This is a genomic window from Thalassotalea sp. ND16A, assembly GCF_000764205.1.
GTDB lineage: Bacteria > Pseudomonadota > Gammaproteobacteria > Enterobacterales > Alteromonadaceae > Thalassotalea_A.
This window is the reverse complement of record NZ_JQDZ01000068.1, coordinates 173,015-255,706: the sequence shown is the minus strand read 5'-3', so window position 1 is coordinate 255,706 and position 82,692 is coordinate 173,015. Positions and strand designations below refer to the sequence as shown.

The following is an 82,692-nucleotide window of genomic DNA, read 5'->3' as shown; positions in this document are numbered from 1 at the left end:
GCTATGCGTGAGAACGTCAAACAGTTTATACTGCCAGAAAAAAGAAAACGGCCCAAAGACAGGACCGTTAGAGTAAGTAAAACTCGCTACCCAATTAAAACACGATCCTCTTAACTGAATGGTGTTAGGCGCAGGCCGCAACCTCCTGACGCATGCTGTGGCTAGCAAAAATAAACTCAAATAATATCAAGGTATAAATCTCGCCAGTTTGGATTTACCCCTCCAATTAATCTATTTTTCCATCTTCGATGCCACTGCTTTAATCGCTTTTCTCTTACAATCGCGTTTTCCATGTCGTTGAATAATTCAAAATAAACAAGTTTTGTTAAGTTGTATTTAGCACTAAAACCACCAATAAGCTTTTCTTTATGTTGGTATATTCGTTGAACTAAATTGCTTGTTACGCCAATGTACAGAACTGTATTGTGAACATTTGAAATAATATAGATTGCGGGTTGTTTCATGATTGAATTCCTTTTCAATGAATGAAATTTAATTGTAGCTTAATTGAAATTAATTTGAGGAAGCAATTGTTTATAGGCACGCTATATCCGAAAGGGGGTTGCGGCCTGCGCCGCAATGACGTGGTTAATTGTTTCGGAGTATGCCCTGACACTTGAAGGTTAAACGTCTCTCAATGGCACTTAACGACCGGATCGAGCCTGACATATTGCCTTCCTTTTTAGAACCCAATCGAATAACTGAAAAGCCGGAATTTAAAAGTTTCAAACGTCTGCTTTCTGGGTTTACCTATAGTTTTCTTCAGAAATCAGTATTCAGATTTTTGCGGTGCTTGAATATTAATAGCCTAAACCAAACCTTCTGCTTTGCGAAGTTACCGGGCAACCCAAAACACAAAGATTCAAGCAATGTTTATTTCAGCTTTGTGGCAGAGATTGAATTATCCCGATATACATTAGATAGACAACACCTAGCCATTTCATCAAGTTGAATGCCAGAGCTGAACTGTAAAGTACCGCTCCTACGCCCAGCAATGACAAACCAAGTAAAGTACAATCGGCCAAAATGACTCCACTTACGGTAATTAGCGTTTTTTTGGAACCTGAAATCATTGCATGTGCCATGACCAATAGCATAGTAGGTCCCGGCAATAAGGTGACAATTGCTGTCGCAACAATAAACGCAATCCAAATATCAAAATTCATAAATAACTCTTTTTATAGGCTAGTTAAATGCCCCACCAAGGCTTAATCGCTAGTTAAAATCGCCGCAGTGGTGATTAGCTGACAAAATTCATCGTTAAGGCTGGCCAAATGAACGGTTTGTATCTGCGCTGCAGTGTATTCAATTCCGTCAAGCATACGGTCAAAAGTAGCGGTAGCGTCAGAGACTAAGCTGACTTGAAAGCCGAGGTTTGCTGCCATTCGCACTGAGGTGGAAACGCAATGATCCGTGGTTAAACCTACTACCAGCAGATTTTCAATTTGCTGGTCGCGCAGGTGTTGCTCCAATTGAGTGCCAATAAAGGCACTATTGACCAGCTTTTTAAATATCGGCTCACCGGCAAGTGGCTGTCCTTCTGCCTTCGCATCGTGCCCAACTCGACTAGGGTGAAACCTTGATGCTAATACCTCAGCGCTATGATGAACATGGATCACTGGGCGTTGTTTACTGCGCCAGTACTCTAGCAAGGACGCGATATTGGCTTCCGCATTAGGATTGTTTCTTGGTCCCCAGGCAGGATCGTCGAAAGCTTTTTGTACGTCAATGACCAAGAGTGCGGCATCTTGCATAATTTTCCTGTTGATTTTATTTGTCGGTAAGTGAGGTTAAGTCTATGATAATTTCATTTGGCATAAATGACATACAAGTGACCATTTATGCCATAATCACTTATTGAATTACCCTTACACAATTAATCATGGCTAAACGGTTCGGGCGAATAAGGAAAAATATGCAACAAATCAAGAAGGTGGCTTTTATTTGTTTTCCTGGGTTTCAGGCTCTGGATCTAGTCGGTCCAATGGAAGTTTTTTCTCTGGCTGTTTTTGCCGGAAAACCCGGCTATGAATGCCATTTATTATCCGAACAAGGTGGACTAGTCACCAGTATTTCGGGGATGACACTAACGACTAAGAAACTGATATCGCTGGAAGGTTTTGACAGCTTGATCCTGATTGGTGGTCAACAGGTCAAACAATTCGGCCAGCAGCAATATCTGATCCAATATATTCAAGAGCAACAATCGCGAGTAAAACGCATTGTGTCGATTTGTACCGGTGCCTTTTTATTGGCTCGAGCAGGATTATTGGCACACAAAAAAATTACTACGCATTGGAGCTGTATTGAAGAACTGCAAGCATTGATACCAAGTGCTGAGGTCATAGAAGATGCAATCTATATTAAAAGTGGTAATATTTATACCTCAGCAGGGATCAGTGCAGGAATGGATTTAGCCTTATCTCTGATCGAAGAAGATCACGGCAAAGTGCTAAGCCTTGCCGTTGCCCGAGAGTTGGTTATTTTTTATCATCGACCGGGTGGGCAAAAGCAGTTCTCTGAGCTGCTGCTTGCGCAGAGCCTGAGCAATGATAAGATCACCTTGGCCTGTTCGTATATTCATGAAAACTTATCAGCAGATTTAACCGTTGATTTGCTGGCCGAACGAGTCAATATGAGTCCCCGTAACTTTTCTCGTCAATTCACCGAGCAATTGCGCCTCTCCCCCGGAAAATATGTGCAAAAATCCCGGGTGGACCGAGCCAAACACTTGTTAGAGCAAGGGCAATTGTCCATTACCCAGGTGGCAGGTAAAGTTGGCATTAACAGTATTGCCGTGTTGAACCGTCTCTTTAAAAAACACCTGGGAATTAGGCCCAATGACTATAAACAACGCTTTTATAAGGCCCCTAATAACTAATCGAGCAGCTTTGGAGTTTCACCGGTAAAATCTATCCAAGAGTTGGTACCCAATAGCTCTGCCCCTGCTACACTTGGATCTTCATAACGCATTACGAAATTTTTCGGGCCATGAGCGTAAGCAACTACTAGTCCGTATTCGGCATCTAAATAACCACCATGTGGGACTAAACCTGGGTAACTTATACGCCATGCTTGGCCTCCGTTTGCAACATGGCTTAAGGTAAGTTTGCCAATAACGTTATCTGGTAGTAGGAAAAACCATGTCCAGGGGCCGCCAGAAACTATGGTCATTACCTCATCAATGCCGACACCGTTTTCGGCGCTATTGACGTGAAGCTTACCGAACTTTTCTTGTAGAAAAGCCATCACCTCTGGTGTCATTGCTTTCATATCATACACTTTTGGGTACGGGGCAACACCCACTTCAGACGTTGATAAAAATCCTCCACGATGCGCCTCTGGTTTACGACCTGCTTGATTAATTTGCTCCAGTAATTGGCCTCGATGCAGAGAAAAAAGTGAGATTAATTGTTCACCTTCTGCGGCAGTAATTGCCCTTGTTTTTGAGGCTTCAAGTATTGGCGTTGCTGCTTTAGGTAATGCCAGAGTGCTGACTCGTACCCCAACAGAACGCAATACTGCATTTACATTATCGACGCCAGTTGTAGCCTTACGTCCGTCACTATAAGCAAGCGTTAGTTTCCCTTCGGTGGTATCTTGACTAGCAAAACTATGACTTGCTGTTAGGGTTGAAAGCACGGTGATTAGTGCTAAATTTAATAATTTTTTCATGACTTGTGTCTCCTCATGTCGTTTCAAAAGATGAAATTGATTTACGAAGCCAAGTTTACGGTACAAAGGATAGTCGAAAAACACCATATCAGTGAACTTACTGTCTACCACCAGTAAACAAAAACCATATTCCAACCATTAATAACTTAATTCAGGAAACATTAAGCTCCCAACACAAAGTTTCCATTTGTTTATCAAACATATGTCATTCCGCCAGAAGATGTTGCTTATAGGGGCTAGCAACAACATTAACTGTTTACTGACAGTAAATTATGAAATTACTGAAGTGTTGTTTATCTACTCATTGGAAATAGATATCTTGCTCAGTAGCAAAGGTAGGTTGATGGCACCTCACCTACCCCGTTCAAGTATTAACGCGTAAGTTGCAATAAGGTTCATTATGAAAAATTTAAGATACCATTTTCTGGCATTGCTGGTGACACTGTTAGTCGCTGGTTCGTTTCTGTCATCGGCCAAGTTATCAGCAGTTATAAACCCATTTTCATTAACACTGTTAAGGTTTGTGATTGCCGCAGCTGTATTGTTGCCTTTGGTGTTATTAAAAAAACAATACAGAACGGGAATTCGTAAAGCACTGCCGAGAGGTCTTGTTATGAGCCTGTTCTTTTCGGTGTTTTTTATTTGTATGTTTGCAGCTTTAAAGGCCACAACAGCATTGAATACCGGCACTCTATATACCTTAGTACCGTTTATGACCGCGATATTGAGTTTAATTGCATTTAAAGAAAAAATTGCGAATAAAATGCTGTTTATTTATCTATTGGGCATAGCCGGTACAAGTTGGGTGATATTTGCTGGAGATATAAATGCCCTGCTGGCGTTCTCACTCAATCAAGGAGATGCAATCTTTATCGCTGGCTGTGTTTCGATGGTGTGTTTTTCTATCTCAATGAAATTGCTTTACCGTGGCGATGAAATGGTGGTCGTTGTGTTCTGCACCTTATTGGGTGGTGCGTTTTGGATGTTGTTGGCGCTAGTACTGTTTAAACAGCCAACCCAATGGCATCTGCTGAACACCAGCTTACAATTTCATATGGGATATTTAGCCTTGTTTGCAACCTTAGCTTCTACCTTCATCATTCAAAAAATCACCCTGGTCTTGGGGCCAAAAAAAGTCATGGCCTATATTTACTTAAGCCCGGTTTTTGTCGCGTTTCTGATGTGGATAATCGAAGGGCAAAGCATCCCGACAGTTGTCTATCCAGGCATGTTGTTATCAATCGCTGCGACGGTCATATTGCAACTGCAAAATACAACGGAGGAAAATTCGCAAACATTTATTTCAGCAAAATTTTTTAAAAAAGGTGAAGCATCATAATTGTAATTGTGCAGCTACAATTGAGTAATACCAATTTGTTAATTTTAATGCTGATGGAGCATGTCATGAAAATTATTGCTTTTGCCGCTACAAGTCACTCTAAATCCATTAATAAACGGTTAGTCGAATATGCAGCAAGTTTATTAACCAAGGTAAACGTCGAGATATTGGACTTAAATAACTACGAATTGCCGTTATATTCACAAGACAAAGAGGAAGAATTGGGCCACCCCAAATTGGCGAAAGCATTTTTAGCCAAAATCGCGGAAAGTGATGGCGTGATCATCTCTTTTGCCGAGCATAATGGCTCCTATACCGTCGCCTATAAGAACATTTTCGATTGGTGCTCTCGTATTGAGCCAAAGGTTTTCCAAAACAAGCCTATGGTATTATTAGCGACATCTCCTGGCTCTATGGGAGCATCAACTGTCTTGGCTGCTGCGATTCAATCAGCCCCATACTTTGATGGTATTGTTAAAGCCAGCCTTTCAATACCAAGTTTCTTCGACAATTTTGATAATGAAAAACAACAATTAACCCACCAAGAGCTTGATGAAAAACTAAGAGATGCGGTTAGTCACCTGAATCACTTAAAGTAAGCACCACTTGTTATAGACTCATAAGCAGAATTGATCCTGACTACGGTAGAAATGTACTCGAAACAACAGCCTTATTTGACAAAGTAGTCGATAAGAAAATCAATAAAGGTACGCACCTTTTGTGATTGTTCTTTATGATACGGATAAACCGCATAAAGAGCATGCTTATCGGCTTCCCAGTCAGGTAACAGTTTGGTCAACTTACCGGATTTTAATTCTTCATCGATAAAAATTTCGGGGGTGAGCACAATGCCAAGCCCGGCAAGTGCCGCTTGCTTTAACGCTAAGCCATTATTTACCACATAAGAACCTGGCGCTAAATCGACAGTTTGAATTTCGTCCTGCTTACGAAATAGCCACTGTCTCGGTGATGATGACAAGCTATAGATAAGACAATTATGAAAGCAAAGCTGATCGAGGGACTTTAGCTCTGCTGCATGTTCAATATAACTAGGCGCCGCACAGAGCACACGTTTAATGTCGAGAAGTTTGCGGGATTTCAGGCTTGAATTTTTTAAATCTCCACCGCCGCGAATGGCAACATCTAGGCCCTGTTCAACCAGATCAACATATTGATCGCTCAGGATCACTTCAACCGAAATCTCAGGGTGTAATTGCATAAACTCGCAGATTGCCGGGTTTAATTGCAACAGACCGACAGACATCGGAACACTGACTTTAATCAAGCCTCTAAGCTTATCAGACGATTCCATTATCGATAAGTCGGCGTTTGTCAGCTCATCTAAAATAGTACGCACATGGTCGTAATAGCGTTGGCCACTTTCGGTAATATGCATTCTTCTGGTAGTACGGTTGATTAATGGACTTTTAAGATAGTCTTCCAGTTCATTGATATTTTTGCTGATGGCGGCTTTCGACAAGCCCATATCTTCGGCTGCGGCTTTAAAGCTACCTAATTCAATCACCCGCCGAAAAACCGTAATCGCCCTTAATTTGTCCATTTGTATCTCACACCGCCAGATTGTTTACCTGTAGTTAATTATCATATCACTAAAGCAATGTTTATCCACTAATCGATGCCCTTTATATTTGTAATCAGTTAAAAGCACTTGGTAGTACATCAAGTTTACTCAACCAAATTAAAGGGGATAACCACAATGACTATTTATGTCGGCATAAATGAGCAAGACAGAATAAAAATAGGTAACGCATTAAAACGATTACTGGCTGACTCCTATACTCTTATTAAACGTATTTTTTAATTACTCGAGACAACAGGAGCATGGTATGGCTGTTTTAGAGAAAGGAATATGGTATCCAGATAAAGACGTTCATGAATTATTGCAAGAAGATGTCTTTCATCTACCCAAAAATCCAGAAGCAGGTCGTTATCACTTATATATGTCGCTTGCCTGCCCGTTCGCCCATCGCCCTTATTTGGTAATTAATTACCTTGGTTTAGAAGATGCCATATCCGTGTCTTCAGTGGCAGCAAAGCGCTATGCTGATGGCTGGTTATTTGATGATGAAAATCCAGATAGTGTGAACGGTACACAAAGTTTGGTCTCTTTGTATCAAAAAGCAAACCCTACCTATACAGGCAGAGTAACGGTGCCCGTTCTTTGGGATAAAAATGAAAACATCATCATGGGTGATGACTCTGCCTCTATGGCAATGGACTTAGCGACTGCATGGTTGCCTTTGGCGAAGAACCAAGTTGAGCTTGTACCTGACAACTTAAAAGCTGAAATTACATCACTAAATGATTGGTTGCATCAGCATGTTAACCGAAAGGTTTATCACCTTGGTTTTGCTACCGAGCAATCTGCATATGATGCTGCCAGTAAAGTGCTGTTTGACGCGCTTGAGAAGCTCAATATACGATTGGGCAAATCTCGTTATTTGCACGGCAGTGAAATTACCATATCCGATTTATTCTTAATGCCGACATTGGTACGGTTTGAAGCCGTTTATGAAGTACATTTTAAAGCGAATAAAAAATCGCTTAAATCGTTCGAACACCTTTATCAGTACATGCTGGATTTGGTCAGTATTGAGAGTATCAGAGAGACTATCGATTTAGATTATATGAAGCTTCATTATTATTTTTCACACAAACAAATTAATCCAACCGGTATTGTGCCCGCGGGACCGGAAATATCTTGGTAAATGCCAATGCTACTGGCTTAAAACGAACATTGAATTATTAAACAGGAAAGATACATGAGCAAGAAACTTAAAGTCGATTTTTTTCACGACGCTATTTGTGGGTGGTGTTACGTGTTGTCGCCGCGGTTACGACAACTTACCACGGAATTAAACCTAGATGTTCAGCACCATGCCTTTGCGCTATCGCCAAGTAAAGCTGAAGTGCAAAGTCAATTTGGCTCGATGAAGCAGGCAAAGCATATTATTTTGGGTCATTGGCAACAATGCGCAATGGCCGATGATAAAAACCGCATCAATGTTGAGGGCATGCGTAAACAAAACTTTGAATATCCAACCTCTATGCCTGGTTTATTGGCATGCAAAGCCGCGATGAAGCAAGGTGGACAACAAGAGTATTGGGATTATTTCGATGCGGTTACCCATGCGCACATGAGTGAGAACCGTAACATTGCTGATCTAAATGTTCTGGCAGATATTGCTGTTGAAGTGGGATTAAATAAACAACGCTTTCTGCAAGATTTTGCCTCGCAGGACCGGCTTCGGGAAGTAAAAAATGATAGGAAGTTAGCGCGGAAGTTCGACATACAGTCAACACCGTCATTGGTCATAAATGATCAATGGCTGCTATCCGGAGCACTTTCCTTAAAAGAGTTGCGTAAGCAATTAAAACAAATAAAACGAGAGCTGAGCAATGATTATGAAATATTATGTGCTCATTAATTGATTTGAGGGTACTGTGATCACAATCTTTCGACACGCCAGGTCAGCTGTTTATCATATAGCTGACAATCATAGTGCAGGATAAGTTTTTCAAGCCGCTACCAACAACACAATAAATACTAGCTACGGATGTAGATCTAAATAGCTTTGAGTCACTATTCGTAGTCGCTCTTTTTCACTTTTAGATATAAAGCTTGCCGCAATGGCATTAAAGGTAAATTGAGCAATTTCCATCTTACTCATCGGGTGAGCGTTCGCCACAGCAGAAAAGTTATCCACCATATAACCACCAAAGTAGGCGGGATCGTCAGAGTTAATCGTGACGCATAGCCCCTTGCGGAGCAACTCGACGATGTTGTGTTGCGCCATGGTGTCAAATACTTTGAGTTTGATATTGGACAGCGGGCAAACGGTTAGCGGGATGCGCTCACTAACCAATTGTTTGACTAGCGTTTCATCTTCTGAGCAGCGAACGCCATGATCGATGCGAGTGATTTGCAGCAAGTTCAAGGCCTCACTAATATTGCTTGCTGCTCCTTCTTCACCGGCATGGGCAACCGTTAAGAAGCCCAGAGTTATGGCGTTTTTAAAAACTCTCTCAAACTTGGCTGGCGGATGGCCAATTTCGCTTGAGTCCAGGCCAACAGCGACAATTTTATCTCGATGCGGTTGTGCTTGCTGCAAGGTTTTGAACGCTGATTCTTCATCCAGATGGCGTAAGAAACACATGATCAATTTACTACTGATGCCTAGCTCAGTGGCACCTTGCACCAGTGCCCGATGAATACCGTTAACCACGGTTTCAAAACTAATACCACGTGCAGTATGTGTTTGTGGGTCAAAAAACACTTCCGTATGCAGAACATTGTCACCTTGACAACGCCGTAAATAGGCCCAGGTCAAGTCAAAAAAATCTTGTTCATTGATCAGTACGTTTGCGCCCTGATAGTAAATGTCGAGAAATGACTGCAGATTGTGGAAACTGTATGCATCCCTGACTTGGTCAATTGAATTAAATGGGATATCAACATCGTTACGCTTTGCCAGCGCAAACATAAGTTCAGGCTCAAGCGTACCTTCAAGATGAAGATGCAGTTCGACTTTAGGTAAAGACTGGATAAATTCTTTCATCAATAAGCTCTTAATAAATTGAAATTTACCTAACCCTTTATGCTGGGAAAAAATGTTAGGCATATAAAGAGTTTAGCGCATATCCGCGAAACTCTTCAAAATCCGCTATTATTGTTTTAAAGCATCCATTGGTGGGATTGTACTGGCTCGCCATGCCGGCAATAAACACGCGAAAGTTGCGATAATCAACAAACTTGTCACCGCGGTCACATAGATAGCAAGATCAAAAGCGCTAATATCAAACAACTGGGTACTGAGCCAATTACCACTAAAGTAAGCACCGGCTATGCCAATAATTACACCAATAACGGTTAATTTTATGCCATAAGACAGGATCAAAGTAATTACCTTAATTTTATCGGCACCAATCGCCATTCGAATACCGATCTCCCGGGTACGTAGATTGACCATATAGCTCATCACCCCACCAACGCCGCTGATAGTGATAACCAACGCAATGGCAGAAAACAACGCTAACAATTGCGCTAAAAATCGTTGTAGGGCAACGGAATTGTCGGTTGCTTGTTGCAAAGTTTCGAATTTAGATATCGGCTGACGGTTATCTAAGCGAGCAATAATGTCTTTAAAATCTTCTGTAAAAGTAGCATTAGCATTGCCATCATGTTTGGCCAAGATAGCGATATGAGGGACCGGAGTTTGTGCCATTGCCAGGTAAATTTGAAAACTTGGTGCAATCGCGGCGCCAGCTTCATGGATATTTTCAACCACCCCGATAATGGTCAGCCAGGTTTCGCCTTGATCAAGTGATATGGTATGGTTTATGGCACTGTCATTCGGCCACCATTTTTTCGCTAATTTCTCGTTAATAATTGCGACGTTAGGCCCTTTATCGTCATCATCCGCACTGAAGGTTCTGCCTTGCAGCAAGTTACTGTCAATGGTGTCAAAATAACCGTCGGTTACCGGACGAACGAAGGTATCAGGCAACACGTCGTCAGGATTAAAGTCTCGGTCATCAAGTTGTATTGCCTGACGAATGCCATTAAAGTTGCCAGCAACGGTATCGTTAGGATAAGTCATGCCAAGGGCTGATGAACTGATATAAGGCAGCTTGCGAACTTCTTGCAGAATTTGCTGTGAAATCTGCCATCTTTGCTGGCCGTTGTTATATACCGTCCAGTTTAAATCAACCTGGGCAATATCAATATTTTTTGCGCTGAAACCGACATCAACATTTTGCAAATTATTCAGGCTTTTAATCGTTAAGCCGGCGGCGATCAATAAGGTTAACGACAGCGCAAATTGGCAGATTAACAAGGAATTTCTTAAAATTCCGTGATCGGTAGAATAAGACGATTTCCCCCCTTCTTTGAGCGAGCTGACCAAATTGATTTTGCTAAAACTTGGCACTATGCCGGCGATAGTGCCTGAAATGGTGGAAATCGCTAACGCAAATAACATGACCGTGCTGTCAATGCTGATCTCACTTGCCAGTGAGCTAAAATTGGCGGCGAAACCTTTGAGAAAATCTAGCCCCAAAAAGGCGAATATCAACCCTAAGCCACCGCCCAGCAAGGATAGTAATAAACTTTCCGTTAACAGTAATTGCGCTAATCTTGCCTTCGTCGCGCCTAAAGAGGAACGTACCGCAAACTCACGTTTGCGCTTGGAGTGTTGCGATAAGGTTAAGTTCGCGACATTGGCTGAGGCAATTAAAAACAGCAATAACGTTGTGGCCAATAACGTATATAAGTAAGGTCGGCTACCCTTTACCAATTCGTCATGTAAGGATAACGCGGTGGCACTTATATCGGCATTTTCCCCGTAAGCCTCTGGATATGTACCGCTTAAGCGTTTTGCTATGGTTGCCACTTCGCTGTTTACATCGTGCAAGCTAGAGTCTGGCTTGATTTTAGCAAAACCCGACATCATCCGCATGCCCCGGTTTGACAGTGCATGCTCTGAGCTGCGCCACGGGCATGAGGGGATCGCCATATACACATCATTGACGTCAGGAAATTGTGGAAAATGTGGCAATACACCGATGATTTTATGACTGCGATTATTAAACTCGACACTCTGCTCAATGATATCTTGTTGCCCGTCAAACTCACTTTGCCAAAATTCATAGGTCAATAACACTAACGGCTCGGCGCCAATATCATCTTCACTCTCGGTAAAAGTACGCCCTAACAGCGGACGAATATTTAACATATTAAAAAAGTTAGACGAAACCACCCCGGTTCTGACTCTTATCGGATCACCATGACCGTACATGGTAAAGGTCATGTTGTGATATTCAGCCATATTTTCAAAAGTTTGTGACTGCTGTTGATAGTCGAGCATTTCACTGGCGGAGAAACCGTAGGTTTGCTGCTTCGCTAAATCTTGTTGCTGTAAAATCACCAGCTTGTCGCTATCTTTAAAAGGGGTTGCCTGAAATAACAAGCCATTGACTACGGAAAATATCGCCGTTGTTGCACCAATACTCAAGGCCAGGGTGATGATAATGATCATGGTTGTCAGCGGTTGCGCGATGAAACGGGACATTGCATAACGAATATCGAGAACAACATTTTCAACGGCATTTCCAACAAGGTTATGTTGAATTTTCTCATCCGCAGGCCCAGGAAGTGCATCATAATTTGCCATACTCATGCTCATGCCCCTGCCTGAATTTTACTTGGCATAAGTTCCGCAATATTTTGCGGGTTCGGCTCTCTGCTTTGCTGTTCAGAGCTATGCGGTTCAATGTTAATACTATTGCTGATCACTTCACCATCAAACAAGTTAACGGTTCGCTTGGCAAAGTGGGCATAGCGACTATCATGAGTCACCATGCAAATGGTTACGCCCTGCTCGTTCAGTTCAGTTAACAACTGCATCACTGAATCACCATTGACTGAGTCTAAGTTACCGGTGGGTTCATCTGCCAACAGTAATGTTGGACTGCCCACTAACGCTCGCGCAACGGCAACACGTTGTTGCTGCCCGCCCGATAATTGATTCGGTAAATGTCGGGCTCGTTCGCTCATATTTACTCTTTTTAGAACTTGCGCAACTTTTTCTTTTCTTATCGCTTTACTGACACCCCGATAAATCAGCGGTAATTCGACATTTTGGCTAACCGTCATGTCACCAATCAAGTTGAAATCTTGAAAAATAAAGCCTATCTCTCTATTTCTGACTTTCGCCATTTGCGCTGCGGAGAGTTTTGCCACCGAGACGTCACTGATTTGATAATCACCGCTACTGGCTTTATCCAATAAACCAATGATCGATAACAAGGTTGATTTTCCTCCGCCAGATGGCCCTTGTATGGTGACATAATCGCCTTTAAATATGGTTAAGTCGATGTCTCTTAAGGCATGGGTTTGGCTGCCATCAGTGCGGTATACCTTGCTAAGGTTAGTAATATTGATCAGTGCTTTTGAATCAGTCATTAGTTGCTTACCTAAATTTGAGTTATCTTGTTGTCTGTTGTTTTAATTATTGTTTTCGTTATTGAATGTGTTAATTGAGTGTTAGCGATGGATATTGCTGAACTTGCGAGGTATCAGATAAAATCACCTGATCTCCTGCGCTTAAACCATTAAGTAACTGCAGTGCAGTGGTAGAGCTGGCGCCAATGTCTACCTTGGTTCTAATGGCGTGTGAGTCATTGCTGAGTTTGAATAAATAGGCGGTTTTGGCGTTTTGCCAATGGGCTGGTTTATCCAGCACTAACACGTTTTCCAGGCGTTTAATTTCGACAATTCCATTCACCCTTAAGTCTGGACGTGCTTCACTCGGTAACTGTTCTGGCAACTCCACATCAATGGTGACCGTACCGTTCACCACAGCAGGGTCTATGCGGGAAACTATGCCGCTTATTTTGCTGCGGCGGGTATCTATTTCTACCGTTTGACCTATTTGAACATCTTTTGCCTGGCTTTCCTGGATGCGCAACTCGGCTTTTAAGCTATTTTGATCTGCTACCCGCGCCAACGTCACTCCCTGAGCTACCTCTTGTCCTTCTTCAACAGCAATGCTCTGCAATACACCATGAATTTGCGCACGAACATTAAGTTTTTCTACTTGTTCGCTAAGCAGAGTGACTTGCAGTAATTGTTGCTCTACTTTGGCTTGCTCGACATTGAGTAAACTCGCCTGTAATCGGGGTAATTGTTGTAATTCAAAGCGAGCAATTTCAAGTTGCAGAGTTAATTTTTTTTCCCGTAATACCGCTTCACTGTATTGGTATAACGGGATTATTTTGTCGGCTCGCAGTTGTTTTTTTACTGCGGCATCTTCTACCGCTTGCAGGTTTTCAACTTCCAGTAACTTTACATCTGCTTGTTTTTGATGTCGTTGTGCTAATTGCGTCTCTTGCAATGCCTCAAGCTGGGCTTGCGCAACTTTATGGTCGATTTTCACGCGTTTGTATCGTTGCGTTAATTCTGGTGAGGATAATTGCAAAATTATACTGTCTGGAGTCACAATCGCACCCGGCTCAAGTAACCGTTTTGTGACTTTTGCACTGACCCGAGCCGATAACCACTGCCTATTTTTGGCAATAAGATTCCCGGGTGCCCTCACGTCTTGGATCAGGTTGCCAGATTTAACGGTAGCGATAAGTAAGCCATCGAGGATGAGTTCGGCACTGTTTTTATCCTTGCTTGACCAAGAATTAAATGCCAGTAAAGAAAACGCTATGACAATCGCGATAGCAATAATGAAGTAAGTTTTTTTTGACTTATTGTCATCGTGTTGTGATTCAAGAATAGTTTGCATTGGTCACCGTTATACCAGCACTTATCATGGCGGTAATTCCGTTACTTTAGAGATAACAGAACTTTAACGGTGTTTTATTTGTTTTTCAGGGCCAATCGGTGAACTTCAGTTTGATGTGGATGAGCAGCAACATTCGTCGATGAAAAACTTTCCTTGATAAAAGTAAGCAAGGCGCTCTTCAGCTTAGTGAGAGTAGATCAGAGCTGCTCGGTTGCCTTCTTCTATAAGTGCCCAACTTTGACCAAGATGATCGTTTCCTGCTCGACATAGGGGAAATGCTCACTGAAATGAGGACTACGGATCCAGGTTCCTTGCGGATAACGGCCATATTCATCAATAAACTCACCTTGTATAACAAATATTTCTTCACCGCCAAAATGACGGTGTGGTTGAAAACGCTCGCCTTTTGGCCATTTAACCAAAGCGGTAGATTCACCTTTATAGTTGTGCAGCGGCATAACAGATAACCCTCCCACTCCCGGTGACCAAGTTGTTTTTTGCGTATCAATAATCACATGTTCGTTATCACCGGCTTGAAACTGGTGCAATTTTACCAATAGAACACAGCCATCTTTACTAAAAGGCGCATGCCTGAACCCTTCAGGATTGCGAAAATAGCTGCCCGCATGATAATCACCCGTGTGATCAGAAAAGGTCCCCGACAAAACAAATATCTCTTCACCTAAAGGATGATCATGCTCGTTAAAGCTAGCACCGGGGTCAAACTTGACCAAGCTGGTTGCATGACCTCTTTCAGCGTCCTCTCTGGCTAAGGGTTTACGCCAGACACCGGAATGAGGACTGGCTATCCAGGGATGCTGGTGTGTTTCAATGATCACTTTTTCCGCAAAATTCATATTCAACATTTATTTCCCTTTATACGCTTGATATCTTAACAACAAGACTACATAACAATTGCTACTATTGGCGTAATAATACCGTTAAATGAATCCTTTACCAAGTACGCACAAAATGGTTTGGTAAGTACTTTGAGGTACATCTTTATGAATAATAAGACAATTAAATTTCCACGAAAGTCTGCACCAGAGAAATCAGCACGCATGGTGGAAACCATTGTTGGTTGCAAATGGTCACTGACCGTTTATAACTTACTTCATAATGATATTCGTCGGCCAGGAGAAATGGTGAGAAATGTGGAAGGGTTAACCACTAAAGTTTTAAATACTTGTTTAAAACGAAATATTGAGTTTGGTATTCTTGAGAGAAAAACCTACAATGAAATTCCGCCGAGAGTCGAATATCGAGTCACAAAATTTGGCCATAAATTTATTCAAATATTGGATGAGTTAGAAAAACTTCAAGCAGAGATCGACTGCGAAAAAGCATAATATCATCAACGCCTATTGTAATCCTCAAAATATACATATCGTTATTATTCAATAAATTAGACCTTGCTGTAGCTAGCTTACTGGATTGTACCTACTTTTATTCTCTGTGTTATCTCCTTATCATTCAGTGCTACCTACTGTACTTTTAAACGATAGAGAGGAGAGAAATGATGAAGGCAAACCAAACTACTCTATATATACCCATCGATAGCCCTTTTACGTATTTGTCTGTGCGGCCTTTGCTGTGAACCTGTTCTGCAACTTTTTCATAATTTTGCCCAGCAAAACAATGACCACAGCGCCTAATAAAACCGGCGTAATCAAAAAGATCCAACTTTGGCCTGTTAGCATGATTAAAATAGGGTTGGCTCCTGCTGGCGGATGCGTTGTTTTCGTTATCATCATGGCACTAACCGCTACGCCTGTCGCTAGCGCAAGAGTAACTGGCGTAACACCAAAGAATTCGACAAAGAAAATTCCGATAAATGCCGTGATCAGATGCCCTAATATCACATTTTTGGGCTGTGCCAAAGGACTATCCGGCAGACCAAAGACCAACACTGTTGTTGCACCAAACGGCGCCATTAATAACGAGATAGTGGAAAGTTCTGCATCAAAGTAAGACAACACACCAATGGCAAGCGATGCGCCAAAACCAGCGAAGAGTGCTAAATAAAATTTATTCATATATAACCTGCAACAAAGTAGACCGTTTTGTCTACCGATAAACAGTAGACAATACTGTCTACTGTTGTCAATATGTATTCGTGGATGGAGGAATAATAATTTGAGCAGAAAACGTCAGATATTGGTCGATACCGCATTACAGCTATTCTATGAAAAGGGAGTCAATTCAGTTGGCATTAATGAACTACTGAAAGTGTCCGGGATCGCGAAAAAAACACTATACAACCATTTTGATAGCAAGCAAGCGCTAGTTTTAGCCGCACTTAAACAACGCAATGACAAATTTATGACATGGCTAGAGATGAATCTAAATGAGGCCAGCACCGATAAAGAGGTCATTGCACGGCTATTTCATGGCTTATCTGCCTGGTTTACCGATTCTGCAGCTGAATTAGGTAACTTTCGCGGATGCTTCTTTATCAATACATCGTCGGAATTTAGCGACCCTTGCAGTGATGTTTCACAATACTGCCAATATCATAAACGGCAAGTACGAGCATTGATCAGTAAACACCTGTCTAATCCGAGCCCCGAGCTCCTCGACACTATCTGCGTGTTGAAAGAAGGTGCTATTACCATTGCTTATGTGAATAAGGATTTCTCTATGCCACAAAAGTGTATCTCAATATTAGATAAACTGTTGTGATCTAATACCAGCTTGATTAAATATTGGTTATTATTGACTTTGGTAGTGGTGCTCGATCATGTTGATGTAGTCCAGCCACACGCCCTCGGGTTGCCAGATAGAATTCATTTGTTGTTTCGCAGTGATTTCATCGACATTCAGTTGTGTTGTTTGATAAAGATAAGCAAACGCAGAGGCCCGGTAATTCAAACGGCAATGGACTAATACTTTATCGTTTTGGTAGCCATCCATTAATTGAACAAACTGTTTAAAGTCGGCCAGAGTTGGCTGATGCCAATCAACGGCGATTTGTGCAAACGACATACCCAGAGCGCTGATCTGTTGTTGCTCTTCACTAAAGTTGCCCGGGATAAGGCTGATAATGTGTTGATAGCCGCTTTCTTTGACCAATATCAGCTCGCTATTGGTTGGCATACCCGAGCTGGCCAGTGTTGTTGAAATCCTGCTGAAATTCTTAATGGTATTTAGTGACGTAGCGACTTTCGCTTGCGGGTTACTCTCAAGCGGGTGACTGTAGCTAGTGGCACAAAACAAAATGGTGAATATAAGAGCTACCTCTAAAAGCGTGATCATTTGAACCTCATCTGTTATTTAAGTTAAGTGCCAGTACTAATTAATACTATTTAGTACTGGTTAAGGAGTAGCATTGAGCCGTTGATATAAGATGTCACGGTAGTTTCGACTTAATTTCACACAAGTATTGTCCCGTAAAATGATTTGATAATCACCGCTATCCAAACTGATCAACTCTCTGACATAGGTTAAATTTACAATACAAGAGCGATGAACACGCTGGAACCCCTGATCATGTAAACGAGATTCCATGTTTTTCATCGTTTCCCGTACCAGGTGTGATTTTTGCGGCGTATGCACACTGACATAATCCCCTTCCGCTTCAATCCAATAAATATCATCCGATTCAAGTAAATATACGTGGCCATTGGAGCGAATGACTAAACGCTCATTCTGCTTACCTGCAGATATCGGTTGTGTGGCTGTACTTACCGTACTCAGTCGTTGGGTTTGTGATAATAGCTCGGTAAGTTGTTCACTGCGTTTTGAAATGGAGTTTTTCAAAATTTGCTCACGGGCGTGATTCAAACTCTCTTTAAAGCGCGCATTATCAATAGGTTTAAGCAAATAATCGATGGCATGAGTATTAAAAGCGTCAACCGCATATTCATCATAGGCGGTTAAAAATATCACCGGCGGCATATGTTCAACACCTACCGCGTTCACTACGTCAAAACCGTTCACTTTCGGCATTTTGATATCAAGAAACACTAAGTCTGGTTTTAATGACAGTATGGTCCGAATGGCATCACTACCATTGGCACATTCGCCAATAATGTCAATGTCATTTTCTTGCTCCAGTCTCAGCGCCACCCCTTCCCTGGCCAAGGGTTCATCATCAACAATCAATACCCTTATAGTCATTGCTTTTCCTCTTCAATGTTAATCGCCAGTTTTAACGACACGGTGATGCCGCCAAACTCGTTACTGTTTATTTTAAATTGATGTTGAGTACCGTATAACTGTTGCAGTCTGGATTTAACATTACTCAAACCTATGCCTTGTTTGAAGTTATTATCATTAAGATCACAGCCGGCACCATCGTCGCTTATGATAATAAATAAATATTCATTCTCAATAGCACAAGTAATGGAGAGTTGGCCTTTACCTTCTATCTGTTCGAGCCCATGCTGCATCGCATTTTCGATTAAAGGCTGTAACAACATAGACGGCACGGGAATCGACATGGCGGCATTATCATAATTTTTGACAATGCTGATTTTATCTCCGAACCGAACCTGCTCAATCGCCAGGTACTGTTCTACATGTTGCAGTTCTTTTTGTAACGGGATCCATTGTTGATCTTTTTCATCGAGAGAATTTCGAAAGAAACTACTTAGCAGGTTAATCATGTCGGTGGCTTTATCTTTTTCTGATTTCATCACTAACACGGATATCACGTTTAAGGTATTGAATAAAAAATGCGGGTTAATTTGCATCTTCAGCGTTTGTAATTGTGACTCGATCAGTTGATGGTTTAATTGGCTGGCGATTAGTGCTTTTTGCTGGGCAATTTGAGCAAAATGTTTAATATTCATATAGGTCACCAATATGGTGTAAATTATGGTGTTAAATAAAAACAAATTGTCGCCAAACAGAAAGTGACCTATATGTTGCCAAGGCTGATAGGTTTCCATACCCGGCGCCATATCTTCAAAAAAATGATAGTGAAAACTGATCAGTAGGCCAGCAATTATCGATAACGACAGTAAGAAAAATGCGTGTAACAGCAGTGCTTTCAACCAATTTTTAGGCATCACCGGAAACTGTGTTGCTAACTTTAATGCGACCGGGGTTAATACCACCCAGGGTAACCAGACTCTAATAGTGAAAAATTCCAAATGTGAGAAAAAACTCATTTCGAAATGATGACTGGTGAGCCAGTTTGAAATTTGGGATAACAAGGCATAAAAAGCCAACCCTAGCCAAATTGAGACTAGTAATAAGGCGATATTCTTCATGAAAATTGTTTTTTCTGTTGTTTCTGCCATTCTTTCCATACCAGGTGTTTTACCACTTTGAACTTGTCACAAAGTTAAATCAAAAATTATCGGTGCATAGCTTATCCAATTCTCTTATTGCTTGATAGCACTGAACGGAAAAAACTCAGAAAATAACTCGTTACCTTCATTTTTGGAGTAGTAGGAATTGCGACTTAGATAATTAAACTAAGGCTAAATTAAAGCAAGCAGAAGCAAAAGCGGTTATCGGTGAAAGTTATTAAAACAACGATGAAAGCGAACTAATCTGAGACGAGGGATCCAAATTTTAGCTCCTAAGTTCATTTAAAGTCAGTGTCAGTTTGCTGTCTTATTTGTTTGCCATATAGCGAACCTAAACTACCACTATGAAATTGGAGATAGAGCGTATTATCTCTATTATCCTCAATGTTCACATACCGGAAATAAAGCACTGATAAGTGAGAAACGCAAGGTAAATTGGCTACATTTGGGATTGCTGTTATCTATATAATAAGCGTTTTTTTGAAACGTCATGGTTCGATTAAACTGGATAAGGCGTTAATATTACTTATACTCTGAGCTATAAGTGCAAGAAAACCGTAGATGCCAGGCTTAAAATTCACCATTTAAAAGGTAATAATCAATGACATTATTTATAAAACATAATTTTTTTATATTGTTCATGGTTAGTTTTATTGTTGCTGGATGCTCTTCGGCGCCGCCGATGATTGATCTTAGTCCAGAGGCCGATATCACTTATGATGGCCTACATGAGGTAAAAAACACCTCAGTCAGTAAAGCCTGGGCTAAACCAGGTGCGAGCTTGGCCGGTTATAGTAAAATTCACCTGAAAGGCATTGGTGTTGCCTACCGAGAAGATGTTCAGGACAGGAACCGACGAGTCCATAATTCGGGCAAAGGATACAGTTTAACCGCGAAAAACAAAGCAGACTTTAAACGCGTTATTCGAGAAGCTTTTCTAGGTGAATTGGCCGAAAGTGAGCATTTTACCATAACCGAAGAATCGGGTTTTGATGTGCTACTGGTCAATGTTGGGTTATTGGATGTGGTTTCATATGTACCACCGGAACGGGCTGGCAGAAATTCTATTTACTTAAGAGAAATTGGTGCGGCAACCTTAGTATTAGAATTACGTGACTCTCTCACCGAATCGATTTTCTTACGTGTTGCCGATCGTCGAGCGGCAGAACAAAGTGGTATCATATTTGAGTCGAATAGGGTTACTAATGTTGCTGAAATTAGAAGATTAGGTAAAGCGTGGGGTCGTTTGGTTCGTATGCGACTTGAAGAACGGATGAATCAGACTGAATAATAATATTCAGATGCGTGAGTTCACGAGCCATTAAGTTTATATGAATATATGCCTTATTTATTCCGTCGGCAACTTCCTCATTCAGGAAGAACACATTCAAACTTGAAGCTACGATATGACCTGCTGCCTTGCTTATGCCCACTGAGCAAGTAAAAATCAAGTCTAAAAACATATTTATCCATTTTAGCTGGAAATCTCTTTGATAATCTCACTCGCTAAATTATCAAGGCACTTTCGAAATTCTGCAATGACGAAGTAATCCTTATCTTCTATCCATTTATCTACCGATTCCGTCGCACTTTCATAGTAAAAATACTGAGTGTAATGTTTTTTTTCCAGCTTAGGCTTGCTCCTATCTTTACGGGTTCTTACCCTCACCGTCATCGACAATTTTATTTTTTCCCTTTCCAGAATAATTAGAGAAAAATCCTGTATCTTAAATTCAATTCTTTTAGCCTGTTCATTGTAAGAAACGTTATATTTGCTGCCTGCATGTTTATTCAGCATGCCGACAACTTCAGTGTTCAATTCAATTTTCCGGCGATTTTTTTCAAGTTGCTCAATCAATTTTTTACGCTTGAATTCAGGTAAGCTCGCTAAGTCACCCGCAACATGTCCCCCCACTCCTCCTGCTAAGGATGCAACCGGAACAGTTGCCATAGAACAAATCAAATAAAAAGGACCGCAAGCGGTGGCCCACATCAAACCTGCTCCAGCACCGATGCCTGAGCCAGTCTCAGAGTATTTGTCGGCTATTTGACTGTCAATATCGGTCTTTTGTTGAGAAGAACTAGAGGGTACAAAGACAAAATTTACCTGCCGCCCATGTTCTATCCTCGGTAAGCCATTGGATGTGCAACCTAAAAGGAACAGCGATATAAGAAGTACTTTTCTCATTGGGATATAATTACGGTTCCATTGACACCGCCCCCCATACAAACACAAGGCCAACAACAAAATTCGATTGATGATTTTATTCTTTATAGAATCTCTTTCGCCAATTAACCATAGTTTGTTTGTGCGTTCTGTACTCATAGCCTTTCCTCTTTTGGAAGTGACTTTGCACTTAAGCATTAAAATCTATACTTGAGCGCATTCATTAATTTACTGATTGCGATCTAACGTCTAAAGAGCAACAAATAGGCCATGATTGTATTCTTCTAATGGCTTGATATTTCGCTAGATTTTTCATTCAGAATGAAAATAATAAAAAGCACTCGTAGTACAAAACTGGATGAACCTCATACAATTTTGTACTTTTTATGCAACCTATGGTCACTTCTTTAGAGTTGATTTTATTAGGAACCAATAAAGTTGAGCTATTTGCACCTGGTATTATTTAAATGTCCTCTTGCGTATCAAACTGAAAGTTAGCTTGGGTGATTTCGACTCGCCAATTACCACCACTTTGTGGCAAAAGTGAACACTAAGGTTTTCGTTTATGTATTTACTGATGCAAGATGAAAATTACTTAGCCGCTGTCTTTTAGTGCTATGCTTTCAATAACTGTAACCGGCAAGTGTGGAAACGGTGGCAAAGGACATCACTGATTGCGACCTTTTATGCTTCAATTACCCTAGTATGGATTTTATAATCAATGACGAAGTTTAAGGAATGGTTATTTGGGCCGACAAATATTGCGTCACTGGTGTTCTTCCGGGTGGCATTTGGCTTGATCATGGTAATCGAGGTTGGCCGTTACTTTAGTTTCGGTTGGATTGAAAGTTACTACATAGAGCCTCTATTTCACTTCAAGTATTATGGTTTTAGTTGGGTTCAAGCCTGGCCGGGCGATGGCATGTACTGGCACTTTGCCTTGCTTGGTATCGTCTCTTTGATGATCATGCTGGGGCTTTTCTACCGCTTTGCCACCATCGCATTTGTCGTTCTGTTCAGTTACGTGTTTTTCATCGACCAGACACAATACCTCAATCATTTTTATTTTGTCATCCTGTTAGGCGTATTACTATGTGTTGTGCCCGCCAACAAAGCTTATTCCCTCGATGTACTGCGCAAGCCTGAGATTAAGACTAACTGGATACCCGCCTGGACACTGCTTATTTTTGTCGTCCAGCTTGAAGTGATGTATTTGTTTGCCGGTATTGTTAAGATCAATCCCGATTGGCTCAACCTGCAACCGTTAACCCTTTGGCTTGGCAACCGGACCGACTTTCCACTGATAGGCTACCTGTTTACTGAAACCTGGGTGGTGGCGATTGCTTCCTATGGTGCCATCTTACTGCATATCGTCGGTGCGCCGCTGTTGTTATTCCGCCGGACCCGGCTTTGGGTCTTTCTGCTGTATGCGGTGTTTCATATCATGAACCATTTCCTGTTCAATATCGGGATATTTCCCTGGCTGACCTTGATTGCTACCACGTTGTTCTTCGATCCCAACTGGCCGGTAACCCTTTGGCAGAAGATACAGGCAAAACTGGGGTTGGATCCCGCTGCCGGGCGAGAGTATCAAGTTTCGGCAGCCAACGGCATGCCTTTGCCAACGGCGGCAATGCAAACCGTTATCATGGTCTTTTTCATTAGCTGGCTCACCATACAAATTATGTTTCCACTGCGCCATTTGCTTTATCCCGGCAATAGCAGTTGGACAGAGGAGGGCCACCGGTTTGCCTGGCAAATGAAGCTTCGCGGCAAAACAGGCCAAATCGGATTTGTTATGTTCGACCCGATGTCCCACAAGCGTTGGCAGGTAGTGCCAGAGCACATTCTCACCCGACGGCAAAAACGGAAAATGGCATGCCGGCCCGACATGATCTTGCAGTTTGCCCACCACCTTGCTCAAAACCACGCCGACGATAACGGCGGCAACCGGCCACAGGTGCTGAGCCGAGCCTGGTGTTCCCTCAATGGTCGAAAGTCTCAATTGCTGATCGATCCAAACACGAATTTAGCCGCGGTAGGCCGTGATCTGGCTCCGGCAGCGTGGATAATACCGCTTACAGAACCGTTGAGGTAAACAGCAATGACAAGGCAGTGCGATACTGAAACTAATCTCATTCTGTTTGACGGGGTATGCAAATTCTGCAACAGCTGGGTGCGCTTTATTTGCCGGCGCGATCCTAAAAAACTTTACCGCTTTGCCACCTTGCAATCAAAGACCGGCAAACGGCTTTTGGCTCAATATGCTTTGGCCGAGACACTGGAGTCGGTCATTCTCATTAGCGAAGGGAAGGCTTTTAACAAGTCTTCCGCGGCACTAAAGATCACCCAAAAATTATCCGGCTTATGGCCAGTGTTGTCGGTACTGCGGCTATGCCCGGCCCCGCTGCGCGATCTTGCCTATGACTTTGTTGGTACCAGGCGCTACCGTTGGTTTGGAAAAAATGCACAGTGCCCAGTGCCCGATGCCGATATCCGGGAGCGTTTTCTCGACTGATGCGTAGGTGGTTTAGGGTTCGAGCCATTTTGGTAACAGCAGTTCTATATTTATTTATCCGTGTTACTAAACATGTAACTAAAAAAGCTGAATTTTATAAAACCTTTATCGTTTTCTTTCGGACATAAAAAAACCAGAACACCTTGGTTTTAAAGGTTATTCTGGTCTTTATTGGTTCTTATCGAACCGGTATTTGGTGCGGATAGAGAGACTCGAACTCTCACGCTGTTAAGCACAGCCCCCTCAAGGCTGCGTGTCTACCAATTCCACCATATCCGCTAATTTTTTAGAAGAGCGATGGATTAGTTTGGTACGTCGCTTTCTTTTTTATCTTCGCTTTGTGGTACGTCGGTTGCTGGCGCTACACTTTGTGTTTGCTCTTCACCACCTAAGTTGCTCCACTCTTCAGTTTGCTTAGTGCGTTGCGCAGTAAGGTTACCTAAGAACAAGCTAAGGACGAAAAATAGCGTTGCTAAGATGCCAGTGGTTTTGGTCATGAAGTTACCTGAACCACTTGAACCAAAGATAGTTGCTGATGAACCTGCGCCAAATGAAGCACCCATGTCTGCGCCTTTACCTTGTTGGATTAGAATAAAACCAACTAAAACTAAAGCAACAATTAAAAAAGCAATGATTAAAACTTGATACAACATTCTCTATAGATCCTATACTGCTTGGCAGATTTTCTTAAATTCTTCAATTTTCAAACTCGCACCGCCGATTAAACCACCGTCAATATCAGCTTGAGCAAATAATTCTTCACAATTCTTGGCGTTAACACTACCGCCGTATAACAGCGGTACAGTTTGCGCTACATCAGCATCAAACGATGCCAAATAACCACGAATAAATTCATGGGTTTGCTGAGCAATTTCAGCAGAAGCAGTTTTGCCGGTACCAATAGCCCATACAGGCTCATACGCGACAACTACATCTTTAAATTTTTCGATACCAACTTTAGCAATAACCGGAGCAAGTTGGCTAGTCAGTCTTGACTCTGTCTCACCCGCTTCACGCTCTTCTTCGGTTTCACCGATACAAAGTATTGGCTTTAAACCACTTGCTAAAGCATAAGCAACTTTTTCGGCAACAAGTTCTGAGCTGTCATGAAACATTGCACGACGTTCAGAGTGCCCTAGAATCGCATATTGTACCTGTAAATCCTTCAGCATTAAAGCTGAAATTTCACCGGTATACGCACCTTTTTCATTTTCATTAATATTTTGGGCGCCAGTTGCAATTTTCGAGTTTGTTATCGCCGATTGTACTGCTGCAAGATAAGGTGCAGGAGGACAAATAACAACCTGATGATTATCACTAAAACGTTGCTCATTTAATCCAGATAATATCTCTGTAACTAAATCACTATTACCGTTCATTTTCCAATTGGCGGCAACTATTGTTTGTCTACTCATCTTTCAATACTTATGGTTATTATAACGGCGAGATATTATCGAACTCATAGCTAAGTTACAAGCGATTAAATAACTTAGCCGTTTATTTGATTATTTTACCGTCAATTTATCTATATTTGGGTATTAATGCTCGGCATCAACGGCTTTTACTTGCTCAGCAATGATGTTGGCCAAACGAGTAACCTCTGTTAAATCAGGACCTTCTACCATCACACGAATCAGTGGCTCGGTACCCGATTTACGCAATAACACTCGACCAGTACCGGCAAGCTCTTGTTCAACATCGATAACACTTTGTTTTACTGCATCGTCGTTTATCGGATCGGTTTTGCCACTAAAGCGCACATTCACCAATATTTGCGGTAACATCGTCATGCCCTGACGTAATTGCGTTAATGACTTTCCAGACTGACAAATGGCTTCTAACACATTCAATGCGGCAATGGTGCCATCACCGGTTGAAGTACAGTTTAAGTTAATCACATGCCCGGAATTTTCCGCGCCAAGTTTCCAGCCTTTTGCTTTTAATTGCTCCATGACATAACGATCGCCAACTTTGGCCCGGCTAAAATCAATGTCTAAATCTTTTAATGCCAGCTCAAGACCCATATTACTCATTAACGTGCCAACCACCCCGCCTTTAAGCTTATTGTGCTGCTGAGCATTTTTAGCAACGATGAAAATAATTTCATCACCATCAACCACATCGCCATTTTGGTCAACCATCATTAATCGGTCGCCATCACCGTCCAGGGCAATACCTAAATCGGCTTGCTGTTCTAATACCAGCTTGGCAATGTTGGTCATCGAGGTCGCGCCACAATCATCATTGATGTTGGTGCCATTAGGCGCACAGGCAAATTCAATGACTTCAGCGCCAAGCTCACGGAATACGCTTGGGGCAATGTGATAGGTTGCGCCATGAGCACAGTCGACCACAATTTTTAAGCCATTTAATGAATACTCTGAGGGGAAGTTGCTTTTACAAAATTCGATATAACGACCGGCGGCATCGTCGATGCGCACCGCTTTACCTAACTTGGCCGAATGCACACAGTCCATTTCTTCATCGAGCATTGCTTCAATCGCCTGCTCGACTTCATCGGGTAATTTTTCACCGGTCGTTGAAAAGAACTTGATGCCATTATCATAAAACGGATTGTGCGACGCACTGATCACTATGCCCGCCTCCGCTCGGAATGTTTTGGTTAAATATGCCACGGCAGGCGTTGGCATTGGCCCCATTAAACCGATATCGATACCGGCGGCAGAAAACCCGGCTTCAAGAGCCGATTCAAGCATATAACCGGAAATACGGGTATCTTTACCAATCAATACTTTTTTGGTGCCACGGGTAGCAAGCACCTTGCCTGCGGCCCAGCCTAGTTTCATCACAAACTCTGGTGAAATAGGCGCTTTACCAACCAAACCACGAATACCATCGGTACCAAAATATTTTCTCGTCGACACGTAACATTACTCCCTGCGTGTATATTTCTGTAAAGCCATTTTAATCAATTGTTTTTAAATAGCTGTTTTTATTTGATTCTTTATTCTAAATCGCTTGCTGCGCTAATGTCGCACTTAATACTTTAATGGCATCAACGGTTTCTTTAACATCATGCACTCGTATGATTTTAGCACCATTAATACAAGCAAGCACTGCGGCAGATAAACTGCCGGCTAAACGTTGCTCTACTGGTGCATCAAGCAGATTGCCAATCATCGATTTTCTAGAGATGCCGGCAAGTATTGGGGTGCCAAGCGCTAACAGTTGTTGCTGATTGGCCAACAACTGATAGTTTTGTTCTAACGTTTTACCAAAACCATAACCTGGGTCGATGATGATACGGTTTTTATCAATACCGGCCTGCTGACACACTTGAATGCGCTGTTTAAAGAAGGTTTCTACATCGTCAACAACATTGTTGTATTGTGGCTTTGTTTGCATCGTCCTTGGCATGCCCTGCATGTGCATTAAACACACCGGTAAATCTGAATTGGCGACTACCTCAACACAACCTTCATTTTGCAACGCTCTGACATCATTGATTAAGCCTGCGCCGCTATCGATTGCTGCCTGCATCACTTCGGCTTTGCTGGTATCAATAGAAATCACTACCTCAAAGCGTTGCTTGATCGCTTTAATCACCGGGATAACTCTGGCCAACTCTTCCTGTAACTCAACATCTTTAGCACCAGGGCGAGTGGATTCACCACCGACATCAATAATGCTGGCGCCTGCAGCTATCATCATTTCTACCTGATTTAAGGCATTATCAATTTGGTTAAAGTTGCCACCATCGGAAAAAGAATCAGGGGTAACGTTTAAAATCCCCATAATATTGGGAGTTGATAGGTCGAGTACTTTAGAGCCAAATTGCATGATATTTGAAGGTTTGTTCATTAAAACTGTTGATTTATTGCGGTATTATAAAGAAGCTTGTCACTAAAATATAGAAGAAGATACTTTCACCATAACAATTGTGATTAAGTTATCTAAAGTCTAGGTCATAATGAATAAGACTTTAGATAACTCAGCGGTTTACTCGCCATACCAAATTGGCGAAGTATAAGCTCGCTCTTGATGTTTCATCGGGATGCCATCTGGCATTTTCATACCATAGAATTTCTGATCATGAGCTTGCCATGTCGGGGTTGGTATTTCCAATACTCTCACGTAATAAACGGCAGATAGTGCGGAGTTAAAATCGGGGTCTGTCCATACCGCTCTTAATTCAGAGTCACCAATTGAATTTGAATATGTGGCTTCATCAATATTAACCGTGTCACCTACTGGTGTTTTACAACGGCCATCGGCGCCAATTTTACGACCGTCTGATACTGCAACATCATAAATTCGCTCTTGCCGTTCACCGTTACTATCCACCCAGCCTTTCACTATTTGTACTCTGTCTAAGTTAGCTGCATTTGGGTCTTTCATCGCGGCAACCATAAACACAGGCGCTTTGTTCGCAGCCGTTGGTTTCGCTAAATCCCCGCCCATAGGAACGCCCTTTTGATAACCAATGTCAGCCATTTGTGCTTGGTAAACATCATCAATTTGATAATCCCAACCGCCGAAGAAACGCACGGTGATGCGCGTACCTGTGGTTGCATACGTTTCTTTGTTTGCCATGGCATCATAAAGATCTGCGCGGGTATTTTCACGTGCCCACACCGCTGCTAAACCCGATGATATGGTATCCGATTCATAGGTTGATAACTCTTCCACTGTACCCAATATTTTATGTTTATAACGATCGGCGGCAGCTTCACCTCTGGGGGTTTTGCCCCAGTAATTATCTTCACGAGTTGATACCAATGAGGTATGTGCATCGGTACTGCCGATAAACCCTACTTTAAACGGGTTTACCCCTAGCTTATCTTCTTGTTGTAAACCTATTTGTAAGGCTGTACGAGCATACTCATAAGGCAGCATTTCCGGTTTCTTTGGATGAAGCCCGGCAATATCCGCCAGATCCCAGGTACCGTAATCGGCAAATTCATCGTTTGGCGAAATAAGCGGATGCGCTTCGCCATCGCCTTTAATTTGCGTTACCTCATAGATAGGCTCCCATTGCATACGACGCTCTGCATAGGCTTTATCAATGGGCTCACCATTTAAGCGTTCTGTGGCAAACATAATGCCATTGGACAAATTGCCATTATGTGCAATCGCTAACACATTTCCGCCGGTTTTCTTTTCATAGCCTTCCATATAGGTCCATAAATCTTCAGGATCGTAGGAATTAAAAGCAGAATAAGGCATTACTTGTTTGGTTTTATCGCCGTCATCTTTAAAAATAACAACGCGATGTAAATTACTGGGTACTTGCGCGGTGTTTATTGACGTCCATTCAAACCCAATAAAGGCGGTGAACCGACCTGGATCATTATATTTTTCGGCATAATCCACTGAACTTGCCCAGACACTCTTGCCCATAACCGGGTTATTGATCAGATCGATGTTTTTCGACATGCCTTCTTTGATCCAAAGTAAAAAGGCATCATGGCCTTTGCCTGCTTTCACCAGGTCATGCAATTTTTTGCCATATTTGGTTTTTAACAGTTCAGGGTCAGAATTGGCAATTAAAGGCGATAAGCCTAAATTTTCAGCATGATCAGAAATCACTAAAAAATCTAGTGGCCGAATTAAGCGAGCGCGTTGGCCACTACTGGTAGTTATTTCATGGCCTAAAGCAAACCGATAAGCGACTTCTGGACCTAAGGTATTGCCCACCATGCCAGCATCGGCCGAATACGACGTATGTAAATGGGTATCCCCCCAAAATACCTGGCTGGCATTGTCTCCAACCACAAACGGCGAATAAACCTTATCCTCTTCTGCGTGTGCAGTTTGGCCAAGTAAACCAGTGCTAACCGTAGCGACAAAAGCCAATATAGTACCGTGTTTATTCATCATCCAATCCCTGCCTTTTTTATAAAAACATTAACAATTTAATCAATAAATATAGTAAAGATATTCAATTTCATCCTTGGTATTAAAAAAAAAAGTCCCAAACCTTGCGGTCTGGGACTTTTTATCTAAATGGTTAATAACTAATTACTAACTATTAATTAAGAACTAACTTGTTGATTCATCAGCAGGCTTAGTAACATCAGGTTTAGGCGCTGAAGTGTTTGCTGGTGGTGTACCAGACGAGCCTTCATCACCGTAACCTTTTGGTGCACGTACCGTGGTACGGGCCATCAAGTCATCAATTTGCCATTGATCGATAGTCTCATAAGTCATTAGCGCATCTTTCATTGAATGCAAGATATCCATATTGGTTTTTAAGATATCTTCGGCACGCTTATAATTGCGTTCAATAAAGGTACGAACTTCATCATCAATTTCTTTGGCGGTGTCATCCGACATATGTTTATGCTGGGCGGCACTTCTACCTAAGAATACTTCGCCTTCTTCTTCGGCGTAAAGCATAGGGCCCATTTTTTCTGACAAGCCCCATTGGGTTACCATTTTACGGGCAATTTCAGTAGCACGTTCAATATCGTTTGACGCACCGGTAGACACTCGCTCACTGCCGTAGATGACTTCTTCCGCAATACGGCCTCCGTATAAAGATGAGATCATACTTTCAAGATGCAATTTAGAATGACTTACTCTGTCTTTTTCAGGCAAGTACATAGTAACACCCAGCGCACGACCACGAGGAATGATACTGACTTTATAAACCGGATCATGTTCTGGCACTAGTCGACCAACAATCGCATGGCCGGCTTCATGGTATGCCGTCATTTCTTTTTCTTCTTCGCTCATCACCATAGAGCGACGTTCGGCACCCATCATGATTTTATCTTTGGCTTTATCAAATTCCACCATAGAGACTACGCGACGAGAAGTACGGGCCGCAAATAATGCCGCTTCGTTAACTAAGTTAGCAAGATCAGCACCTGAGAAGCCTGGCGTACCGCGGGCAATTACTGCCGCATCTACATCATCCCCTAGAGGGACTTTGCGCATATGCACTTTTAAAATTTGTTCGCGACCACGAATATCTGGTAAACCAACGGTTACCTGACGGTCAAAACGACCAGGACGAAGTAACGCCGGATCTAATACGTCTGGACGGTTAGTGGCAGCAATAACAATTACGCCTTCATTACCTTCAAAACCATCCATTTCAACCAGCATTTGGTTCAATGTTTGTTCACGCTCATCATGACCACCACCTAAACCGGCACCACGTTGGCGACCTACGGCATCGATTTCATCAATAAAAATGATACATGGCGCTGATTTTTTCGCTTGTTCAAACATGTCACGGACCCGTGATGCACCAACACCGACGAACATTTCAACAAAATCGGAACCCGAAATGGCAAAAAATGGTACTTTGGCTTCGCCGGCAATGGCTTTTGCCAATAAGGTTTTACCAGTACCGGGTTGGCCAACCATTAAAATACCTGATGGGATACGACCACCCAATTTTTGGAATTTTGACGGGTCACGCAAATAATCAACCAATTCGGCCACTTCTTCTTTGGCTTCATCACAACCGGCAACATCGGCAAAGGTAGTTTTAATTTGGTCATCCGATAACAAACGCGCCTTGCTTTTACCAAAGCTCATTGCGCCCTTACCGCCACCGCCTTGCATTTGGCGCATGAAGAATATCCAAATACCAATAAGCAGTAACATCGGGAACCAGTTAACAAAGATGCTGGCTAACAGGCTCGGCTCTTCTGGTGGCACACCTTCAACTTTTACGTTGTTGGCAATTAAATCGCTTAGTAAATCTTTATCATAAGCAGTAGGTATTAACGTGGTAAATGTTTGACCATTGCTCTTGGTACCGTTAATGACACCATTGGATTCGATTCTGACTTCACTAATTTGCCCTTGATGGATTTCATTAATAAATTTGGTGTAATCGACTTTCGCATCCGCCGTATTACCTGGGGTAAAACTTTGGAATACCGACATTAAAACAATGGCTATCACTAACCATAAAATAAGATTTTTTACCATATCACTCAACTTGAGGACCTCTTGTTAAAATAATTCTGCGATGATTTATAATGCATGTTTTACAACATAATTATAATGACCGTTATTATAAAGATTTTATTACCTAACTCTACTACAGTTTGTAACCCGTCGCCACTATATACACCTCTCTAGATCGTGCTCGAGATGACTCTGGCTTGCGGGTTCTGACCACATTGAAACATGCTTTTACATCTTTCATGTATTGTTCAAACCCTGCGCCCTGAAAAACTTTGACGACAAAGCTACCATTTTTCTTCAACACTTGATGACACATGTCTAACGCGAGTTCGACTAAATACATGTTTTTTGCCTGATCGGTTGTTTCATTACCACTAAAATTTTGCGCCATATCCGACATTACTACATCGACGTTGCGACCATCAATTTTGCTTAACAAGGCATCTAGTACCGCATCTTCACGAAAATCCCCTTGTAAAAAGGCAACGCCGGGCAACGACTCCATCGGTAAAATGTCACAGGCAATAACCTGGCCACTATCCCCTAACACCTTTACGGCGTATTCAGACCAGCCACCAGGGGCGGCACCCAAATCGACAACATTCATGCCTTTTTTAATGAGCTTGTCTTTATTGTTAATTTCTTCAATTTTAAATACCGCACGCGAGCGTAAACCTAGCTTTTGCGCTTTTTTAACATATTCATCGTCGAAGTGCTCTTTCATCCAACGCTGTGAGCTAACGGTTCTGGATTTATTCGGTTTAGACATAAAATAACTGAGATAAATTAGTAATAATGACAAGATGGCGTTAAAATGTAGGTAATTCAAGTCACTTAACCGAAATTTTTTAAATGAATCTATCTAAAAAGCAAATACAGCACCTAAAAGGTGTCGCGCACTCGTTAAAACCAGTGGTAATGTTAGGTAATAATGGTCTTACCGAGGCCGTTGTTGCAGAAATTGATTATGCCCTTGGTCATCACGAATTAATTAAAGTAAAAATTCCTACCGACGACAAAGAAGTGAAACAGCTTATTGTTGATGCGATTGTTCGAGAAACTAACTCAATTAAAGTGCAAACCATAGGTAAAACGTTAGTTATTTTCCGTCAATCAGACGACAAGAAAATTACCATTCCAAAAATTTAACTACTGGCTACTGGCAAATAGCAACTAGCAACTAGCAGTCCGCGTGAACTAAAAGTCACTATTAATTTCACACCATTGTCGCTGAAGTCAAACATGCTGCCCGTAGCTCGTTGCTTTTTTTAGCCCGCAGCTAGATTATAAATACAAAAAAACCTGCAATTGCAGGTTTTTTTAGTTTTTAATCGTTTCGATTTATTTATGTTCAACCGAGATGATTTCGTATTCAACCACGCCACCAGGCGTTTTTACTTCCACTTCTGAGTCCACGGTTTTACCAATTAAGCCTCTGGCGATTGGTGAATTAACGCTGATGCGGTTATTTTTAATATCCGCTTCATCGTCACCAACAATTTGGTAAGTCACTTCCACGTCAGTATCAATGTTAAGCAGCGTTACCGTAACACCAAAAATCACTTTGTGAGTATTTGGAATCTTAGTGACATCAATAACCTGGGCGTTACCTAACTTGCCTTCGATATCTTGAATACGGCCTTCACAAAACCCTTGCTCTTCACGAGCGGCATGATATTCCGCGTTTTCTTTCAAATCGCCGTGCTCACGTGCTTCGGCAATGGATGCGACAATTTCTGGACGTTTGGTTTGCTTTAAATACACTAACTCTTCACGTAACGCATCGGCGCCTTGAACAGTCATCGGATACTGACTCATTATTGACACCTTTTATGTAATTCTTGGATAGACGTTACGGTTGTTCTGTCATCGGCAGAATGCGCCATACAAGCCGCAAATCCTGCATTTAGTGTCGTGGTGTAGTTCGCTTTGTAACGTAATGCCGCGCCACGAATTTGTTTAGAATCTTCAATCGCTTTGCGACCTTCGGTGGTGTTAATAATGTAACTGTACTCACCATTTTTAATTCTATCGACAATGTGTGGACGACCTTCGTGAACTTTGTTTACCAAACGTACTGGCAAGTCTGCTTCGCCTAAAATCACCGCAGTGCCGTGCGTGGCATCAACCTTAAAGCCTAAGTCAATTAATTGACGGGCTAATTCGACCACACGTTCTTTATCAGAGTTACGTACCGAGATTAACGCACGACCGGTTTTCGGCAATGACACGCCGGCACCTAAGTTCGCTTTAGCATAAGCTTCTTCAAAAGTGTCACCGGTACCCATCACTTCGCCGGTTGAGCGCATTTCAGGGCCAATTAATGGGTCAGAGCCGTGGAACTTGTTAAATGGAATTACCACTTCTTTCACTGAGAAATAATCAGGAATAACTTCTGTGGTGATGCCCTGCTCTTTCAATGACGTACCAGCCATTACACGTGCCGCAACTTTCGCTAGTGGCACACTGGTCGCTTTTGACACAAAGGGTACCGTACGAGCAGCACGCGGGTTCACTTCGATTAAGTAAACTTCACCACCTTTTACGGCCATTTGGGTATTCATTAAGCCAACAACACCTAATTCGAACGCAAGTTTGGTTACTTGGTCACGCATTACGTCTTGAACTTCCTGGCTTAAACTATAACAAGGTAGTGAACAGGCTGAATCACCAGAGTGAACACCAGCTTGCTCGATGTGCTGCATAATACCGCCAACAACTACGTCGGTGCCGTCACAAATCACATCAATGTCGACTTCGATGGCATCGTCCAGGAATAAATCGAGAAGTACCGGTGAATCGTTCGATACACTTACCGCTTCGGTCATGTAACGACGTAAATCGTCTAAGTCGTAAACAATTTCCATTGCTCGGCCACCGAGTACATACGATGGACGTACGACTAATGGGAAGCCAATGGCTTCTGCTTTCGCCATCGCTTCTTCTAATGACGTTACCGTTGCGTTTTCTGGCTGCAATAACCCTAAACGGTCAACCGCTTGTTGGAAACGCTCTCTGTCTTCGGCTCTGTCGATTGCATCTGGTGAGGTACCAATAATAGGTACGCCAGCGGCTTCTAACGCACGGGCTAATTTAAGTGGTGTTTGACCACCGTATTGGACGATAACGCCTTTAGGTTTTTCAACTCTTACAATTTCTAATACGTCTTCAAACGTTACTGGTTCAAAGTATAATCTATCAGACGTGTCGTAATCGGTAGAAACCGTTTCTGGGTTACAGTTAACCATGATGGTTTCATAACCGTCTTCGCGTAAAGCCAGGGCAGCGTGAACACAACAGTAATCAAATTCAATACCTTGACCGATACGGTTAGGTCCGCCACCAATGATCATGATCTTGTCATTATCCGTTGGGTTGGCTTCACACTCTTCGTCATACGTTGAGTACATGTAAGCGGTGTCAGAGCTAAACTCTGCCGCACAGGTATCCACACGTTTGTATACCGGGAAGATTTCAGCGTTGTGGCGTTTCTTACGAATTTCAGACTCGCTCACCCCAATCACATCGGCAAGACGTTGATCAGAGAAACCTTTACGTTTCAACTGGCGCAGGTACTCTGGCGTTAAACATGATAAACCACCGGCAGAGACGTTTTGTTCTTGCTTGATGATGTCTTCAATTTGTATCAGGAACCAGCGGTCAATTTTGGTTAAGCGGAAGATATCATCAACCGTTAAGCCTAAACGGAAACCGTCGGCTACGTACCAGATACGGTCGCAGCCAGCTTCTTGCAACTCGTGCATGATTTTGGTTTTTGCGCCCGGCTTAGTAACATCAACAATAGAGTCGAAGCCGTTCATGCCAACTTCCAGGCCACGTAATGCTTTTTGTAATGATTCTTGTTGGTTACGGCCAATCGCCATTACTTCACCAACCGACTTCATTTGCGTGGTTAAACGGTCTTCGGCGCCGGCAAATTTCTCGAAGTTAAAACGAGGAATTTTTGTCACAACGTAATCGATAGTCGGTTCGAACGAAGCTGGCGTTGCGCCACCAGTGATATCGTTTGATAATTCATCAAGGGTATAACCAACCGCTAACTTGGCGGCGATTTTTGCAATCGGGAAACCGGTTGCTTTTGACGCCAATGCTGATGAGCGTGAAACACGCGGGTTCATCTCAATGATCACCATACGGCCAGTATCTGGACAAATACCAAACTGTACGTTTGAGCCACCCGTTTCTACGCCAATTTCACGCAATACCGCAACTGAGGCGTTACGCATGATTTGGTATTCTTTATCGGTTAATGTTTGCGCCGGAGCAACGGTGATTGAATCACCGGTGTGAATGCCCATCGGGTCAAAGTTTTCAATCGAACAGATGATGATACAGTTGTCGTTTTTGTCACGAACCACTTCCATCTCGTATTCTTTCCAACCGATTAATGATTCATCGATCAATAATTCGCTGGTTGGTGATAAATCTAAACCACGAGTACAGATGGTTTCAAATTCTTCACGGTTATAAGCGATACCGCCACCGGTGCCACCCATGGTAAAAGATGGGCGAATGATACATGGGAAACCTAAGAATTCAGAAGCGGCAATTGCTTCATCCATGCTGTGTACAATTTTGGCACGTGGCGTGTCTAAACCAATGCTCTTCATTGCCACATCGAAACGGCTACGGTCTTCGGCTTTATCGATAGCGTCGGCGGTTGCGCCAATCATTTCTACGTTAAATTCGGCCAGTACACCTTTGGCTTCAAGCTCAAGTGCACAGTTTAGTGCCGTTTGGCCACCCATGGTGGGTAATACCGCATCCGGGCGTTCTTTTTCAATGATGTTGCGCACCACTTCCCAGTGGATTGGCTCGATGTAAGTGGCATCGGCCATTTCCGGATCGGTCATGATGGTCGCAGGGTTAGAGTTCACTAAGATTACTCGGTAACCTTCTTCGCGCAGCGCTTTACACGCTTGTGCACCTGAATAGTCAAACTCACAGGCCTGGCCAATCACAATTGGTCCGGCACCTAATATAAGAATACTTTTTATGTCAGTACGTTTTGGCATTATTTCTACTCTATCTATTCAGTTATTGGGCTTTGCGGGCGTTAATTAAATCAATAAAATGATTAAACAACGGTGCGGCATCGTGTGGACCTGGGCTTGCTTCAGGGTGACCCTGGAAGCTAAACGCTGGCTTATCTGTACGATGAATACCTTGTAATGAACCATCAAACAATGATTTATGCGTTGCCGTTAAGTTTGCCGGCAAGTTGCTTTCATCAACCGCAAAACCGTGGTTTTGCGAGGTGATCATCACAACATCACGTTCAATATCTTTCACCGGATGGTTCGCCCCATGATGGCCGAATTTCATCTTAATGGTTTGTGCGCCACTGGCCAAACCAAGTAACTGGTGACCTAAACAGATACCAAATACTGGAATATCTGTTGCTAAAAATTCTTTAATTGCGGCAATGGCATAATCACATGGCTCTGGATCGCCCGGGCCATTTGATAAGAAAATACCGTCTGGATTTAACGCTAACACTTCGCTTGCTGGCGTTTGTGCTGGCACAACCGTTAATTTACAGCCACGGTCTGCTAACATGCGTAAGATGTTGCGTTTGGCACCAAAATCATAAGCCACTACGTGGTGTGGGAATTGATCCGGGGTTACATGGCCTTTACCTAGCTGCCAGCTGCCTTCCGTCCAAGTGTATACTTCTTTAGTAGAAACCACTTTCGCTAAATCCATGCCTTTTAAGCCTGGGAAGTTTTTTGCTTGTGCTAATGCATCTTCTTCGCTTAGGTTTTCGCCGGCAATGATACAACCGTTTTGCGCACCTTTTTCGCGTAGAATACGAGTGAGCTTACGGGTATCAATGTCGCTAATGCCTAAAATGTTATTGGCAACTAAGTATTCGCTTAAGCTTTGTTCGTTACGGAAATTACTGGCAAGTAAGGGTAAATCGCGAATGATCAGGCCTTTCGCCCAAACGTTAGCAGATTCAGCATCTTCCGTATTAGTACCGGTGTTACCGATATGTGGGTAAGTCAAAGTGACTATTTGTTCCGCATAAGATGGGTCTGTTAATATTTCCTGGTAGCCAGTCATTGCGGTATTAAATACCACCTCACCAACAGATACACCTTCTGCGCCAATTGCAGTGCCTTTAAAAATAGTACCGTCTTCCAGTACCAAGATGGCAGATTTAGTCAATTTAACCTCCATAATCTATAAAAGTATCAATAAGTACTAAGAGTTAATGCGAAAGCAACGAACCATTAGCCATTATTATGTGATTTAAGTGCCAAAACTGTATTTTTGGCAAATTCCGCGTATTTTACGTGTTACAGAGCATTTCGTCCATAACAATTTAAAAGATTTTTATAACTTAACTGCAATTAATGGTAAAAATAGGATTAAGCAGTTAAAACCAACACTTATCTATTTCAATCCAAGCACATCTTGCATGTCATAAAATCCTTTTGGTGCTTTTTTAAGCCAGCTTGCGGCGCGCATTGCGCCCAAAGCAAAAGTCATTCTCGAGGTGGCTTTATGGGTAATTTCTAAACGTTCACCAAGATCGGCAAAAAACGCGGTATGCTCACCAATAATATCGCCGGCGCGTACGGTGGCAAACCCTATGGTGTCTTTACTGCGTTCTTCGGTTATCCCTTCACGACCATATACCGCCACTTTGTTTAAGTCGCGATTTAACGTATCGGCAATCACCTGGCCCATTTTCATTGCCGTGCCCGATGGCGCATCTTTCTTGAAGCGATGGTGCGCTTCAAAAATTTCTATGTCGGTGTCATTGCCAATGGCCTTTGCGGTGATTTCCAACAGTTTAAATAATAAATTCACCCCGACGCTGGTATTTGGTGCTAAGACCACCGGGATAGCGGCACCAAGTTGCTGCAGTTCAGCGACTTCATCATCGTTAAACCCGGTGGTACCAATGACGATGGCTTTATTATTGCGGTTACACCAGGCAACGTGCGCTTTGGTTGACTCAATGGAAGTAAAATCAATAAACACATCGGCGCTAAGCAAATCATCTAAATTCGCGGTAACGAGACAACCTTTTTGCCCAAGGCCACAAAGTTCACCGGCGTCGACGCCGTTTAAACTGGAAGATTCGCGGACAAAACCACCCACAAGTTCAATACTGTCGTGCTCTAATGCCGCTTGTAATAAGTTACGGCCCATACGACCACCACAGCCTAATATGGCAACTTTTGTCATTGTTTTTGTTCTCTGTAATTAGTTAAACATTTTTGCAATACCGACTTAACAGTCGTCATTTCAAAAGTGTTTAAAGGTACGAGGTACAAGGTACGAGTTGCATATTTTATGTTATCAGATATTTTTACAACTCTGACGACGAAAAATTAAACCATCTATTCGTTAATAGACAATCTGCTTGTACCTTGTACCTTGTACCTTGTACCCTGTACCTTATTTACAAAAAAGCCGGGAATACCCGGCTTTTCAAAAATACTAGATGATAGCTAATAGCTCTACATCAAATACTAATGTTGCATACGGAGGGATTGCACCCTGTGAGCCACGCTCACCGTACGCTAAGTTGTATGGTACGTGTAAACGCCACTTTGAACCAACAGCCATCATTTGTAATGCTTCAGTCCAACCTGCGATAACGCCACCAACTGGGAATTCAGCAGGTTGACCACGATCATAAGAACTGTCAAACACTTTGCCGTCAGTAAAAGTACCGTGGTAATGAGTACGTACTGTACTTTCTGCCGTTGGTTTCTCGCCGTCGCCTTCAACAAGTACTTCAAATTGAAGACCTGATTCAGTCACAGTGATCTCTTCACGTTTAGCATTTTCAGCTAAATATGCTTCACCAGCTGCTGAAGCTTCTTTCGCATGTTCAGCTTCTTGTGCTTGTAATTTTTGTGAAACTACAGAGAAAGCTTCTTGTAAGTCTTCCTGGCTAACCTGGCTAGCTGCGTCTGCTAAAGCATCGGCTAAACCGGCTTGTACTGCAGTAACTTCAAAATCTTTAAATGGGTTGTTACGTAATTGCTCACCTAATTGGCGGCCTACGCCGTAACTAACGCGTTGTTCAATACTAGTAAATTCAGACATCTTCATTTCTTATTCGGAAAAAATTCGGCAGCAAGTTTAGCATACTCGCCCCGAATACAGTAGCGCTTTAAGGCAAAAAGTAACGACTATTTACTATTTTTTCAATGGCCGGGATTGCACGGTTTACTATTTACTCAGTTATTGTTTCTTAGCGCCTGCATCCTTAGCTTTTGGCTTGGGAATTTTCGGTTTAATACAATTCGGGGTAACTCGCCTTTGTGCGTATAACGGCTCTGTGGTTGCCAAGTTTTTACTCAGGCCATTAATCCGTGTCTGGTTTGACGGGTGAGTGGAGAAAAACTCAGGTGGTGCATCCTTGCCTTGTTTGGCCATATTCTGCCAAAGTGCCACACTCTCTCGAGGGTCAAAGCCAGACACCGCCATCAATTTTTGACCAATGATATCGGCTTCGGTTTCATGGGCACGACCATAAGGCATTAATATCCCGTATTGCACGCCCACACCTAACCCGGCCAAGATCAACGCTTTATTATCAACGTCAGATGCTGCCATTGTGGCTCCTGCTACCACTAAGCCCACTTGCGATAATTGCGTTGATGATAATCTTTCATTGGAATGCTGGGCAATAACATGGCCGACTTCATGACCAATTATCGCCGCAAGTTGGCCGGCATTTTCAGTCACATTTAAAATACCGGTATACACGCCTATTTTGCCCCCTGGCAGCGCAAAAGCATTGATTTGTTCTGAGTCAAATACGACGACTTCCCAACTGCCTTTATGAACTTTCGGGTCGACATTGGGGGTGATCGCATTGGCGACACATTGCACAAAGGCATTCACGCTTTTATCGTGACTAATGGTTTGTTGCTCTTTCATTTGTTCAAACGATTGGGCGCCCATGGTATTTAACTGACCCGGAGAGTGCAGCAACACTTGATTTCGTCCGGTAGGAGATTTAGCACAAGCGGCAAGAAGGGCGACAGACAGGCCCAGTAAAACAGTTTTTTTCATATTAGTGTTCTCAATGGTTTCTCAAATATCTGATCTTTATACAGTATAATTAAAAGCAAAATAAAATCTTAGTGTTAAAGTATAATTTAAAACCGTACCTAAGGGCAAAACAATGAAGTTAAAAACATGGTTATTCTTACCATCATTGGCACTATCGATAAGTTGTTCAGACAAGGAACAAATCGTCACTGTAGTAAAAACCAAACCACAGCCACAACTGGAAGTGATCGGGGCAACTGACGAGCCAATACATGCGTCGCTTTATCAAACGATTGATAGCGCCAGCAAAAGTTATTTCAAAATGAAGCCACAATTTGCGTCTCTGGTGGGGATCAATCAGCAAGACGCTGGCTATTATTATCATGACAAGCTCGACAATTATGAGTTAACTGCCGAGGTTGAATTTCGCAAATTCTTAAGAGCAAAAGCCAGACTGCTTAACCAAATTGAGAGTAATCACCAACAGCTTGATGAAGATAACCGAAAAGTAATGGCGAACCTGTTTCGTTTCTTTGCCGGTTCCGCCGAGCACCCTATCGGCTTTATTGATGCTTATTTTGGCCATCAGCCGTATATTATCAATCAAATTAATGGACCAATGATTGATACCCTGTATACCTTTACTGACGGACAAAAAATTATATCCCTGACGGACGCCCAAAATTATTTGCAGCGGGTAATCATGTTCGCCGAGCAAATCAAGCAAGTCGAGAAAAAATTCGTTGTTGATGCCGAGCAAGGCTGGATCCCGCCAGTTGCTATTATTCACTCTGCGCTAACTTATTTAGATGGTTACAATAAAGTCGCGGTCAAAGACAATCGAATATACACTCATTTTATTGAATCGCTAACTCCGTTAACGCAAATTAACGAAACCGATAAAAACACGCTAATAGCAAAATTACAGCAGGTGATTGCGCAAAACATCTACCCAGCTTTTCGACAGGTGAGCAAGACAGTCGCCAGTTATCAAGATAAAGCGCCAACAGGTGATGGTATTTGGGCGCAACCTGGTGGTGATCGTTTTTATCAATATTCGATTAAGTCGCAGGGCGATTCCAATTTATCGGCGGCGGAAATACATAATATTGGTTTACAAGAGGTTGTCCGTATAAGCGCCGATATGGATTCCATTTTAAACCAGCTTAATTATCAGCAAGGCAGTGTTTCTCAGCGTATTAATGCATTGGCCAAAGAATCAAGGTTTTCCTACCCGGCAACCGATGCCGGCAGACAACAAGTTATTGATGATTTAAATACTGAAATTAATCGCATCAATGAAATTATGCCGAGCCAGTTTAAAACCCCAATAAAATATCAAGTAGAGGTAAAAGCGTTTCCTAAAGAAATTGAGGAGGGTAACTCCGGCGGCCAATATAATCCACCAACGCTAGATGGGTCAAAGCCCGGAGTATTTTGGATAAACCTGAGGGATATTGAAAATTTACCCAAGTTTGATCTGCCCACCCTAACCTTCCATGAAACCAACCCGGGTCATCATTGGCAAATATCTTTGAATATGGCACAGGCACAACTGCCTGTTTTACGTAAGTTTGCCGCTTATAACGCTTACGTTGAAGGTTGGGCTTTATATGCTGAGCAAGTCGCTTATGAAATGGGCATATATCAACATGATCCGTATGCCAATTTAGGCCGGTTAAAAGCCGAAATTTTTCGGGCTGTACGTTTAGTGGTCGATACCGGTATTCACTATAAGAAGTGGACCAGAGAACAAGCCATTGATTATATGATGGAAAATACCGGCGCGCCGTTGAGTGAAGCGAAAGCCGAAATCGAGCGTTATATGGCCTGGCCTGGCCAAGCATTAGGTTATAAATTAGGCATGCTTAAAATACTGAATCTGCGCAAGCAAGCAAAAGAACTGCTCGGCGATCAATTTGATATCGCTGAATTTCATGATGTGGTGCTATTAAATGGTGCATTGCCGATGGCCATACTTGAGCAAAAAGTTAATGACTGGATAGCGAGTAAGTAAACTAGGTGCGAGGTACAAGGTACAAGGTACAAGCAGATTGAGTATGGTTCCGGGTTGGGGTAGTGTTTATTGGAGGGCTACGGGCAGGACATTTTATGTTATGATAATGCCTATCTTTCAAACTTAGTGATGTTAAAGACAATCTCTATGTTGATAGCTAATGGGATCTGCCAGCGGCTCGTAGCCCGTAGCTAAAAGCTGGGTACAAGGTGCAAGCAGTGTGGCGTTTTTATCTATTAAAGTAAACTTTTTCACTTATCTTTGAAAAATAACTTACTGAGTTAGTTGAGTAAACGCAGCTAAAACTTACATTTATATTATAAATAACATAATAATATAATGGGCGGTAAAGCCACCACTATTTACAGTGAAGATGATGAATTTCCACCTGCAAACCAGTAACAAGTCTGTATCTCGCATTACGATAGGGGAAAAACTGCTCTTGTTATTGGCACCATTTGGTCGAATGGGGCTTGGCTTATATCAATATTGTGGTTCCACTCTCACCTTAGTTATTGCTTTAATCAGTTTGGCTATGCAGATAAAACTGTCCTCCTTGTGGCTGCAAAAACATTCACAAGGACCATTGAACATTTATGGCGAAAACTGACTTGGATTAACAGTGCAGCTAAGCCAAAATCAAATCAACCAAATCAACAAGTATCGTGATAACAATGGCTGATTATTGAATATAGATAAGTATTGGAAACTACCAAATACACCAATGGCCGATGTCTTGATCTTGTAAAAACTGCTCGGCTTGTGCGCCTTGCAATAAGGCTAAGGTGGCAATGAATCCTGCCTGAATACAGTTTGGCGCAGTAACCGTGATTGATTTTGGCGCGCCAACAATCGAGTAGCCGGTTTTCGGATTTAGCACGTGTGAATAGCGTTCACCATCTTTTAGCAAAAACCGTCTCGCATCACCACTGGTTGCCAACGCGCCGCTACTGATGCTGACAACTAATGGTGGTGATTTTTCAGTGTTTGAATTGGCAAAGCCTGGGTGTTCAATACCCACTTGCCAAGGCTTGCCGTCTCGTGGCGGCGCTGATGCCGCAATATCGCCACCAAAATTAATGAGCACCGGTATTGAGGTTAGTTTTTTTGCGATTTGCAAGCTGAGATCTACCGCATATTCTTTACCAATACCACCAAAGTCAATTTCCATACCTTGGCCAAGGGCGACAGAGTTTTCCGTTAAGGATACTCGATCAAAACCAATGTATTTAAGGAGCGGCTGTATTTTATCTTGTTCAGGAATATTGTCACTACCATCAAACTTCCACGCTTTCGCAAGAACCCCGGAAGTAATGTCAAACGCGCCATCACTCATCAGGAAACATTGCCTGGCAAAGTCTAATAATTTATAGGTTTCTTCATCAATGCTAACCGGTTTGCCATTACTGGCATTTATTTTAGCGCAGGTGCTGGTGTTCAGATACCTCGAGTACTTATCTTCAATGCGCCAGGCTTCCTTAGCGACTGCCTGACCCACGTTCTTGGCAATTAGCTTATCTGTTGAGTTGATAAGCACCTCACAAGGACTTGCCATCGCGTGAAAGCGCGTAAGAAAACCAAAGTTTGTGGGTTGTATTTCAACGGTACGAGCTGGCTTGAGGGTCATCACTAAAAAGAATAATTTATCTGGACGATCAAGGCTTCAACCGATTCAAACAACTCCACATCTTGGAGAACGCCGGGTAAATCATAACCCGGATTTTCAGGGTCTTGTTGATAATATTCGATTCTAAAAGACAGCTCCTGACCATTTTTTAATGGCAAACCGTATTTAAAACCTAGGGTATAGGCATTCATCTCACCAACGCGGTAATCGGCACTTACATAACTTGGATAAGCGTCGCCTTGCTCAATAAACGGTCGATAAAATTCAGCGGCTTCTTGCATGTAATGCCTAAGGTGCGGCTCTATATAACCAGTACCAAACGGAATACGATAACGAAGCTCAAAAGTGTGCGAGCTAATTTCCCAGTCATCCCATAGATAGCGATATGAAAAATCGACAACCGTTGAGGTAAAGTGATATTTAGTTTGCCAAAATATACTGTGCTTTTGCCTGTTGTCTGGGCGTTTTTCATAGATTTGGTTTTGTACCAACCCTAAATCGTCAACCACAGATACAATTTTAAACGGGTCTGTTAAATACCCATCTACCTTAGAGAATGAATAATTAAATTGCATGATCGCCCGGCGGTTGATCACTTGCGTAAGCCCAAGCAGCACATCGATAGTGGTCTTATTATCGCTAGAGCCAATGCGTGGACGGTCATCAATCGCCGTTGTTTTTGGCTCTGGTAATATCGCTAAAGGATTTGGAATTCCCCCTTCGGGTTCAATTTCATCATAAAATGCTGCGAAACCAACCGCGACGGTGGTATTTTTTTTATTAAAATCTCGTGTCAGGCTGGCATTGAGGCCAAGCGATACATAATCATACTCTTTCGATGCATGCAGCCCGGTGCTTATGGTGTAGTCAGTAGTTAAAGGTTGCGCCCAGGATGCATTAACCTGTACCCGGGTATCTTTAAACGTATCATCGAGTGGCGTTTCTCCAGCGGGTACATCAAAAGTACCTTTTCCTGAAGGTCGGGCAAAGGTTTGAACATACGGCTGGGCCACGGCACCATTAGCGGAAGCTCCGGTTAACGAGTCTATGGTTAGCTTTAGGCTGAGAAATTCCTCATCATCAAATTCTTTGGTCGCGGCAATGATGCCTTCCACGGCAGTCACTCTATCGGTTTCACCGTAATACATTAGCGCAGTGTCAAATTGCCATTGGTTTTCTTCGGTCTGGCTTTGGGCTTTGGCATTGACTTGCCCGGTTGTGCCAAGTAAAGAGCATGTGGCCGCGGTTAACAGCGATTTTAAATTTTTTGATTTGTTTCTCGCTAATGTTTGCTGGTTTGTTTTCTGCAGTTTATTGGTTAATTGCACCCACAACCTCCACCAGCAAAACTGCGGCCGCCGCTGGAAGCTTCTTTTGAAAAGTAAATATGATCATCGAGTGCGGCATCTATCGGGGAAGCATTTAATGCCATTTCTTTGCGAGCGAGTAGATCCCTTTCCCAAGGCTCAACGCCTAAAGACGAACAACCGCTGCTCATTAACAGTACAATTAGAAGAATATTGCTTTGGAAAATTTTTTTCATAATATCGCGGACCATTTCACCTAAGATAACCATTAAAAAACAGCTAAAAGAATTTACTATTAAAATTAATATAGGCTTTTCCCATGACAATAACTAGCGAAAAAAATAATCTAAAGTAGATGACGGTTTCAAAAAACATAAAGCTGAGATGTTTACCTACAACAAATTCAAGCTATGAACCATCAGATTTCTGTCAGGTTAATTTACAGTTAAATGACCAAGAACTTTCAAAATAATAATTTTTTCCAATAAAAACAAAGTATTGAGGCTACGGCACAGTCCTTGCTGATAACCCTAGCATAAATGCGTTTAAATAAGATAAAATAAGTGAAACGGCTGATTTATCGTCAAATTTTCTAACCTTTGAAAAAGGATACAAGGTGAATTCAAAATTGGTAAGGTTATTAACAATATTGTTAGCAATATCTATTGCCAGCAACCTGTTTTTGTTAAGCCAATTAACCAAGCAAACACTGGCAACACCTGAGGGTATTAGCCGCATTGCTGCAAAGAACCGCCTTAACCAAGACAACAAAGTGCATGGTAACAACTCCAGTAAACTGACTGTTGCTAACGATGATTCGATAAATAACCGCCAAAACAGTCATCCGCAAAATGAATCTTCGCCACGGGAAAATGATGAAGCAAATATGTTGGCCGCAAAAGCCGAACAACTGTTTTTAGTGCACCAGTTTATCAGCGCCATAGAGCTTTTAGAACAATTACATGAGCTCGATGAGCACAACAGTCGATTGCTGAACGAGCGATGGCAAGCAGCAGCAAAGCAATGGTTAAACCAAGGCAAGTACAGTGTATTCAGTAATTTTATCACCGCCTACCAGAACAGATTTCCGCACCAGCAAGCTTGGCAATTACTCAAAATAGAATGGCTAAATGCAATAAATAAACCCGCGCGGGCGCTGCAAACTTACTATCTATTGATCAGTAATGCTTTTGATCGGCAAAAAGAAGATTTATGGCGATATCAGGCACATCAACTTTTTGCTCGACATAGTAGCGTCTTAAAAAATCAAAAAGCATGGCAACACTTAATTAACTTCACTACACCATTACTGGCGCATGAATTTTCTTATCCGCCTTATCAACTGGCTCTTGCTCAGGCGTACATTTATTTAGATGAGATCCCTACTGCCATTAATTACCTGGACAATGTCAAAGATACAAGCGGATACGCCACACAAATTAATGATTTAAATCGCTTAATTAACTCCTTCAGCAACGCAGAGCAAGGCATTGAATTAACCGCTGTCGATGAGCATTTTGTCGTCGATGTGATGCTAAATCAGCGGCACCAGACATCATTGCTAATTGATACCGGGGCATCAATAACGGTCATTTCAACCGAGCTATATCAGCGGCTGATAAGGTCAGATCAAATATCAGTGAAACGAGAATTAAGTATTAATACCGCCGGCGGCAATCAACAGGCCTTCTCAATTATTATCGAGCAGTTTGGGCTAGGTGATAAGGTGCTTTATGATTTTGAAGTGGTGGTCATGGACTTGACCAGTTTAGACAGTGCGGATGGCTTACTCGGTATGAATTTCTTAAAACATTTTCAATTTGAAATTGATCAACAACATGCCTTGTTATTCCTTTCGCCCCGTTAAGAAATAACATCGGTCTACATTAATATTTAGTCAACTCATCCTGTTGCAAATTGGCATGGTATTAAGCGGCTTGCTGCTGCCCTTTCTCTGTAGGTTTAACCACCGCTGATTGAAAGTTATTGTCGGTCGGCAGTTGCGGAATATTTGCCACTAGTGCTTGTGATTCTTGCAACAGCACGCTTTTCATTAGTTGCGAGTCAATATATTTCGCAATTGCTGCTAACAATAAACTGAACAATGGTACATATAGCAAGCTGGTAAAGATTGACCATGGCAATGTCTGCATGGCGACAATTGGTAAAATCACGATTGCGCTAGTAATAACTCGGTATAAGGTAATATTGTTGCGGTTGATCATCTTTATCTCCTAACAACTGTTTAACGTGTGTCGATAAGATAAAGATTAGTGAAATTTGTTCATTCTGACAAAAGTATAATATTCACCACATAGGTGAATATCATTCACCTATTTGCAAATCATTAATTCAATTACCCTAAGACCAACCGGGTATAAATATGTTTAAGTTAATAGCGCCGGCGATTTTTCTAGCCAGTCTAAAAAGCAATGAATTTCATGACGCTGTTTATCCTCTTTGCGGTATACCGCATACAAGGACTGCGGGAATGGTAACGTACGGTCAAACGGATTTACCACAAGTTTACGCTCTAGTAATGTATTCTCAATGGGCAACATAGCCAACGCTAAGCCCAAGCCCTGCTCTGCGGCTTGCAATGAGGTGTCGTAGTTACTGAACGTGAGTTTATGCTCTGATGAGAAATTTTTAATGCCAAAACCAAACGCCCAGGTTTTCCATATATTATCCATATTTGACAAATCAATTAGCGGCACATCATTGAGTTGCGATATATTATTAAGCTGGTATTTTTCGGCAAAGTCTGCAGAGCAAATTGCCACAATTTGGATATCGGCCAATCTTCTCACTTCTACCCCTTCCCATTTGCCGTCGCCTATGCGTATTGCCAGGTCAAAATCTTCATAGCGCAAATCGGCTACCTTCATCCCCGTTTCGATACGAATGTCTATATCTGCATGGGCTTGCTGAAAAAGGCCTAATTGCGGGATAATGACATTGGATGCCATGGTTGGAAAAGTAGATATTTTTAGGGTCGGTGATGAAAATTGGTTGCTGATCTTTTTCGTCCCTTGCTCAAGTAAAGCCAAAGATTGTTGCACGTATTGCAGATACACTTTTCCGGCAGGATTTACTTGCACCCCACGGGTTTTCCGAATGAACAACTCAAAACCAATAAACTCTTCCAAGGCTTTTATTTGATGACTTACCGCTGACGGGGTAATAAACAGTTCCGCACTGGCAAGCTTGAAGCTTTCAAGCCGAGCCGCGGCCTCAAAAATACTGAATAAATGTAATGCTGGTAGTTTTCTCGACATAGTTTAAGATAGTCTTAACAATTCTAATTCACCCTTAGTATAAGTGAATTAAATTAATTCAACAGTAAAAATTACAACATACTCTAAAGGTGTTTTATGACCGAATTTACTCCTTACTCTGCCTTAATAGGCGGAATATTGATTGGCCTGGCGGCATTATCATTAATGCTGTTAACCGGTAAAATTGCCGGTATTTCGGGTATATTCTCCCAACTAATTAGTCAATTGCCAATAAAGTTAAGCTGGCATGTGTATTTTATCCTGGGGCTAATTATTGGACCGGTATTCGCCTCGCCACTGGGTTTTACTCTTCCGCAAACCATCGATTTAAGTTGGACCGCTATTATCATTGGCGGATTTTTAGTGGGTTTTGGTTCTCGATATGGTTCAGGTTGTACCAGTGGCCATGGAATTTGCGGCATTGGTCGCTTTTCGAAACGCTCAATTGCTGCCACGGTTACCTTTATGACGAGCGCAATCGTCACTGTATTCATTATTCGTCATGTTATTGGAGCTTAACCATGAATAATTTAATTGCGCTGATATGTGGCTTAGTCTTTGGTTTTGGGTTAACCATTGCGCAAATGGTTAACCCCAATAAAGTTCTCAACTTTTTAGATCTTTTTGGCTACTGGGATGCCAGTTTGGCTGTTGTTATGGGTGGCGGCGTTATTACTTACATCATCGGTTATCAACTGTTCATTACAAAGATGAAAAAACCATTATTGGCCGAAATATTTAACCTCCCAACCAATGCGGTTATCGATAAAAAATTAATTATTGGCTCAACAATTTTTGGTATTGGCTGGGGAATTGCTGGCATTTGTCCGGGCCCTGCAATTGCCAACATAACGGCAGCAAATGAAAAAATATTGGTGTTTATTTTACTCATGGTGGTTGGTATGTTGCTGGCACAGAAAATAAAAAAGCGATAATTTGCTATTTTATTTATCGTAAATGAGTGCTGTTGATAAGTTGATCAAAGTAGTTATTTAACAACCCCGCTTTAAATACGGACTTAGGGCTTTCACTTTGACTTTCATGTATTAATCTAGCACTAAGTCAATATAATTTAACAAGCCCTTACGTTCTTTGCCTTTCCCGTTAACTCAGCATTAATTATGACGAATAATTAAGTTCTTGGTTATTTTTAATTGTACAACTTTGCTGCAGAGCCTAGCACTAAAGACCTGTAGTGCCATACAACATATTGACGGATAATGCACCTAAATAAAAATCTATGCCAATTTTTTATCGTTACTTTTGTTGTCGGCGATAAAATCGCAACAAATTAAAAACCATTGACAGCACTTTTTTAGTATAACAGCCATTCATATTTTGTATTTTCATGCTGTTATAACTGCTCAACCAGTCTGTGGATAAGTCTGTTAGCAACATTGTAACCCCATATGTATTAAGCATTGTAGAGAAAGTGATGGTTTACAATTACAGAATTCTGCAAGATTACACGGCGGTTACAGTTTTATTACAGTCAACATAATTGCAAATTTAAAAGTTTTGCACAGAATCAGTGGATAACTTTTGGCACCCCTTATTCTTATTGCCCTGATTTTTTGCAAGCACTTTTTTTAATATTTTCGATATTTTTTTAAGAACATTTTCCTTATATTTTTTTGCATGAAAATGTTAATCTTTACTACTTATTGGTATAAAAACATTTCAAAAGAATAGATTTAGATGAAGACAGCGTTAATATTTGGTGCTAACGGTTTAACCGGCAAGGCTTGTTTAATGCAACTGTTAAATAACCACAATTACCATAGTGTGCTTATTGCCGTTAGAGCACCTATTGCCTTACAACACCCAAAATTTAAGCAGCAGGTAATCAATTTCAACAATATTGAACAATATGCGCAGCTATTTAACGTAGATGAAATATTTTGCTGTTTAGGCACAACCATCAAAAAAGCCAAAAGCAAAGGAAACTTCGCCCGTATTGACTATCAATTAGTGAAAGATATCGCTCAACTGGCTTGCGCAGCAAAGGTTAAACGTTTTCTGGTGATTAGCAGCCTTGGCGCCAATGCGAACTCGAAATCGTTTTATAGCGCGACCAAAGGGAAAATGGAAATGGCGGTGAAAACTTTCAATATTGCTCAATGTTATGTGTTTAGACCGAGTTTGTTATTAGGCGAGCGAGAAGAGTTTCGTCTGGCTGAACGAATGAGTGCGCTGTTATTCAAGTTGATTGGTTTTATCTTTATCGGCCCATTGGCAGCGTTTAAACCAATTAAGGCCGCCGATGTGGCAAAAGCAATGATAACAGTTGCTAATCAACCTAACGATGGTGCGGCTTTTACCGTAATAGAGAACCAGAAAATTCAGGCAATTGCGAATTCATCGTAACTTTACGGCTGAATTCGGATTACGAATTATATTCTAATAATACCGGAACAATCGATAAGACTAGCAGTAATGCCATAGTCACATTAAACCTGCGCTGATATTTCTCTTGCTGTAATACCTGCTTCATCCCTGCACCAAAATAAAGCCAAGTACCAACGCATGGAAATGCAACCGCTAGAAAGGCAAAACTGATCAAACTCACCTCAAATAAAATACTGCCCGACACACTGGTAAATGCCGCAATGGCACCTGTCGCCATTACCCAGGCTTTAGGGTTTACCCATTGAAATAAAAATGCTTGGATAAAGGTAAAAGGTTTAGAGTTTTTTCCTTCCAGTGTGTTTGGGTTGGCATTAGCAATTAACCATGAAAGATACAACAGATAAGCGATGCCCAACACTTTTATGATTTGGTGAATAAACGGATATTGCTCAAACAGCACACCAAAGCCTAAGCCGACGATTATCACCATAGTTGGGAAACCAAGGCAGATTCCAAACAAATGTGGCAAACTATTTTTCACACCATAATTTAACCCTGAGGTCATGATCATAACGTTATTTGGCCCGGGGGTAATGGTGCTGGAAAAGGCGAAAAGCAGTATTGTTAGAAATAATTCCATAAATTAGGCGCCATGGCGTTGAAGTAAATCTAGCATATTTTGTTCGGTCAGCACTTTTACCCCTAAAGCATTTGCTTTCGTTAATTTTGAACCCGTTTTTTCGCCAGCAACCAAATAATGGGTTTCGCTGTAAAACTCAAAAAACAAAGATATTTGCCTAAGCCTAAGGTATTTCTCCAGTTTCAATTAAACAAAGAAACTGCTTTTCATTAAGAAACTGAACACCCTGAGCTTCTGCCTTTTCAATTTTTTTAGGGCCTGCATTTTCACCTCCACAAAGAAAATCAAGTCTTTTAGTCACTGATGAAACAACTTTAAAACTCCTTTGGTCCGCAATTTCAACTAACTCTTGTTTCTTACTTATTCCGAAGCCAGTAAAGCAAACTTGTAATCTTGTATCTTGAGCTTTTTTACTTCTAAAAGAATAAATTAATTTCCACGCTTCTGAATCAGATAATTCAGAGATGGCATCTCTATTTAAATCTGTTTTCGATAATAAAATCATTGTTGGTTTTTCACTTGCCATAATTTTCCTTTTTACACTATTTAAAAACCATTTTGTTCCAATAGGTTTAAAGCTTTTGTATCATCAATTATATTAATTCCAAGAGCTTCAGCTTTAGCTAATTTACTACCGGCTTTTTCTCCGGCAATTAAGTAATCTGTTTTAATAGAAACACTTGAGGTAACTTTAGCTCCGTGAGCTTCAAGTAGTTTACCTAATTCACTACGTTTAATACTTTTCATTGTTCCAGTAAGTACAAAAACAAGCCCTTCTAGCCCACCAACATCACTTGTATCTTCTTCAGATACATTTACTAAATCTAATTTATCAATACTACTCTGTATATCGTTAACCATTACTCTAAAATCAGACTCTTTAATTTTATCTAAAACTGAATTTCTGATTGATAAAGATAGTAATTTGTTATTTTCATTTGTAATAGATAAGAATCTTTCATAATTCAACTCTAATAAATCATTCAAATCTAATAAGCGGCTAACTAGTGCTTTAGATGCTATTTCACCAACCTTTAAGATTCCTAATTTGTGTATAATTCGCCATTTTTCATTCAAAACTTTACTAGCAAAATTATAAGATACTTGATGTTCATCACTTATAGTTATAATTTCATCAAATTTAAACTTATCTAAGACAATGATGTTATGTTTATCATTGAAAAATTCAAAAACCTCTTTTGCTGTTTCATTTCCAACATCTGAAATGAAAGACAACAATATAGGGTGACATTTTCTTATTGAATTTAAGGAACCCAATTCTTTAGCTAAAGATTTAGATGTTGAATCACCAACATCAGGGATTCCAAGTGAATAGATAAAGCGATCTAAAGTAATATTTCTTCTATTTTGAATGGATTCAAATAAATTCTTTGCGGACAATTCTGCAAAACCATCTAAAGATAAAAAGTCTTCTATTGATAATTGATATAAATCAGCTGGCGATGTAACCAATTTACTTTCAACTAACTGTTCTACGATTTTATCGCCCAAACCTTCTATATCAATGCCTTTACGAGATACAAAATGAATAATTGATTGAACTAGTTGTGCTTTACATGACAATCGACCGACACATCGAAAAGTTGCCTGAGAAGACGATTCAGATTCTTTTGTTTTAAAATGATGTACTTTTTCTACACGTTCAACTTTTGAATTACATTCAGGGCAATTTGTTGGAAAAATAATATCTTTCGAATCTACAGGTCTTTCGTTCAAAACAACCCCTGTAATTTGCGGGATCACATCCCCTGCTCTGCGGATGATCACCGTATCTTTAATTTTTAAACCGAGGCGGTTTATCTCATCCTGATTATGCAAAGTGGCATTACTCACCGTAACACCACCCACAAATATCGGTTTTAATCGAGCAACGGGTGTAATAGCGCCAGTACGGCCTACCTGAAATTCAACATCTAAAAGCTCGGTTAATTCTTCCTGTGCGGGGAATTTATAGGCGGTCGCCCAGCGCGGCGCTCTGGCGACAAAACCCAAGATTTGCTGGGCGCCAATATCGTCAACTTTTAATACGGTACCATCAATTTCATAACTTAACGCATCACGACGGTTAAGTATGTCCTGATAGAACTCGGCACAGCCGCTTTGATCGGCGAGCAACTTGATTTCTGGGCAAACGGGTAAGCCTAGCTGTTTAACCTGCATTAACCGTTGGTAATGACTATTGGCCAGCCAGTTTTCATCGTTAACAAAACCTAAACCATAGGCATAAAATGCCAAATTACGTTTCGCCGTTATCTTTGAATCGAGTTGACGCAATGAACCGGCCGCAGCATTGCGCGGGTTAGCAAAGGTTTTTTCATCATTGTTAATGGCTTTTTCATTTAACGCATCAAAACTGGCTTTCGGCATAAACACTTCGCCGCGAACTTCGAGAATTTCTGGATAGTTTTCACCACGCAGCTTTAAGGGTATACAGCCGATGGTTCTAACGTTTTCGGTAATGTTTTCACCGGTTTTACCATCACCACGAGTTGCCGCTTGCACTAAGATGCCTTGTTCATATCTCAGACTAACAGCCAAACCATCAAGTTTTGGCTCTGCACAAAATTGAATGTGTTGCCGATCAGCAAGCTTGTCGGTAATACGCTTAACAAACGCTTGCCATTCTTCTTCACTAAACACATTATCCAGCGACAACATCGGCATTTGATGTTCCACCTGGCTAAATGATTTTAATGCTTCACCACCAACTTTCTGGCTCGGAGAGTCTAATGGCATTAAATCAGGATGCGCTTGTTCGAGTTCTTTTAATTGACGCATTAATCGGTCGTAATGAGCATCAGGTACGGTTGGGTTATCTAACACATAATACTGATGATTGTATTCGTTAAGTTGTTGACAAAGTTCACTGATTTGTTGTTTTGCTTGCATTGCATCTGCCATTTAAATTTTGCTATTTAAGATAATGAATTGGGAAGAAAAAGCCCCCAAAAGGAGGCTTAAACGGTTTACAAAGGTCGAGGTTAATAACCGGCTAGCCGTGCCTTGCGATCAAACTCTCTAATTTTACTCAAATAATGTTGCTCGGTTTGCTTGGTCATTACGCTACGCTGGCCATCGAGCACTTGCCCGCCAAATTCATTCGATACTTGTTTTGCTGCAGACAGCATTTGTTTGAATACTTTTGCCGGATCTCCGGCATTTGGCAAAGTCATAAATAAGGTTATCCCTTTGCTGGCAAATCTTTCCATATTGTCCACATCAAACGTACCTGGATTCATCATATTGGCAACCGAGAACGTAATGTCACCATTACCAGCATTATCCTGATGGCGATGAAAAATGTTCATCTCGCCAAACTTTAACCCTAGAGTTAAAAAGCAAGGTAATAACTCCGCACCAGATATCTGTTGATTTTCGCTTACTACCACAGAAAGTGCTAATACTTCTTGCTCTAATTCGACTTTTCTCGCGCTGTTGGCCCGATCAAAATCCATTTCTAATTGATCACGTTTTAATTCTGCACGAGTCTTTCTTGTAACCGCCGGTTTGTTCTTTGCCGCCTTGTTCTTTACCACATTAATTTTTGGCTTTTCAGCAGAGGCATCAACGCTTTTGCTCTCTCTGGGCTCAGCGCCAACGGCAGTTGCAAGCTCGGGCTCAACATTGGCATCGTATTGGGCGTCGTCTATTGCTGAAATTGACGGTAAATCATCAACGACATTACCAGACTTCGCATCAACGTTAGCCTGGCGAGTCGCTTCTTTATTGGCCAATGGTTTCGAATGTGTTGTATCTTGTTTGGCTACTGACTTTGGCTGGCTCACTACCGACTCATAAACAACCTCTTCTTGCTGAACTTCGGCAAATACAGTATCGACATCATCATGTTCAGCAATGAAGGGGGCCTGCTCAGCCATTTGCTCTTCGGCTATTGGCGGCGGCGTATTGGCAATAATATCGGCAGTTTGTTCGGCGGTAGGCTCAGCAATATCGGCAGACTCTAAATTCACCGATTTCGGACGGCCAACACCGTCTTGATCAAAGCCATGACTATCAAAATTACGATTTTGTACATTCTCTTCGTCTTCAAGCGGCTGTTCCGTGACCTTTGCCGTTTTTAACTTATAAGGGTTTTTTCCGCCCTTATGAATTTTCTTGCGCCCATGAAAATAGATACCAACGATAACGATGGCACTTATGATGATTAAAATGAGTCTAAAATTAACTTCCATTACCAAGCCTGCTTTTTTGCTTTTTTTCAGGTTATACCAATTTGGTATCAAACTGCTTCTGCCATGGCAACCGCCTCATCAATATCAACAGCAACCATACGTGAAACTCCAGGTTCATGCATGGTAACTCCGGTCAAATGTGAGGCCATTTCCATCGCGATTTTATTATGACTTATATAGATAAACTGCACTGTTTTTGACATTTCTGCAACTAAATTACAGAAACGGCCAACATTGGCATCATCTAAAGGAGCATCCACTTCATCTAGCATACAAAACGGTGCCGGATTGAGTCTAAAGATTGCGAACACTAATGATAATGCGGTTAGCGCTTTTTCACCACCAGAAAGTAAGTGAATTGTGCTATTTTTTTTGCCCGGTGGTCTCGCCATGATGGTTACACCGGTATCGAGTAAATCTTCACCAGTTAAATCAAGGTAAGCACTGCCGCCGCCAAACACTTTCGGGAATAATACTTTTAAATCATTGTTCACCTGATCAAACGTGTTTTTAAACTTTACCCGGGTTTCTTTATCTATTTTATTTATTGCCGATGCTAAAGTCGTTAATGCCGACTCCAGATCGCTATTTTGTTGATCTAAAAACTCTTTGCGCTCAGATTGCACGGTAAATTCATCAATCGCGGCCAGGTTTATTGCCCCTAATTGGGAAATACTTTTATTCACTCGTGCTAGTTGAACCTGCCATTGTGACTCTTTCGCGTCAACAGGTAGAAAGGCTAATACCTGCTCGAGTTGTTGCTGCATTTCTGCAAGTTGCTCTAACGCGGTTTTAGCGCGTACATGATAACTTTCGGCGTCAACGTGTAATTGCGATAACTTATCTCGTTGCGCGGTTATGGCAGCCATTAATCGTTGCTGGCCGGCATTAAATTCATCAATGCAGGCATTCGATTTGGCTAAATCGCCATTGATCTGCTGTTGCTGTTGATTGAGTAACGAATTTTTTTGCAATAATTGCTGTAATTGCTGCTCATCATTTCGAATCGGCAATTCATTGTCTTGCTCACAGACAAGCAGTTCTTGTAACTGTACATCGAGTAAGTTTTGTTGTTCTTTATCACGGCGGATCACCATGTCTATCGACGCCTGTTCAGTTTTTGCTTTTTCAAGTTGTAATTGCAACTGATGATTATCATGCGTTAACTGTTTGTGTTTGGCCTGGAGAGCAATTAATAACGCATTTAATGTTTCACGCTCTTGTTGTAACATCTCACCAGTATTAGTTTCACTACGCTGTGTAGTCGCAAAGCCGCATTGTTCCGCTAATAATTGTTCATAACGCACCAGTTCATCTGCAAGCGCTTGCTGCTGCATTGCCAACTCATCATTAACACCAAGCACCTGGTGTTGTTTTAATGAATATTCTTGTTCACTGAGCTTGCTTTGCTGCTTAAGTTGCTCAAATTTTCGTTGCTGTTCGCTTAGTTGCTGCTTGCCGTCATTTACTTGCTGCTGTAATTGTTGGTATTGGCTTTCATATTGCAGATAACAGTGCTGCTGATCATTCACTTGTTGTTGTTTGCTGACAATATCCCGGCTTAAATTTTTAATTTGATGATTGCGTTTTAATGCACCGCTTTGTTCTGCAACGATGCCTTTTTTCAACCAATTGTGGCCACGCCAAACACCTTGCGGGCATATTACCGATTGCTGCGGACCCAAGGTTCTTGCTATCTGCAGTGCCTGTTTTTCACTTTCGGCAACGATAATATTATTCAGTATGCCAATAAAAGGGTGCTCCCCCTCAATGAGTTGCGCCAATGTGTCAGCTTTAGCGGTGACGGCCTGATCGTGCTCAGAGAATTTACATTGGCTTATCATTAAGCCAACGTTTAGATCCAGCGAATTGGGTAATCTATCCAAACAGGCGGCTTGTAACCATTGGCCGAGGACCATTTCGACTGCCGTTTCCCAACCGGGTTGTACCGTCAATTGATCGATTAAATTGCTCGAACTATTAAAGCCTATTTGTTCCAGGTAGCGATGTTGATTTTTTTGCCAGTGTGCTTGTTGAGAATTAACTTCCAGCAGGGTTTGATGTTTGGATGTCAGGGCTTGTAGTTCTTGCTTACTGGTTTGAGCTGCAAATTTTGCTTGCTCTTTTGTGCTCGACAATTGTTCAAACTCTTTAGTCTGCAATTTAAATGCGCATTCAGAGTCTGTCACGGTAGACGCTTGCTCTGAGACCTGCTGTTGCAACTCATTTACTTCAGCTTGCAAGGTCTCAAGGTTATTTGCCGCCAACTGTGCTTTCAATGAATCTATGCGTTGTTCCGTTTTGCTCATCAAGTTACTTGCGGCAGCAATGTTCGCCTTGCTCAAATTAAGCTTATTGGCAGATTGTGATTGCTCTTGTTGATAACTGTCCCAATGATGTTGCCATCCCTGTTGGCGATGCTGAACATCATGAAGCTTGTCTGCCAGCTCATTCAGTTGCAGGTTAGTGTCATCAATCTCTGGCACTATGTTTTCTATCTCAGCAACGAGATCTTGCTGTTTTTCACTCTCATGATCTACATGGTCTTTAATACGTTGCTGGTTTTGTTTTAACCGTTCAACGTCTTGCGCAAGCACTAACTTACGTTGTTTGGCATGCTTGATATTTTGTTCTAAGCGGGTAATTTCGGTGGTAAGAACGAGTTTTTGTTGCTGCAAATTATCAAGTTCATCGCTACTTTCATCTTGCACTTTTCTTGCTTGAATGATGGATAATTCTGCCTGACGTTGCTTGGCGACGAGTTGGTCGAGCGTTTTTTCCAGCAACAACTGTTGTTGATTAAATTTTGCCAGTTTGTCCTGGCAGTGTTGCCATTTGAGTACGGTTAACTCTGCCTTTAATTTGCGTTCGCTTGTTTTTAATTCTTTAAAACGGACTGCGGCTTGCGACTGACCGTGCAGTTTTTCCAGTTGAACCGCCAATTCCTGGCGTATATCGGCCAGACGAATTAGGTTTTCCCGAGTATGACGAATGCGGGTTTCGGTTTCCCGACGACGTTCTTTGTATTTGGAAACGCCTGCCGCTTCTTCAATAAATATTCTTAAATCTTGTGGTTTTGACTCAATTAACTTTGAGATCATGCCTTGCTCAATAATGGCGTAACTTCTCGGCCCTAACCCGGTGCCTAAAAAAATGTCAGTAATGTCTTTACGGCGGCATTTACTGCCATTTAAAAAGTAAGTATTTTGCGAGTCGCGATTCACCAGTCGGCGTATCGAGATTTCGGTTCGGGCGGCCATTGAACCTTGAATGCGATTGTCGGTGTTATCAAATATCAACTCAACACTGGCTTGACCGACCGGTTTTCGGCCAGTTGCGCCATTAAAGATAACATCGGTCATGCTATCGCCACGCAGGTTTTTAGCCGAGCTTTCGCCCAACACCCAACGCACCGCATCGATAATATTGGATTTTCCACAACCATTGGGGCCAACAATTGCCGTCATCTGTTGTGGAAATGGCACGGTAGTGACATCGACAAAAGATTTAAACCCAGCTAATTTGATCTGTTTTAAGCGCATTGATTATTGTATTTATGATTATTTTGAATTTATTATCGTTTTTATAATAATACTAATAAAATTTAGTTTATTATTGAATCACTGCCACGGTTCTGAGTTGACGACAAACTTAATGACATTACTATCATACCAATTTGATTAACAATGAGCAGATATTTGTTCAACTTGGTATAGAGCCACTTTAGCAAAGAAACACATGCTTTGTAACATTGAATGGCTATATATTTGCGCTCAAGTTCAATATACTAACTCAAGAAAAAAAAATTAAGGATTATGGATGACAGCTAGCTTTCAGCAACCAATCGCCCAATCGGGTGCTGGTTATTTTATGCAAGGATTTAAACTGATCAGAACACCGGGGATCCGCCGTTTTGTGTTTGTTCCCTTACTGGTAAATTTCATTCTTTTTGGCAGTGCTTTCTATTACCTTAGTAGCTATATTTCTGAGCTGATCATTGCCTTTGAAAACTGGTTACCAGAAAGCTTAGCCTGGTTAACTTACATCGCAGAGCCGTTATTGTACATTACCGCGCTGATCTGCTTTTCTTTCTTGTTTTCAACCGTCGCCAACTGGATAGCGGCCCCTTTTAATGGATTATTGAGTGAAAAAATAGAACAGCATTTAACCGGCCAATCCATCGGCGGTGGCGGTTTAGCCGATGTAGTGAAAGATATTCCCAGAACTTTAACCCGAGAATGGCGCAAGCTAATGTATTACCTGCCGCGAGCCATTGGCTTTTTTCTGGTGCTTTGGATCATTCCGGTATTTGGGCAAGTGGTTTGGCTGGCGTTTGTTGCCTGGATGATGGCGGTGCAATATTGTGATTACCCTTTTGATAATCACAAAATAGGCTTTTTAGAAATGCGCTCAAAACTTACTGAGCACAAAGGTAAATGTTTTAGTTTCGGTTTAACCGTGACTTTGTTTGCAATGATACCGATAGTCAACTTAGTGTTGATGCCAGTCGCTATTTGTGGTGCAACGGCTATGTGGGTCGATCATTACCGCCGAGATTATTGCTAGAAAAGGTACAAGGTACAGGATACGGGGTACAAGGTACAGGCAGTCTGCACAGTTGACTAGATGGTGTAGATTTAATAGGTAAGCTGAAAGCAACTGGCTACGAGCTGCGGGCAGTCTGCATTAGCGATCGAAATAGCGATTGTCTTCACCACCGCTAAGTCTGAGAAGGTAGGCAATCTCTTGCCATAAAATATCCTGCCCGTTGCTCGAAGCTCGAAGCTCGTAGCTCGTAGCATTTTCAAGAAAAATAACCCTATCCTCAAATTTTACCCGATCTGCCTGTACCCTGTACCTTGTACCTTGTACCTTGTACCTTGTACCTTGTACCTTGTACCTCATTTCAAGCTACTGGCTACGAGCTGCGGGCAGTCTGCATTAGCGATCGAAATAGCGATTGTCTTCACCACCGCTAAATCTGAGAAGGTAGGCAATCTCTTTTCATAAAATATCCTGCCCGCTGCTCGTAGCTCGTAGCTCGAAGCTCGAAGCTCGAAGCTCGAAGCATTTTCAAGAAACATAACCCTATCCTCAAATTTTACCCGATCTGCTTGTACCTTGTACCTTGCACCTCATACCTTACACCTAGTTTATATAGTCAATACGACGCATGGCAACATAGGCGATAACAGCACATAAAAGGCCCATAGTGACGAGCGTAAAGGGATACCCCATAAACTCGGTAAGCACACCGAATAACAAGCCACCCAATGCTCCACCGCCAATATTTATGGCACCCCATAAACTCATGACCCTGCCTCGATAAGCACTTGCCACTGATACCTGAATAAGTGACTGGGTTCCTACTCCGCACACCGTGGCACAAAAACTTAAACCCGCGACTATCAGTAAGCCTAGTTCAAAACTACTGGTATAACTGAACCCTATCAACAGTAAACCTGAGGCAATCGCTGCGATGCGCATGGCTGACAATAAGCGCTCGGCACCAGCGGATGACAGCAATAAACCCGCAATAATAGCGCCAATTCCAGCCGCCGAATTCAGCCAGGCTAAGGCTTCCACACCCCGGTCGTAGAGTACATCAACTAATGCCGGTAAAATCTCTAACAAGCCCCGACCTAAAATAGCAGATACCGCAATAAGCATTAACAAACGCAAGATCAGGTCCGAATTCAGGGCGTAATTAAACCCAGCCTTTATGTCCATAAAAAAGGTAAATTGCTCTACCCCAGATGCCTTCTGACTGTCATCGAGTTTTAACAGTAATAATACCAGGATTAGCGGTATATAGCAGGCGGCAACCACCGCCAGTGCGGTGGCATTGCTCTCATGTTTAATCAGCAGCCCGGCAATAACTGGCCCAATAAAACGCGAGGTATTGTATAAAATTGCATTGATGGCCACGGCCTTAGGCATGTTCTCAATACTGACCAATTCAGGCACTAAAGACAGTCGTATCGACTGATAGGCACTATTGGCCACGCCTATTAGCAGGGCAAAAAACAACAGTGTCAGTTCACTCACTAACTGTTGCCACACCAATAAGGATAATAGTAGCGAGATCAGAGCAAGTAGTGCACTGGTGATAACGGCCGCCTGGCGACGATTAATGCGATCTACCATCACCCCAAACAACGGCCCCACTAAAATCGTTGGGAAGAACATTAAAAAGGCCAACATCCCCAACCAGCTTTCAGAATGGGTTTGATCCCACATCATCCAGCCCAGAGTCATGCGCTGAATCCAAATACCCTGAGTAGAAAATATACTGCCACACAAATAGGTAAGGTAATTACGTTCAGTAAAAATAGAGCGCTGCAATTGCTGTTATCCTCTACACCGTTATCTTCTAAAAATCGGCCATCATACAGTAAAACTACACCGGGCAATATCAAATTAATACCGGCCTGGAGGCGTAGAATGCGCTGCACACCACAGCCATATTGAAAACCAGGTAGCTACAACAAATAAACTTATCAGACCATTAAAATTACTCATGACTAAGCCCTCCCCCACGACTTTACACGACCTCGGAGTCCCAGTAGCATACCGGCATTGAACAGCACACTCCAACATAGTAAAAGGCACAACCAATATGTCAGATAACATCAATTCCATTACTCAACAAATTGAAATTAAATTTAATGAAATAGAGAGCAAAATTTTCTCTGGCAATATGTTCTCTCAATGGAGAGGCTCATTTGAACTAAAAAAAGTTTACTTAAAAAAAGAAAACGCCGACATTAAGTGCGATCTCGACATTAGGTTAAAGCACTGGCCAGAGGGTATTTCAGTCAAAGTATATAAGCACAAGGCGTTGGCAGTTCTGCCCTATGTAAAAGATCGACAGATTTGCAAAGACCACCTAAATACCGAGCCTACACCTTGTAAGTTCTGGAAGGATGCCTTCTACTTCTCCCTGATGACAAACCTCGATCAAGGCCGCTATGTCCTGTTAGAGGGCAATGATATGTCTGACGAAGATACCCACACCTGCCTGGGCAAGATAAAAATGCATATTGAAGAAATCAATGGCATTTTAGCGACAGAATAATTCAAGGAGGTTGGAGGTACAAGGTACAGGGTACAAGGTACAAGGTACAAGGTACAAGGTACAGGGTACAAGGTACAAGGTACAAGGTACAAGGTACAAGGTACAGGGTACAAGGTACAAGGTACAGGGTACAAGGTACAAGCAGCCTGCACCGACGACTTGATGGTTTAGATTAAATAGATAAGCTGAGAGCATGAGGGAAGGTACAGGATACAGGGTACAAGCAGCCTGCACTGATGACTTGATGGTTTAGATTAAATAGATAAGCTGAGAGCATCGGACCACGAGCTTCGGGCAGATAGCATGAGGGAAGGTACAGGATACTGGGTACAAGCAGCCTGCACTGATGACTTGATGGTTTAGGTTAAATAGATAAGCTCAGAGCATCAGGCTATGGCTCTATTTTTCAAATACCGACTTTGATTCATATTTAACTATCTGCTCTGATATGATCAAAAAAGCCCCAAGTATGTATTGTAAACAAACTTGAAGCCTCAACAATGCTGCTTGTACCTTGTACCTTGTACCTCGTATCCTAGAGATTATGCTCTCGCTGCATCCGCGCGGCGAATGCTTTAGCAAACAAGGGGGCTGAGTTTTCGTCCATATTAAAATACAACGATGGCTCAATCAGCTCGGCTTCCATCATCGCAAAATGATCACCGTTACGAACAAAATCCACTCGTGCATACATTGGCAAGACGTTTAGTTGCGCAACGGCATGTTCTGCCTGGGCTATTAACATCGGCTCAGGTTCAATTAATTTTATTTCTCCGCCGTGCTCTTCCTGTACCCGAAAGTCATCGTTTTTTGGTGTTTTTAAAATGCTATGACTGTACACACCATCAAAATAAAAACACGAATACTCGCCTTCTTTTTTGATCTCTTCCATAAACGGTTGCACCATAAAATCACCATTGATGAACGCTTGTTCTAGTTGCGACTGAAACTGCTGATAGTTGTCAATGGTCAGCCAGAAAGTGTTGTCAGCACCCGCACTGACACAAGGTTTAAGCACAATCTGATCCGTATTAAAGGCACAAAAGTATCGTGATATTTCAGCAAAATCGAAGTCGTCTTTCCAGATGGTGGGGACGATGTTGACTTGTTTGTCGGCTAATTTCTGCAAGTATTTTTTGTTAATATTCCAACGCACAATATCAATGTTGTTTTCCAGCACGGCTGTTGATGCTTCAATATTTTCAAGTACGTTTAAAAAGGCCTCAGCATCTTCCTGATAATCCCAGGGGGTACGTATTAGCACAACATCAAAATCATTCCAGTTCACACCTTTCGCTTTCCATGAAATCAAATGGGTTTGCCAGCCAAGTTCAGCCAGGGGGTGATCAATTAGATGATCATAAGCTTCAAAATTATCCAGACAGTCCATTGTTAATATTGCACATTGCTTCATCGGTAACCTCAACTATGATTTTATCTTTAATACCACTCTGCAAAAGAAATGAGATGACTATAAAATTATGCAGACTGGTATATGGCAGCTTACTAGAATTCATCGCAAATACCAATTTGATTAAAAAAATTCTGTAAATTGATTAACTTGGTAAGAAAAAGCAATAGTAAAAGTGGCCATTGCATCTTAATACTTGACGTAAGCGATAAAAAAAACTTAAATTAAATGAAAGAATTAAATAGCAGATAAAGACTATGACAATAAAAAAATCGCTTATTGCAATCAGCTTAGTTTGTGGCTTGAGTGTTGCCACAAGTTACAATGTAGCCATCGCTGAAGAAACAATGAAGGAAGCCGAAACGATTAGCATAGAAATTCCTTTGTTAAGTGATGCTCAAATTTTTTCAAAATTTGACGATAAATACCCGGCCATGGTTAACTACTTCACCAAGAGTACTTTTGATGATGTGACGGTCTTTTATAGTAACCAATTTGGCTCCCCCGTGTCAGAGCAAACCCGTTACGGCCGATTAGAATTGCACTTTGAGCACATGCAACAAAACATCAGGGTGATTGTCGCTAAACAAAAGCACCATCGCGAAGTGGATGTCATTGTTGAGCAAATGACGGCCGAGGAATATTAATTCCCCTGTCCCACAGAATAAAAAAAACCAATTGCAAAGCAATTGGTTTTTTATTTGAATTTTTGAATAAGCTACTTTTTCAAAATCTCATCAACCGTACCTTGCGCTAACGGGTGATATCCTGGACGTGCTTTCAAATATACGGCTTTAACCCAAGTTAAACCGGCATCACTTTCGGCGAGCTTTTTGTAAAGCGGTACAATTAATTTACGACGGCCAATATTAATCAAGTATTGCTCCAATTGTGGCAGTACAACGTCATAATCGGCATGCAGTGCCAATAAGTACCAGGCATGGGCGATTTCTGCATTGCTGCTCGTGGTCAACTGATATTGGCGGTCAAGCTCAACCATTTGCTTATTACTTAAGTCGCGTGGCAAACCATTAATAAAGAATAACCACTCATGTACGGTCCAACCCGATGTTGGAATATCCGTTAACGAGATATCAGCTGCCAACCAGCTTGCTGATTGTTTAGTTACATTGGTAAAAATGTCAGATGTTGGTTGTGGCACAGATGTTGGTAGCCCTTGACCAAAAACCCATTCTTTCACTTCAGCCTGACTCACAACACCAGGATATTTGCGGATTAAGTGTTGATCAAGATAGGCTAAAAAGTCTTTGGTACCTATGCTTTGAAAGCTGAAGTTATTAAAATAGGATAATACAAACGGGTCGAAGCGTTCGCGGCCAAAACGTTGCTCAAGGAAGATCAAGAACAACTGACCTTTCACATAAGGCACACCACTGAACGCAGAATCCGGGTCACGACCTTGTAAATCAAGGTACAACACCGAATCATTGGCTGGAAGGTCGGCTAAGTCGGTATGTAAATCGGCAACACCTAACACTTGCTCCATTACCGCACGATTTCTGCCAAAAACTTCTTCCATAATGCGATTTTCAACATACGAAGTAAAACCTTCATTTAACCAAAGATCACGCCAGCTTTCGTTGGTAACCAAATTACCCGACCAAGAATGAGCAAGCTCATGTGCGATTAGGCTCACTAAACTTTTATCACCGGCGACAACCGTTGGAGTAATAAATGACAAACGTGGATTTTCCATGCCGCCAAATGGGAAACTTGGTGGTAGCATTAATAAGTCATAACGACCCCAGCGATATTCACCATACATAGCTTCAGAAGCCGTGATCATTGCCTGAGTATCGTTGAACTCTGCCGCCGATGCTTCCAATATATAAGACTCCGCATACACACCAGTTTGTTCACTCATCGCTTTGAACTCTAAATCGCCTACACCAATGGCAATTAAATAAGGCGGAATGGCCTGTGGCATCGAGAAGTAGTAATCACCATCTTTTGCCGTGTTAGGTTCATTATTGGCACTCATTACCGCGAGTAACTCTTTAGAGGTACGAATACGAGCATCATAGGTTAACCGTACTGCCGGAGTATCTTGAATCGGGATCCAGCTACGAGCGTGTATGGCCTGATTTTGACTAAACATGAACGGGTATTTTTTCCCGGCTGTTTGCTCCTTCGATAACCATTGTAAACCAGAAGCAACTTCGGTTGACTGGTAATACACACGGATTGTTTGCGCCTGAAAACCCGGATTTACCGTTAACTTTGAGCCCATCACCGCATCACGTTTGGCTAAATCATAGTTAACTTTAACCCAGTTGTTATTAGCATTTTTTGCTAACACCTTGAAGATTTTTAAATCGCGGGTATCTAAGTACACCACGGTTTCATTTTCTACCAACCAGTTCAACGAGATATCGACAAAACCTGTTAACGCTTTCTCGTTAAAATCTACATTTAAATCTAAATACACATGACTTATTTTTACTTGATCATAGTTTGCGTAAGTTAAATCATCATTTACCGCAGCCTTTGCGGCAACACTACTAAACAATATTAAAGCGGCAACAAGCTTGCCTAATGTTCTAATCATAATAATCTCTATATTCTAAACACCTCTATATCTTTTATTGTGAGGTGTACTATTACTTTTCGGTGCTTAGTTTACAGAGCCAAAAACATTTAACAAGTTAACTGATGAAATAGCGGCTAGATTCTGTAATAATTCAGCCATTAATCCTTGTCTGTATAAAATTTAATGGCTGAAGAACAAAAATCCCTATTTGCTAAGCGCTTTCGTGGTTATTACCCGGTGGTTATCGATGTTGAAACGGCAGGTTTCAATGCCAAAACTGACGCACTGTTAGAAATTGCCGCAAGTATCTTGCATATGGATGACATAACCGGCTTACTTTCGATTAAAGAGACCATTCATTTTAATGTTAACCCTTTTGAAGGTGCTAACCTGGAGCCTGCTGCTCTAGAGTTTACCGGCATAGATCCGCACAGTCTATTGCGTGGGGCAATCGATGAAGACGAAGTAATAAAGTCGATGTTTAAGCACATTAGAAAAGCAATGAAAGCCTATGGCTGCCAAAGAGCCATTATGGTGGCTCATAATGCCGCCTTTGATTTAGGCTTTGTCAATGCAGCAACTGAGCGCTGCAATATCAAGCGCAGTCCTTTTCATCCCTTTGTCAGTTTTGATACCGCCACTCTTTCAGGCTTAGCGTTAGGGCAAACGGTATTGGCGAAAGCTTGTGCCAGTGCCAATATAGAATTTGACAATAAAGAAGCACATTCGGCGTTATACGATACCGAGAAAACGGCAGAGTTATTTTGCTATATCGTAAATAAATGGCAACAGTTAGGTGGCTGGCCTTTAGCTGAAGTTGAAAGTGAAACCGCTGACAGTTAAGACCTGTCGCTGAGTGACTCATTGCTTTTATGAATTGTGATCATCATCGAACATTTTTAAAACATTTTATGCCCTGCGCCAGCACTTAGCGGATTTGCTTTTCTAGATTGCTGGCGTAAAATCAAACTTTTTATTGCAACTAAGCCTAATAAAAGCGCTGCACCTAAGAATAACGGCTGATGCAAGTATTTAAAAAATATCAAGCTAGCCGCTAAAAATACAAATGGAAAATATTCGTAGATAACATCTGGAATTCGCATATGGTTTACGGTTTGACTGATTCGGTTTTTACGACGATAACCTGACCTTTTTACATACACTACCGAACCCACGAAATAAAAGATGACGGCAGCAATAATGGCTCCTATTTCATCATAAGAATAAAATAGGTAAACCCCTACAAAAAAATATAAATGGGGAAGTTTTTCATACAAAGGTTTACTCAGTCTCATAGATCCAATCCGTGATTTTTGACATACAAATAGTAATATATAACTAAAACAATCATTAACAGTAATCTGGCATTTTTAAATGACAAACCGACTGTATTTTTTTAAGTGTAGTGCAATTCTAAAATATAACTTTATCTATATGAAAAAAAAGCTGCCATTGGCAGCTTTTTGATTAAATCTAAAGTGATTTAAATTATAAGTTGTCAGCGTTATCCGCTAGGTAAGAAGCAACACCTTCGGTAGAAGCTGTCATGCCTTTGTCACCTTTGTTCCAGCCCGCTGGACATACTTCACCGTGATCTTGGTGAAATTGTAAAGCATCGATCATACGTAACATTTCATCGACGTTTCGACCAAGAGGAAGATCGTTTACTACCTGGTGACGAACATTACCTTCTTCATCAATTAAGAATGAACCACGGAATGCAACGCCGGCACCTGGATGCTCAACATCGTATGCTTGACAAATTTCATGTTTAACATCAGCAACCAATGGATATTGAACTGGACCAATACCGCCATCGTTTACCGGAGTATTACGCCATGCATTGTGGGTAAATTGTGAATCGATAGAAACACCGATAACTTCTACACCACGGCTCTTAAAATCATCCATACGGTGGTCAAAAGCAATTAGCTCAGACGGACATACAAAAGTAAAATCTAGAGGATAGAAAAAGATAACGGCTTTTTTACCTTTAATGGCTTCGGATAGGTTAAAATTATCAACAATTTCACCGCTTCCTAGTACCGCCGCGGCAGTAAAATCTGGTGCTTGACGACCAACTAATACACTCATGGTTTTCTCCAATTATTTTTTGTTAAATGTTAGATCTGCATAAGTATGAAATCAACTGTGTGTTTATGCAGATCGAAAGTAATGTAAACTTGTAATCAATAAATATGGATACATTTACTAGAAAAACAAGTGTTACGGAAATTTTTTATTCTGCTGCTTTATATTTTTCAGCAGTTTCTTTGACTAGCGGTTGTAACTCACCTTGTTGGTACATTTCCATAATGATGTCACAGCCACCGACTAATTCACCATCAACCCACAATTGTGGAAATGTTGGCCAGTTTGCATACTTTGGTAGTTCCGCACGGATATCAGGGTTTTGCAAGATATCAACAAAGGCAAACTTTTCGCCACAGGCCATTAGCGCTTGTGATGCTTGCGAAGAAAAACCACAACTTGGTAATTTTGGAGAGCCTTTCATAAATAAAAGGATAGGGTTTTCTGAGATCTGTTGTTTGATTTTATCGATAGTTTCCATAGGTTCCTCTAGATGCAATAATGAGTAAAATAATATCCGACTAGTTTACTAGGTTTTTATCGCAAATCCACTATTAATCGTTCCTGGGACTTATTTTTGATAAAACATTCCCTCTTCCCCCTACATGGCGCGGGAATTTGAGCACATAGATGAGCAAAAAAAAACAGCAACTCATTGCTGCTGTTTTTTTGTGAATTCAGCCGATTAATTTTTACAGAACCAGTTCTTTTAATACATCATCTTTTAATTCAGCCCAAACTTTAGCTGAGGCAATACCATATTCACGTACCGCAAATACCGATTCATTAAATTGCTCTTGTTTGGCCAAATTGATCAAATTTTGATAAAACTGCAGAGTTAATGCTCTGGCATCATCATTAGCAAAATACAACCCACCTAATCGTGAGTATAGGTTTTTAAAGCCATTTAACACCAATACATAAATTGGATTACTGGAAGCTAAGGCCAAATCATGATGGAGCTGATAATCGTTTTGGGCAAATTCATCGCCATCACTACTGGCTTCAAGGCAGTTAGTTAACAGCTCAATAACCTTTTCAGCATTTTCTTTAATCGCCGCTCGAACATAAATTGCACTGATGTTGGTACGCGCTGACAATAAGTTTTCTACCAGATCAGGAATGCCTTCTTGATCGAGTTCGGTGAGTTTACTTAAGATATTTAAGCTGCAAGACTCCCAAAAATTATTCACTTTGGTGGGTTTACCATGCTGAATGGTTAACCAACCATCTCTGGCTAATCGCTGCAATACTTCCCGTAAGGTGGTGCGAGTAACACCAATTAATTCAGACAACTCTCTTTCTGCTGGTAATATTGAACCAGGAGGAAAACCACCGTTCCAAATTGACTCTACAATATACTGTTCGGCAAAGCCGGCAGGGCTTTGGGCTTTTATTATCATTTATTATTCCACTGGTAGAGACGTTAACAAGACCCTGAGTGATAGATGCGGGTTGTTAAGTGAATACTTCATATATGCTATATAAACTGATTGTACCAGAGGATGTCAAGATTAATATATGTGATTTACATCAAAATTAAATAAAATTGCTGTTTACCCTTGCTTATTAGTGTCTTAATATGTGGTCCAAATAAAAATCATTCACATTTCGTTTAAAAATCAACCAAGGTAGCGACATGCAACAATCATATATGCAAGCGATATACCGTAACTTTTTAGGTCAGGCACCGCAATGGTATAAGCTCACCATAATTAGTTTCCTTATCTTAAACCCTATTCTCTTTTTCTTTGTTTCGCCATATATGGCGGGTTGGGCATTAGTGTTAGAGTTTATCTTCACCTTAGCTATGGCACTAAAGTGCTATCCTTTGCAACCGGGTGGCTTGCTAGCCATTCAAGCTGTCGCCATCGGCATGACGTCATCGAAACAAGTACTTCATGAGCTAACCATTAACTTAGAAGTGATCTTGCTGTTGATCTTTATGGTTGCCGGCATTTATTTCATGAAAAATTTGTTGTTATTTTTATTCACAAAAATAATCACCAAAGTGAAATCCAAAATTGTGGTGTCATTACTATTTTGTTTTGCCAGTGCGTTTTTATCCGCGTTCTTAGATGCGTTAACGGTAATTGCCGTTATCATCAGTGTTGCCATTGGTTTCTATTCGGTTTATCACAAAGTTGCCTCCGGTAAACATTCAAGTCACAGTCATGACCATACCTCAGACCATGAACTGCCAGATTATTCTCGTGATGACTTGCAAGAGTTTCGCGCTTATCTGCGTAACCTGTTAATGCATGCTGGTGTTGGTACTGCCTTAGGTGGGGTAATGACTAAAGTCGGCGAACCACAAAATTTAATCATTGGCGAGCAAGCCGGTTGGGACTTTATCGAGTTTGCCATCCGCATGGCGCCAGTTACCGTGCCAGTTTTATTTTTCGGTTTACTTACCTGTTTTCTGGTGGAAAAATTTAAAGTATTTTCTTATGGCGTGGAACTGCCAGATAACGTACGTAAAGTGTTGGTAGAGTTTGACGAAGAAGAATCTAGCCAACGTACTACCTCTGATAAAGCCAAATTATTTGCCCAGGGGCTAATTGCTGTGTGGCTAATTGTTGGCCTTGCCCTGCATTTGGCCTCGGTCGGTTTAATCGGTTTAACCGTTATTATTTTGGCCACGTCATTTACCGGTATTATTGAAGAGCACCAAATTGGTCATGCCTTCGAAGAAGCGTTGCCATTTACCGCCCTACTCGCGGTATTTTTTGCCGTTGTTGCGGTAATAATTGACCAACAATTATTCACACCAGTCATTACCTGGGTATTAACCTTTGAAGGCGATATGCAGTTGGTGATGTTCTATTTGGCCAATGGTTTTCTATCTATGGTGTCTGACAACGTATTTGTCGGTACCGTTTATATCACCGAGGTGAAGAAAGCCCTGTTAGCCGGTCAAATTACTCGCGATCAATTTGATATGTTGGCGGTAGCGATTAACACCGGAACTAACTTACCTTCGGTTGCGACACCAAACGGCCAGGCTGCATTTTTATTCTTGTTGACCTCGGCTCTGGCGCCATTAGTGCGTTTATCTTACGGTCGCATGGTGTATATGGCTATACCATACACGGTAGTATTAACCCTAGCTGGTTTGGCAATGATTTATTCGGGTACCTTAGTGGAATATACCGAGTTGTTCTACCAAATGGACTTGATTCATCATCACAGTGTCACTGATGGTGGTGGCACTCCGAACCACTAAATTCATAAAAATTAACATTTTAAAAGCGCCTACGGGCGCTTTTTTTATGTATACTCAGCCCACTTGGTATAAATGCCAAACTTAAATATCTCTAGAATTAACTTGGAATAACAATAATATGTTAAATCGTCTCAATAACTTTGTTTTAACTCCCTTGTCCTGGTGGCTGTTGGCTGGTTCCGCTTTAGGCTTGGAGTTATGTGCATTATTTTTTCAATATGGCATGGGTTTAGAGCCATGTATCATGTGCATTTATCAACGCGTTGCCATAATCGCAATTATTATTGCCGGAGTCATTGGCGCTGTCGGCAATAAGTCACAAATTGTCAGACTTGCCGCGTTTGTATTATGGGCTGTTGGTGCAATTTGGGGCCTGCTTATCGCCATTGAACACGTGGATATGCAAGCCAATGCCGGTTCATTATTTTACAGTTGCGATTTTGTGCCAAACTTCCCTAGCTGGTTACCTTTGCATCAGTGGTTGCCTGCCATCTTTGAGGCTACCGGTGACTGTGGTGAAATTTCCTGGTCCTTTATCGGCTATTCGATGCCACAATGGATGATAGTGGTTTATGCTGTTTATACTGCCCTATTTGCATTGTTTTTCACTTCTCGTATAGTTAACCTGTTGAATAATAAAAATTTATCATAATTAATAAAATAATCTAAGAGGATAATATGAGCGAAAATATGGGTAATTCAACTAAACTGCCTAATTGGTTTACTGTGGTTGCCGTTATGGCGTTAATATGGAATTTGATGGGGGTAATGGCATTTATCTCAGGGCAAACCATGACTGCTGAACAACTAGCGGCTCTCAGCGAAGCAGAGCAGAATTTGCATCAAACAACCCCGCTTTGGGCAACCATCGCCTTTGCTTGTGCCGTATTTTGTGGTGCCTTAGGTTGCTTGTTTTTGGCATTAAAAAAGGCCGTTGCCAAAAATCTGCTGATGGTTTCTCTAGGAGCAATCATAGTGCAAATGTTTCATGCCTTCTTTATCAGTAACTCATATGAAGTGTTTGGTCCAGGTGGTGCGGTGATGCCAGTAATGGTGATTATCATTGCCTTTCTTTTGGTGATGCTCTCTAACAAGGCGGTAAAGCAAGGCTGGATAAACTGACCAATAAATTAACCGCTTAAAAACTTGCTGTAATGGCAATAAAAAGAAAGGAGCATTTAAGCTCCTTTCTTTTTATTGTGGGTATGATTACTAACCTACATAAGTAGTGCGTAACATACCATGGCGACAATGCTTGATACGATGAAGCTCAGGATGGCCCCTTCTTTAACCATATCTTGAATTCCAATTTCCCCTGTCCCATACGCTATTGCGTTTGGTGCTGTGGCTACAGGAAGCATGAAAGCACAACTAGCAGCCATCGCAGCAGGGATCATAAGCACTACAGGATCAAACCCTGATGATATAGCTGCAACAGCTAATATCGGCATTAACAGCGTAGCGGTAGCTGTATTGCTGGTTATCTCAGTTAAGTAAGTTACTACTAAGCAGATGGTTAATATCATTAGCACCGGTGGCAGATTTGATAGTGACGTTAACCACTCACCGAGTATTGCACTCAAACCTGAAGCAGTAAAACCTTTAGCGATAGCAATACCGCCAGCAAACAGTAGCAGCATACCCCATGGAATGGACTTAGCTGTATCCCAATCGAGTAACCTGCCGCCTTTACCATTAGAAACCAGAAACATTACAACAACTGAGAACAGAGCTACTGTGCTATCGCCAGCTATCTTAATATCAAGCAGTGAACTCCATCCTCCGAATGGTTCACCTCTGGTTATCCATGCTAAAGCCGTTAAACCAAATACCCATAATGTACGTTTCTCTTCTGGTCTCCATTCACCTAGCTCAGGTAAGATTATCTCATGCTCAAGTTTTACGTTACGAGTTAACCACAAAGCCATTATGGGCAATGCTACAAGGACTACTGGTACGCCTATTTTCATCCATGCAAGGAAACCAAACTCTTTGCCTGTATGTTCTTCATATATGCCGGCAAATATTATGTTAGGGGGGGTTCCGATAAGTGAGCCTAATCCGCCTACGCTAGCCGCATAGGCAATACCTAGTATCAGTGCTACCTTTAGCTTTCTATTATCAATATGGCTCAGGATAGCTAAAGCCATCGGTAACATAATTAATGTGGTTGCTGTATTAGATATCCACATACTTAGGAAGCCAGCAGCTAGCATGAAGCCTAGTACTAACCTTCTGCCACTGGTTACACCTACCATTTTCACCATGTAGACGGCTAGTCTTTCATGGGCACCACTCTTCTCTAATGACTTAGAAAGCATGAATGCCCCCATCAGTAATAAGATAACGTGACTACCTAATGATGCAGCTACTGCTTTATGGTCAAGAATGCCGAACAATGGCAGTAGTGCGAAAGGTACGAGTGATGTGGCAGGAATGGGTATCGGCTCAGTTACCCACCAAATAACGGTTAATAACGTTATTGCTGCTGCAACTGATGGTTTACTGTCAACCCCCGAACCAGACAAAAAGAAGTAAAACGCTACTGCCAATACTGGTGCAATCAAAATGAAGTGCTGTCTAGTGATGCTCATTATTCTTATTATCTCGATTAAGGCTAGGTTAGACCTATTCTGCTTTTGGTTGAATGCAAATTAACAATATCTTCTCATGTAGTCATCCAATCCTTAAGTAGGCAAATTCAATCATCAATTAAATTGGAACTAATAGAGTAAGATCAGAATAAAAACTGTCGACTTTTTTGCCAATTTGGATTTTTATCCAGCTCAGAAAAATCATACGCCGACTTATTTAACATAGATTTCACCCGTCGCTCGCTCTCTGCTCGGCGCGGTAAGTTAGCATTATCAATCGCAGCAATTGCCCCTACCCGGTCGTTACACACCAGTAGCATGTCACAACCAGCCTGATAGGCAGCCTCACAGCGTTGAGCATAACCGCCAGCGGGGGTAGCACCTTGCATCGATAAATCGTCACTAAAGATCACGCCGTTAAAGCCAAGCTGTTGTCTTAGAATGGTTTGTAACCAAAACGCTGAAAAGCCAACGGGTAAGTCATCAACGTTTGGATAAATTACATGAGCGGGCATCAATGCACTGAGTTGATTCGATTTGATCATTCGCTCGAATACCAATAAATCTTTCGCAAAAATATCGTTTTTACTGCGCTTATCTACAGCCATTGCCACATGAGAGTCTTCTTTGACACTGCCGTGACCCGGAAAATGTTTTCCGGTAGCCTTCATGCCGGCCTGCCTCATGCCTTTGATAAAAGCACAGGCCAAACTTTCGATGATCTCGGGCTCTTGGTGAAAACCTCTGTCACCAATAACATCACTGATATCATCGATATCTAGCACCGGGGCAAAGCTGATATCGATGCCAACACTCTGTACTTCAACAGCCATCAAATAGCCCATGTTGGTGGCGATATTACCAGCGTCAAACAAAGTTTGCTGCAACGATGAAGACGCTTTCGCCGCCTGAGGGTAAATTTTTCCCATTGCCGGGATATTAGAAAAACCTTGGCGAAATCTTTGTACTCGCCCGCCTTCATGATCTACGGCAATGAGAAGTTCAGGGTTAATCGCTTTGATGCTTTTATTTAATGCCATTAACTGCGTTGGGCTGGTAAAATTGCGGCTGAATAAAATTAGACCGCCCACTTTCGGATGAGCAATAAGCTCGTTATCTTCAGCCGTTAATGATGTGCCTTGCACATCAATCATTAATGACGACATTACTTAGACTCGGCTAATAGGTGCGCCAACACCGGCCGCTACATAAGGAATGATTCGATAAATCACCCCGGCAACATCCACTTTTTCCCCAAAATCATTTTCGGCAATATCAATTAATGCACCGGTTGAAGACATAGTGAATACCGCAGTCCCCATAGTAAAATGTAAACGCCAAAAAATGTCTTCGGTACTAAGCTCTGGATAAGCACGATGCACGGCGGTAACAAAATTATCGATAATTCCAGGGTAATTGGTGGTGATAAACCAACGTAAAAAGCCCTGGCTGTCGGTATAACTTCTGCCGAGCAGCTGCAAAAATATGCTGGTGCCATTTTGTCGATAGGCGTTCAAACTTAACAGTGGCTCAACGAACGCGGTGAAAACCTGCTCTAACGTCGGTTTTTGTGTTTGTTCATTCACTTTCACTAACGACGACACCAGCACCGGTGATAATTGATCAAGATAGCGTTTCATCAGCGCTTTGATCAGTTCTTTTTTCGAACCAAAGTGATAATTCACTGCCGCTAAATTCACTTCTGCATCGCTGGTAATTTCACGCAGCGAGGTGGCGGTGAAACCTTTTTCGGCAAAAAGTATTTCTGCCGCATTTAATATTTTTGTTTTTGTATCCATAACAACGCCAATAACAATAGATTTTAGTATTTTTTAAAACATGCGTTTAAAATGACAGGAAGAGTTAAAAGTGTCAAGTAACAAGTGATTTATCAACAAATAAAACAACCAACATTTATTTGAAGAAAATTGCACAAATAAAGTAAAAAAGTTGTGTTGAAAATAGGCTATTTTGAAATTATCAACCATAATTAATTATATAAACCTTCTCCCTGGACCCATTAGCTCGATCTGTCAATTGGCTGTTGGGTCTTTTTTTATCTAGTCTTTGCTATCTCACCCTTTTCGAATATACTGTTTGCGTCTTATATATAAATAAAAATTAGAAAATTTTTCCTATGATGCATAAATTAACGAATTTCAAACTAACTTCAGCAGCAATCGTCATTGCCGCCACAATTACCACCTCGGGTTGTGAGCAAAAAACCGATACCAAGGTAGAGCAATCAGTTCAAACAGCTTACAGCACAGCGGATGTTGAAATTTTCCTCGACCAAACAGGGAAAGAATTAGAGCGATTGAACAACGAAGGTTCTACAATAGAGTGGATTTATCAAAACTTTATTACCGATGATACTGCCGCATTATCGGCTGCCGCGGCCCAGGAATATTCAGAAGCCGGGGTGAAATTTGCGCTGGCAGCAGCCAAGTTTGACCAGGTTGAAGTCAGTGCAGAACAACGCCGTAAATTAAACATTTTAAAACAGGCATTGGTGTTACCGGCACCACAAGATCCAGAAAAAAGTGCTGAACTTGCAACAATAGCGGCAGAGCTTGGCGGTATGTACGGAAAAGGCAGTTATACCAATGCCAAAGGTGAAAAACTAAGCTTAGGGCAACTATCCGCCACCATGGCTAAATCGCGTAATTATGAAGAGCTGCTTGACGCCTGGCAAGGCTGGCGCACCATTGGCCCGGATATGAAGCCCTTATTTGTGCGCGAAGTTGAATTAGCTAACGAAGGCGCACAAGGATTAGGCTACCCAGATTTGGGCGCAATGTGGCGCTCAAACTACGACATGTCTGCGGACGAGTTTGCCACCGAACTGGATCGTTTATGGGGACAAGTGAAACCTTTATACGATGCCCTTCACTGTCATGTTCGTGCCGAGTTGGGTGAGCATTACGGTGAAGATAAAGTGCCACAAGATGAAGCAATTCCAGCTCACCTGTTAGGTAACATGTGGGCCCAGAGCTGGGGCAATGTTTATGATCTGGTGGCACCAGAAGACGCCGATCCGGGTTACGATGTAACCGAGCAATTACTAAAACATGAATACTCAGAAATTGATATGGTAAAAGGTGCGGAAAACTTCTTTACCTCACTCGGCTTTGAACAGCTACCGGAATCATTCTGGCAGCGCTCATTGTTTACCAAACCCGAAGATCGTGATGTAGTGTGCCATGCTTCCGCCTGGAACCTTGATGCGAAAGATGATATTCGCATTAAAATGTGTATTCAAAAAACCGGCGAAGAGTTTTCAACCATTCATCACGAGTTAGGTCATAACTTCTACCAACGAGCCTACAAAGATCAGCCGGTATATTTCCAGGGTAGCGCAAATGATGGATTCCACGAAGCCATTGGTGACACCATAGCTCTTTCTGTAACACCTGCTTATTTAAAGGAAATAGGGTTAATTGATAGCATTCCAGATGAGTCTAAAGACATTGGTTTGCTCATGAAGATGGCGTTGGAAAAAGTGGCCTTTATCCCCTTTGGTTTATTGGTTGATCAGTGGCGCTGGAAAGTATTCAATGGGGAAATCACCCCGGAGAACTACAACACTGCCTGGTGGGAACTTCGTGAAAAATACCAAGGTGTGAAAGCCCCTATTGCTCGTGCAGCAACCGACTTTGATCCAGGTGCCAAATATCATGTACCTGGAAACGTGCCTTACTCTCGTTACTTCTTAGCCCATATTTTACAGTTTGAATTTCACAAATCACTGTGTGAAATTACCGGTAATGAAGGTTCAATAAACCGTTGTTCTATTTATAACAACAAAGACGCTGGGGCTAAGCTAAACCAGGTATTAGAAATGGGTGCAAGCCAGCCATGGCAGCAAGCTCACAAAGTAATTACCGGCTCTGAACAAATGGATGCCAGCGCAATTTTAGATTACTTTGCACCATTAAAAGTTTGGCTTGATCAGAAAAACCAAAATCGTCAATGTGGTTTTTAAAATCGATTCGCTAACTGACTTATTTTAAAAACGTTTATCAAAAAGCCTGAATTTATTCAGGCTTTTTGTTCACGGATGAACTATATGCAGAATTGCCAAGGAGGGCAGAAAATTCTGTTTTTGTATTTTATTTTTGACATTTCTCATTTATACACCACACTTTAACCTAACCTCATACATACGGACGTGTGATAGATTGACAAGGATAGTTAGCGTTTTTTTTCAACCAACTTCCCACATTTTTATTTATCATCGTCCCGATTATTTATTGAAAATTATGTCTGCAAAATGATGCCGATAATGGATTAAAAATTGTCAATAGTGGCAATACCATAGGCTAAAAAAACAAGCCTATTATCTTTAACGCAAATCGAAAGGAGATCGAACAATGCGTGAATTAACTTTAAATGAAATCGAAAATGTGAACGGTGCTTATTCTGCTAAAGAATTTGCTGCAGCTGTCTTTACTGGCGGTGTTACTGGCGCTCTTGCAGGGACATTAATCGGAGGAGGCGGAGCAGTTCCTGGGGCGTTCGCTGGCTCAGTTATAGGCGGCATAGCTTATTTAACCCATGAAATAATTATGGAATTTTCCTGATTGTATATGCAGCTCTCTGAGCTGCATTTTTTGGAGGTTAGAATGAAAAATAAACAAATAAGTCTTTTAATAATCGCCGTTATTAGTTCCATAGTTGGAATATCCGCGCGATATTTAAATTTTACAGAATTAATGATTCTTGCTTTAGTTCTTGGTTTACTTGGTGGTATTTTGGGAAGGTTTATTATCTCAAGAAAGAAAGATCCTTCATAAATGGTACTTTACTGAACTCTTTCTTCTTATAGAAAAGTGTTTACATAATAAATTTCCTGTAATTAAAGGAGGGAGAGTCCTTCCTTTACAAGAACTGAAAATTGGGACACGATAATTTAAATACTGCTTTCAACAAAAAAATCGAAAAAGAGCAGTTGAATGTTAGATAACATTTCAATTGAAAGACTGCTATTTTTTCTGGTTTTGTATCTGTATAGTCTTCTTCATTTCTATTGGCACTATTTTCTAAGTGCCAGGATTATTGGTTTTATAAATTCTAAATTAATCATTAATTTAGAATAGCCCGCTTATTCAACCCAATGTAAAACATTTCGAATGATCGACCAGCGTTTCATTTTCGGTGCAGCATTTTCACCCAGAATCCAGTAGTTGTATAATTTCTCTGTGTATTTTGATTGTTTTTCAATGGTAAGCCAATTGTTCAAAAAGCTTAACAACTCCAGATTTCCTCTTGCTACACCATAAGCGACCGGATACGATTTTAATTCGTTACGATTAAATATGGTGGTGTATTCCGGGTATAAAATCGTCCACGTTTTGCCAGCCTCTAAACTGATAATTAAACCATCCCAGCGATCGCTCTTGTCGTTGAAGAATTCCATATCCGATTCAATTTGTTCAATAATAACATTGGGGTATTCTTCTTCAATTTCAGGGGCTATGGCGTACTCGCCAACCGTTGCCAGTAGCACTGATTTTTGCTTGCGTATCTGTTCGGCTTCAAATTCATCTGCGCGGTGATCTTTTACCACGACTGAATAATGTAGAGTAAGAACCGGCTGGGTATAACTTAGCCGTTGCATTCTGGATGTTGTCATTTGCAAGCCGGATATGGCGATATCAAATTGGCCTCGATTTAATGCCTTACTGGCACTGATATCGGTATAAGGAAAAAATGCGACTTTCACGCCTAAATCGGTTGCCAGTTTCTTCATCATCTCAACATCGTAACCAACCAATTCATTTTTGCCATTAAAATATGAAAAAGGCACCTGCAAAGGGTTATAACCAACCCGCAAAAAACCACTTTCCTTGATCATTTGAATGTCTCTAAGTTTTCTTGGCGCCGCCAGCTCTTCAACATAATAGGCTTTTACTTCTTCGGGCAGTTCAACCGCAGTGCTCATCTGCTCAACAACCTCGTCCATCACGTATTCAGAACTGACAACCGAAGTTAACAGCATACTGCTTAAAACCAGTATTACTCCAACAACCACTGGCGTTAATGCGGCATAAATGACTAACTTGGTCATATTTATTTTCGCAATACCGGCTAACATCGCAGTTCCTCCTACGGCTAAAATGAAGATATTCATCGCCGCTAAAAGTGAAGTGAAACGTGACGTAAATAAGCTTGAAACGACATACAATTGAAATAAGTCGGTTGGTAGCTCTAATGAATCCAGCAGCATAGGAATGGTTAAATAAACGCTGCCAAACAAGCTAATTAAACCGTTTAACGCCATAGGAATGTAGGTAATAAAGTCGAGCTCACCACCAGCAAACCACGAGGCAAACAAAACAAAGACCACGGTAAGTAATTTTCCTAAATTTGGAAAACTAAACACCACAGGTATGATGATATTGGGATAACTGTCGGTATTGTCATCGCCAATATTGTACTTATGAAATAATTCTTTGGTGCGATCTATCAGAAGAGGTAAAACGATAAAGATGTTGCCGGCGGCAAACGAGGTGATCATTGCATCTTTGGCGATACCCGATATATCCCGATATGAAAACGGGGTGATCACCGCCACTATCGCGGGTAAAAACCAATAAGTTAATATGATGGTCATAATAATATGAGCTACAAAATACACTTGCAGTTTTTGAAATTCAGCCAAATCCATGGTGCCAGCAGTAGCTGCGGTCATCGCAAAAATACCAATAGGCATCAATTTTACAATGTATTGGGTAACTTTATTAAACGCTTCTGTTAATAATTGCATTGGGATCAACAGCGCGTCTTTATCTTTAATTGAAATCAAAGCAATGCCAGTGGCAACACAAAACAACACGATTGCCGGAATATAGCTGTTCGACATTGAGAAAAACGGGTTTGCCGGGATATATAAGTCCAGCAAGTCGATTGATTCAGGGTCACTCAACACTGCCAAACTAAAGAAATCTCCCGCTTGCCAATCGGGAAAAGTAAATTTGACCGAGTAAATCACTAAAATACCAATACCCCAGATAATCAGCATCAGCTTTCCAACTTTAACCCCTAATTGTTTTGCTTGCTGATAAGATAGCTTTCCTAAACCTGAGATCAAAGAGACAATA

77 protein-coding genes and 1 tRNA gene (1 of these 78 running past the window's edge) are annotated in these 82,692 nt (G+C 41.6%); 27 read left to right on the top strand and 51 right to left on the bottom strand.

The features are described from left to right. Positions 1-176: 176 nt before the first annotated feature. The 3 genes from ND16A_RS07560 to ND16A_RS07570 form a co-directional block, all read right to left on the bottom strand. Positions 177-464: a GIY-YIG nuclease family protein gene (locus tag ND16A_RS07560; RefSeq protein ID WP_033077939.1), complete on the bottom strand. Its 288-nt coding sequence runs from the start codon at positions 462-464 to the stop codon at positions 177-179. Between the two features lie 414 nt (positions 465-878). Continuing rightward, positions 879-1,166 (bottom strand): LysE family translocator, encoded by a 288-nt coding sequence (locus ND16A_RS07565; protein ID WP_052073127.1) that lies wholly within the window; start codon positions 1,164-1,166, stop codon positions 879-881. 42 nt (positions 1,167-1,208) lie between these two features. Continuing rightward, on the bottom strand, positions 1,209-1,754 hold the full coding sequence (locus tag ND16A_RS07570) for a cysteine hydrolase family protein (RefSeq protein WP_033077938.1): 546 nt from the start codon (positions 1,752-1,754) through the stop codon (positions 1,209-1,211). 161 nt (positions 1,755-1,915) lie between these two features. Here ND16A_RS07570 and ND16A_RS07575 point away from each other — a divergent pair, with 161 nt between their 5' ends. Further along, complete coding sequence (locus ND16A_RS07575) at positions 1,916-2,881, top strand: GlxA family transcriptional regulator (protein ID WP_033077937.1); 966 nt, start codon at positions 1,916-1,918, stop codon at positions 2,879-2,881. On the opposite strand, the gene ND16A_RS07580 is transcribed toward ND16A_RS07575, so the two are convergent. After that, positions 2,878-3,675 carry a hypothetical protein gene (locus ND16A_RS07580; protein ID WP_033077936.1) on the bottom strand — a complete coding sequence of 266 codons (798 nt, stop codon included), beginning with the start codon at positions 3,673-3,675 and terminating at the stop codon, positions 2,878-2,880. The genes ND16A_RS07575 and ND16A_RS07580 overlap by 4 nt on opposite strands. 400 nt (positions 3,676-4,075) lie before the next feature. Between ND16A_RS07580 and ND16A_RS07585 the strand changes: the two genes are divergently transcribed. Beyond that, positions 4,076-5,014: a DMT family transporter gene (locus ND16A_RS07585; protein ID WP_052073126.1), complete on the top strand. Its 939-nt coding sequence runs from the start codon at positions 4,076-4,078 to the stop codon at positions 5,012-5,014. Between the two features lie 65 nt (positions 5,015-5,079). Next, a complete protein-coding gene (locus tag ND16A_RS07590) occupies positions 5,080-5,613 on the top strand; it encodes an NADPH-dependent FMN reductase (protein ID WP_033077975.1) in 534 nt (177 codons plus the stop codon). A 71-nt stretch (positions 5,614-5,684) separates the two neighbouring features. Here ND16A_RS07590 and ND16A_RS07595 read toward each other — a convergent pair whose 3' ends face one another. Beyond that, a complete protein-coding gene (locus ND16A_RS07595; RefSeq protein WP_033077935.1) occupies positions 5,685-6,575 on the bottom strand; it encodes a LysR family transcriptional regulator in 891 nt (296 codons plus the stop codon). A 286-nt stretch (positions 6,576-6,861) separates the two neighbouring features. On the opposite strand from ND16A_RS07595, the gene ND16A_RS07600 reads away from it, so the two are divergent. Together ND16A_RS07600 and ND16A_RS07605 are read left to right on the top strand one after the other, a co-directional pair. Then, a complete protein-coding gene (locus tag ND16A_RS07600) occupies positions 6,862-7,743 on the top strand; it encodes a glutathione S-transferase C-terminal domain-containing protein (protein ID WP_033077934.1) in 882 nt (293 codons plus the stop codon). A gap of 54 nt (positions 7,744-7,797) precedes the next feature. Continuing rightward, a complete protein-coding gene (locus ND16A_RS07605) occupies positions 7,798-8,463 on the top strand; it encodes a DsbA family oxidoreductase (RefSeq protein ID WP_052073125.1) in 666 nt (221 codons plus the stop codon). Positions 8,464-8,586: 123 nt separating this feature from the next. Here the strand turns inward: ND16A_RS07605 and ND16A_RS07610 are convergent, their stop codons facing one another. From ND16A_RS07610 to ND16A_RS07630, 5 genes are all read right to left on the bottom strand, one after another. Next, positions 8,587-9,594 carry an adenosine deaminase gene (locus ND16A_RS07610; protein ID WP_033077973.1) on the bottom strand — a complete coding sequence of 336 codons (1,008 nt, stop codon included), beginning with the start codon at positions 9,592-9,594 and terminating at the stop codon, positions 8,587-8,589. A 108-nt stretch (positions 9,595-9,702) separates the two neighbouring features. Beyond that, positions 9,703-12,213, bottom strand: a complete 2,511-nt coding sequence (locus ND16A_RS07615) for an ABC transporter permease (RefSeq protein WP_160173516.1) — start codon at positions 12,211-12,213, stop codon at positions 9,703-9,705. 2 nt (positions 12,214-12,215) lie between these two features. Continuing rightward, positions 12,216-12,998, bottom strand: coding sequence for an ABC transporter ATP-binding protein (locus ND16A_RS07620; protein ID WP_081945594.1), 783 nt, complete (start codon positions 12,996-12,998; stop codon positions 12,216-12,218). Positions 12,999-13,068: 70 nt separating this feature from the next. Continuing rightward, on the bottom strand, positions 13,069-14,328 hold the full coding sequence (locus ND16A_RS07625) for an efflux RND transporter periplasmic adaptor subunit (protein ID WP_033077932.1): 1,260 nt from the start codon (positions 14,326-14,328) through the stop codon (positions 13,069-13,071). A 221-nt stretch (positions 14,329-14,549) separates the two neighbouring features. Then, a complete protein-coding gene (locus ND16A_RS07630; protein ID WP_033077931.1) occupies positions 14,550-15,194 on the bottom strand; it encodes a cupin domain-containing protein in 645 nt (214 codons plus the stop codon). Positions 15,195-15,332: 138 nt separating this feature from the next. Here ND16A_RS07630 and ND16A_RS07635 point away from each other — a divergent pair, with 138 nt between their 5' ends. Then, positions 15,333-15,677, top strand: a complete 345-nt coding sequence (locus tag ND16A_RS07635; protein ID WP_033077930.1) for a winged helix-turn-helix transcriptional regulator — start codon at positions 15,333-15,335, stop codon at positions 15,675-15,677. Positions 15,678-15,893: 216 nt separating this feature from the next. Here ND16A_RS07635 and ND16A_RS07640 read toward each other — a convergent pair whose 3' ends face one another. Then, complete coding sequence (locus ND16A_RS07640) at positions 15,894-16,364, bottom strand: HPP family protein (protein WP_033077929.1); 471 nt, start codon at positions 16,362-16,364, stop codon at positions 15,894-15,896. A 100-nt stretch (positions 16,365-16,464) separates the two neighbouring features. Between ND16A_RS07640 and ND16A_RS07645 the strand changes: the two genes are divergently transcribed. Further along, positions 16,465-17,010 carry a TetR/AcrR family transcriptional regulator gene (locus tag ND16A_RS07645; protein WP_033077928.1) on the top strand — a complete coding sequence of 182 codons (546 nt, stop codon included), beginning with the start codon at positions 16,465-16,467 and terminating at the stop codon, positions 17,008-17,010. Between the two features lie 30 nt (positions 17,011-17,040). On the opposite strand, the gene ND16A_RS20285 is transcribed toward ND16A_RS07645, so the two are convergent. From ND16A_RS20285 to ND16A_RS20280, 3 genes are read right to left on the bottom strand one after another with little or no spacing between them, the layout of a single operon-like run. After that, entirely contained in the window at positions 17,041-17,583 is a 543-nt protein-coding gene (locus ND16A_RS20285; protein ID WP_052073124.1) for a protein tyrosine phosphatase family protein, read from the bottom strand. A gap of 60 nt (positions 17,584-17,643) precedes the next feature. Then, positions 17,644-18,447 carry a LytR/AlgR family response regulator transcription factor gene (locus ND16A_RS07650; protein WP_033077927.1) on the bottom strand — a complete coding sequence of 268 codons (804 nt, stop codon included), beginning with the start codon at positions 18,445-18,447 and terminating at the stop codon, positions 17,644-17,646. Continuing rightward, positions 18,444-19,574 carry a sensor histidine kinase gene (locus tag ND16A_RS20280; protein WP_052073123.1) on the bottom strand — a complete coding sequence of 377 codons (1,131 nt, stop codon included), beginning with the start codon at positions 19,572-19,574 and terminating at the stop codon, positions 18,444-18,446. The genes ND16A_RS07650 and ND16A_RS20280 overlap by 4 nt, the downstream gene beginning before the upstream one ends. Before the next feature lie 613 nt (positions 19,575-20,187). Between ND16A_RS20280 and ND16A_RS07655 the strand changes: the two genes are divergently transcribed. Then, positions 20,188-20,877: a DUF3313 family protein gene (locus ND16A_RS07655; RefSeq protein WP_033077926.1), complete on the top strand. Its 690-nt coding sequence runs from the start codon at positions 20,188-20,190 to the stop codon at positions 20,875-20,877. Between the two features lie 183 nt (positions 20,878-21,060). On the opposite strand, the gene ND16A_RS07660 is transcribed toward ND16A_RS07655, so the two are convergent. Next, a complete protein-coding gene (locus tag ND16A_RS07660; RefSeq protein ID WP_033077925.1) occupies positions 21,061-21,912 on the bottom strand; it encodes a hypothetical protein in 852 nt (283 codons plus the stop codon). A 562-nt stretch (positions 21,913-22,474) separates the two neighbouring features. On the opposite strand from ND16A_RS07660, the gene ND16A_RS07665 reads away from it, so the two are divergent. Both ND16A_RS07665 and ND16A_RS07670 read left to right on the top strand, forming a co-directional pair. Next, the gene (locus tag ND16A_RS07665; RefSeq protein WP_052073122.1) at positions 22,475-23,851 is read left to right on the top strand and encodes an HTTM domain-containing protein; all 1,377 of its coding nucleotides are present in this window, start codon (positions 22,475-22,477) and stop codon (positions 23,849-23,851) included. Between the two features lie 6 nt (positions 23,852-23,857). Beyond that, entirely contained in the window at positions 23,858-24,271 is a 414-nt protein-coding gene (locus ND16A_RS07670) for a thiol-disulfide oxidoreductase DCC family protein (RefSeq protein WP_033077924.1), read from the top strand. 194 nt (positions 24,272-24,465) lie between these two features. Here ND16A_RS07670 and ND16A_RS07675 read toward each other — a convergent pair. The 8 genes from ND16A_RS07675 to rlmE form a co-directional block, all read right to left on the bottom strand. Further along, positions 24,466-24,550, bottom strand: a tRNA-Leu gene (locus ND16A_RS07675). 23 nt (positions 24,551-24,573) lie between these two features. Further along, positions 24,574-24,921 carry a preprotein translocase subunit SecG gene (gene secG, locus ND16A_RS07680; RefSeq protein ID WP_033077968.1) on the bottom strand — a complete coding sequence of 116 codons (348 nt, stop codon included), beginning with the start codon at positions 24,919-24,921 and terminating at the stop codon, positions 24,574-24,576. A 15-nt stretch (positions 24,922-24,936) separates the two neighbouring features. Continuing rightward, on the bottom strand, positions 24,937-25,686 hold the full coding sequence (tpiA, locus tag ND16A_RS07685) for a triose-phosphate isomerase (RefSeq protein ID WP_033077923.1): 750 nt from the start codon (positions 25,684-25,686) through the stop codon (positions 24,937-24,939). Positions 25,687-25,809: 123 nt separating this feature from the next. Continuing rightward, positions 25,810-27,156: a phosphoglucosamine mutase gene (glmM, locus tag ND16A_RS07690; RefSeq protein WP_033077922.1), complete on the bottom strand. Its 1,347-nt coding sequence runs from the start codon at positions 27,154-27,156 to the stop codon at positions 25,810-25,812. Between the two features lie 85 nt (positions 27,157-27,241). Continuing rightward, the gene (folP, locus tag ND16A_RS07695; RefSeq protein ID WP_235282125.1) at positions 27,242-28,093 is read right to left on the bottom strand and encodes a dihydropteroate synthase; all 852 of its coding nucleotides are present in this window, start codon (positions 28,091-28,093) and stop codon (positions 27,242-27,244) included. Positions 28,094-28,231: 138 nt separating this feature from the next. Further along, the gene (locus ND16A_RS07700) at positions 28,232-30,112 is read right to left on the bottom strand and encodes a DUF3604 domain-containing protein (RefSeq protein ID WP_033077921.1); all 1,881 of its coding nucleotides are present in this window, start codon (positions 30,110-30,112) and stop codon (positions 28,232-28,234) included. Positions 30,113-30,274: 162 nt separating this feature from the next. Next, a complete protein-coding gene (gene ftsH / locus ND16A_RS07705; RefSeq protein ID WP_033077920.1) occupies positions 30,275-32,191 on the bottom strand; it encodes an ATP-dependent zinc metalloprotease FtsH in 1,917 nt (638 codons plus the stop codon). Positions 32,192-32,294: 103 nt separating this feature from the next. Continuing rightward, the gene (gene rlmE / locus ND16A_RS07710) at positions 32,295-32,930 is read right to left on the bottom strand and encodes a 23S rRNA (uridine(2552)-2'-O)-methyltransferase RlmE (RefSeq protein ID WP_033077919.1); all 636 of its coding nucleotides are present in this window, start codon (positions 32,928-32,930) and stop codon (positions 32,295-32,297) included. A gap of 83 nt (positions 32,931-33,013) precedes the next feature. On the opposite strand from rlmE, the gene yhbY reads away from it, so the two are divergent. Further along, the gene (gene yhbY / locus ND16A_RS07715) at positions 33,014-33,310 is read left to right on the top strand and encodes a ribosome assembly RNA-binding protein YhbY (protein WP_033077918.1); all 297 of its coding nucleotides are present in this window, start codon (positions 33,014-33,016) and stop codon (positions 33,308-33,310) included. 192 nt (positions 33,311-33,502) lie between these two features. Here yhbY and greA read toward each other — a convergent pair whose 3' ends face one another. From greA to ND16A_RS07745, 6 genes are all read right to left on the bottom strand, one after another. Further along, positions 33,503-33,979 carry a transcription elongation factor GreA gene (gene greA / locus ND16A_RS07720; protein WP_033077917.1) on the bottom strand — a complete coding sequence of 159 codons (477 nt, stop codon included), beginning with the start codon at positions 33,977-33,979 and terminating at the stop codon, positions 33,503-33,505. Next, complete coding sequence (carB, locus tag ND16A_RS07725) at positions 33,979-37,197, bottom strand: carbamoyl-phosphate synthase large subunit (protein WP_033077916.1); 3,219 nt, start codon at positions 37,195-37,197, stop codon at positions 33,979-33,981. The genes greA and carB overlap by 1 nt, the downstream gene beginning before the upstream one ends. Positions 37,198-37,219: 22 nt before the next feature. Next, positions 37,220-38,353, bottom strand: a complete 1,134-nt coding sequence (carA, locus tag ND16A_RS07730) for a glutamine-hydrolyzing carbamoyl-phosphate synthase small subunit (RefSeq protein ID WP_033077915.1) — start codon at positions 38,351-38,353, stop codon at positions 37,220-37,222. Positions 38,354-38,581: 228 nt separating this feature from the next. Then, positions 38,582-39,382 carry a 4-hydroxy-tetrahydrodipicolinate reductase gene (dapB, locus tag ND16A_RS07735; RefSeq protein WP_033077914.1) on the bottom strand — a complete coding sequence of 267 codons (801 nt, stop codon included), beginning with the start codon at positions 39,380-39,382 and terminating at the stop codon, positions 38,582-38,584. 255 nt (positions 39,383-39,637) lie between these two features. Continuing rightward, complete coding sequence (locus ND16A_RS07740) at positions 39,638-40,252, bottom strand: FKBP-type peptidyl-prolyl cis-trans isomerase (RefSeq protein WP_033077913.1); 615 nt, start codon at positions 40,250-40,252, stop codon at positions 39,638-39,640. Between the two features lie 138 nt (positions 40,253-40,390). Further along, positions 40,391-41,227, bottom strand: a complete 837-nt coding sequence (locus tag ND16A_RS07745; RefSeq protein WP_033077912.1) for a M48 family metallopeptidase — start codon at positions 41,225-41,227, stop codon at positions 40,391-40,393. Between the two features lie 112 nt (positions 41,228-41,339). Between ND16A_RS07745 and ND16A_RS07750 the strand changes: the two genes are divergently transcribed. Both ND16A_RS07750 and ND16A_RS07755 read left to right on the top strand, forming a co-directional pair. Next, the gene (locus tag ND16A_RS07750; RefSeq protein ID WP_033077911.1) at positions 41,340-43,223 is read left to right on the top strand and encodes a DUF885 domain-containing protein; all 1,884 of its coding nucleotides are present in this window, start codon (positions 41,340-41,342) and stop codon (positions 43,221-43,223) included. A gap of 373 nt (positions 43,224-43,596) precedes the next feature. After that, a complete protein-coding gene (locus ND16A_RS07755) occupies positions 43,597-43,833 on the top strand; it encodes a DUF418 domain-containing protein (RefSeq protein WP_033077910.1) in 237 nt (78 codons plus the stop codon). Positions 43,834-43,932: 99 nt separating this feature from the next. On the opposite strand, the gene ND16A_RS07760 is transcribed toward ND16A_RS07755, so the two are convergent. From ND16A_RS07760 to ND16A_RS07770, 3 genes are all read right to left on the bottom strand, one after another. Next, positions 43,933-44,778, bottom strand: a complete 846-nt coding sequence (locus ND16A_RS07760; RefSeq protein ID WP_200880838.1) for an FAD:protein FMN transferase — start codon at positions 44,776-44,778, stop codon at positions 43,933-43,935. Between the two features lie 74 nt (positions 44,779-44,852). Continuing rightward, positions 44,853-46,178: a DUF3570 domain-containing protein gene (locus tag ND16A_RS07765; protein WP_235282123.1), complete on the bottom strand. Its 1,326-nt coding sequence runs from the start codon at positions 46,176-46,178 to the stop codon at positions 44,853-44,855. Continuing rightward, entirely contained in the window at positions 46,169-46,393 is a 225-nt protein-coding gene (locus ND16A_RS07770; RefSeq protein ID WP_033077965.1) for a DUF4266 domain-containing protein, read from the bottom strand. The genes ND16A_RS07765 and ND16A_RS07770 overlap by 10 nt, the downstream gene beginning before the upstream one ends. Before the next feature lie 380 nt (positions 46,394-46,773). Between ND16A_RS07770 and ND16A_RS07775 the strand changes: the two genes are divergently transcribed. Continuing rightward, positions 46,774-48,024 carry a retropepsin-like aspartic protease family protein gene (locus tag ND16A_RS07775; RefSeq protein ID WP_033077908.1) on the top strand — a complete coding sequence of 417 codons (1,251 nt, stop codon included), beginning with the start codon at positions 46,774-46,776 and terminating at the stop codon, positions 48,022-48,024. A gap of 61 nt (positions 48,025-48,085) precedes the next feature. Here the strand turns inward: ND16A_RS07775 and ND16A_RS07780 are convergent, their stop codons facing one another. Both ND16A_RS07780 and ND16A_RS07785 read right to left on the bottom strand, forming a co-directional pair. Continuing rightward, on the bottom strand, positions 48,086-48,382 hold the full coding sequence (locus ND16A_RS07780; RefSeq protein WP_033077907.1) for a hypothetical protein: 297 nt from the start codon (positions 48,380-48,382) through the stop codon (positions 48,086-48,088). A 162-nt stretch (positions 48,383-48,544) separates the two neighbouring features. Next, positions 48,545-49,435, bottom strand: a complete 891-nt coding sequence (locus ND16A_RS07785) for a LysR substrate-binding domain-containing protein (RefSeq protein WP_033077906.1) — start codon at positions 49,433-49,435, stop codon at positions 48,545-48,547. Between the two features lie 96 nt (positions 49,436-49,531). On the opposite strand from ND16A_RS07785, the gene ND16A_RS07790 reads away from it, so the two are divergent. From ND16A_RS07790 to ND16A_RS07800, 3 genes are all read left to right on the top strand, one after another. Beyond that, positions 49,532-49,954: a YeeE/YedE family protein gene (locus tag ND16A_RS07790; protein WP_033077905.1), complete on the top strand. Its 423-nt coding sequence runs from the start codon at positions 49,532-49,534 to the stop codon at positions 49,952-49,954. Positions 49,955-49,956: 2 nt separating this feature from the next. Then, on the top strand, positions 49,957-50,370 hold the full coding sequence (locus ND16A_RS07795; protein WP_033077904.1) for a YeeE/YedE family protein: 414 nt from the start codon (positions 49,957-49,959) through the stop codon (positions 50,368-50,370). A gap of 763 nt (positions 50,371-51,133) precedes the next feature. Beyond that, positions 51,134-51,802 (top strand): NAD(P)H-binding protein, encoded by a 669-nt coding sequence (locus ND16A_RS07800; protein ID WP_033077903.1) that lies wholly within the window; start codon positions 51,134-51,136, stop codon positions 51,800-51,802. 19 nt (positions 51,803-51,821) lie between these two features. On the opposite strand, the gene ND16A_RS07805 is transcribed toward ND16A_RS07800, so the two are convergent. From ND16A_RS07805 to smc, 6 genes are all read right to left on the bottom strand, one after another. Beyond that, positions 51,822-52,424 (bottom strand): LysE family translocator, encoded by a 603-nt coding sequence (locus tag ND16A_RS07805; protein ID WP_033077902.1) that lies wholly within the window; start codon positions 52,422-52,424, stop codon positions 51,822-51,824. A gap of 3 nt (positions 52,425-52,427) precedes the next feature. Then, positions 52,428-52,571, bottom strand: coding sequence for a BRCT domain-containing protein (locus tag ND16A_RS20655; protein ID WP_160173515.1), 144 nt, complete (start codon positions 52,569-52,571; stop codon positions 52,428-52,430). Positions 52,572-52,587: 16 nt separating this feature from the next. Then, positions 52,588-52,950 (bottom strand): BRCT domain-containing protein, encoded by a 363-nt coding sequence (locus ND16A_RS07810; RefSeq protein ID WP_033077901.1) that lies wholly within the window; start codon positions 52,948-52,950, stop codon positions 52,588-52,590. Between the two features lie 20 nt (positions 52,951-52,970). Beyond that, entirely contained in the window at positions 52,971-55,346 is a 2,376-nt protein-coding gene (gene ligA / locus ND16A_RS07815; protein ID WP_033077900.1) for an NAD-dependent DNA ligase LigA, read from the bottom strand. An 80-nt stretch (positions 55,347-55,426) separates the two neighbouring features. Beyond that, a complete protein-coding gene (gene zipA / locus ND16A_RS07820) occupies positions 55,427-56,638 on the bottom strand; it encodes a cell division protein ZipA (RefSeq protein WP_033077964.1) in 1,212 nt (403 codons plus the stop codon). A gap of 47 nt (positions 56,639-56,685) precedes the next feature. Continuing rightward, positions 56,686-60,180, bottom strand: a complete 3,495-nt coding sequence (gene smc, locus ND16A_RS07825; protein ID WP_033077899.1) for a chromosome segregation protein SMC — start codon at positions 60,178-60,180, stop codon at positions 56,686-56,688. Between the two features lie 277 nt (positions 60,181-60,457). Between smc and cysZ the strand changes: the two genes are divergently transcribed. Next, a complete protein-coding gene (gene cysZ, locus ND16A_RS07830; protein ID WP_033077898.1) occupies positions 60,458-61,204 on the top strand; it encodes a sulfate transporter CysZ in 747 nt (248 codons plus the stop codon). Between the two features lie 582 nt (positions 61,205-61,786). Here the strand turns inward: cysZ and ND16A_RS07845 are convergent. Further along, entirely contained in the window at positions 61,787-62,983 is a 1,197-nt protein-coding gene (locus tag ND16A_RS07845) for an MFS transporter (RefSeq protein WP_033077895.1), read from the bottom strand. Between the two features lie 274 nt (positions 62,984-63,257). Here ND16A_RS07845 and ND16A_RS07850 point away from each other — a divergent pair, with 274 nt between their 5' ends. Further along, positions 63,258-63,716: a hypothetical protein gene (locus tag ND16A_RS07850; RefSeq protein WP_033077894.1), complete on the top strand. Its 459-nt coding sequence runs from the start codon at positions 63,258-63,260 to the stop codon at positions 63,714-63,716. 535 nt (positions 63,717-64,251) lie between these two features. On the opposite strand, the gene ND16A_RS07855 is transcribed toward ND16A_RS07850, so the two are convergent. Next, positions 64,252-65,130 carry an ATP-grasp domain-containing protein gene (locus tag ND16A_RS07855; RefSeq protein ID WP_033077893.1) on the bottom strand — a complete coding sequence of 293 codons (879 nt, stop codon included), beginning with the start codon at positions 65,128-65,130 and terminating at the stop codon, positions 64,252-64,254. Between the two features lie 254 nt (positions 65,131-65,384). Here ND16A_RS07855 and ND16A_RS0119350 point away from each other — a divergent pair, with 254 nt between their 5' ends. Next, complete coding sequence (locus tag ND16A_RS0119350; RefSeq protein ID WP_052073120.1) at positions 65,385-65,774, top strand: hypothetical protein; 390 nt, start codon at positions 65,385-65,387, stop codon at positions 65,772-65,774. Between the two features lie 71 nt (positions 65,775-65,845). Here ND16A_RS0119350 and ND16A_RS07860 read toward each other — a convergent pair whose 3' ends face one another. Continuing rightward, positions 65,846-67,696 carry a M1 family metallopeptidase gene (locus ND16A_RS07860; protein ID WP_033077892.1) on the bottom strand — a complete coding sequence of 617 codons (1,851 nt, stop codon included), beginning with the start codon at positions 67,694-67,696 and terminating at the stop codon, positions 65,846-65,848. A 165-nt stretch (positions 67,697-67,861) separates the two neighbouring features. On the opposite strand from ND16A_RS07860, the gene rnt reads away from it, so the two are divergent. Continuing rightward, the gene (rnt, locus tag ND16A_RS07865; protein ID WP_033077891.1) at positions 67,862-68,521 is read left to right on the top strand and encodes a ribonuclease T; all 660 of its coding nucleotides are present in this window, start codon (positions 67,862-67,864) and stop codon (positions 68,519-68,521) included. A 56-nt stretch (positions 68,522-68,577) separates the two neighbouring features. Here the strand turns inward: rnt and ND16A_RS07870 are convergent, their stop codons facing one another. From ND16A_RS07870 to fadR, 4 genes are all read right to left on the bottom strand, one after another. Continuing rightward, positions 68,578-68,973, bottom strand: coding sequence for a hypothetical protein (locus tag ND16A_RS07870; RefSeq protein ID WP_033077890.1), 396 nt, complete (start codon positions 68,971-68,973; stop codon positions 68,578-68,580). Between the two features lie 193 nt (positions 68,974-69,166). Further along, a complete protein-coding gene (locus ND16A_RS07875) occupies positions 69,167-69,772 on the bottom strand; it encodes a peroxiredoxin (RefSeq protein WP_033077889.1) in 606 nt (201 codons plus the stop codon). Between the two features lie 145 nt (positions 69,773-69,917). After that, complete coding sequence (locus tag ND16A_RS07880; RefSeq protein WP_033077888.1) at positions 69,918-70,250, bottom strand: Grx4 family monothiol glutaredoxin; 333 nt, start codon at positions 70,248-70,250, stop codon at positions 69,918-69,920. 211 nt (positions 70,251-70,461) lie between these two features. Beyond that, a complete protein-coding gene (fadR, locus tag ND16A_RS07885) occupies positions 70,462-71,172 on the bottom strand; it encodes a fatty acid metabolism transcriptional regulator FadR (RefSeq protein WP_033077887.1) in 711 nt (236 codons plus the stop codon). Positions 71,173-71,408: 236 nt separating this feature from the next. On the opposite strand from fadR, the gene nhaB reads away from it, so the two are divergent. From nhaB to ND16A_RS07900, 3 genes are all read left to right on the top strand, one after another. After that, entirely contained in the window at positions 71,409-72,995 is a 1,587-nt protein-coding gene (gene nhaB, locus ND16A_RS07890) for a sodium/proton antiporter NhaB (RefSeq protein ID WP_033077886.1), read from the top strand. 118 nt (positions 72,996-73,113) lie between these two features. Continuing rightward, a complete protein-coding gene (gene dsbB, locus ND16A_RS07895; protein ID WP_033077885.1) occupies positions 73,114-73,647 on the top strand; it encodes a disulfide bond formation protein DsbB in 534 nt (177 codons plus the stop codon). A 26-nt stretch (positions 73,648-73,673) separates the two neighbouring features. After that, positions 73,674-74,117: a hypothetical protein gene (locus ND16A_RS07900; RefSeq protein WP_235282121.1), complete on the top strand. Its 444-nt coding sequence runs from the start codon at positions 73,674-73,676 to the stop codon at positions 74,115-74,117. Positions 74,118-74,212: 95 nt separating this feature from the next. Here ND16A_RS07900 and ND16A_RS07905 read toward each other — a convergent pair whose 3' ends face one another. The 3 genes from ND16A_RS07905 to ND16A_RS07915 all read right to left on the bottom strand — a co-directional run bounded on the left by ND16A_RS07905 (position 74,213) and on the right by ND16A_RS07915 (position 77,388). After that, a complete protein-coding gene (locus ND16A_RS07905; RefSeq protein WP_033077884.1) occupies positions 74,213-75,589 on the bottom strand; it encodes an SLC13 family permease in 1,377 nt (458 codons plus the stop codon). 143 nt (positions 75,590-75,732) lie between these two features. Further along, complete coding sequence (gene nagZ, locus ND16A_RS07910) at positions 75,733-76,755, bottom strand: beta-N-acetylhexosaminidase (protein ID WP_033077883.1); 1,023 nt, start codon at positions 76,753-76,755, stop codon at positions 75,733-75,735. A 3-nt stretch (positions 76,756-76,758) separates the two neighbouring features. After that, positions 76,759-77,388 (bottom strand): TetR/AcrR family transcriptional regulator, encoded by a 630-nt coding sequence (locus ND16A_RS07915; protein WP_033077882.1) that lies wholly within the window; start codon positions 77,386-77,388, stop codon positions 76,759-76,761. 338 nt (positions 77,389-77,726) lie between these two features. Here ND16A_RS07915 and ND16A_RS07920 point away from each other — a divergent pair, with 338 nt between their 5' ends. The 3 genes from ND16A_RS07920 to ND16A_RS21325 all read left to right on the top strand — a co-directional run bounded on the left by ND16A_RS07920 (position 77,727) and on the right by ND16A_RS21325 (position 80,385). After that, a complete protein-coding gene (locus tag ND16A_RS07920; RefSeq protein ID WP_033077881.1) occupies positions 77,727-79,574 on the top strand; it encodes a M2 family metallopeptidase in 1,848 nt (615 codons plus the stop codon). 388 nt (positions 79,575-79,962) lie between these two features. After that, positions 79,963-80,172: a hypothetical protein gene (locus ND16A_RS07925; protein ID WP_033077880.1), complete on the top strand. Its 210-nt coding sequence runs from the start codon at positions 79,963-79,965 to the stop codon at positions 80,170-80,172. A 42-nt stretch (positions 80,173-80,214) separates the two neighbouring features. Continuing rightward, the gene (locus ND16A_RS21325) at positions 80,215-80,385 is read left to right on the top strand and encodes a hypothetical protein (protein ID WP_160173514.1); all 171 of its coding nucleotides are present in this window, start codon (positions 80,215-80,217) and stop codon (positions 80,383-80,385) included. A 308-nt stretch (positions 80,386-80,693) separates the two neighbouring features. Here ND16A_RS21325 and ND16A_RS07930 read toward each other — a convergent pair whose 3' ends face one another. Further along, positions 80,694-82,692: the 3' portion of a cation:dicarboxylate symporter family transporter gene (locus tag ND16A_RS07930; RefSeq protein WP_235282119.1), read on the bottom strand. 140 nt of this gene lie beyond the right edge of the window; 1,999 of the gene's 2,139 nt are visible here — the last part of the coding sequence; its start codon lies off the right edge, out of view — the gene reads right to left on this strand; its stop codon occupies positions 80,694-80,696.

Bases quoted from the DNA above. Each gene is read 5' to 3' on its own strand.
- ND16A_RS07560 (WP_033077939.1), bottom strand. From the start codon at position 464: ATGAAACAACCCGCAATCTATATTATTTCAAATGTTCACAATACAGTT.
- ND16A_RS07565 (WP_052073127.1), bottom strand. From the start codon at position 1,166: ATGAATTTTGATATTTGGATTGCGTTTATTGTTGCGACAGCAATTGTC.
- ND16A_RS07570 (WP_033077938.1), bottom strand. From the start codon at position 1,754: ATGCAAGATGCCGCACTCTTGGTCATTGACGTACAAAAAGCTTTCGAC.
- ND16A_RS07575 (WP_033077937.1), top strand. From the start codon at position 1,916: ATGCAACAAATCAAGAAGGTGGCTTTTATTTGTTTTCCTGGGTTTCAG.
- ND16A_RS07580 (WP_033077936.1), bottom strand. From the start codon at position 3,675: ATGAAAAAATTATTAAATTTAGCACTAATCACCGTGCTTTCAACCCTA.
- ND16A_RS07585 (WP_052073126.1), top strand. From the start codon at position 4,076: ATGAAAAATTTAAGATACCATTTTCTGGCATTGCTGGTGACACTGTTA.
- ND16A_RS07590 (WP_033077975.1), top strand. From the start codon at position 5,080: ATGAAAATTATTGCTTTTGCCGCTACAAGTCACTCTAAATCCATTAAT.
- ND16A_RS07595 (WP_033077935.1), bottom strand. From the start codon at position 6,575: ATGGACAAATTAAGGGCGATTACGGTTTTTCGGCGGGTGATTGAATTA.
- ND16A_RS07600 (WP_033077934.1), top strand. From the start codon at position 6,862: ATGGCTGTTTTAGAGAAAGGAATATGGTATCCAGATAAAGACGTTCAT.
- ND16A_RS07605 (WP_052073125.1), top strand. From the start codon at position 7,798: ATGAGCAAGAAACTTAAAGTCGATTTTTTTCACGACGCTATTTGTGGG.
- ND16A_RS07610 (WP_033077973.1), bottom strand. From the start codon at position 9,594: ATGAAAGAATTTATCCAGTCTTTACCTAAAGTCGAACTGCATCTTCAT.
- ND16A_RS07615 (WP_160173516.1), bottom strand. From the start codon at position 12,213: ATGAGTATGGCAAATTATGATGCACTTCCTGGGCCTGCGGATGAGAAA.
- ND16A_RS07620 (WP_081945594.1), bottom strand. From the start codon at position 12,998: ATGACTGATTCAAAAGCACTGATCAATATTACTAACCTTAGCAAGGTA.
- ND16A_RS07625 (WP_033077932.1), bottom strand. From the start codon at position 14,328: ATGCAAACTATTCTTGAATCACAACACGATGACAATAAGTCAAAAAAA.
- ND16A_RS07630 (WP_033077931.1), bottom strand. From the start codon at position 15,194: ATGTTGAATATGAATTTTGCGGAAAAAGTGATCATTGAAACACACCAG.
- ND16A_RS07635 (WP_033077930.1), top strand. From the start codon at position 15,333: ATGAATAATAAGACAATTAAATTTCCACGAAAGTCTGCACCAGAGAAA.
- ND16A_RS07640 (WP_033077929.1), bottom strand. From the start codon at position 16,364: ATGAATAAATTTTATTTAGCACTCTTCGCTGGTTTTGGCGCATCGCTT.
- ND16A_RS20285 (WP_052073124.1), bottom strand. From the start codon at position 17,583: ATGATCACGCTTTTAGAGGTAGCTCTTATATTCACCATTTTGTTTTGT.
- ND16A_RS07650 (WP_033077927.1), bottom strand. From the start codon at position 18,447: ATGACTATAAGGGTATTGATTGTTGATGATGAACCCTTGGCCAGGGAA.
- ND16A_RS20280 (WP_052073123.1), bottom strand. From the start codon at position 19,574: ATGGCAGAAACAACAGAAAAAACAATTTTCATGAAGAATATCGCCTTA.
- ND16A_RS07655 (WP_033077926.1), top strand. From the start codon at position 20,188: ATGACATTATTTATAAAACATAATTTTTTTATATTGTTCATGGTTAGT.
- ND16A_RS07660 (WP_033077925.1), bottom strand. From the start codon at position 21,912: ATGAGTACAGAACGCACAAACAAACTATGGTTAATTGGCGAAAGAGAT.
- ND16A_RS07665 (WP_052073122.1), top strand. From the start codon at position 22,475: ATGACGAAGTTTAAGGAATGGTTATTTGGGCCGACAAATATTGCGTCA.
- ND16A_RS07670 (WP_033077924.1), top strand. From the start codon at position 23,858: ATGACAAGGCAGTGCGATACTGAAACTAATCTCATTCTGTTTGACGGG.
- tpiA (WP_033077923.1), bottom strand. From the start codon at position 25,686: ATGAGTAGACAAACAATAGTTGCCGCCAATTGGAAAATGAACGGTAAT.
- folP (WP_235282125.1), bottom strand. From the start codon at position 28,093: ATGAACAAACCTTCAAATATCATGCAATTTGGCTCTAAAGTACTCGAC.
- ND16A_RS07700 (WP_033077921.1), bottom strand. From the start codon at position 30,112: ATGATGAATAAACACGGTACTATATTGGCTTTTGTCGCTACGGTTAGC.
- rlmE (WP_033077919.1), bottom strand. From the start codon at position 32,930: ATGTCTAAACCGAATAAATCCAGAACCGTTAGCTCACAGCGTTGGATG.
- yhbY (WP_033077918.1), top strand. From the start codon at position 33,014: ATGAATCTATCTAAAAAGCAAATACAGCACCTAAAAGGTGTCGCGCAC.
- greA (WP_033077917.1), bottom strand. From the start codon at position 33,979: ATGAGTCAGTATCCGATGACTGTTCAAGGCGCCGATGCGTTACGTGAA.
- carB (WP_033077916.1), bottom strand. From the start codon at position 37,197: ATGCCAAAACGTACTGACATAAAAAGTATTCTTATATTAGGTGCCGGA.
- dapB (WP_033077914.1), bottom strand. From the start codon at position 39,382: ATGACAAAAGTTGCCATATTAGGCTGTGGTGGTCGTATGGGCCGTAAC.
- ND16A_RS07740 (WP_033077913.1), bottom strand. From the start codon at position 40,252: ATGTCTGAATTTACTAGTATTGAACAACGCGTTAGTTACGGCGTAGGC.
- ND16A_RS07745 (WP_033077912.1), bottom strand. From the start codon at position 41,227: ATGAAAAAAACTGTTTTACTGGGCCTGTCTGTCGCCCTTCTTGCCGCT.
- ND16A_RS07750 (WP_033077911.1), top strand. From the start codon at position 41,340: ATGAAGTTAAAAACATGGTTATTCTTACCATCATTGGCACTATCGATA.
- ND16A_RS07755 (WP_033077910.1), top strand. From the start codon at position 43,597: ATGATGAATTTCCACCTGCAAACCAGTAACAAGTCTGTATCTCGCATT.
- ND16A_RS07760 (WP_200880838.1), bottom strand. From the start codon at position 44,778: ATGGCAAGTCCTTGTGAGGTGCTTATCAACTCAACAGATAAGCTAATT.
- ND16A_RS07770 (WP_033077965.1), bottom strand. From the start codon at position 46,393: ATGAAAAAAATTTTCCAAAGCAATATTCTTCTAATTGTACTGTTAATG.
- ND16A_RS07780 (WP_033077907.1), bottom strand. From the start codon at position 48,382: ATGATCAACCGCAACAATATTACCTTATACCGAGTTATTACTAGCGCA.
- ND16A_RS07785 (WP_033077906.1), bottom strand. From the start codon at position 49,435: ATGTCGAGAAAACTACCAGCATTACATTTATTCAGTATTTTTGAGGCC.
- ND16A_RS07790 (WP_033077905.1), top strand. From the start codon at position 49,532: ATGACCGAATTTACTCCTTACTCTGCCTTAATAGGCGGAATATTGATT.
- ND16A_RS07795 (WP_033077904.1), top strand. From the start codon at position 49,957: ATGAATAATTTAATTGCGCTGATATGTGGCTTAGTCTTTGGTTTTGGG.
- ND16A_RS07800 (WP_033077903.1), top strand. From the start codon at position 51,134: ATGAAGACAGCGTTAATATTTGGTGCTAACGGTTTAACCGGCAAGGCT.
- ND16A_RS07805 (WP_033077902.1), bottom strand. From the start codon at position 52,424: ATGGAATTATTTCTAACAATACTGCTTTTCGCCTTTTCCAGCACCATT.
- ND16A_RS07810 (WP_033077901.1), bottom strand. From the start codon at position 52,950: ATGGCAAGTGAAAAACCAACAATGATTTTATTATCGAAAACAGATTTA.
- ligA (WP_033077900.1), bottom strand. From the start codon at position 55,346: ATGGCAGATGCAATGCAAGCAAAACAACAAATCAGTGAACTTTGTCAA.
- zipA (WP_033077964.1), bottom strand. From the start codon at position 56,638: ATGGAAGTTAATTTTAGACTCATTTTAATCATCATAAGTGCCATCGTT.
- smc (WP_033077899.1), bottom strand. From the start codon at position 60,180: ATGCGCTTAAAACAGATCAAATTAGCTGGGTTTAAATCTTTTGTCGAT.
- cysZ (WP_033077898.1), top strand. From the start codon at position 60,458: ATGACAGCTAGCTTTCAGCAACCAATCGCCCAATCGGGTGCTGGTTAT.
- ND16A_RS07850 (WP_033077894.1), top strand. From the start codon at position 63,258: ATGTCAGATAACATCAATTCCATTACTCAACAAATTGAAATTAAATTT.
- ND16A_RS07855 (WP_033077893.1), bottom strand. From the start codon at position 65,130: ATGAAGCAATGTGCAATATTAACAATGGACTGTCTGGATAATTTTGAA.
- ND16A_RS0119350 (WP_052073120.1), top strand. From the start codon at position 65,385: ATGACAATAAAAAAATCGCTTATTGCAATCAGCTTAGTTTGTGGCTTG.
- ND16A_RS07860 (WP_033077892.1), bottom strand. From the start codon at position 67,696: ATGATTAGAACATTAGGCAAGCTTGTTGCCGCTTTAATATTGTTTAGT.
- rnt (WP_033077891.1), top strand. From the start codon at position 67,862: ATGGCTGAAGAACAAAAATCCCTATTTGCTAAGCGCTTTCGTGGTTAT.
- ND16A_RS07870 (WP_033077890.1), bottom strand. From the start codon at position 68,973: ATGAGACTGAGTAAACCTTTGTATGAAAAACTTCCCCATTTATATTTT.
- ND16A_RS07875 (WP_033077889.1), bottom strand. From the start codon at position 69,772: ATGAGTGTATTAGTTGGTCGTCAAGCACCAGATTTTACTGCCGCGGCG.
- ND16A_RS07880 (WP_033077888.1), bottom strand. From the start codon at position 70,250: ATGGAAACTATCGATAAAATCAAACAACAGATCTCAGAAAACCCTATC.
- fadR (WP_033077887.1), bottom strand. From the start codon at position 71,172: ATGATAATAAAAGCCCAAAGCCCTGCCGGCTTTGCCGAACAGTATATT.
- nhaB (WP_033077886.1), top strand. From the start codon at position 71,409: ATGCAACAATCATATATGCAAGCGATATACCGTAACTTTTTAGGTCAG.
- dsbB (WP_033077885.1), top strand. From the start codon at position 73,114: ATGTTAAATCGTCTCAATAACTTTGTTTTAACTCCCTTGTCCTGGTGG.
- ND16A_RS07900 (WP_235282121.1), top strand. From the start codon at position 73,674: ATGAGCGAAAATATGGGTAATTCAACTAAACTGCCTAATTGGTTTACT.
- ND16A_RS07905 (WP_033077884.1), bottom strand. From the start codon at position 75,589: ATGAGCATCACTAGACAGCACTTCATTTTGATTGCACCAGTATTGGCA.
- nagZ (WP_033077883.1), bottom strand. From the start codon at position 76,755: ATGTCGTCATTAATGATTGATGTGCAAGGCACATCATTAACGGCTGAA.
- ND16A_RS07915 (WP_033077882.1), bottom strand. From the start codon at position 77,388: ATGGATACAAAAACAAAAATATTAAATGCGGCAGAAATACTTTTTGCC.
- ND16A_RS07920 (WP_033077881.1), top strand. From the start codon at position 77,727: ATGATGCATAAATTAACGAATTTCAAACTAACTTCAGCAGCAATCGTC.
- ND16A_RS07925 (WP_033077880.1), top strand. From the start codon at position 79,963: ATGCGTGAATTAACTTTAAATGAAATCGAAAATGTGAACGGTGCTTAT.
- ND16A_RS21325 (WP_160173514.1), top strand. From the start codon at position 80,215: ATGAAAAATAAACAAATAAGTCTTTTAATAATCGCCGTTATTAGTTCC.